At 58.6% G+C, this 115,343-nt stretch carries 98 protein-coding genes and 1 riboswitch (1 of these 99 running past the window's edge); of the genes, 35 read left to right on the forward strand and 63 right to left on the reverse strand.

From position 1 onward, the window contains the following. Positions 1–209 precede the first annotated feature (209 nt). Entirely contained in the window at positions 210–2,399 is a 2,190-nt protein-coding gene (locus tag HBO23_RS18990) for a patatin-like phospholipase family protein (RefSeq protein ID WP_099548865.1), read from the forward strand. A gap of 150 nt (positions 2,400–2,549) precedes the next feature. Here the strand turns inward: HBO23_RS18990 and HBO23_RS18995 are convergent, their stop codons facing one another. Together HBO23_RS18995 and recQ are read right to left on the reverse strand one after the other, a co-directional pair. Continuing rightward, a complete protein-coding gene (locus HBO23_RS18995; RefSeq protein ID WP_017134911.1) occupies positions 2,550–2,984 on the reverse strand; it encodes a MarR family transcriptional regulator in 435 nt (144 codons plus the stop codon). Between the two features lie 121 nt (positions 2,985–3,105). Further along, a complete protein-coding gene (recQ, locus tag HBO23_RS19000) occupies positions 3,106–5,235 on the reverse strand; it encodes a DNA helicase RecQ (protein WP_017134910.1) in 2,130 nt (709 codons plus the stop codon). Positions 5,236–5,511: 276 nt separating this feature from the next. Here recQ and HBO23_RS19005 point away from each other — a divergent pair, with 276 nt between their 5' ends. From HBO23_RS19005 to HBO23_RS19015, 3 genes are all read left to right on the forward strand, one after another. Then, complete coding sequence (locus tag HBO23_RS19005) at positions 5,512–6,099, forward strand: YecA family protein (protein ID WP_017134909.1); 588 nt, start codon at positions 5,512–5,514, stop codon at positions 6,097–6,099. An 11-nt stretch (positions 6,100–6,110) separates the two neighbouring features. Beyond that, positions 6,111–6,503: a YbaN family protein gene (locus tag HBO23_RS19010; protein ID WP_169984834.1), complete on the forward strand. Its 393-nt coding sequence runs from the start codon at positions 6,111–6,113 to the stop codon at positions 6,501–6,503. Positions 6,504–6,622: 119 nt separating this feature from the next. Then, a complete protein-coding gene (locus HBO23_RS19015) occupies positions 6,623–10,093 on the forward strand; it encodes a PAS domain-containing hybrid sensor histidine kinase/response regulator (RefSeq protein ID WP_017134907.1) in 3,471 nt (1,156 codons plus the stop codon). 35 nt (positions 10,094–10,128) lie between these two features. Here the strand turns inward: HBO23_RS19015 and rmuC are convergent, their stop codons facing one another. Together rmuC and HBO23_RS19025 are read right to left on the reverse strand one after the other, a co-directional pair. After that, complete coding sequence (gene rmuC / locus HBO23_RS19020; RefSeq protein WP_163005473.1) at positions 10,129–11,493, reverse strand: DNA recombination protein RmuC; 1,365 nt, start codon at positions 11,491–11,493, stop codon at positions 10,129–10,131. 175 nt (positions 11,494–11,668) lie between these two features. Beyond that, a complete protein-coding gene (locus HBO23_RS19025; protein WP_099548863.1) occupies positions 11,669–11,992 on the reverse strand; it encodes a hypothetical protein in 324 nt (107 codons plus the stop codon). Positions 11,993–12,465: 473 nt separating this feature from the next. Here HBO23_RS19025 and HBO23_RS19030 point away from each other — a divergent pair, with 473 nt between their 5' ends. The 4 genes from HBO23_RS19030 (at position 12,466) to HBO23_RS19045 (ending at position 15,616) form a co-directional block, all read left to right on the forward strand. Beyond that, complete coding sequence (locus HBO23_RS19030) at positions 12,466–12,771, forward strand: hypothetical protein (RefSeq protein WP_170039146.1); 306 nt, start codon at positions 12,466–12,468, stop codon at positions 12,769–12,771. Positions 12,772–13,211: 440 nt separating this feature from the next. Continuing rightward, complete coding sequence (locus HBO23_RS19035) at positions 13,212–13,436, forward strand: hypothetical protein (protein WP_005790139.1); 225 nt, start codon at positions 13,212–13,214, stop codon at positions 13,434–13,436. Positions 13,437–13,712: 276 nt separating this feature from the next. Then, complete coding sequence (locus HBO23_RS19040; RefSeq protein WP_017134903.1) at positions 13,713–14,195, forward strand: hypothetical protein; 483 nt, start codon at positions 13,713–13,715, stop codon at positions 14,193–14,195. Positions 14,196–14,341: 146 nt separating this feature from the next. Continuing rightward, a complete protein-coding gene (locus tag HBO23_RS19045; protein ID WP_017134902.1) occupies positions 14,342–15,616 on the forward strand; it encodes an outer membrane protein transport protein in 1,275 nt (424 codons plus the stop codon). 88 nt (positions 15,617–15,704) lie between these two features. Here HBO23_RS19045 and HBO23_RS19050 read toward each other — a convergent pair whose 3' ends face one another. The 13 genes from HBO23_RS19050 to cobO form a co-directional block, all read right to left on the reverse strand. Beyond that, positions 15,705–16,253 (reverse strand): redoxin domain-containing protein, encoded by a 549-nt coding sequence (locus HBO23_RS19050; protein WP_170039148.1) that lies wholly within the window; start codon positions 16,251–16,253, stop codon positions 15,705–15,707. A 149-nt stretch (positions 16,254–16,402) separates the two neighbouring features. Continuing rightward, positions 16,403–17,602 (reverse strand): MFS transporter, encoded by a 1,200-nt coding sequence (locus HBO23_RS19055; RefSeq protein ID WP_169985254.1) that lies wholly within the window; start codon positions 17,600–17,602, stop codon positions 16,403–16,405. A 64-nt stretch (positions 17,603–17,666) separates the two neighbouring features. After that, positions 17,667–18,071, reverse strand: a complete 405-nt coding sequence (locus HBO23_RS19060; RefSeq protein WP_017134898.1) for a MarR family transcriptional regulator — start codon at positions 18,069–18,071, stop codon at positions 17,667–17,669. Positions 18,072–18,113: 42 nt separating this feature from the next. Next, the gene (locus tag HBO23_RS19065; protein WP_170039150.1) at positions 18,114–18,842 is read right to left on the reverse strand and encodes an adenosylcobinamide-GDP ribazoletransferase; all 729 of its coding nucleotides are present in this window, start codon (positions 18,840–18,842) and stop codon (positions 18,114–18,116) included. A 2-nt stretch (positions 18,843–18,844) separates the two neighbouring features. Then, the gene (gene cobC, locus HBO23_RS19070) at positions 18,845–19,420 is read right to left on the reverse strand and encodes an alpha-ribazole phosphatase family protein (RefSeq protein ID WP_170039152.1); all 576 of its coding nucleotides are present in this window, start codon (positions 19,418–19,420) and stop codon (positions 18,845–18,847) included. Next, on the reverse strand, positions 19,417–20,472 hold the full coding sequence (cobT, locus tag HBO23_RS19075) for a nicotinate-nucleotide--dimethylbenzimidazole phosphoribosyltransferase (RefSeq protein ID WP_017134895.1): 1,056 nt from the start codon (positions 20,470–20,472) through the stop codon (positions 19,417–19,419). Before cobT ends, cobC begins: the two co-directional genes overlap by 4 nt. Further along, a complete protein-coding gene (cobU, locus tag HBO23_RS19080; protein ID WP_099548861.1) occupies positions 20,469–20,990 on the reverse strand; it encodes a bifunctional adenosylcobinamide kinase/adenosylcobinamide-phosphate guanylyltransferase in 522 nt (173 codons plus the stop codon). The genes cobT and cobU overlap by 4 nt, the downstream gene beginning before the upstream one ends. 478 nt (positions 20,991–21,468) lie before the next feature. After that, complete coding sequence (locus HBO23_RS19085) at positions 21,469–22,920, reverse strand: cobyric acid synthase (RefSeq protein ID WP_170039154.1); 1,452 nt, start codon at positions 22,918–22,920, stop codon at positions 21,469–21,471. Beyond that, positions 22,917–23,906 carry a threonine-phosphate decarboxylase CobD gene (gene cobD / locus HBO23_RS19090; RefSeq protein WP_170039156.1) on the reverse strand — a complete coding sequence of 330 codons (990 nt, stop codon included), beginning with the start codon at positions 23,904–23,906 and terminating at the stop codon, positions 22,917–22,919. The genes HBO23_RS19085 and cobD overlap by 4 nt, the downstream gene beginning before the upstream one ends. Beyond that, on the reverse strand, positions 23,899–24,807 hold the full coding sequence (cbiB, locus tag HBO23_RS19095) for an adenosylcobinamide-phosphate synthase CbiB (protein ID WP_170039158.1): 909 nt from the start codon (positions 24,805–24,807) through the stop codon (positions 23,899–23,901). Before cbiB ends, cobD begins: the two co-directional genes overlap by 8 nt. After that, positions 24,804–25,454, reverse strand: coding sequence for a 5,6-dimethylbenzimidazole synthase (bluB, locus tag HBO23_RS19100; RefSeq protein ID WP_017134890.1), 651 nt, complete (start codon positions 25,452–25,454; stop codon positions 24,804–24,806). The genes cbiB and bluB overlap by 4 nt, the downstream gene beginning before the upstream one ends. Further along, positions 25,451–26,848, reverse strand: coding sequence for a cobyrinate a,c-diamide synthase (locus tag HBO23_RS19105; RefSeq protein ID WP_099548859.1), 1,398 nt, complete (start codon positions 26,846–26,848; stop codon positions 25,451–25,453). Before HBO23_RS19105 ends, bluB begins: the two co-directional genes overlap by 4 nt. Beyond that, positions 26,845–27,456 (reverse strand): cob(I)yrinic acid a,c-diamide adenosyltransferase, encoded by a 612-nt coding sequence (gene cobO / locus HBO23_RS19110; RefSeq protein WP_010208674.1) that lies wholly within the window; start codon positions 27,454–27,456, stop codon positions 26,845–26,847. The genes HBO23_RS19105 and cobO overlap by 4 nt, the downstream gene beginning before the upstream one ends. A gap of 77 nt (positions 27,457–27,533) precedes the next feature. Continuing rightward, positions 27,534–27,785, reverse strand: a riboswitch (cobalamin riboswitch). Positions 27,786–27,884: 99 nt separating this feature from the next. Between cobO and HBO23_RS19115 the strand changes: the two genes are divergently transcribed. Further along, positions 27,885–29,198: a sorbosone dehydrogenase family protein gene (locus tag HBO23_RS19115; RefSeq protein WP_170039160.1), complete on the forward strand. Its 1,314-nt coding sequence runs from the start codon at positions 27,885–27,887 to the stop codon at positions 29,196–29,198. A gap of 138 nt (positions 29,199–29,336) precedes the next feature. On the opposite strand, the gene HBO23_RS19120 is transcribed toward HBO23_RS19115, so the two are convergent. The 5 genes from HBO23_RS19120 to HBO23_RS19140 form a co-directional block, all read right to left on the reverse strand. Beyond that, a complete protein-coding gene (locus tag HBO23_RS19120; protein WP_017134887.1) occupies positions 29,337–29,876 on the reverse strand; it encodes a C40 family peptidase in 540 nt (179 codons plus the stop codon). A 144-nt stretch (positions 29,877–30,020) separates the two neighbouring features. Next, positions 30,021–30,665, reverse strand: a complete 645-nt coding sequence (locus HBO23_RS19125) for an NlpC/P60 family protein (RefSeq protein ID WP_017134885.1) — start codon at positions 30,663–30,665, stop codon at positions 30,021–30,023. 213 nt (positions 30,666–30,878) lie between these two features. Further along, positions 30,879–31,583 (reverse strand): DnaA regulatory inactivator Hda, encoded by a 705-nt coding sequence (hda, locus tag HBO23_RS19130; protein WP_017134884.1) that lies wholly within the window; start codon positions 31,581–31,583, stop codon positions 30,879–30,881. A 203-nt stretch (positions 31,584–31,786) separates the two neighbouring features. Further along, the gene (locus HBO23_RS19135; RefSeq protein WP_026013513.1) at positions 31,787–32,860 is read right to left on the reverse strand and encodes an AI-2E family transporter; all 1,074 of its coding nucleotides are present in this window, start codon (positions 32,858–32,860) and stop codon (positions 31,787–31,789) included. Between the two features lie 53 nt (positions 32,861–32,913). Next, positions 32,914–33,954, reverse strand: a complete 1,041-nt coding sequence (locus HBO23_RS19140) for a DUF2066 domain-containing protein (RefSeq protein WP_170039162.1) — start codon at positions 33,952–33,954, stop codon at positions 32,914–32,916. 355 nt (positions 33,955–34,309) lie between these two features. On the opposite strand from HBO23_RS19140, the gene purM reads away from it, so the two are divergent. The 7 genes from purM (at position 34,310) to HBO23_RS19175 (ending at position 42,948) form a co-directional block, all read left to right on the forward strand. Then, on the forward strand, positions 34,310–35,368 hold the full coding sequence (gene purM, locus HBO23_RS19145; RefSeq protein ID WP_017134881.1) for a phosphoribosylformylglycinamidine cyclo-ligase: 1,059 nt from the start codon (positions 34,310–34,312) through the stop codon (positions 35,366–35,368). Further along, positions 35,368–36,018 carry a phosphoribosylglycinamide formyltransferase gene (purN, locus tag HBO23_RS19150; RefSeq protein ID WP_017134880.1) on the forward strand — a complete coding sequence of 217 codons (651 nt, stop codon included), beginning with the start codon at positions 35,368–35,370 and terminating at the stop codon, positions 36,016–36,018. Before purM ends, purN begins: the two co-directional genes overlap by 1 nt. An 8-nt stretch (positions 36,019–36,026) precedes the next feature. Beyond that, positions 36,027–36,740 carry a DUF3108 domain-containing protein gene (locus HBO23_RS19155; RefSeq protein ID WP_017134879.1) on the forward strand — a complete coding sequence of 238 codons (714 nt, stop codon included), beginning with the start codon at positions 36,027–36,029 and terminating at the stop codon, positions 36,738–36,740. Positions 36,741–37,116: 376 nt separating this feature from the next. Beyond that, on the forward strand, positions 37,117–37,305 hold the full coding sequence (locus tag HBO23_RS19160) for a hypothetical protein (RefSeq protein WP_017134878.1): 189 nt from the start codon (positions 37,117–37,119) through the stop codon (positions 37,303–37,305). A 384-nt stretch (positions 37,306–37,689) separates the two neighbouring features. Next, positions 37,690–39,615, forward strand: coding sequence for an IucA/IucC family protein (locus HBO23_RS19165; protein ID WP_170039164.1), 1,926 nt, complete (start codon positions 37,690–37,692; stop codon positions 39,613–39,615). Further along, a complete protein-coding gene (locus HBO23_RS19170; RefSeq protein ID WP_170039166.1) occupies positions 39,605–40,831 on the forward strand; it encodes an MFS transporter in 1,227 nt (408 codons plus the stop codon). The genes HBO23_RS19165 and HBO23_RS19170 overlap by 11 nt, the downstream gene beginning before the upstream one ends. Continuing rightward, positions 40,828–42,948 carry a TonB-dependent receptor gene (locus HBO23_RS19175; protein WP_138448996.1) on the forward strand — a complete coding sequence of 707 codons (2,121 nt, stop codon included), beginning with the start codon at positions 40,828–40,830 and terminating at the stop codon, positions 42,946–42,948. Before HBO23_RS19170 ends, HBO23_RS19175 begins: the two co-directional genes overlap by 4 nt. A 67-nt stretch (positions 42,949–43,015) precedes the next feature. Here the strand turns inward: HBO23_RS19175 and HBO23_RS19180 are convergent, their stop codons facing one another. From HBO23_RS19180 to HBO23_RS19215, 8 genes are all read right to left on the reverse strand, one after another. Then, positions 43,016–43,561, reverse strand: a complete 546-nt coding sequence (locus HBO23_RS19180) for a DUF2058 domain-containing protein (protein WP_017134874.1) — start codon at positions 43,559–43,561, stop codon at positions 43,016–43,018. Between the two features lie 25 nt (positions 43,562–43,586). Then, positions 43,587–44,420 (reverse strand): nucleoside triphosphate pyrophosphohydrolase, encoded by an 834-nt coding sequence (mazG, locus tag HBO23_RS19185; RefSeq protein WP_017134873.1) that lies wholly within the window; start codon positions 44,418–44,420, stop codon positions 43,587–43,589. A gap of 161 nt (positions 44,421–44,581) precedes the next feature. After that, positions 44,582–46,825 carry a GTP diphosphokinase gene (gene relA / locus HBO23_RS19190; RefSeq protein ID WP_017134872.1) on the reverse strand — a complete coding sequence of 748 codons (2,244 nt, stop codon included), beginning with the start codon at positions 46,823–46,825 and terminating at the stop codon, positions 44,582–44,584. Positions 46,826–46,977: 152 nt separating this feature from the next. Then, entirely contained in the window at positions 46,978–48,330 is a 1,353-nt protein-coding gene (rlmD, locus tag HBO23_RS19195; protein WP_170039174.1) for a 23S rRNA (uracil(1939)-C(5))-methyltransferase RlmD, read from the reverse strand. Next, complete coding sequence (gene cysM, locus HBO23_RS19200) at positions 48,330–49,232, reverse strand: cysteine synthase CysM (protein WP_017134870.1); 903 nt, start codon at positions 49,230–49,232, stop codon at positions 48,330–48,332. The genes rlmD and cysM overlap by 1 nt, the downstream gene beginning before the upstream one ends. Positions 49,233–49,337: 105 nt before the next feature. After that, a complete protein-coding gene (locus tag HBO23_RS19205; protein ID WP_170039176.1) occupies positions 49,338–55,331 on the reverse strand; it encodes an NEL-type E3 ubiquitin ligase domain-containing protein in 5,994 nt (1,997 codons plus the stop codon). A 62-nt stretch (positions 55,332–55,393) separates the two neighbouring features. Continuing rightward, on the reverse strand, positions 55,394–55,993 hold the full coding sequence (locus HBO23_RS19210; RefSeq protein ID WP_170039178.1) for a DTW domain-containing protein: 600 nt from the start codon (positions 55,991–55,993) through the stop codon (positions 55,394–55,396). 6 nt (positions 55,994–55,999) lie between these two features. Next, the gene (locus tag HBO23_RS19215; RefSeq protein ID WP_017134867.1) at positions 56,000–56,893 is read right to left on the reverse strand and encodes a LysR family transcriptional regulator; all 894 of its coding nucleotides are present in this window, start codon (positions 56,891–56,893) and stop codon (positions 56,000–56,002) included. A 229-nt stretch (positions 56,894–57,122) separates the two neighbouring features. On the opposite strand from HBO23_RS19215, the gene speB reads away from it, so the two are divergent. From speB to HBO23_RS19235, 4 genes are read left to right on the forward strand one after another with little or no spacing between them, the layout of a single operon-like run. After that, positions 57,123–58,073, forward strand: a complete 951-nt coding sequence (speB, locus tag HBO23_RS19220) for an agmatinase (protein WP_170039180.1) — start codon at positions 57,123–57,125, stop codon at positions 58,071–58,073. Next, the gene (locus tag HBO23_RS19225) at positions 58,073–58,492 is read left to right on the forward strand and encodes a nuclear transport factor 2 family protein (protein ID WP_170039182.1); all 420 of its coding nucleotides are present in this window, start codon (positions 58,073–58,075) and stop codon (positions 58,490–58,492) included. The genes speB and HBO23_RS19225 overlap by 1 nt, the downstream gene beginning before the upstream one ends. 21 nt (positions 58,493–58,513) lie before the next feature. Continuing rightward, positions 58,514–60,097: a cytosine permease gene (locus HBO23_RS19230; protein WP_170039184.1), complete on the forward strand. Its 1,584-nt coding sequence runs from the start codon at positions 58,514–58,516 to the stop codon at positions 60,095–60,097. Between the two features lie 29 nt (positions 60,098–60,126). Next, complete coding sequence (locus tag HBO23_RS19235) at positions 60,127–61,509, forward strand: sodium:solute symporter (RefSeq protein WP_017134863.1); 1,383 nt, start codon at positions 60,127–60,129, stop codon at positions 61,507–61,509. Between the two features lie 196 nt (positions 61,510–61,705). On the opposite strand, the gene HBO23_RS33940 is transcribed toward HBO23_RS19235, so the two are convergent. Next, on the reverse strand, positions 61,706–61,828 hold the full coding sequence (locus tag HBO23_RS33940; RefSeq protein ID WP_017134862.1) for a PA1414 family protein: 123 nt from the start codon (positions 61,826–61,828) through the stop codon (positions 61,706–61,708). Positions 61,829–61,970: 142 nt separating this feature from the next. Beyond that, positions 61,971–62,864 (reverse strand): LysR family transcriptional regulator, encoded by an 894-nt coding sequence (locus HBO23_RS19240; RefSeq protein WP_017134861.1) that lies wholly within the window; start codon positions 62,862–62,864, stop codon positions 61,971–61,973. A gap of 104 nt (positions 62,865–62,968) precedes the next feature. On the opposite strand from HBO23_RS19240, the gene HBO23_RS19245 reads away from it, so the two are divergent. Continuing rightward, entirely contained in the window at positions 62,969–64,168 is a 1,200-nt protein-coding gene (locus HBO23_RS19245; protein ID WP_170039186.1) for an MFS transporter, read from the forward strand. Here the strand turns inward: HBO23_RS19245 and HBO23_RS19250 are convergent. From HBO23_RS19250 to HBO23_RS19260, 3 genes are all read right to left on the reverse strand, one after another. Next, entirely contained in the window at positions 64,080–65,522 is a 1,443-nt protein-coding gene (locus tag HBO23_RS19250) for an NCS1 family nucleobase:cation symporter-1 (protein ID WP_170039188.1), read from the reverse strand. The genes HBO23_RS19245 and HBO23_RS19250 overlap by 89 nt on opposite strands. Before the next feature lie 198 nt (positions 65,523–65,720). After that, positions 65,721–66,119: a DUF2177 family protein gene (locus HBO23_RS19255; protein ID WP_099548849.1), complete on the reverse strand. Its 399-nt coding sequence runs from the start codon at positions 66,117–66,119 to the stop codon at positions 65,721–65,723. 52 nt (positions 66,120–66,171) lie between these two features. Further along, positions 66,172–67,008, reverse strand: a complete 837-nt coding sequence (locus HBO23_RS19260; RefSeq protein ID WP_017134857.1) for a S1-like domain-containing RNA-binding protein — start codon at positions 67,006–67,008, stop codon at positions 66,172–66,174. A 324-nt stretch (positions 67,009–67,332) separates the two neighbouring features. Between HBO23_RS19260 and HBO23_RS19265 the strand changes: the two genes are divergently transcribed. The 3 genes from HBO23_RS19265 (at position 67,333) to HBO23_RS19275 (ending at position 69,375) form a co-directional block, all read left to right on the forward strand. Then, the gene (locus tag HBO23_RS19265; protein WP_003193095.1) at positions 67,333–67,512 is read left to right on the forward strand and encodes a hypothetical protein; all 180 of its coding nucleotides are present in this window, start codon (positions 67,333–67,335) and stop codon (positions 67,510–67,512) included. 207 nt (positions 67,513–67,719) lie between these two features. Further along, complete coding sequence (locus HBO23_RS19270) at positions 67,720–68,442, forward strand: TorF family putative porin (protein WP_017134856.1); 723 nt, start codon at positions 67,720–67,722, stop codon at positions 68,440–68,442. A gap of 66 nt (positions 68,443–68,508) precedes the next feature. Further along, entirely contained in the window at positions 68,509–69,375 is an 867-nt protein-coding gene (locus HBO23_RS19275) for a DUF6279 family lipoprotein (RefSeq protein ID WP_170039190.1), read from the forward strand. Positions 69,376–69,490: 115 nt separating this feature from the next. Here HBO23_RS19275 and HBO23_RS19280 read toward each other — a convergent pair whose 3' ends face one another. Then, a complete protein-coding gene (locus HBO23_RS19280; RefSeq protein WP_017134854.1) occupies positions 69,491–69,880 on the reverse strand; it encodes a hypothetical protein in 390 nt (129 codons plus the stop codon). A gap of 155 nt (positions 69,881–70,035) precedes the next feature. On the opposite strand from HBO23_RS19280, the gene HBO23_RS19285 reads away from it, so the two are divergent. Then, positions 70,036–70,311 (forward strand): hypothetical protein, encoded by a 276-nt coding sequence (locus HBO23_RS19285; protein ID WP_099548847.1) that lies wholly within the window; start codon positions 70,036–70,038, stop codon positions 70,309–70,311. A gap of 114 nt (positions 70,312–70,425) precedes the next feature. Here the strand turns inward: HBO23_RS19285 and HBO23_RS19290 are convergent, their stop codons facing one another. Beyond that, the gene (locus tag HBO23_RS19290) at positions 70,426–71,772 is read right to left on the reverse strand and encodes a DEAD/DEAH box helicase (protein WP_026013512.1); all 1,347 of its coding nucleotides are present in this window, start codon (positions 71,770–71,772) and stop codon (positions 70,426–70,428) included. 193 nt (positions 71,773–71,965) lie between these two features. On the opposite strand from HBO23_RS19290, the gene HBO23_RS19295 reads away from it, so the two are divergent. Further along, entirely contained in the window at positions 71,966–73,264 is a 1,299-nt protein-coding gene (locus HBO23_RS19295) for a mechanosensitive ion channel family protein (protein ID WP_099548846.1), read from the forward strand. Positions 73,265–73,368: 104 nt separating this feature from the next. Here HBO23_RS19295 and HBO23_RS19300 read toward each other — a convergent pair whose 3' ends face one another. The 3 genes from HBO23_RS19300 to HBO23_RS19310 form a co-directional block, all read right to left on the reverse strand. Then, positions 73,369–74,235 carry a carboxylate/amino acid/amine transporter gene (locus HBO23_RS19300; RefSeq protein WP_099548845.1) on the reverse strand — a complete coding sequence of 289 codons (867 nt, stop codon included), beginning with the start codon at positions 74,233–74,235 and terminating at the stop codon, positions 73,369–73,371. Between the two features lie 203 nt (positions 74,236–74,438). Then, a complete protein-coding gene (locus tag HBO23_RS19305) occupies positions 74,439–75,038 on the reverse strand; it encodes an FMN-dependent NADH-azoreductase (RefSeq protein WP_017134849.1) in 600 nt (199 codons plus the stop codon). A gap of 151 nt (positions 75,039–75,189) precedes the next feature. Next, positions 75,190–75,504, reverse strand: a complete 315-nt coding sequence (locus HBO23_RS19310; protein ID WP_099548844.1) for a 3-phosphoglycerate kinase — start codon at positions 75,502–75,504, stop codon at positions 75,190–75,192. A 49-nt stretch (positions 75,505–75,553) separates the two neighbouring features. Here HBO23_RS19310 and HBO23_RS19315 point away from each other — a divergent pair, with 49 nt between their 5' ends. From HBO23_RS19315 to aqpZ, 5 genes are all read left to right on the forward strand, one after another. After that, entirely contained in the window at positions 75,554–76,477 is a 924-nt protein-coding gene (locus tag HBO23_RS19315; protein ID WP_017134847.1) for a LysR family transcriptional regulator, read from the forward strand. Between the two features lie 14 nt (positions 76,478–76,491). Further along, on the forward strand, positions 76,492–77,295 hold the full coding sequence (locus HBO23_RS19320) for an alpha/beta hydrolase (protein ID WP_017134846.1): 804 nt from the start codon (positions 76,492–76,494) through the stop codon (positions 77,293–77,295). Between the two features lie 3 nt (positions 77,296–77,298). Then, positions 77,299–77,862 (forward strand): peptidylprolyl isomerase A, encoded by a 564-nt coding sequence (locus tag HBO23_RS19325; RefSeq protein ID WP_016979352.1) that lies wholly within the window; start codon positions 77,299–77,301, stop codon positions 77,860–77,862. An 82-nt stretch (positions 77,863–77,944) separates the two neighbouring features. After that, positions 77,945–79,777 (forward strand): ABC transporter ATP-binding protein, encoded by a 1,833-nt coding sequence (locus HBO23_RS19330; protein WP_017134845.1) that lies wholly within the window; start codon positions 77,945–77,947, stop codon positions 79,775–79,777. A 281-nt stretch (positions 79,778–80,058) separates the two neighbouring features. Further along, positions 80,059–80,760, forward strand: a complete 702-nt coding sequence (gene aqpZ, locus HBO23_RS19335) for an aquaporin Z (protein WP_017134844.1) — start codon at positions 80,059–80,061, stop codon at positions 80,758–80,760. An 11-nt stretch (positions 80,761–80,771) separates the two neighbouring features. Here the strand turns inward: aqpZ and HBO23_RS19340 are convergent, their stop codons facing one another. Further along, positions 80,772–81,896 carry a GNAT family N-acetyltransferase gene (locus HBO23_RS19340; RefSeq protein WP_169984861.1) on the reverse strand — a complete coding sequence of 375 codons (1,125 nt, stop codon included), beginning with the start codon at positions 81,894–81,896 and terminating at the stop codon, positions 80,772–80,774. A gap of 282 nt (positions 81,897–82,178) precedes the next feature. Between HBO23_RS19340 and HBO23_RS19345 the strand changes: the two genes are divergently transcribed. After that, the gene (locus tag HBO23_RS19345) at positions 82,179–83,501 is read left to right on the forward strand and encodes a putative porin (RefSeq protein WP_017134842.1); all 1,323 of its coding nucleotides are present in this window, start codon (positions 82,179–82,181) and stop codon (positions 83,499–83,501) included. A 120-nt stretch (positions 83,502–83,621) separates the two neighbouring features. Here HBO23_RS19345 and HBO23_RS19350 read toward each other — a convergent pair whose 3' ends face one another. The 5 genes from HBO23_RS19350 to aceK all read right to left on the reverse strand — a co-directional run bounded on the left by HBO23_RS19350 (position 83,622) and on the right by aceK (position 91,874). Beyond that, positions 83,622–83,855 (reverse strand): zf-HC2 domain-containing protein, encoded by a 234-nt coding sequence (locus HBO23_RS19350; protein ID WP_017134841.1) that lies wholly within the window; start codon positions 83,853–83,855, stop codon positions 83,622–83,624. Further along, complete coding sequence (locus tag HBO23_RS19355; RefSeq protein ID WP_016973332.1) at positions 83,849–84,463, reverse strand: RNA polymerase sigma factor; 615 nt, start codon at positions 84,461–84,463, stop codon at positions 83,849–83,851. Before HBO23_RS19355 ends, HBO23_RS19350 begins: the two co-directional genes overlap by 7 nt. 124 nt (positions 84,464–84,587) lie before the next feature. Further along, entirely contained in the window at positions 84,588–85,709 is a 1,122-nt protein-coding gene (locus HBO23_RS19360; protein WP_017134840.1) for a beta-ketoacyl-ACP synthase III, read from the reverse strand. Between the two features lie 334 nt (positions 85,710–86,043). Further along, complete coding sequence (gene hrpA / locus HBO23_RS19365; protein WP_170039192.1) at positions 86,044–89,955, reverse strand: ATP-dependent RNA helicase HrpA; 3,912 nt, start codon at positions 89,953–89,955, stop codon at positions 86,044–86,046. 209 nt (positions 89,956–90,164) lie between these two features. After that, a complete protein-coding gene (gene aceK / locus HBO23_RS19370) occupies positions 90,165–91,874 on the reverse strand; it encodes a bifunctional isocitrate dehydrogenase kinase/phosphatase (protein ID WP_099548841.1) in 1,710 nt (569 codons plus the stop codon). A 387-nt stretch (positions 91,875–92,261) separates the two neighbouring features. Here aceK and HBO23_RS19375 point away from each other — a divergent pair, with 387 nt between their 5' ends. Next, positions 92,262–93,887, forward strand: coding sequence for a methyl-accepting chemotaxis protein (locus HBO23_RS19375; protein ID WP_170039194.1), 1,626 nt, complete (start codon positions 92,262–92,264; stop codon positions 93,885–93,887). Between the two features lie 64 nt (positions 93,888–93,951). Continuing rightward, positions 93,952–94,848: a DMT family transporter gene (locus HBO23_RS19380; protein ID WP_170039196.1), complete on the forward strand. Its 897-nt coding sequence runs from the start codon at positions 93,952–93,954 to the stop codon at positions 94,846–94,848. Between the two features lie 60 nt (positions 94,849–94,908). Here the strand turns inward: HBO23_RS19380 and rfbC are convergent, their stop codons facing one another. The 4 genes from rfbC to HBO23_RS19400 form a co-directional block, all read right to left on the reverse strand. Further along, positions 94,909–95,454 (reverse strand): dTDP-4-dehydrorhamnose 3,5-epimerase, encoded by a 546-nt coding sequence (gene rfbC, locus HBO23_RS19385; RefSeq protein WP_170039198.1) that lies wholly within the window; start codon positions 95,452–95,454, stop codon positions 94,909–94,911. 96 nt (positions 95,455–95,550) lie between these two features. Continuing rightward, on the reverse strand, positions 95,551–96,435 hold the full coding sequence (gene rfbA / locus HBO23_RS19390; RefSeq protein ID WP_099548837.1) for a glucose-1-phosphate thymidylyltransferase RfbA: 885 nt from the start codon (positions 96,433–96,435) through the stop codon (positions 95,551–95,553). Between the two features lie 2 nt (positions 96,436–96,437). Further along, the gene (gene rfbD, locus HBO23_RS19395; protein ID WP_099548836.1) at positions 96,438–97,334 is read right to left on the reverse strand and encodes a dTDP-4-dehydrorhamnose reductase; all 897 of its coding nucleotides are present in this window, start codon (positions 97,332–97,334) and stop codon (positions 96,438–96,440) included. A 567-nt stretch (positions 97,335–97,901) separates the two neighbouring features. Next, positions 97,902–98,762 (reverse strand): DMT family transporter, encoded by an 861-nt coding sequence (locus tag HBO23_RS19400; protein WP_170039200.1) that lies wholly within the window; start codon positions 98,760–98,762, stop codon positions 97,902–97,904. Positions 98,763–99,173: 411 nt separating this feature from the next. Here HBO23_RS19400 and HBO23_RS19405 point away from each other — a divergent pair, with 411 nt between their 5' ends. Next, positions 99,174–99,962 (forward strand): CPBP family intramembrane glutamic endopeptidase, encoded by a 789-nt coding sequence (locus HBO23_RS19405; protein ID WP_170039202.1) that lies wholly within the window; start codon positions 99,174–99,176, stop codon positions 99,960–99,962. Here HBO23_RS19405 and HBO23_RS19410 read toward each other — a convergent pair. The 13 genes from HBO23_RS19410 to wecB form a co-directional block, all read right to left on the reverse strand. Beyond that, the gene (locus HBO23_RS19410) at positions 99,936–101,177 is read right to left on the reverse strand and encodes a glycosyltransferase family 4 protein (RefSeq protein WP_170039204.1); all 1,242 of its coding nucleotides are present in this window, start codon (positions 101,175–101,177) and stop codon (positions 99,936–99,938) included. The genes HBO23_RS19405 and HBO23_RS19410 overlap by 27 nt on opposite strands. Then, positions 101,174–102,196 (reverse strand): glycosyltransferase, encoded by a 1,023-nt coding sequence (locus HBO23_RS19415; protein WP_170039206.1) that lies wholly within the window; start codon positions 102,194–102,196, stop codon positions 101,174–101,176. The genes HBO23_RS19410 and HBO23_RS19415 overlap by 4 nt, the downstream gene beginning before the upstream one ends. After that, a complete protein-coding gene (locus HBO23_RS19420) occupies positions 102,193–103,224 on the reverse strand; it encodes a glycosyltransferase (RefSeq protein ID WP_170039208.1) in 1,032 nt (343 codons plus the stop codon). Before HBO23_RS19420 ends, HBO23_RS19415 begins: the two co-directional genes overlap by 4 nt. Before the next feature lie 9 nt (positions 103,225–103,233). After that, positions 103,234–104,241, reverse strand: coding sequence for a lysylphosphatidylglycerol synthase transmembrane domain-containing protein (locus tag HBO23_RS19425; protein WP_170039210.1), 1,008 nt, complete (start codon positions 104,239–104,241; stop codon positions 103,234–103,236). A 193-nt stretch (positions 104,242–104,434) separates the two neighbouring features. Beyond that, the gene (locus HBO23_RS19430) at positions 104,435–106,873 is read right to left on the reverse strand and encodes a hypothetical protein (RefSeq protein WP_170039212.1); all 2,439 of its coding nucleotides are present in this window, start codon (positions 106,871–106,873) and stop codon (positions 104,435–104,437) included. A gap of 30 nt (positions 106,874–106,903) precedes the next feature. Then, the gene (locus tag HBO23_RS19435; RefSeq protein WP_170039214.1) at positions 106,904–107,707 is read right to left on the reverse strand and encodes a glycosyltransferase family 2 protein; all 804 of its coding nucleotides are present in this window, start codon (positions 107,705–107,707) and stop codon (positions 106,904–106,906) included. A gap of 51 nt (positions 107,708–107,758) precedes the next feature. Then, positions 107,759–108,802: an acyltransferase family protein gene (locus tag HBO23_RS19440; RefSeq protein ID WP_170039216.1), complete on the reverse strand. Its 1,044-nt coding sequence runs from the start codon at positions 108,800–108,802 to the stop codon at positions 107,759–107,761. Between the two features lie 7 nt (positions 108,803–108,809). After that, positions 108,810–110,189: an ABC transporter ATP-binding protein gene (locus HBO23_RS19445; RefSeq protein WP_170039218.1), complete on the reverse strand. Its 1,380-nt coding sequence runs from the start codon at positions 110,187–110,189 to the stop codon at positions 108,810–108,812. Positions 110,190–110,197: 8 nt separating this feature from the next. Continuing rightward, the gene (locus HBO23_RS19450; RefSeq protein ID WP_170039220.1) at positions 110,198–110,995 is read right to left on the reverse strand and encodes an ABC transporter permease; all 798 of its coding nucleotides are present in this window, start codon (positions 110,993–110,995) and stop codon (positions 110,198–110,200) included. Continuing rightward, positions 110,992–112,215 carry a glycosyltransferase gene (locus HBO23_RS19455; protein WP_170039222.1) on the reverse strand — a complete coding sequence of 408 codons (1,224 nt, stop codon included), beginning with the start codon at positions 112,213–112,215 and terminating at the stop codon, positions 110,992–110,994. The genes HBO23_RS19450 and HBO23_RS19455 overlap by 4 nt, the downstream gene beginning before the upstream one ends. Next, entirely contained in the window at positions 112,212–113,426 is a 1,215-nt protein-coding gene (locus HBO23_RS19460; RefSeq protein WP_170039224.1) for a glycosyltransferase family 4 protein, read from the reverse strand. Before HBO23_RS19460 ends, HBO23_RS19455 begins: the two co-directional genes overlap by 4 nt. After that, positions 113,423–115,048 (reverse strand): class I SAM-dependent methyltransferase, encoded by a 1,626-nt coding sequence (locus HBO23_RS19465; RefSeq protein ID WP_170039226.1) that lies wholly within the window; start codon positions 115,046–115,048, stop codon positions 113,423–113,425. Before HBO23_RS19465 ends, HBO23_RS19460 begins: the two co-directional genes overlap by 4 nt. Positions 115,049–115,088: 40 nt before the next feature. After that, positions 115,089–115,343, reverse strand: partial view of a UDP-N-acetylglucosamine 2-epimerase (non-hydrolyzing) gene (gene wecB, locus HBO23_RS19470; protein WP_170039228.1) — the final stretch only. The gene runs 867 nt beyond the window's last position; only the last 255 of its 1,122 coding nucleotides appear in the window; its start codon lies off the right edge, out of view — the gene reads right to left on this strand; it ends in the stop codon at positions 115,089–115,091.

A 115,343-nucleotide genomic window follows, 5' to 3' on the forward strand; every position in this document is an offset into this window, starting at 1 on the left:
GAGTGGGGTCCGGGTGGCGAAAACGTAAGAAATACTCGTCGAATTGATTGTTTTTTGATCATTTGGCGAGTTTAAAAGTTGCGCTAGGTGGTATGCCGGGGAAATACATGGCTACTTCAGACCATCCTTAGAGAAGTTCCTGACATATCGGGCACGGACGATCGAGTGACTATAATACCGGCCTTTATCGCCCAGCCTCGAGATTCATGATGCGCCGCCTGTTGTCCTGCCTGTTTCTGTGCCTGCTTCCCCTGATCGCCGATGCCGTCGAAAGCCCACGCCCCAAAATCGGCCTGGTGCTGTCCGGCGGTGCCGCCCGTGGCCTTGCGCATATTGGCGTGCTCAAGGCCCTGGAGGAGCAAGGTATCCATATCGATGCTATCGCCGGCACCAGCATGGGCGCGGTGATTGGCGGCCTGTACGCCTCGGGCTACAAGATCGATGAACTGGAAAAGCTCGCGCTCAATATCGACTGGCAGCAGGCATTGTCCGACGCCCCGCCGCGCGAAGATGTGCCGTTTCGGCGCAAACAGGATGACCGCGATTTCCTCGTCAAACAAAAACTCAGCTTTCGCGATGACGGCAGCCTTGGCCTGCCGCTCGGCGTGATCCAGGGCCAGAACCTGGCGCTGCTGCTGGAAAGCATGTTCGCCCACTCCAGCAATACGCGTAACTTCGACAAGCTGCCAATCCCGTTCCGCGCTGTGGCCACCGACATCACCACCGGCGAAAAAGTGGTGTTCAGCAAGGGTCACTTGCCCCAGGTGATCCGTGCGAGCATGTCGATCCCGGCAGTGTTCGCTCCGGTGGAACTGGACGGACGGCTGTTGGTGGACGGCGGCATGACCGACAACATCCCACTGGATGTGGCGCGCGAAATGGGCGTCGACATCGCTATCGTCGTGGACATCGGCACGCCGCTGCGCTCACGCAAGCAACTGGCGACGGTCGTGGACGTGCTCAACCAGTCCATCACCCTGATGACCCGGCGCAACTCAGAAGAACAACTCAAGGCCCTGCATCCCAAGGATGTGCTGATCCAGCCACCGCTGGCCGCCTACGGCGTGACGGACTTCGGCCGCGCCAAGGACATGATCGACGCCGGCTACCGCGCCACCCGCGCCCTCGACGTGCGCCTGGCGCATTTGCGCCCCGCCGAACCGATCGACCCGCAATTGGTTGAGGCCCGCACCCCGGGCGAACGCACGCCGGTGATCACCGCCATCAAGGTGGAGAACGACTCGAAAGTCAGTGACGACGTAATTCGCTACTACATCCGCCAAACCCTGGGCGAGCCGCTGAACCTGGGCCGCCTGCAAACCGACATGGGCACGTTGTACGGCCTGGATTACTTCGAGCAGGTGCAATACCGCGTGGTGAAAAAGGGCCAGGACAATACCCTGGTCATCAGCGCGCGCGGCAAACGCAGCGGCACCGACTATTTGCGCCTGGGCCTGAACCTGTCGGATGACATGCGCGGCGCCAGCGCTTACAACCTCGGCGCCAGTTACCGCATGAACGGCATCAACCGCCTTGGCGCCGAATGGCTGACGCGCGTGCAGATTGGTGATCGCCAAGAGCTGTACAGCGAGTTCTACCAGCCACTGGATGTGGGCTCGCGCTATTTCGTCGCGCCTTATATCAGTGCCCAGGCGCAGAACGTCGACCTGGTGCTGGACAGCGACCCTATCGCCGAATATCGCCTGGAGCGCTACGGTTTTGGTTTGAACGTGGGGCGCCAGATTGGCAATAGCGGCGAGATCCGCTTCGGCGTCGGTGAAGCCTGGGGCAAGGCAGATGTGCGTGTTGGCGAGCGCGACTTGCCGAGTGTGAGCTTCAATGAGGGTTTCTATGAGCTCAAGTACTCGTTCGATTCGCTGGATAACGTGTACTTCCCCCATACCGGCGAAGACATCGGCCTGGCCTTCCGAGAGTTCGAGCCCGGCCTGGGTTCGGACCAGCGCTACCGACAGTGGGAGTTCAAGCTGGACAAGGCCATGAGCCACGGCCCGGACACCTTGATACTCGGCGGTCGTTATGGGCGCACGCTGGATAAATCCGACGTGGTGGTTTCCAGCTTTCTGCTCGGCGGTGCGCGGCAATTATCAGGCTTTCGCGAAGACTCAATCTCGGGGCAGAACATCGCCCTGATGCGTGCTGTGTACTACCGCCGCCTGACGCCGCGCTCATACCTGCCGCTGGATTTCCCGCTGTACCTCGGCGCATCGGTGGAACGCGGCCGGGCGTGGAACAACGATAACCAGTTTGACAGCGGGTACATCAATGCCGCGAGTATTTTCCTCGGTTTTGATACGCCGTTAGGGCCGCTGAATTTCAGCTATGGGTTCAATGATGACAAGCAGCAGGCGGTGTACCTGAACCTGGGGCAGACGTTCTAGCTGGATGCCAGGCTACTGTGGCGAGGGAGCTTGCTCCCGCTGGGGTGCGAAGCGCCCCCAATGCGGTGAATGCGATCATTCAGGTGCAACGAGGTTGATGGCTTTGGGGCTGCTACGCAGCCCAGCGGGAGCAAGCTCCCTCGCCACACCTCAGGACTTTTCCAGGTTCGCCAGAATGTGCCCATGCACGCGCATGCACACGCGCAAATCTTCTTCATCCACGCCCACGAACAACTCATGGCGCAAGGCCGTGGCGATGGTTTCGATCTGATCAATCAACGGACGGGCGGTGTCGCACAACAGAATGCGTTTGGCGCGACGATCCTCCAGCACCGCCTGGCGCTGCACCAGGCCCTGGCCTTCAAGGCTGTCGAGCAGGCGCGCCAGGGTCGGACCTTCTACGCCGACGCTTTGCGCCAGTTCACGCTGGGTGGGCGCATCTACAAAACGGGCCAGGTGCAACAGCACCAGCCAACGCGCCTGGGACAAGCCCAGCCCCGCCAAACGGCGGTCGAGTTCGGCGCGCCAGCCTCGGGACATTTGCGCCAACTGCATGCCAAAGCGGTGTTGTTCGGTTAACGGCATAAAAAACTCATGATTTAGACTGAAAATAGAATGTGGCTAATTATTAGTCAGCTAAGCATGAGCCATGCCAGGAGGCAAGTGGTGCTATGTACTGATTCGTTACATTGTCGTAATTGGCACATTAAATTTCGAATTCAGACTGCAAAGCGGCACGTACGCAATACAAAACCCCCTCAGGAACACGCCCGGTAAACAGCGGTGCGATCTCCGTGACAGGTGGCAATTCGCCTTCTCCGTCGAGGAAGGCATCCTGGATTTCACCGAGCAAATCTTCCGGTAAATCAAGGGCCTGCTCCAACGACAACTGTTGCTTGCCGATGGATTCAGCCAGCAAGGTGTAGACGTTTTTTTCCGAGCATTGCAGCTGGCCGGCGATCTGGATCGGGGTCATGCCGGCACGTGCCAGGCTGATCAGTTCATGGCGGATGTCGGCGACTTCCTTGGGCGCCTCGGCCTGGCCGCCGAGCACCTCGAGGAAGGCCTGGCCGTAGCGTTCCAGCTTGCGCGCACCCACGCCGCTGACCTTGGCCATCTCGGCCATGCTGGTCGGTTGCTCGCGCAACATCTCCAGCAACGTGGAGTCGGGAAAGATGACGTAAGGCGGCACGCTGTGTTCCTGCGCCAGTTTGCGCCGCAGGGTGCGCAAGGCTTCCCACTGTTCGCGTTCTTCGCCACGCACCAATTGGCTGGCCGGGCTGGTGCTGCTGCTTTTTGCGGTGGTTTGCGGCTTAAGGTCGCGGCGCAGCTCCAGGCTCACCTCGCCCTTGAGCAATGGCCGGCAACTGTCGTTCAGGCGCAAGCCGCCGTAGCCTTCGATGTCGATGTCCACCAGGTTGCGCGCGACCATCTGCCGGAACAACGAACGCCATTCGCCTTCGGCGCGCGCCTTGCCGACGCCGTACACCGAGAGTTTTTCGTGGCCGAAGCTGCGCACTTTCTCGTTGTCCTTGCCCAGCAATACGTCCACCAGATGCCCCACGCCGTAGCGCTGGCCGGTACGGTAGATGGCCGACAACGCCTGGCGCGCCGGCTCGGTAGCGTCCCAGGTCTGTACGCCATCGGTGCAATTGTCACAGTGCCCGCATGGCTCGGGCATGTCCTCGTCGAAATACGCCAGCAGCGTCTGTCGGCGGCAGCGGGTCTCTTCGCACAGCGAGAGCATGGCATCGAGCTTGTGTTGTTCCAGGCGTTTGTGGCGCTCGTCGCCTTCGGAGTTCTGCAACATCTGCTTGAGCATCACCACGTCTTGCAGGCCGTAGACCATCCAGGCATCCGCCGGCAGGCCATCACGGCCGGCGCGACCGGTTTCCTGGTAGTAGGCCTCAAGGGACTTTGGCAGGTCCATGTGTGCAACAAAACGCACGTTGGATTTGTCGATGCCCATGCCGAACGCGATGGTGGCCACCATGATCAGGCCTTCCTCGTTGAGGAAGCGCTTCTGATGGGCAGAGCGCGTGTCATTGGGCAGCCCCGCGTGATACGGCAGCGCCGGGTAGCCTTGCTCGCAGAGAAACGCGGCCACTTCATCGACCTTCTTGCGCGACAGGCAATACACGATGCCTGCGTCGCTGCGCCGCTCGGACAGGAACGCCAGCAACTGCTTGCGCGGTTGTTCCTTGGGCACGATGCGGTAAAAAATATTCGGCCGGTCGAAGCTCGACAGAAAGCGCTCGGCGTTCTGCAGATGCAGGCGCTCGACGATTTCTTCGCGGGTGCGTTTGTCGGCGGTGGCGGTCAGGGCGATGCGCGGCACGTCGGGGAACAATTCCGCCAGTTGGCCCAGTTGCAGGTATTCGCGACGGAAATCGTGGCCCCATTGCGACACGCAGTGGGCTTCGTCGATGGCGAACAGCGCAATTTCCAGACTTTGCAGGAAGGCCAGCATGCGTGGCTGCACCAGCCGTTCTGGCGCCAGGTAGAGCATCTTCACTTCACCGCGCTTGATGCGCGCAGCCAGCTCGCGCTGCTGTTCGGCACTCAAGGTGGAGTTCAAGGCGGCGGCGGCGACACCGAGTTCTTCTAGGGTGGCGACCTGATCGTCCATCAACGCGATCAGCGGCGACACCACCACGGCCAAGCCATTGCGCAACAGCGCCGGCACCTGAAAGCACAGCGACTTGCCGCCGCCGGTAGGCATCAGGACCAGGGCATCACCGCCACTGGCCACGCGCTCAATGATCGCACCCTGGCGGCCACGAAAACTGTCGTAGCCGAAGATGTCCTTGAGGACGCGTTGAGCCTGTTCGAGCATGTAAAACTCCAAAATGGTGCCGAAATCCCTCTGTACAGGCTGGCCGAAAAAACACCGCTTCACGGGAAATAATCCGTAAGCGAAGTTTTCGCGGATTGGCGCTTGGCCTGCAGGGGCATCACAAAACGCGGCAGTATACCCGAGCGTTACCTGGCAAAGGGCGCCACTGACGAATAGTCACCCCGCTCCAGTACCCGGCAAATATGCCTTGCAGCTGGCCTGGACGCTCAAGAAAGCCTAGAATTGCGCATCGTTTATTCCCAAGGTAGCCCTTCAATGTCCTTCGCTGAGCAACTAACCCGCCTGCAAGCCTTCCTCGACGCCGATGAGCTGCATGACGAGGCGCTGGACTACGTGGCCGCTCACGGCTACCTGACCGCCCTGTCGATCTGCGCCGACGTCGTGCCCGACCGTGAATGGATCGACGCGCTGTTCGCCGAAGAACCGCACTACGCCGACGCCGCCCAACGCGAAGAAATCGAATCCACCCTGCTGGCCCTCAAGGCCCACATTGGTCGCCAACTGGCTTCCGATGAGGAATTCGAGCTGCCGTGCGAGCTGGACCTGGGCGAGGAGCCGGATGACTCCGACCTGCGCGGCTGGTGCATCGGCTTCATGGAAGGTGTGTTCCTGCGCGAAGCCGCCTGGTTCGAAACTGCCGAGGAAGAAGTCAGCGAAATGCTGCTGCCGATCATGGTCGGTTCGGGCCTGTTCGACGACCAGCCGGAATTCTCCGACATCGCCGCCGATGCCAACCTGATGGACGACATGATCGTACAGATCCCGGAAGCCCTCACCGCCTTGTACCTGCTGTGCAATGCGCCTGACGAAAAACCGGCGATCCTCAAGCCACGTCACCACTGAGTCGGTTGCCCATGACGCCCATGGGCAAGCGCTCACTGCTCCTGCGCTACGTGCTGCTGGCCATCGGCTGGCTGAGCGTAGCGCTGGGAGTGATCGGTATCTTCCTGCCGGTATTGCCGACCACGCCCTTCCTGCTACTCGCAGCCGCCTGCTTCGCCCGAAGCTCCCCGCGCTTCTACCAATGGCTGGTGGAACACCCGCGCCTGGGGCCGTGGATCAAAGACTATCTGGACGGCAATGGCATTCCGCTCAAGGGCAAGGTCTACGCCATCGGCCTGATGTGGCTGAGCATTGGTTTTTCCTGCTACCTGGTGCCGCTGCCTTGGGCACGTGGGTTTATGCTGACCAGTGCAGTGCTGGTGAGCATTTACATCTTGCGTCAGAAAACCCTGCCACCGCGTTGAACACGCGCTGCGACATTCGATCCCACACGACCTTGGTCGACACTGACTAACCCCCAGCATCATGCGAGACTGTCCCACCGGGCTCGGAATGCCCGGGTGTTCTTATGCTCGGAGTTACCATGACGCTGTCCAGCGGGCTGATCGCCGCCGTTGCCCTGGCCTATATGGCCATTATGTTTGCCATCGCCTTTTACGGTGATCGCCGCCACGCGCCGCTACCGCCACGAATACGTGCCTGGGTATACAGCCTGTCGCTGGCCGTTTACTGCACCAGTTGGACCTTCTTCGGCGCCGTAGGCCAGGCCGCCGAACAACTGTGGGCGTTTTTACCAATCTACCTGGGACCTGTCCTGCTGCTGGTGCTGGCACCTTGGGTGTTGCAGAAGATGATTCTGATCAGCAAACAGGAAAACATCACCTCCATTGCCGACTTTATCGCCGCACGCTACGGCAAATCCCAATCGTTGGCGGTGGTGGTGGCGCTGATCTGCCTGGTCGGCGTGCTGCCCTATATCGCTCTGCAACTCAAAGGCATCGTGCTGGGCGTGAACCTGTTGATCGGTTCCGGCCCCGACACCACCGGCACCCGCGCCCAGGACACCGCGTTGATCGTGTCGCTGGTATTGGCGCTGTTCACCATTGTGTTCGGTACCCGCAACCTCGATGCCACCGAACACCACCGTGGCATGGTGCTGGCGATCGCGTTTGAATCCCTGGTCAAGCTGTTCGCCTTTCTGGCGGTAGGCGCATTCGTGACCTTCGGCCTATACGATGGTTTTGGCGATCTGTTCAGCCAGGCCATGCTCGCCCCGCGCCTTGAAGAATACTGGACAGAAACCATTAACTGGCCATCGATGGTGGTGCAGACTGGCGTAGCGATGATGGCGATTATCTGCCTGCCCCGGCAGTTTCACGTCACCGTGGTAGAGAACATCGACCCGCAGGATTTACGCCTGGCCAAGTGGGTGTTCCCGGCGTACCTGATCCTCGCCGCGCTGTTCGTCATCCCTATCGCCCTCGGCGGCAAAATGCTCTTGCCCGCCTCGGTATTGCCGGACTCCTACGTGATCAGCCTGCCCATGGCCGAAGCGCACCCGGCCCTTGCAGTGCTGGCGTTTATCGGCGGCGCCTCGGCGGCCACCGGCATGGTGATTGTGGCGAGCATTGCCTTGTCGACCATGGTCTCCAACGACATGTTGCTGCCGTGGCTGTTGCGCCGCTCCAGCGCAGAGCGGCCGTTCGAAGTGTTCCGCCACTGGATGCTGTCGGTGCGCCGCGTCAGCATTGTGATCATCCTGTTGCTGGCCTACGTGAGTTACCGCCTGCTCGGCTCCAGCGCGAGCCTGGCAACCATCGGCCAGATCGCGTTCGCCGCCGTTACCCAACTGGCGCCAGCGATGCTTGGCGCGTTGTATTGGAAGCAGGCCAACCGACGAGGCGTATTTGCCGGCTTGGCGGCTGGCACTTTCTTGTGGTTCTACACCTTGGTCCTGCCGGTGACGGCGAAAAGCCTGGGGTGGTCGTTGAGCCTTTTCCCCGGCCTGACGTGGATGCATTCGCACCCCTTTGGTTTCACCGTCACCTCGTTAACCCTGGGTACTGTGTTTTCTCTTGCGGGCAATTTCACGCTGTTTGTGTGGGTCTCGATGCTGTCGCGCACACGGGTATCCGAGCATTGGCAGGCCGGGCGCTTTATCGGCCAGGAAATCAGCCAGCGCGCCAATGCGCGCTCGATGCTGTCGGTGCAAATCAGCGACCTGCTCAGCCTCGCGGCACGTTTTGTCGGCAAGGAACGCGCCGAGCAGAGCTTTATCCGATTTGCCTATCGCCAAGGCAAAGGTTTCAACCCCAACCAGAATGCCGATAACGACTGGATCGCCCACACCGAACGCCTGCTGGCCGGCGTGCTCGGCGCCTCTTCGACACGCGCAGTGGTAAAAGCCGCGATTGAAGGCCGGGAGATGCAGCTGGAGGACGTAGTACGCATCGCCGACGAAGCCTCCGAGGTGTTGCAATTCAACCGCGCATTACTGCAAGGCGCGATCGAAAACATCACCCAAGGCATCAGTGTGGTCGACCAGTCCCTCAAGCTGGTGGCCTGGAACCGCCGCTACCTGGAGCTGTTCAACTACCCTGAAGGCCTGATCAGCGTGGGCCGGCCGATTGCCGACATTATTCGCTACAACGCCGAGCGCGGCCTGTGTGGGCCGGGTGAGGCCCAGGTGCACGTAGCGCGCCGCCTGCATTGGATGCGCCAAGGCCGCGCGCACACCTCCGAACGTTTATTCCCGAATGGCCGCGTGATTGAGCTGATCGGCAACCCGATGCCCGGCGGTGGGTTTGTCATGAGTTTTACCGACATCACTGCGTTCCGGGAGGCCGAGCAGGCGCTGACCGAGGCCAACGAAGGCCTTGAGCAACGGGTGACCGAGCGTACCCATGAGCTTTCCCAGCTCAATGTCGCTTTGACCGACGCCAAGGGCGTGGCCGAATCCGCCAGCCAGTCGAAGACCCGCTTCCTTGCGGCTGTCAGCCACGACCTGATGCAACCCTTGAACGCTGCACGCCTGTTCTCCGCAGCCCTTTCCCACCAGCACGACGGCCTGTCTGCCGACGCGCGGCAATTGGTGCAACATTTGGACAGCTCGCTGCGCTCGGCCGAAGACTTGATCAGCGACTTGTTGGATATTTCACGCCTGGAAAACGGCAAGATCAACCCGCAGCGGCAGCCCTTTGTGCTCAACGAGCTGTTCGACACCCTCGGCGCCGAATTCAAGGCGCTGGCTCAGGAGCAGAACCTGCGCTTCCGCCTGCGCGGCAGCCGGTTGCGGATAGACAGTGACATCAAGTTGCTCAGGCGGATTCTGCAGAATTTTCTCACCAACGCGTTCCGCTATGCCGACGGCCCCGTGCTTTTGGGCGTGCGCAGGCGCAAGGACGAATTGTGCCTGGAAGTGTGGGACCGTGGCCCTGGCATCCCGCTGGATAAACAGAAGGTCATCTTTGAAGAGTTCAAGCGCCTGGACAGCCACCAGACCCGCGCCGAGAAGGGTCTGGGCCTGGGTTTGGCAATCGCTGACGGCCTGTGCCGCGTGCTCGGGCATACGTTGAGCGTGCGCTCGTGGCCGGGCAAAGGCAGCGTGTTCAGCGTGCGCGTGCCGCTGGCGCGTAACCAGGCCAGCCCGCAGGCCAAGATCGCGCCAGACAATGGGCTGCCATTAAGCGGCGCGCAGGTGCTGTGTGTGGATAACGAGGAAAGCATCCTGATCGGCATGCGCAGCCTGCTGACGCGCTGGGGCTGCGAAGTGTGGACGGCCACCGACCAGGCGCAGTGCGCGGCACTGCTGGCCGAGGGCGTGCGCCCGCAACTGGCGTTGGTGGATTACCACCTGGACCACGGCGAGACGGGCACGGAGCTGATGGGCTGGCTGCGGGCGCAGTTGGCAGAACCGATTCCCGGGGTGGTGATCAGTGCCGATGGGCGACCGGAGATGGTGGCCGAGGTGCATGCGGCAGGGTTGGATTACTTGGCCAAGCCGGTGAAGCCGGCGGCGTTGCGGGCGCTGTTGAGTCGGCATTTGCCGCTTTAAACAGAGTTTACTCGGCCCCACATTTTGGATTGCATTTACTCAGGCAGATGCGCCACACCGTCTGAATCGGTCATCGCCCGTTCAAGCAAATCCGCTGGCAGACTTTTACTCGCACGCGCACCCAGCAACCGCAATTGCTCGGTACGGCTGACCAGATTCCCACGCCCATCTGTCAGCTTGTTACGCGCCGCGCTGTAAGCCTTATCCAACTGTTGTAGGCGGTTGCCCACTTCATCCAGGTCCTGGATGAACAGCACGAATTTGTCGTACAGCCAGCCGGCCCGTTCGGCAATTTCCCGCGCATTCTGGCTTTGGCGCTCCTGCTTCCACAGGCTGTCGATCACTCGCAGGGTAGCCAGCAAGGTCGTGGGGCTGACAATCACGATATGGCGGTCAAACGCCTCCTGAAACAGGTTCGGCTCGGCCTGCAGGGCGGCGGAAAATGCGGCCTCGATGGGCACGAACAGCAACACGAAATCCAGGCTGTGCAGCCCTTCCAGACGCTTGTAATCCTTGCCGGCCAAGCCTTTGACGTGGTTACGCAGGGACAGCACATGCTGCTTGAGGGCCGCCTGGCCAATCACCTCATCATCTGCCGCGACGTATTGCTGATAGGCCGTGAGGCTGACCTTGGAGTCGACCACCACCTGCTTGTCGCCCGGCAACATGATCAGCACGTCCGGCTGGAAGCGCTCGCCGTCCGGCCCTTTGAGGCTCACCTGGGTCTGGTACTCGCGGCCCTTCTCCAGCCCGGCATGTTCCAGTACCCGCTCAAGAATCAGCTCGCCCCAGTTGCCCTGGGTCTTCTGGCCCTTGAGGGCACGGGTCAGGTTGGTGGCTTCGTCTGACAGGCGCAGGTTCAATTGCTGCAGACGCTCAAGCTCTTTAGCCAGGGAAAAACGCTCGCGGGCTTCGTTCTGATAGCTTTCTTCCACACGCTTTTCGAAGGACTGGATGCGTTCCTTCAGTGGGTCAAGCAACTGGCCCAGGCGTTCCTGGCTGGTTTCGGCGAAACGCTGCTCACGCTCATCGAAGATCTTCCCGGCCAGCTCGGCAAACTGCGCGCGCAACTCATCGCGCGAGCCTTGCAGGTCGGCGAGGCGTTGTTGATGACTGTCCTGTTGTTCACGCAATTCGGCGCGCAAGGCAGCTGACAGCGCATCGAGGCGGCGCAGCTCGGTTTCCTTGGCGCTGCGGTCGAGGTTCCAGGCATGGGCGGCATCGCGGGCGTTATCGCGGTCGATTTGCAGCAGTTCGACTTCGCGGCGCATGGCGGCCAGGTCGGCCTGTTTCGCGGCATTGGCCTGGCTGAGGTCGCTGATTTCATCGCGGCTGGCGTCCAGTTGCGCGGCTAGCCCTTCCTGGGCCAGTTGCGCGGTTGCCAGGCGCTCTTCGAGCAGCTCCCAACCGGTCATGCGCGCGGTCAGTCGACGTTGAATCTGCCAGCACAGGGCCAATAAAGGCACTGCTGCACCCGCCAGACCCAAGGCAATACTGGTCCAGTCAAAAACCATAGCCATTTCTGCCATCACCGAAAAGGAGCAAGGTTAACCAAGCATGGGGCTCGAGGACAGCTCAGTCTTCGACCTGCCCCAACTCGCGCAGGGCGCGGCGGTCGCCAGCGCGAGCCGCCAGGCGCAGCAGGTCGTGGCCAATGCGGCGGTCGCGGGCGTTGCCGCACTCGCGGCACATCAACTGGCCCAGCCGACTTTGAGCGGCGACCACGCCATCGCGGGCCGGCTGCTTGAGCAAGCGCCCGGCGAAGTGCTTGATGTTGGCGTTATGCCCCAGCCGCGGGCTGTCGAGCAGCCACAAGGCAACCTTCAACGAAAATCGCTTGGGTGTGGTAACAGTTTGAGGGGTATCGGTAACAGAGGGTGATACTGAGCGAAACTTCATAAAGCACTGTGGGACAGATTGGAAGGCGCGCCACTCTACTCTTTTTTTCGCGCAGGTAAAGCTGGATAAATCCTACACGCCCGTTCTAGAGCAAGCGCTCGGGACAATCCACAGAAGCTGTGGATAACTCAGTGGACAACCCACCTTGAACCCGCTCAAAGCCCCATGAAACGGGGGCCGCAGTCAAACTGACGATTTTTTCACCAATAAAAAAAAGCGATGTTTTTCATTGACTTAAATTTTCGTTGCAGGCAAACGACGGCACTTGCGGGCAGTTGACAGAGTGGTTACACACCGCGCAACGAATGTGCACAAGTACCCATCCACTGGTTATATCGCCGACACTTTTTGCTTCAATCTGTCCGAAAATGTTACCGCCACAGAGCAACCAGCCTGCAAAACAGAGCACTTTTCAAAACCGCCCGCGCTCGCCACACTGCTGCACCAACGATGTCACTCTCCTGTAGGCGCAGATGAAAGGAATCCTGTTGTTCGCCGTGTTGCTGCTCGCCATCTGCGCGACATCATTGGGAATCAATGCAGCTTTGCCCTCGCCTGACGGGGCGTTGTTTGCCATCGCCATCCTGTTATCAGCGGCCTTTACTGCGGTAAGCCTGTGCATCGAGCTGGGTGAAGGCCGGATCAATGACATGCGCGACGTGATGACGGTGATCGAAACCGGCCGCTCCTGGCGCCTGACCCTCGCGGCCTACGTGCTGGGCTGCTCGCTGGCGGCCGCCGTAACAGTGCTGGTCTATAGTGGCTTTCTAGGCAGCTGATAAAAGTTTTTTGCTCAGCCGCTTCCCTTCCCGGTTTCGATCCGTTACTATCCGCGGCGTTAGTACCAAGCTGAAAGTCAATTCTGGTCGAACAACTCCCCTGAACAACACGGGACCGACCACCTCGATGGTTTCCAGGTATCACTTGCGACGACACTGCCTTTGAACATGCAAAGGGTGCCGCGAAGTCTCAATACTCTGACCGAACCAACCTGCAAATTGATCAGGATCTTCACCCCGGGCCCAGAACCTTTGCCCCTGTTGTGCTGCCTGCCCTCCTAAGTACCTACCTGCCAGCCCAAGCGCGCCAACTTAATAGCGCTTCAAACTGGCTGCTTTGTTCCAGTCGGTTCTTCGTTTGATCAATGGTGATCAACGTTACTGGAACGTTTTAACGCTGCACGGTTCTTATCCGTGTCATTTGTAGGAACACCAATAATATGAACGCTCAAATCCACACTCAGGATGCCATTCGCACCCTCACCAACGCTTTTGCACCAATGAACTGCCTGATCATGGCCGCTCGCAAAGGCTGCTTCAGCTTCACCCTGGTCAACGAACACGGCATCGCTCGTCACAGCGAACGCCTGTACCCCGATCAATACTCCAGCGCAGAGCCGCTGCAGGCCGTGATCGAGCGTACCCGTCAGGCACTGACTGCCTGATCGACCCGAGTCGCTGAAACACAAAAACCCTGTTTAAAAAGCAGGGTTTTTTATTGCCTGAAATTCGGCATTGAAACATTTTCGCTAAGTTCAAATAGATATAAACGTTATAACTAAATGAAGAAGATGTTTTAAAAACAGTCCTTTACATCGTAAATATGACACTACACTTCAACTCAAGCGGCTTGATCCGCTTGCGACGGGCCTGAGATCCGATTCACAGCTGCCAAGCCCCCTCTCAGGCACCGTCGACCACTTTCATGGACCGAGGCTTGTATGGGTATCGCCGCCAGCGAATTGTGTCGTTATGTGATCCGGCCGACGTTGATTTACCTCGGCCGCCATAATGCGACAGCCGAAGCCCTGCTGCTGGGCATTGCTGCCAGCCAGTCGGAACTCGGCTCGGCCCTGCACGACCGTCGTGGCCACGGCCTGTACAGCATCACCGAACCGCGCCACCGCGCCCTTTGGGACCATTACCTGGCGCGCGACCCCGAGCGCGCCAGCCTGGTACGCGGCCTGGCCAGTCAGCACGCATTCCTCAGTGCGCCCCAGCTTGAGTTAACCGTCAATCTGCGTTACGCCACCGCCATCGCATGGCTGCTGGTGGAGCAGCACAGCCCTGCCCTGCCGCAGCCGGGCGATGTACTGGCAATGGCACGTATCTGGAAAGAAATTTTTCACCCACAAGGTCGGCTGCGGGACTTCACCCAAGCCTGGCAGACCTGTGTTTCACCCATGAATCAGGTCACTTGTTGACCAGGCGTTTTGCAAGATTCGGCTAAAAACCCCGATTTTGGTCGGATTGTCCTACAAAACCGCTCTATCTCCTGCATTACAGCCTATAGCGCTAACCTAAATTTATTGTTACTTTCCGCAGCGGTGATCACCACGGAGTTCTAATAATGAAAAAAGTAATGCTCAAGACCACACTTAGCCTCGCCGTTGCCATGGCCTCCACCCAACTGTTCGCGAGCGGCTTTGCCCTCAACGAGCAAAGCATCAGTGGGATGGGTACAGGTTTCGCCGGGCGCTCTTCATCTGCCGATGATGCAAGCACTGTCGCTGGCAACCCTGCCGGCATGTCACGCCTCAAGCGCGATCAAATCACTGCCGGTGTCGCAGCTATCGACGCCAAGACCGATATCAAAAACACCAGCGGTGGCCCACCCGGCAGCAGCAACGACGGTGACATGGTTCCTTTTACCAAAGTCCCGATGTTGTTTGCCGTGAAAAAAGCGACCGATGACCTGGCGTTCGGCCTGGGCGTGTATGCGCCGTTCGGCCTGATCACCAACTACGAAGACAGCTTCGGCGGCCGTTACTACGGCAAGAAGAGTGACGTTAAAGTCGTCACCCTCCAGCCGACTGTCAGCTACGCCTTCAACGAATACGTGTCCGTGGGTATCGGCCCGACGTTCAACAAGATCAGCGGTAACCTGACCTCGTCGACGCCGCTGGCGCAAACCTTCGGCCGCAATGATGGCCTGGTGGACATCAAGGGCGATGACACCGCATGGGGCTACAAAGTCGGTATCCTGGTGACGCCATGGGCTAGCACCAACATCGGCCTGACGTACACCTCCAAGGTTTCCTACAACCTGTCGGGTCACACCGATATTTCCGGCCGTGGTTTTGGTCCGTTCAACGGCGGGCGTTTTGACGCCAAGTTGAACATCACCACTCCAGAATCCTACGACATGTCCATCACCCACAAGCTGGATGACCAATGGACGTTGTATGCGGGTACCACATGGACCCGTTGGAGCCGCCTGAAAGAAATCACCGTCAACAACTCGGGCGTTTCGCCTGCACTGGGTGGCGCGGCTGGCCCGATCGGTCGCATCAACGAGCCACAGAACTGGCATGACACCTGGGCCTCGGCCATCGGTGCTTCGTTCCAGGTCAACAAACAGTGGGTACTGCGCACCGGTTTCTCTGTTGACCAATCGCCTACCAACAACACCGACCGTTCGGTGCGTATCCCGACTGGCGACCGTAAGGCTGTCAGCTTTGGTGCCGGCTTCAGCCCTACTGAAGACTGGACGATCGACGCTGCCGTCTCCTACCTGTGGGAAGAAGAAGTCAACGTCAACCGTACCGGCAAGGGCAACGCCTACAACGCCGAGTACAAAAACAGCGCTTGGGGTTACGGCCTGGGTGCGACTTACAAGTTCTGATTCACTGCGAGCCTGACCGGCTCGCCAGCTGAATCTAAAAAAGCCCCGCTCTCCTGCACAGGAGGCGGGGCTTTTTAATCGCCGACGATCAGGGTTTGGAAGCCAAGGCTTCTTCCACTGCCTTGATCAAGTCCGGGCTGTCCGGCTTGGTCAAACTGGAGAAGTTGGCAATTACCTTGCCTTGGCGGTCGACCACGTACTTGTAGAAATTCCATTTCGGCGCGCTGGTCTGCTGCGCCAGCACCTTGAACAGGTGTACCGCATCCGGTCCTTTGACTTTTTGCGGTTCGGTCATGGTGAAGGTCACGCCGTAATTCACGTAACAGACCTTGGCGGTCTCTTCACCGGTCTTGGCTTCCTGCTTGAAGTCATCGGACGGCACGCCAATCACTTCCAGCCCCTGGCCCTTGTAGCGCTGGTACAAGGCTTCGAGGCCTTTGAACTGTGGTGCGAACCCGCAGAAGCTGGCGGTGTTGACGATAACCAGGGGTTTGCCGGCAAAGCGATGGCACAAATCGATGGATTCCTTGGCGCGCAGCTTGGGCAATTGGCCCTCAAGCAACGGTGGGCAATCAGCGGCCATGGCAACACTGCCAATGGCCATCAGGACGGGTACTGCAAGCCAGTGCATCTGCATGTCGTGAGTCCTTAACATTTCCAGACCACGAACTTAACAGATCGACATACCCAGTTGCATCAACGCCAGCCCACCACGCTGCCAGCCCCACCAGGCCAGCAGCATCAGCACGACCAGCGCCGCTACCGTCAAACACCGTGCCGTCACACTCATGCCGCCTCCATCTGCGCCTGCAAGCGCGCCACCGGCCGCTCGCGCACCGGCCAGTTCAGCGCGGCGGCGAGCACGCTCAGCAGAATCGCCACCTGCCAGATCAAATCGTAGTTGCCGGTTCGATCATAGACCACCCCGCCCAACCAGCCGCCGAGGAACGACCCGATTTGGTGGAACAGGAACACGATCCCACCGAGCATCGAGAGGTTTCGCACACCAAACAAGGTTGCGACGGTGCCATTAGTCAGCGGCACCGTAGACAGCCACAAAAAGCCCATGGCCATGCCAAACAGGTAGGCCGTGATTTCGGTAACCGGCGCCCACAGGAACAACACAATGACGACCGCACGCAGCAGGTACAGGCCGGTAAGCAAGCGTGGCTTGGACATGCGCCCGCCGAGCCAGCCGGCGGTGTAGGTGCCGAATACATTAAACAGACCGATTAAGGCCAGCACCGTGGTGCCCACCGTGGCCGGCAAATGCTGATCGACCAAGTAGGCCGGCAGGTGCACGCCGATAAACACCACCTGGAAACCGCACACAAAAAAGCCGAATGCCAGCAACCAGAAGCCGGAATGGGAACAGGCTTCCTTCAAGGCTTCACGCAAGGTTTGCTGGCCAGTCACCACCGGCAGCGGCTTGTCCTTGAGCATCGCCACCAGCGGCAGAATCAGCGCCACCATCAGCCCCAGCGCCAACAAGGCGGCCGACCAGCCCAGCCAGCCGATCAAGCCCAATGTGCCGGGCACCATGGCGAACTGACCAAAAGAGCCTGCGGCGCTGGCGATGCCCATGGCCATGCTGCGTTTTTCCGGCGGTACGGTGCGGCCCACCACGCCGAGAATCACCGAAAACGAGGTGCCCGACAGGCCGATACCAATCAGCAAGCCGGCACTTAGTGACAATGACCACGCCGAATCGGACATGCCCATCAACACCAGGCCCACGGCGTACAGTACGCCGCCGACGAACACCGTTTTGGTCGCGCCGAAACGGTCGGCCAGGGCGCCGGTGAACGGCTGCGCAAGGCCCCAAATCAGATTCTGCAGCGCGATGGCGAAGGCAAACGTCTCGCGCCCCCAGCCAAATTCGTTGCTCATCGGCGCCAGGAACAGGCCGAAACCGTGCCGCACGCCCAAGGACAACGCCAGGATCAGCGCACTCCCCACAAGGATCCAACCACTGGTGCGCCACATCGAGGTCATGTTCTTATTCTCCGCTCGCGGGTATATACCCGCTTGTAATCGAACAAACCCGCGCTCAGGCGAGTTCATCCAGCAAGGCCAGCAAGGTTTCGCGCTTTTCGGCGCCTAACTGATCAATCAATTTTTGCTGCGCCGCTTCCCACGCCGGCAACGCCGCAGCCAGCCGTTCTTCGCCGGCTTGCGTCAACAGCACCAGGCGGTTGCGCAAGTCATCACCCTCGACCAACTGCACCAGGCCTTCGCCTTCCAGCACCCGCAAGTTGCGCCCCAAGGTGCTGCGATCCAGGCCCATGGCGTCGGCCAGGCTGGAAATGCTCGGTTGGTCGAGACGCTGCAAGTTGCACAGCAAAGAATACTGGGCGACGTTGATCCCGAAGCCGTCGAGAGCGCCGTCGTAATGCCTGCTGACGCCACGGGCGGCACGTCGCAGGTTGGTGCATAAACATTGGGAGGCAAGCATGGAACGTGTATATACCCGCGATTAAGGAAATGCAAGAAAGTGTTACAGAGCCAAACCGATCAACACCGCGACTTCCAGCAACTCCAGGAGTGCGCCAGCTGTGTCGCCGGTGGTGCCACCCAGCCGGTTGACCATCAATTGGCGCAGGCCGATAAAACACAGCGCCGCCAGCAGAACAGCCATGCCGCCGCTGAAACCGCCGATCAGGATGCAGGCCAGGCCACTGAGGATCAGCACCTGTTGGCCGACAACCCGCGGTAAATGGTCCGACAGCGCCTGACCCAAACCGCCTGCACGCACATAGCGCGTTGTAAGGAACAGCGCCAGCATCGACGCCCGCCCGATCAATGGCGCCAGGATCAATGCCGCGCCATTACGTTGCTCGATCAACGCCACCAGCGCGGTGAACTTGAGCAACAGCACCAAGCCCAGGGTAACCACCGCAATCGGCCCGCTGCGCGGGTCTTTCATGATGGTCAGGGTGCGCTCGCGGTCGCCGAAGCCACCGAGCCAGGCATCGGCGCTGTCCGCCAGGCCGTCCAGGTGCAGGCCACCGCTAAGCAACACCCACGCGGTCAGCAATAAGGCGGCATGCAGCAACAACGGCGCGCCCATCAATACGCTGTTCAGCGCCCATAACAGCACGCCGAACAACAGCCCGACCACAGGATAAAACAGCAGCGAACGCCCCAACTCTTGTGGCTGCGGCATGCCCGGCAAACAAATCGGCAGGCTGCTGAGAAATTGCAGGGCGATCCAGAATGGCAGCATCGTCAGGTTCCTTCTTTCAACACACCATCGGCAGCCACGTGCAGGCTGAACAGCCCACCATGGCCGACCTCGACATTCAACAACTGCTCGCGCGGCAAACCTCGCGCTCGCGCCAATAGCAGACGCATCACGCCACCGTGGCTGATCAGCAACACGCGCTCACCAGCATAAGCCTGGTGCAAGCGCGAGACGGCGCTGAGGACACGGTGTGAAAAGTCGCTGACCGGCTCACCCTCAGGGGGGGTGAAGCTGTAGGGATCGGCCCAGAACAGCCCCAACCCTTCAGCGTCGGTTTCCATCAGCGCCGCTGCGCTATGCCCTTCCCAGGCGCCGAAGTGCAATTCCTGCAGGTCTTTTTCCAGGTTCACCGGCACATCGAGGCGTGCGCCCAACTCTTGGGCGAACAGCGCGCAACGCTGCAGCGGCGAGCTGACCAGGCGGTCCCAAGGGCCCTGCTCTGCTACGGCGGCGCGCATCTGCGCCCAGCCCTTGTCGGTGAGCGCGTCGTCAAGGCTGCCGCGCAGACCGCCACCCAGCTCGGTTTCGCCGTGGCGCAGCAGGTCCAGGTGCAAGGTCATGCCGGGCGGTCTGCCACGGCCGCTTCGGCGAATGTCGCCATTTGCCCGTGCAGCGCACACGCAAGGCGCAGCAACGGCACCGCCAGCGCCGCACCACTGCCCTCGCCCAGGCGCAGGCCGAGTTGCAGCAAGGGTTCGGCGTTGAGGCTTTGCAGTACGTGACGATGGCCCGGCTCGGCGCCACCATGGCCGAATACCAGCCATTCTCGACACGCCGGGTTCAGGCGCGTGGCGACCAGTGCGGCGACGGTGCAGATAAACCCGTCCACCAGCACGACGATGCCTTCTTGTGCGCAGGCCAGATAGGCACCGACCAGCGCGGCGATTTCAAACCCGCCGAGGTTGAACAGGGTGTGCAATGCGTCATCGCGCTGTCCGGCATGCAGCGCCAGTGCGCGCTCGATGACTGCTACTTTGTGGCTGACGCCCTGGGCGTTCAAACCGGTGCCCGGGCCTGTGAGGTCGCTGACCTTGCAATCGAGCAGCGCACAGGCCAAGGCGCTGGCGGCGGTGGTATTACCGATGCCCATTTCACCGCCGATAAACAGCTGGGCGCCACCGGCCAAAGCGCGCCGAGCGCTATCGCGACCGGCTTGTAGCGCCAGGCAGCCCTGAGCTTCAGTCATGGCCGGGCCGTTGACGAAATTCGCCGTGCCCGCGCCGATGTTCAGGTGACGCACTCCGGGCAGGTTCAGCGAGGGCGTCACCGTACCGAGGTCGACCACTTCCAGCTGCGCATCCAGCTGACGTGCCAACACACTGATGGCTGCGCCGCCAGTGACGAAGTTGTGCAACATTTGCCCGGTCACTTCCTGGGGAAACGCCGACACGCCTTCTGCGACGACGCCATGGTCACCGGCAAAAATGGCGATCCACACCTGGTCCACCAACGGTTTGACCTGGCCTTGCAGGCCGGCCAGTTGCACCGCTACAGCTTCGAGCTGGCCGAGCGAACCGGCCGGTTTAGTCAGCTGTTGTTGGCGCGCCAGCGCTTGTTCGTACGCTGAGGCGTCGACAGCCTTACAAGGGTTGAGCCACCAGGTGTCAGTCATAACGCAGTACCTTTCAAAGTCAGGGGCAGGCCGGCAACCGTCAGGACAACACGCTGACACCGCTCGGCCAAGGCTTGATGCAGCCAACCGGCTTCATCCACATAGCGGCGAGTCAATTCGCCCAGCGGCACGACACCCATTCCGGTCTCGTTGCTGACAAAAATGATTTCACCCGGCAGTGCAGCCAGGGTTTGCAGCAATTGATCGCGCTCCAGCGCCAGGCGCGCCGGGTCTTCGAGCATCAGCAGGTTGGTAAGCCACAGGGTCAGGCAGTCCACCAGCAGGCAGCGATCGGCGGCGGCGTTTTCGCGCAGTACGCGGGCCAGTTCGATGGGTTCTTCAATCAGGCCCCAATGATCGGGACGCCGCGCACGGTGATGCGCGACGCGCGCGCTCATCTCGCCATCCAGCGGCTGGCTGGTGGCGATGTAGATGACGGGCAAGGTGCTGTCGCTGGCGAGTTTTTCGGCCAGGCGGCTTTTGCCGGAGCGGGCACCGCCGAGGATTAATTGATGCATGGGGTGGCACCTTGTTCGGCGGGTGGAGAGGTTGAGGTGTGCCGCGGCAAGTGGGGTGAGTCAGGTAGGCATGCAGTGGCTGAGCCATGGCCATCGCAGGCAAGCCAGCTCCCACAGAAAGGCAGATCTGCTTTTGATCTGGCTTTTGATTTTGATCTCAGTCGCCCCGTTAAACCACGCTGGCCGAACGCAGGTTTGAATCCGTGGGTAACCCGGCAGGACGCCGGGTTAGCCGCGCTGGGCCAAGGATGGCCCATCGCGGCGGCCCACGGATTCAAGCCTGCGTTCGGGTACACCGAGCCCAGGCGAGGTGCCGAGTGGTGGGGCGAAGACTTTTTGGTTACTTTTGTGTCTTTACAAAAGTGACCCGCTGTAAGAGCGGAACCATAAGTGGCCGTTACCCAGCTGACGGATATGTACACCGACAAACCGCCATCGCAGGCAAGCCAGCTCCCACATTTGGACTGGGTGTACACCGTCAGAGCCCGCATAGCTTGCGCAACAACGCGGTATCCAGGTGGTTCTCCACCAGGTCCGCCAAACGCTCGATATCGCGCTCGCGCAAGGCGTGGTAATCCACCTCCTGCACGTCCTGCAACCCAGCCCAGCGCAACAAGGCGCTGCACGCCGCGGGGCTTTCGAACAGGCCATGCAGGTAGGTGCCGAGAATCTGCCCGTCGGCACTCTGGGCGCCGTCACTGCGGCCGTCATCCAACCGCACGGCGGCGTTCGCCAGCGCTTCACCGCAAGTCACGCCGGCGTGGATCTCATAACCACTGACCTCGGCATCTTCCAGCAACAAGCGCCCACGCACATTGCGCAGCTGCTTCTCTTCCTCCAGCGTCGTACTGAACGCCAACAGCCCCAAGCCTTCACTGGAGCCAGCCGGCCCTTCCAGCCCGAGCGGGTCATGCAGCTGCTCGCCGAGCATCTGCAAGCCGCCGCAAATCCCCAGCACCTTGCCGCCATAACGCAAGTGCCGCGCCACGGCAGTGTCCCAGCCGTTGGCGCGCAAATAGGCCAAGTCACTGCGCACGCTTTTGGAGCCCGGCAGGATAATCAGGTCGGCAGGCGGAATCGGCTGGCCCGGCCCGACAAACTGCAAATCCACCTGCGGGTGCAGGCGCAGCGGGTCGAAATCGGTGTGGTTGCTGATGCGCGGCAATACCGGCACCACCACCTTGAGCACTTGGGCGGCCTTGTCGATCTGGCGCTGGTCGATGCCGTCTTCGGCTTCCAGGTGCAGGTCCATCACGTAGGGCAGTACGCCCACCACGGGCTTGCCGGTGCGCGCTTCCAACCAGTCGAGGCCAGGCTGCAGCAAGGCGATATCGCCGCGAAAACGGTTGATAATGAAGCCCTTGACCCGCGCCTGTTCGGTTGGCGAAAGCAATTCCAGAGTGCCGACCAGGTGGGCGAACACGCCGCCGCGATTGATGTCGGCAATCAGTAGCACCGGGCAATCCACAGCCTCGGCAAAACCCATATTGGCAATGTCATTGGCGCGCAGATTGATCTCGGCAGGCGACCCCGCGCCTTCCACCATCACCACCGGGTAAGCCGCGCTCAGGCGTGTGTGAGAGGCTAGCACCGCCTGCATCGCGATGGCTTTATAGTCGTGATAGGCCACGGCGTTCATGCTGGTCACGGCGCGGCCATGGATGATGACTTGGGAGCCGGTGTCGCTGTTGGGTTTGAGCAGCACCGGGTTCATGTCAGTGTGTGGCGCCAGGTTGGCGGCCTGGGCTTGCACCGCCTGGGCGCGGCCGATCTCGCCACCTTCAGCGGTCACGGCACTGTTGAGCGCCATGTTCTGCGGCTTGAACGGCGCCACCGCGATGCCTTGGCGCACCAGCCAGCGACACAGCGCGGTCACCAGGGTACTTTTGCCCGCGTCGGAGGTGGTGCCTTGCACCATCAGCGTACTCATGGTGCTTCCTTGTAGACAGCCAGGGCTTCGTCGAGTCGCAGCCAATCTGCCTCGGTATCGGGCAAGCCAAAGCGCAGGCTGCTGTCGTGGACAAACAGGCGCAGCAGAATGCCGCGCTGGGCCATGAATTCATGCATGCGTTCGGCGTGCGGGGTGATCAGCCACTGGAACAGGGCGCAGCCACCGTGGGGTTGAAAGCCGTGGCGTTCGAGCAGGTCAAACAAGCGCCGACCCGCTTCGACACAGCGCTCACGCTGACGAACCTGCCCGGCGGTATCACGCAGGCACACTTGGCCGAGCACGCGGGTCGGCCCGCTGACGGCCCACGGCCCAACCTGCTCGGCCAACAGCCGCAGCAACCGGCGCTCAGCCAGCACGAAGCCCAGGCGCACACCGGCCAGGCCGAAAAATTTGCCGAACGAGCGCAATACAATCAGGCCGACATGATGGGTGTGGCTGGCCAGGCTGAGCTCTGGTGTGACGTCCATGAATGCCTCGTCCACCACCAGCCAACCGCCGCGTTGGGCCAGCCGCGCGTGCCAGTCCAGCAGGCGTTGCGGGCTCAGGCTAAGGCCGGTGGGGTTGTTGGGGTTAACCACCACCAGCACGTCAAGGCTGTCGAGAAAGAAGTCGACTTCCTGCTCCTGCACTTCGCGCACCACATACCCGGCGCGGCGCCAGGCTTCGGCGTGCTCGGCGTAACAGGGCGACAACACGCCAACCTTGCCGGAGCGGCGCAGACGCGGCAGCAGCTGGATCGCGGCCTGGGAGCCCGGCACCGGCAGCAGGTGGGCGGCACCGTAATAGTCGCAGGCGGCCTTTTCCAGGCCGTCGTCGGCTTCCGGCAAACGCGCCCAGGCGCGCAGCGGGATGTCCGGGATCGGCCAGGGCCAGGGCGCGAGGCCGCTGGACAGGTCAAGCCAATCGGCCTCGGCAATCCCGTATTCAATCACCGCCTTACGCAGGCGCCCACCGTGCTCAAGCATACAATTGCGCCCCCGCGCAGAGGATCAACAGCCATAACCAAACGCCACGCTGCACCAGTTGCCAGCCACGGTCGATGGCGTCGGCATCGGCGGCCGGGCCTTCGCCCAACTGCGGACGCTGATGCAGCTCGCCGTGATAGATCGCCGCGCCACCCAGCTCGACGCCCAGGGCGCCCGCCCCGGCCGCCATCACCGGACCCGCGTTGGGACTGTCCCAGGTGGGGCCTTGGGTGCGCCAGCATCTGAGCGCCAAGCGAGTTTTGCCTAAAACGGCGTAGGTCAGCGCCACCAGCCGTGCAGGAATATAGTTGAGCACATCGTCGATCCTGGCCGCTGCCCAGCCGAAGCGCTCGAAGCGTTCGTTGCGATAGCCCCACATGGCGTCGAGGGTATTGCTCAGGCGGTACAGCACCACGCCCGGCACACCGGCGACCACAAACCAGAACAACGCGGCGAATACCGCGTCGCTGCCGTTCTCCAGCACTGACTCGGTGGCGGCGCGGGCGACTTCGGTGCTGTCCAGCTCGCTGGTCTGGCGACTGACCAGATAACTCACACGTTTGCGCGCTTCATCCAGGTCACCGCTGCGCAACGCCTGCGCAACCGGGATCACATGTTCACCCAGGCTGCGCATGCCCAGCGCCAGGTACAGCGCCAGGATTTCCAGGACCCAGCCGATATAGGGCGCCCACGATAACGCGGTCGCCAGCAGTGTCAGCGGCACCACGGCGATAAACCATGCGGTCACGCCGTGGCTGCGCCAGCCACGGCCACCGGTGTTGAAACGTTGCTCGATGCGCCCGGCGAAATTGCCGAACGCCACCAGCGGATGCCAGCGCCTGGGTTCACCCAGCAGCGCATCCAGCGCCACCGCAGCGACACACAGCAAGGCCACACTCATTGACTCACTCCCCACACATTCTCATACAACATGTCACTCAGCGGCCGTGGTTCGGTCCAGCCTTCGAGTTGCAACATCGGTGCCGGGTAGAACTCGGCCACCGGGCCCAGGCACAAGACGGCCAGGGGTTTGGCGCCGGGCGGCAGGCCCAGCAGGTCGGCCAGGGCTTGTGGCTCGAACAGCGAGACCCAGCCCATACCAATGCCCTCGACACGGGCGGCCAGCCAGAGATTCTGGATCGCGCAGGACAGCGACGCCATGTCCATCTCCGGCAAGGTGCGCCGGCCAAAAATATGGCGCTCGCGGTCGTCCATCAACGCGGCCACCAATACTTCGGCGCAGTCGTGGATGCCTTCGACCTTGAGCTTCATGAATTCGTCGGAGCGCTCGCCCAGGGCTTCGGCGGTGCGCACGCGTTCTTCCTCCACCAATTGCTGAATATTCCCACGCAGTTGACGGTCGCTGATGCGGATAAACCGCCAGGGTTGCATCAAGCCCACGCTGGGCGCCTGGTGTGCGGCCTGGAGCAGGCGGTGCAGCAATTCGGGCGCGACCGTGCCGCCGGTGAAGTGGCGCATGTCGCGGCGTTCGGCGATGGCGCGGTAGACGGCTTGGCGGTCGGCTTGGGGATAGGCGTTGTTGGTCATGGCCCTATCGCGGGCAAGCCCGCTCCCACATTTGCAATGCATTCCCCTGTGGGAGCTGGCTTGTCGGGTCGCCGCATCGCTGCGATAGCGGTCTCAATGCTCGGCGCGAAGAGTGCGGCCACCGCCGTTGGATTCGACGGAAAATAAAAGTGCACGTATGAAGCCGTCATCCGCCCCTGCCGATACACCGCCTCCGCCCCGCGCCCGCCATTGGGGCTCAGGCCGCGGGCAATCGGCTGCCATTCGGTGCTGGTCAGGGAATGGTGATAGGTATGGCCGCGCAGCACGCCTTCGGGCAACTCGACACTTTGCAGGGCCAGGGCGGCAAGTTTCTTTTGCATCACCGCATCGCCTTGCAGCAGGCCGACCAGTTCGGCACGGGCGCCGTCCACATCGGTGAGCGAATCCAGCAGGTAGAGCATGCCGCCACATTCAGCCAGCAGTGGTTTGCCAGCCGCATGATGGGTGCGAATAGCCGCAAGCATCCGGGTGTTTTCAGACAGTGCCTGGTGATGCAATTCGGGATAGCCGCCGGGCAAGTACAGGCTGTCGGCGTCGGGCAATTGGTGATCATGGATCGGCGAGAAAAACTTCAACTCAGCGCCCATTGCCCGCAACAGATCCAGGCTGGCGCCGTAGGTAAAAGCGAAGGCTTCATCACGGGCTACGGCAATACGCACACCGGCCAACAGCGGCTCAGCCTCAATCAGTTGCGGCGCGGCGAACGTCACCGGCGGCGGCAACGCCACTTCGCAGCTGCTGCCCAGCGCCTGGGCTGCGGCGTCCAGGCGCGCATCGAGGTCATTGAGTTCACTGGCTTGCACCAGGCCCAGGTGACGGCTCGGTAATTCAATCCCGGTTTCACGGGACAGCGCGCCATACCAGCGCAGGCCTTCGGTGAGGCTGCCCTCGAGCAGCTGCGCATGACGCAGGGTGCCAACGCGATTGGCCAGCACACCGGCGAATGGCAAGTCCGGCTGGTAGCGCGCCAGGCCCAAGGCCAAGGCACCAAAGGTCTGGGCCATGGCGGTGCCATCAATGACCCCGAGCACCGGCACACCAAAGTGCCGCGCCAGGTCGGCGCTCGACGGTGTGCCGTCAAACAGCCCCATTACGCCTTCGATGAGAATAAGGTCAGCCTCGCCGGCTGCTTCCCACAGTAAGCGGCGACTTTCTTGCTCGCCCACCATCCACATGTCCAACTGATACACCGGCGCACCGCTGGCGCGCTCGTGGATCATCGGGTCGAGAAAATCCGGCCCGCATTTGAACACGCGCACCTTGCGCCCCAGGTTGCGGTGCAAGCGGGCGAGCGCGGCGGTGACGGTGGTTTTGCCCTGGCCGGACGCCGGTGCGGCGATCAATACGGCTGGGCAATGACGGGGCTGATTCAAAGTTCGACGCCCTTCTGTGCCTTGATACCGGCTTGGAACGCGTGCTTGAGCATGCCCATTTCGGTGACGGTGTCGCCCATTTCGATCAGTTCAGGCTTGGCGCCACGGCCAGTCACCACAACGTGCTGCATGGGTGGGCGGGCCTGCAGGTCGCTGAGCACCTGGTCCAGATCGAGGTAGCCGTGCTTGAGGGCGATGTTCAACTCGTCCAGCACCACCAGGCCGATGGACGGGTCTTGCAGCAATTCGCGGGAAACCGCCCAGGCGGCTTCGGCGGCGGCGATGTCGCGCTGGCGGTCCTGGGTTTCCCAGGTGAAGCCTTCGCCCATTACATGGAAACGCACTTGCTCGGGGAAACGCCGGAAGAACAACTCTTCGCCGGTGCTGTTACGCCCCTTGATGAACTGCACCACGCCGCACTGCATGCCGTGGCCCATGGCGCGGGCGAGCATGCCGAATGCCGAGCTGCTTTTGCCTTTGCCGTTACCGGTCAGCACCAGCAGCAAGCCGCATTCGTTTGGGGAATTGGCGATACGCTCGTCGATCACGGCTTTTTTGCGCAGCATGCGCGCCAGGTGGCGTTCGTCGCGGTCGGGGGAATCAGTCATGGCAGCTCTCCGTTGGGGCTGGACAAAAACGGCGGGCAGGAAAAAGAAAAACAGACAGCCAAGCATCGCCCACCGTGATGCTGTTGGATGATCCAGGCCGGTCTCCGGGCTCATGAGTGGCGCTCTGCTGATAGCGCGAGCAGGCCAACGGCGCGCCTTCCCATATCACGCGGATACAGTGGCAAAAGGCACCGTTTTGACTCATTTACCGTTGCGGGGGCAGCGCCGGAATTGCGGCTGCGCTGTGTACAAACGCGCTCACTCACCGGCTTCCCTGTTTCACTCTGTCGGCACATGGGCCACAGAGCACCTGGAACAAGCCGCGAAGGTTAGTGGGTTGGGGGTGGAGCGTCAATTAAAGCTGGCCTTGCACTTGAACCATCCGACTGCCGCGCTTCTCTACCTTTACAGGTATTAAGGAGAAAACCATGTACAAAACCAGACTCGCCTTACTGATCATGCTGGCAGGCACCCTCGCCGCCTGCGGTGAAAGCTCTACCCTGCAGGTCTCGGACGGCACCGGGCCATCGCCCAAGCTGCCGGAGCCGAACAAAACCCTGATCCCCACCGTAAACATCGCCCCGGCGATCGGCTGGCCGGAGGGTGCCAAGCCGACAGCCGCTGCCGGGACTCAAGTAGCGGCATTTGCCGAAGGCCTGGATCACCCGCGCTGGCTCTACGTTTTGCCTAACGGGGATGTGCTGGTAGCCGAAACCAATTCGCCACCCAAACCGGATGACGCCACGGGCATTCGTGGCTGGGTGATGGAGAAGGTCATGGGCCGCGCGGGCGCGGGCGTGCCGAGCCCGAACCGCATCACACTGCTGCGCGATGCCGACCATGATGGCGTGGCCGAGACGCGCACGGTGTTTCTGGAGAACCTCAATTCACCGTTTGGCATGACCCTGGTGGGTAACGACCTGTACGTCGCCGATTCGGACAAGCTGCTGCGCTTCCCTTACCAGCCGGGTGAAACCGCGATCAAGGAGGCCGGTACCAAGGTGGTCGACCTGCCGGGCGGCAGTATCAACCACCACTGGACCAAAAATGTGGTGGCCAGCAAGGACGGCAGCAAGTTGTATGTGAGTGTCGGCTCCAACAGCAATGTCGGTGAGAACGGCCTGGCGGCGGAGGAAGGCCGAGCGGCGATCTGGGAGGTCGACCGCGCCACGGGCCAGCACCGTATCTTTGCCTCCGGTTTGCGCAACCCCAATGGCATGGCCTGGGAACCGCAGAGCGGCAAGCTGTGGACGGCGGTCAACGAGCGCGACGAAATCGGCAGCGACCTGGTGCCGGACTACATCACCTCGGTCAAGGATGGCGCGTTTTATGGCTGGCCCTTCAGTTACTACGGCCAACATGTGGACGTGCGGGTCTCACCGCAAAACCCCGACCTGGTCGCCAAGGCCATCGCCCCGGACTATGCCGTGGGGCCGCATACCGCGTCCCTTGGGTTGACGTTTGCCGAGGGCAGTAAACTCCCGGCACAGTTCAGCAACGGCGCTTTTATTGGCCAGCATGGTTCGTGGAACCGCAAACCGCAAAGTGGCTACAAGGTGATCTTCGTGCCGTTCGAGGGTGGGCAACCCAAGGGGCAGCCGGTGGACGTGCTGACCGGGTTTCTCAATAAAGACGAAAAAGCCATGGGCCGGCCGGTGGGCGTGGTGATTGATCAGCAAGGGGATTTGCTGGTGGCCGATGATGTGGGGAATAAGGTGTGGCGGGTGTCGGCGGTTAAGTAACTGCCTTGTATGGGGCCCATGTGGGAGCTGGCTTGCCTGCGATGGAATCGCCTCGGTTTAACTGACAGACCGAGCCGCCTGAATCGCAGGCAAGCCAGCTCCCACACAAGCCGGCTCAGACACTTGGGCCCGAGTGGCTTAAGGATTACGCGCCAGGCTTGCCGGCAACACGCGCTTGGCGCTCAGGTAGGCATTCTGCCAATAGGCCTTGGACAAGGTGTCCAGCTTCACCGTACCGCCCGTTTGCGGGGCGTGTACGAATCGCCCTTCACCCACGTAGATACCTGCGTGGCTTACTCGCGAGCCGCCGCCGGTGGCGAAGAAGATCAGGTCGCCGGTTTGCAGGTTGTTTTCGCTCACATCCTGAGCGCGCATCACGATCAGTTCGCGGGTGGTGCGCGGCAGGCTGATGCCGGCGGCGTCACGGTACACAAAGCCGATCAGGCCGCTGCAATCGAACCCGGAGTCCGGGGTGTTGCCGCCCCAACGGTAAGGCGTGCCGACCAGGCCCAGCGCACGGAAGAGCACGTCTTCGGCAGCTGGCGAGAAATTTTGGGTCGAATAGTTGAACACCGGCCTGGGCTTGACCGCGACAGGCGCAGGCGGCGGTGGACGGCTTGCGCAGGCGCTGAGGAGCGCGGCGCAAACAAGAAGAATGAGGCGGGCTGAGGTCGACATGGGCAGAACAATCCTGATCTGGATGCGGCTTTCGCTGCCGAACGCTGAAAACCAGAACGCGCAAGCAAAGCTCGCGCGAACGGATTACAACAATGTCCAGGGATTCTAGCGCTTACGCGTCAAACTTCAAGTATCACTTTAACTTTACTTGCTAGCGGTAACCGTAGTCGGGGCCATGGCGAGGGCGCGCTTGGCTTCGATGAAGGTTTTGCTCCAGTAGCTGTCACCCAGGTTGTCGACTCGAACACCGCCACTGCGACGGCTGCTGGAGTGGATAAACTGGTTATCGCCCAAGTAGATACCGGCGTGGCTTACACGACCACGGCCTGCCGTACTAAAGAAAAGCAGATCACCGGGCTTGAGGTTGTTGCGTGCGACCAACGGTGCATCCACGTTGATCATTTCGCGTGTAGAGCGTGGCAAATTCATGCCGGCTTCTTCACGGAACAGGTAGCCGATAAAGCCGCTGCAGTCGAAACCGGCTTCAGAGGTACCGCCGAAACGGTAACGGGTACCGATCAGGGACATGCCGCGTTCGAGGATGCTGTCGGCCAGAACGGGAAGCTGGTAAGGCTTGTTGCCGGCGAAGGCAGCGAGTTCTTTCTCAGTAGCCTGCTCTTCTTTATAAAGAGCTTCTTCATAAACAGTAGAAGACTGCGCTGCAACGAACTTTGCCTGATTTTGAACCTGTGGTTTTTGCTGCTCAGCCACGTTTTGAGTGTGGGTGGCGCAACCAAACAACAGGGTAACGAGTGCGAGAGGCACGAGGGGTGCAAAGCGATTTAGCATGGGCACGACCGTGGCTGATGTGTAAAGAAGTCGAGACTATGCCCTCTATCACATCGATTTGCAAATTCAATCGTGATCTATGTGACTTCTGGTTTGGACTATGACATCTAAGCCCTTAACACCCTATTCATGCCTGTTGCGTGGCCAAACCGGCCCAAACGCAGGTTTTCTGGCGCCTGGAAGTTGCCGAAAACCCCACTGGACAAGGGCTGGCTACCAGCCGAGGGTTTCCTTGAGAAACGGAATGGTCAGCTTGCGCTGGGCCTGCAAGGAGGCTTGATCGAGCTGTTCGAGCAAATCGAACAACGCGCTCATACTGCGGGTGCCACGGGTGAGAATAAAGTGCCCGACTTCGTCGGTCAGGTGCAGGCCACGGCGCGATGCGCGCAATTGCAGGGCACGCAGCTTGTCTTCGTCGGAGAGTGGGCGCATTTGAAAGATGAGCGCCAGGGTCAGGCGTGATTTGAGGTCAGCCAGTTTCACCGGCAGCTCACGCGGCGAGGTGGACGCAGCAATCAGCAAGCGCCGGCCGCTGTCACGCAGGCGGTTGAACAGGTGAAACAGCGCCTCTTCCCAATCTGCCTTGCCGGCGATGGCCTGCAGGTCATCCAGGCACACCAGTTCGTATTGCTCAAGGTGGTCGAAGATGCCAATGCCACGGTCCATCAACTCAGCCAGCGGCAAGTAAACCGCCGGCTCGCCCATCTGCTCGAAGCGCAGGCACGCGGCCTGCAACAGGTGGGTACGCCCCACGCCGTGTTTGCCCCACAGATAGATCAGGCTTTCAGTCCACCCGGCGTCGGCTTCGCAGAGCCGCTCGACATAGCCGAGTGCAGCGGCATTGGCGCCTGGGTAGTAATTGATAAAGGTGGCGTCGTCACGCAGACGCACACCCAAGGGCAGCTGAATCGGTTTCATGCTGACTGAACGGCTCCAAACGAACCGTTAGTGGCCTCTGTGTAAAGTTTGCAAAGTTTATACCCGTGAAGCCGGGCGCACAATGCAGCAGACCACAAGCAAAATCAAAGGTTTGCGTTAACTTGGGGCGATTTGCGCAATTTGTTTGACACCCCGCCCCAGAAACAACAAACCCGGCTTAGGCCGGGTTTGTTGCGAAACGGTTACAGGTCCGGGTCTTCAACCCCGGTATACGCATCCGAATCCTTATATAGATCATGGACGTGGCGCACCAACACCATGATCACCGCCGCCACCGGCAGCGCAAGCAAGATGCCAGTAAAGCCAAACAGCTCACCACCCGCCAGGATCGCAAAGATCACCGCTACCGGGTGCAAGCCAATGCGGTCACCCACCAGCAACGGCGTCAGTACCATGCCTTCCAAAGCCTGGCCGACCATGAATACCGCCACGATCCCAAGCATCGGGTACAGGTCGCCGCCAAACTGGAACAGCCCGGCCACCAGCGCGGCGCCGATGCCAATCACAAAGCCCATGTACGGCACGATGGCGGCCAAGCCGGCGATCAAGCCGATCAACAGTCCCAGCTCCAAACCAATCGCCATCAAGCCGGCGGCATAGATGATCCCCAGCGCCAGCATTACCAGCAACTGACCGCGTACAAACGCGCCAAGCACCTCGTGGCACTCTTGTGCCAGGGAAACGATGCGCTCTTCGTTATTGCGTGGCAGCAGGCTGCGGATCTTGGCCATCATGATGTCCCAGTCACGCAGCAGGTAGAACGCCACCACCGGGATCAGCACCAGGTTGGTCAGCCAGCCGATCAATGCAAGGCTGGAGGCCGTGGCCTGGCTGAGCACCACACCGACAATGTCGGTGGTCTGGCCCATATGCTCACTGATCGCGGCCTTGACCTTGTCGAACTTCCAGAAGCCATCCGCCAGCCCCAGCTTGGCCTGAGCCCACGGCATCGCAGTGTGCTGCAACCAGTCGAGCATTTGCGGCGCCAGCTCATAGAGACGGAACAGCTGCTTGGCCAGCATCGGCACCAACACCAACACCAGCACCGTGATGATCAATGTGAACAGCGCAAACACCGTCACCACACCCCAGGTGCGCGACATGCCGATTTTCTCCAGTCGATCCACCACGGGATCGAACAGATAGGCGAGCAGCAACGCCACCAGGAACGGCGTCAGGATCGAATGCAGCAAGAACACAAAAACGCACAGCAGGACAACCCCACCAAGCCACACCCAACGACGCGTATCCGCCATAAACCACTCCATCTATCATTTGTTTCCTTCTATCTATATAGAAGGAAGATCACCTACCAACGAAAACGTAACTGCGCCTGGGGCTCCGGGGCAGCCGGCGGCTGCGTACCATCGGCTACCGGCGGTTGAACCGGCGCTTCGCCCGCAGGCACTTCCTGCAACTTGGCCAGGCTCAACTGAGTGCGCAACTGATCGGCACTGCCGTTGACCCGGTACACAATGCGATTGCCATCTACCAACTGCGGTTGAGCGCCGAAGGGTTCGAGCAGATGGCCCAAAGCGGCATAGCGCTCCAGATTCATGCCCTGCACTTCGAGCAACTGTTCGGTGCTCACACCTGGCTTGACGGCAAAACGCGGTGCCAGTTTTTGACTGACCGCCAACATCACGGCATCGGCCACCGCGCCAGTGTCAGCGCCCTGGGCGGTGCCCTGCTCGCTTTTGTCGCCCAGCCACAGGCGCCATTTGGCCTGCCACTGGCTGCCTTCCTGGCGCGCGTGCACGGCCAGCAACGCGTCGGCGCCGTAGCGTTCGGAGGCGGCGCGCAAGGGCGTGGCATCGGCACTTTCCAGATTCGGTGCAGTGGCGACGACCTGCTCATCCAGGTCACCCAAGGGCAAACGCAACGGCAAGCCGCGGTGTTGTGCGGCACGGCGCAGTGCACCGGCTATCGCCTGGCCATCACCGACCAGGCTGCTGCCGTCAGTGGAATCGTTGAGCCACCAGCCGAGGATCGACGGCCGATTGCTGCCCCAGATCGACAGGCCGGCCTCACGCAATGCGCGATCAGTGCTCACAGGGTCGAAGTCTACTTGCAGGCTTTCCGGCGGGCCGGCGTCGTAGCCGTATTGGCTGATGATTTGCTGCGGGTCTTTGCGAATCGCCGCCAGGCCTGGGCCGTCGGCAGCCTTGGCATCGCCGGTCAGGCGGATCACCAGGGTTTGCACGGCGCGCTGGGTGGCCTGGTCACGCTCTTGGGGCGACTGGCTGGCAACCGGTTCAAGTACTTGATAAAGGCCATTGAGGGTTTCGGCATGACTCGCCAGGCTGACCAACGACAAGCAGCCTACAAAGAAGAAATTACACAGACGCATGGAAGATTCCCGAACGACAAATTTAGCGGCTGGAACAGACCGCGTGAACTCGGCTTGGCAAGGCTGTGACCACAGCAGCCGGTAAAACATTCACAGGGTCATGGCAGTTTTTGTACTGTCATAACGATAGCGGGTTAAAGGCTATACCTTAATACACGCCATTACCGGCACGTTTAGCATTTTTTTAACCGGCTTTTTTAACCTATATGGCCCTGCCCGTCGGCCCGAGGATGGCCGCTGCCCCTCAAGCCTGATAAAATCGCGCGCCTTCGCAGACCGTCAGCGGCTGGGCCTTTTACCAAAAGCGCCTGCCGGCTCGGTCGTTACCCAGAAATCCCCCCTAAAGGCCTGGATCATGAGCAAGCAACCCTCCCTGAGCTACAAGGACGCCGGTGTAGACATCGACGCCGGTGAAGCATTGGTCGAACGCATCAAGAGCGTCGCCAAGCGCACTGCGCGCCCCGAAGTCATGGGCGGCCTGGGCGGTTTTGGCGCCCTCTGCGAAATCCCGGCCGGCTACAAGCAGCCTGTGCTGGTGTCCGGCACCGACGGCGTGGGCACCAAGCTGCGCCTGGCGCTGAACCTGAACAAGCACGACACCATCGGCATTGACCTGGTTGCCATGTGCGTCAACGACCTGGTGGTGTGTGGCGCAGAGCCGCTGTTCTTCCTCGACTACTACGCCACCGGCAAGCTGAACGTGGACACCGCTGCTCAAGTGGTCACCGGCATCGGCGCCGGCTGCGAGCTGTCGGGTTGCTCTCTGGTCGGCGGCGAAACCGCTGAAATGCCAGGCATGTACGAAGGCGAAGACTACGACCTGGCCGGTTTCTGCGTCGGTGTTGTCGAAAAAGCTGAAATCATCGACGGTTCCAAAGTCGCAGCCGGTGACGCCCTGCTCGCCCTGCCATCGTCCGGCCCGCACTCCAACGGCTACTCGCTGATCCGCAAGATCATCGAAGTGTCCGGCGCCGACATCGAGAATACCCAGCTCGACGGCCAGCCGCTGACCGACCTGCTGATGGCCCCGACCCGCATCTACGTGAAGCCTTTGCTCAAGCTGATCAAGGACACCGGCGCCGTCAAAGCCATGGCCCACATCACCGGTGGTGGCCTGCTGGACAACATCCCGCGCGTGCTGCCTAAAGGCGCACAGGCGATTGTCGACGTGGCAAGCTGGACGCGTCCTGCCGTGTTCGACTGGCTGCAAGCGCAAGGCAATGTCAACGAAACCGAAATGCACCGCGTGCTGAACTGCGGCGTAGGCATGGTTATCTGCGTGGCTCAAGAGCACGTTGAAACCGCGCTGAACGTACTGCGTGAAGCGGGCGAGCAGCCTTGGGTTATCGGCCAGATCGCAACCGCTCCAGAAGGCGCGGCCCAGGTTGAACTGAAGAACCTCAAGGCTCACTGATGCCTGAGACCTGTGATGTCGTGGTGCTGCTCTCCGGCACCGGCAGTAACTTGCAGGCCCTGATCGACAGCACGCGCACCGGCGATAGCCCGGTGCGCATCGCTGCGGTGATCTCCAACCGCAGCGACGCCTACGGCCTGCAACGCGCCAGGGACGCGGGTATCGACACCCGCTCCCTGGATCACAAGGCTTTCGAAGGTCGCGAGGCCTTCGACAGCGCCTTGATCGAACTGATCGACGCCTTCAATCCCAAACTCGTGGTGCTTGCCGGTTTCATGCGCATCCTCAGCGCCGATTTCGTGCGGCACTACCAAGGGCGCCTGCTCAATATTCACCCGTCCCTGCTGCCCAAATACAAAGGGTTACACACACACCAACGCGCCCTTGAGGCCGGCGACACGGAGCATGGCTGCAGCGTGCACTTTGTCACCGAGGAACTCGATGGCGGGCCTCTGGTCGTACAGGCAGTGGTTCCGGTAGAGTCTGCAGATTCGGCGCAGACACTTGCGCAACGGGTTCACACCCAGGAACACAGGATTTACCCGCTGGCTGTTCGCTGGTTTGCCGAGGGACGATTGATTCTCGGCGAACAGGGTGCATTATTGGACGGTCAGTTACTCGCGGCCAGCGGCCACTTGATTCGAACCTAGGAGATTTTATGCGTCGCGCCCTGCTCTTCGCTTTTGCGCTGTTCGCCTTGCCCGCTGTGCAAGCAGCAGACCTTCACCCTTTCTCCGCCAGCTACACCGCCGACTGGAAGCAGTTGCCCATGAGCGGCTCGGCCGAGCGCAGCCTGGTCAAGAATGACAATGGCTCGTGGACCTTGAATTTCAAGGCGTCCATGATGATCGCCAGCCTCACCGAGACCAGCGTTATCCGTCTCGACAAAGATGCCCTGCAGCCCGTGAGCTACAGCTTCGAGCGTGGCGGCCTGGGCAAGTCGAAGAAGATCAACCTGGACTTCGACCAGACGGCCAAGAAAGTCACCGGCTTTGAAAACAAAGACCCGGTCAACGTCGCCCTGCAAAGCGGCATGCTCGACAAGTCGACTTACCAGTTGGCACTGCAACGCGATGTGGCGGCCGGCAAGAAGAGCATGAGCTACATCGTCGTTGAAGGCACCGACACCGACACCTACGACTTCCGCGTAATCGGCCCGGAAAAGGTCCAGACCAAGGTCGGCGCCATCGATGCGATCAAGGTTGAACGTGTACGTGACCCGACGCAAAGCAAGCGCATCACCCAGATGTGGTTTGCCAAGGACCTGGGCGGCATTTTGGTAGCCTTGCGCCAGGTGGAAACCGACGGCAAGGAATACAACATCATGCTGCAGGACGGTACCGTTGATGGCCAGGCTATCAAAGGTAGCTGATACCGTGATGTGATTAAAAAGAGCCTCGCTGAATGCGGGGCTTTTTTTCGCCTGGAGGTTTTGTGTTGAAACCACTACCGCTATCGCAGGCAAGCCAGCTCCCACAGGTGAATGCATTTCAAATGTGGGAGCTGGCTTGCCTGCGATAGGGCCAACACGGTCACCACAAGACTTTAAGCCCATCCGAACATGAAACTTTTGTCATAAAACTCAGCACCCTGCGACGCAATGTCGCGATTTGCGTGGCCTGCAGCACTGTTGCATTTCCTGCAATAAATAGTTGCGCGCAAAATCGGTTTACTTAGCAAGCTAACAAAACATATAAAAGAGGCCTGCGACGACTTGCCGCAGATCAACCAGAGATTGGAGCAAGCAGATGACTGTAAAAGTAACTGAACGCGACGATGCACACATGTCTCACGAAGCACTGGGCCATGGGATTCACATCTGGGATGTACATCAACAAGACCAACTGGTCGGCATGTTCCACAACGAGAACGAAGCCCACAATTATAAAAACGAGCTCGAATCTCTTGAGATGAAACGCCAGGCTGAAGGCTCCTGAAACTCTGAAATCTGGTAGCCACCCAGCCCCACACAGCAGCTGGTGTGCCTACACACAAAAACCCCGCCTTTGAGCGGGGTTTTTCGTTTCTAACAGCCACCGTTTTTCTGTGTTCTGCCACGACCGCATGAAAGCAGACACACCCTACAGAACCTCAGGCTTCGTACTACAAGTCACCTCAAAGACACTGAACCAGCCTGACTTAGCCCCTTCAACCCTGATTCCAGACCTGCATGGTCGCTCTCTCCGGCTTCGAACCGCCCTCCTTTCGCCCCTGAATAATCGTTTCCGCAAAAAGCGTAACAACAAATAGACATTTGGTAATGATTCTCGATAGTATCCGTTCGCTTTTCACTCAGCCCTACGGATAAGGAGTTCGATTTGATGCACGGACAGGTCGCCACACCGGAAAAACTACTGCTGGAACGCTGGGGTGAAGCACTCTCCACTCGCCAATTCCTGGCTAAGCACGTCACGCTTGATGCCCTGATCGACACCCTCGCACCTGCCGCCGAACGCAGCTTCCAGCGCCTGATCCAAGCCCTGTTCCGTGAAGGCCTGCTCAACCCCACCACACGCACTTATGACGAACACAATCGCTGCTGGCTGGAGCTACCCGACCACACCCGCCTATGTTTTGATCACCTGCGCCCAGGCCACATGGCCAGCTGGGATTTGCGCGGCACGGTGAGTGTCCTGCGCGCTGGCCAGCCCGAACAGAAAATCCGATTCCCCTCGCAGTTGCTGACATTACTCAACAGCAGCCTCGAATCATCTGCCGCCCCAGACGTCTTGAGCCGCCTCAACCGGGAGATAGACGACAGCTTTATCAACGATACGCTGTGCCTCGCCTTCCACGAGCAGTGGACCCTCGAGCTGCACGCCGCAATGGCCCCCGCGCATCAAAACAATTTGCTCAGCTACCTCAAGAACAACCCAAGCGTTTCCAACCCGACATCAGTACTCGAGCAGTGGGGCACCTTGGGCCATCCATGGCACCCCAACTACAAGACGAAGTTGGGCTTGGGTACAGAGCAGGTGATTGAATTCTCGCCGGAGTTCGAGGCGCGCTTTCCGGTATTGCTCTGCGCGCTGCACCGCCAGTTCGCCCATGTCGAAAGCCTGGCCGGTACTGCAGATTACTGGCAGTGGTGGCAAAACCACTTCCCGCAGGCCGCCCGCCAACTGACAGCGCACTTAAGCGCTCAAGGCCTTGAGGCTGGCGACTACCTGCCGATGCCCGCTCACCCTTGGCAAGCTCGCCAAGAGCTGCCGCAACTGTTCGCCAATGAAATCGGTGACAGGCTGCTGGTGCTGAGCGACATCGTCGCGTTCACCGCCCACCCCACCATGTCATTCAGGACCGTGTTGCCTGAAGGCCGGTGCGACGCGCCAATGGTTAAACTTCCCGTGTCGCTGCGCTTGACCAGTGTGCAGCGCACAGTGTCGCCACGCTCCGCGCGCATGGGGCCACGGATCAGCCATTTACTGCAAACCATCCTGGCACGCGAACCGCAAATTCAACCTATTCTCAGCATCGTGCCCGAACGACTCGGCGTGCATTTCCAACCACAACCTGCCAATGACGAGCACTCCCGGCACCTGGCCGTCCTGTACCGTGACAACCCGCAGAGCCTGCTCGAACCGGGCGAAATGGCCATTCCGGTAGGCAGCCTGTTTGCCATTGATCAGCATGGGCACCCCTTGCTCAAGCAGTGGGTACGCCTGAGCAAAGGCGCTGATGACGCGCAGGCCATGCAGGCGTTTTTTAAAGACTATGCATCGATTGCAGTGCCGGCACTGCTGGGCATGTACTTGCGTTATGGCGTGGCCTTCGAGGCTCATCAGCAGAACTCCTTTATGGTCATGGGCACAAACGGGCAAGCAAACCGCCTGTTGCTGCGTGATTTCGGTGATATCCGCATCGACCGCAAGACCTTGCATGCCCATGGCCTCGACATCGAACTGCACGACCCGAAGATGACCTTGTACGACGATGCCGGCTTCGTGCGCGACAAGTTGCTGCACACCGTGTTCATGTGCCACTTGGGCGAACTGGTATTGCTCAGTGCGCGCCATTTCGATATTCCGGAGGGGCTGCTGTGGGACGAGCTGTCAGCCCAGGTCCGCGAGTGTTTCGATGATTTGCGCAGCCAGGTCGAACCCCAACGTTGGCAGACCGAACGTGCCGCGCTGCTGGAGCAGGACTGGCCAGCCAAGTCGTTTATGCGCATGCGCCTGATGGAAAGCCACGCCGATATCGTCGGACGCCTGCCGAACCCGCTGAGCACTGCCGCCAATGTCGGCTAACAACACTGCATTGCGTCTGTTGGTGGTGATTCAGTTGGTGTCGATGGGCGCCATGGAGATGAGCGGCCCCTTCTGGCCGTTGCAGATCCAGAAACTGCTGGGCGTTGCCAACGCCCAGTACACCGGCCTGCTGTCGTCGCTGGTGTATGCCGGGCCGATGATGGCGGCGATGATCCTCACGCCAATGTGGGGGCGCCTGGGTGATCGTACCGGCCACAAGCCGATGATCATTCGCGCGCTGCTGGCCCTGGCGGTATGCCAGGCGCTGGCCGCTGTCACCACCGACCCGTGGCTGCTGGTGGTCATCCGCGTGGCGCAAGGTGCGCTGGCAGGTTTTATTGCAGCAGCCCAAGCCTATGCGCTGGCGTACTGCGCCGAAGGTGGGCGCGGGCACATTCTGGCGCGGTTGCAATCGGCCACCGCCGTGGGCTCGCTGGCCGGGCCGGTGCTGGGTGGCTGGCTGATGGATATTTCCGGTTTCGCGTTGCTGTGCTACAGCGCCACGGCGGTCTGCCTGCTGTGCGCGCTGATCAGCCTGTTTCTACCCAGCGATGCGCCGCGCTCAAGACCGGTACGCGCCTCAACGCCTACGGCACTGCCCAAAGGCTGGCTCGGCGCAATGCTCGCCATCATCGTGCTGATCCAGGCCGCCAAGATGATGCCCCAACCGTTTTATGCCCTGTACGTCGCCGATGTTCTACACGCTCCTGCCTGGCTGATCGGCGCCAGCTACGCCGCCAGCGCACTGACGCTCGCGCTGTCCGCGCCGCTGTGGGGCCGCCTGTTTGACCGACACCCCGCGGCGCAAACATTACGCATCATCGAATGGGTCACGTGGTTTTGCGCCTTGACGCTGGCCTTCACGGCGATGGCCGGCGAATGGCTGGGGTTCCTCGCCAGCCGGCTGCTGTGGGGCGTGTGGCAAGGCGCGCTGCTGCCGGTCGCCTACACGTTGATCGCCAACACCGTTGCACCCAGCCAGCAGGGGTTTGCCTTGGGCCTGGGCAATAGCGCCGCAAAAGGTGGCGCGTTGTGCGGTGCGCTGTTGGGTGGCGTCGGCATGGCAATGGTGGGCTTGGCGCACAGCTTTTGGCTGGTGGCACTGACCTATGCCTTGGCGGCCCTGGGTATCCGCGCCATCCGTTCGTTCACCCGAACACCTGAGACTTCCGATTTTTCTGTCAATACTTCTAATAACTCAAAGGCAAGATCATGAACAAATCACAATGGGCCGTCCTGCTGCCCCTGCTCGGTTCGATAAGCGCGCCTGTCTGGGCCGATCAACCTGAAGACGCGCCAGCGGCGGCTACCAACCTGCAATTGCAGGCGACGGTCGTTTCGGCCACTCGCAGTGAAACCAGCATTGCCGCGATCCCAGGCTCGGTGCAGGTCATCGACGAAGCACAGATCCGCCAGCAGACAGCAGCAGGACGCCGGGTTGCCGATATCCTCGGGCAACTGGTCCCGGGCATAGCACCCTCCAGCGGTGGCATGAGCAACTTCGGCCAAACGCTGCGCGGGCGCAACACGCTGATCCTGATTGATGGCGTGTCCCAGAACGCCACGCGTGACAACTTCCGCCAGCTCAACAGCGTGGCACCGGAAAGCATCGAGCGCATCGAAGTGATTTCCGGCGCCAGCAGCGTCTACGGCGCCGGCGCCTCAGGCGGCATCATCAACATCATTACCAAGCGCAACAAAGGCGAAGACCTGGCCTTCAGCAGCAAGATCGGCATGACCGCCGGTAACAATTTCAGCCACAAGGGGTTTTCCTACGAAGCCTTCCAAAGTGCCACCGGCCGCAAAGGCCCGGTGGACTGGTATGTGTCGGGCAATACGGTGCAACGCAACGACCAGTTCGACGGTAACGGCAAACGCATTCCCCAGGACACGTCCCAGGGCAGCAACATGGACACCGACACCTACGACCTGCAAGGTCGCTTCGGCTACGAGCTGGATGACGACAAGAAGATCAGCCTGTCGCTGCAAGACTATAAAGATGAACAGGACACCCGCTACACCAAGAACCCACGCATCACCAGCACTGCCGTCGCGGTAAAAGGCCTGGACCTGGATGACCAACCCTTCACCCACAACCAGGCGGTCAACCTCAATTACGCCGACAAGGACTTCTACGGCCAGGGCTTGCAGGTCGAAAGTTATTGGCGGCGTGCCGACGCACTGTTCTTCCCCGACCTGTCTCGCGGCCGTGCCGGGGTGTCCGACAACAACAGTGTGCAAGACGTCTATGGTGTGCGGGCAGCGATTGATACACAAATGCCGGACATCGGCTCGGCGACCGGTAACCTGGTCTGGGGCGCCGACTATGACCATGAAACCTCGCGCCAACGCGGCGACCAATACCGGGTCAACGGCCTGAGCTATACCAAGACCGGCACCACCTTTGAGATGGGCCCGGACATCGCAACCGCCACCAAAGCCATTTTTGGCCAGCTGTCCTACGATATCGATGACTGGACCTTACGTGGCGGCATCCGTCGTGAGTGGATCGAAAGCGAAGTGTCCGACAGCATTGCCTACGGCGAGATCGTGCAGACCGGCAACCGCGCCACACTGCCGGGCGGCACCCTCAAATACGATGACACGCTCTACAACCTGGGTGCGGTGTACCACCTGAATGAAAACCAGGACGTGTTCGTCAATTTCAGCCAGGGGTTTTCCCTGCCGGATATCCAGCGCTTCCTGCGGGACGTCAACAGCAAATACGACATCCAGGACCTGAACGCCCAAGCCCTCAAGGTCGACAGTTACGAGCTGGGCTGGCGTGGCAACTGGGACAAGTGGCTGGCCAATGTCACCGCGTATGAGAACACCTCGGACGTCACCCAGTTTTATGATGCCAATGACCGTGTGTTGCGCCTGATCAACCAGAAAGAGCGCGTGCGCGGCATCGAAACCAGCCTGACCTACAACGTCACCGATCAATGGTCGGTAGGCGGCACGTACGCCTACGCCAAAGGCGAGACCCAGCAAAACGGTAAATGGATCGACCTCCCCGCCACACGTATCTCGCCTGCCAAGACCACCGCCTTTGTCGGTTATGACCGTGGCGACTACAGCCTGCGCCTGCAAGGCATGCAACTGGCCGACTATGACGCCGCGGCCAAAGACAACAACGGCCGCGATATCAAAGGTTATACGCTGGTCGATCTGCTCGGTTCGGTCAGGTTGCCAGTCGGTCGCCTGGAAGGCGCGATCTACAACCTCAGTAACCGCAATTACCAGAACATGTTTGCCCAGGCCAACGCCCGTGCGCCGTACCCGAACGCTGAAGGGCGTACCTTCAGCGTGAGTTATGCAGTGGATTGGTGATCGGCTGAAGCTGCAGGTTAAAAACACAAACCCCGCCTTTTGAGCGGGGTTTGTTGTTTTTAACGCCTTACCACATCAGATCATCCGGGATCTGGTAGGCCGCGTATGGATCGTCCTCATCCGGCACCTGGCTTTCGGTGAGGATATTGAGCTGCACGATACGCTCTGGTGCGCGCTCCTGGATCTTCAGCGCCGCTTCACGCGGGATCACCTCGTAGCCGCCACCGTGGTGCACGATCGCCAGGGAGCCGTTGCTCAGTTTGTTGCGCATCAACGTGTTGACCGACAGGCGCTTGACCTTCTTGTCATCCACGAAGTTGTAGTAGTCCTCGGTAGTCAGCTTGGGCAGGCGCGAGGTTTCGATCAGTTGTTTAACCTGGGCCGTGCGGGCCTTGGCCTCGGCTTTTTCCTGCTGCTGGCGGTTCAGTTCCTGGTCGCGCTTGACCTTTTCGGCATGCGCTTCGGCGGCCAGGCGCGCCTGGGTGTCATCAGCCTCGATCTGGCCCTTGTGGACCAGGCGCTGCTGCTTCTGTTTGTCTTTGCCGACCTGCTTGGCCTGCTTTTGGTTGACCAGACCTGCTTTGAGCAACTGGTCGCGAAGGGAAAGGCTCATGGTGCTTACTCACTTAGGCAACTGCTCAACCGCAGCTGGACACATTCTTTTCCTGGCGTTTGGCTTCGCCCCACAGGGCGTCCAACTCTTCGAGGGTGCAATCTTCTATGGGTTTGTGCGTATCGCGCAATGCCTGTTCGATAAATCGGAAACGTCGTTCGAACTTGGCGTTGGCGCCACGCAGCGCGGTTTCCGGGTCGACCTTGAGGTGACGGGCCAGGTTGACCGCCGCAAACAACAGGTCACCGACCTCATCGGCGATCGCCACCGAATCGTTATCAGCCATGGCTTCGAGCACTTCATCCAGCTCTTCACGCACGTTGTCGACCACCGGCAAGGCAGCCGGCCAGTCGAAACCTACCTGGCTGGCGCGCTTTTGCAATTTGGCGGCGCGGGATAACGCGGGCAAGGCCGCAGGTACGTCATCGAGCAGGGACAATTGCTCGGGTGCGTCGGATTTTTCTGCGCGCTCCTCGGCCTTGATCTGCTCCCAGCGTTCTTTAACCTGTTCTTCGCTTAACTGGGGAATATCCAGCGGCGCGTACAAATCACCCGTCGGGAATACGTGCGGATGGCGACGAACCAGCTTGCGCGTAATGCTGTCGATTACCCCGGCAAACTCAAAGCGCCCTTCTTCCCGCGCCAGCTGGCTGTAATACACCACCTGGAACAACAGGTCGCCCAACTCGCCTTGCAGATGATCAAAGTCGCCGCGCTCGATGGCATCGGCAACCTCGTAGGCTTCTTCAAGGGTGTGCGGCACGATGGTCGCGTAGGTTTGCTTGATGTCCCACGGGCACCCGTATTGCGGGTCGCGCAGGCGATTCATCAGGTGCAGCAGGTCTTCAAGTGAATACATCGGTCAATCTCTGCCCATTGTCTGGAACCGCTGAAGATCTAATGTGGGAGCTGGCTTGCCTGCGACAGCCTCGACTCGGTCTATCAGACAGACCGAGTCGCCTGCATCGCGGGCAAGCCCGGCTCCCACAGAAAGCAGCCCACAGATATTTTCAGACCGCATCAAGGTGTGCGATTACGCCGAGTCTCGATGATGTTCGGCAACTGGGAAATCCGCCCCAGCAACCGCCCCAACGCGTCCAGCCCCGGGATCTCGATGGTCAGGGACATCAACGCGGTGTTGTCCTCTTTGTTCGAGCGGGTGTTGACCGCCAGCACGTTGATGCGCTCGTTGAGCAGCACTTGCGACACGTCACGCAGCAAACCGGAACGGTCGTAGGCACGGATGATGATGTCCACCGGGTAGGTGAGCACCGGCACCGGGCCCCAACTGACCTGGATGATGCGCTCGGGCTCGCGCCCGCCCAGTTGCAGCACCGAGGCGCAATCCTGGCGGTGAATGCTCACGCCACGCCCCTGGGTGATGTAGCCGACGATGGCATCGCCCGGCAATGGCTGGCAGCAGCCGGCCATTTGCGTCATCAGGTTGCCCACGCCCTGGATCTGGATATCGCCGCGCTTGCCAGGCTTGTAGCCGGTGGCTTTGCGCGGAATCAGTTCCAACTGCTCGCTGCCGCGCTCCGGCTCGACCAGTTGCTGGGCCAGATTGACCAATTGCGCCAGGCGCAAGTCGCCAGCACCGAGGGCTGCGAACATGTCTTCGGCGATCTTCATGTTGGCTTTTTCGGCCAATTTGTCGAAGTCCACCTGTGGCAGGCCCAGGCGCGCCAATTCGCGTTCAAGCAAGGTCTTCCCGGCCGCGACGTTCTGGTCGCGTGCCTGCAACTTGAACCAGTGAACGATCTTCGCCCGCGCCCGCGATGTGGTGATGTAGCCCAGGTTCGGGTTCAGCCAGTCGCGACTCGGCGTGCCGTGCTTGCTGGTGATGATCTCGACCTGTTCACCGGTTTGCAGGCTGTAGTTGAGCGGCACGATGCGCCCGTTGATCTTGGCGCCCCGGCAGTTGTGGCCGATTTCGGTGTGTACGCGATAGGCGAAGTCCAGCGGCGTGGCGCCCTTGGGCAAGTCGATGGCGTGGCCGTCGGGGGTGAAGATATAGACCCGGTCCGGCTCGATATCCACCCGCAGCTGCTCGGCCAGGCCGCCGATATCGCCCAGTTCTTCGTGCCATTCCAGCACTTGGCGCAACCAGGAGATCTTCTCTTCGTACTGGTTGGACCCGGCCTTGACGTCGGTGCCCTTGTAGCGCCAGTGCGCGCAAACTCCAAGCTCGGCCTCTTCGTGCATGGCGTGGGTGCGGATCTGCACTTCCAGCACCTTGCCCTCGGGACCGATCACGGCGGTGTGCAGCGAGCGATAGCCGTTTTCCTTGGGGTTGGCGATGTAGTCGTCGAATTCCTTGGGGATGTGCCGCCACAACGTGTGCACGATGCCCAGCGCGGTGTAGCAGTCGCGCATTTCCGGCACCAGTACGCGCACGGCGCGCACGTCGTAGATCTGGCTGAAGGCCAGGCCCTTGCGCTGCATTTTGCGCCAAATGGAATAGATGTGCTTGGCGCGGCCGCTGATGTCGGCGTCGACGCCGGTGGCTTGCAACTCGGAACGCAGCTGGCCCATCACGTCGGTGATAAAGCGCTCACGGTCGAGCCGCCGCTCGTGCAACAGCGTGGCAATTTGTTTGTATTGGTCGGGTTCGAGGTAGCGGAAGGACAAATCCTCCAGCTCCCACTTGATATGGCCGATGCCCAAGCGGTGCGCCAGCGGCGCGTAGATGTCGAACACCTCGCGGGCCACGCGGTTGCGCTTTTCGTCGTCGGCGGTCTTCACCGCACGGATCGCGCAGGTACGTTCGGCCAGCTTGATCAGCGCGACGCGCACGTCGTCGACCATGGCCACCAGCATTTTGCGCAGGTTTTCGACCTGGCCCTGGGTGCCCAGCACCATGGACTGACGCGGGCTGAGGCTGGCGCTGATGGCGGCCATGCGCAGCACGCCGTCGATCAGCTTGGCCACCACCGCGCCGAAACGCTGGCTGACCGTCGGCAACGGGATATGCCCTTCACGCACGCCACGATAAAGCACGGCGGCGATCAGCGAATCCTGGTCCAGCTTGAGATCGGCGAGGATCTCGGCGATTTCCAACCCGGTGCGAAAGCTTGAAGTGCCTTCGGCCCACAGGTTCTTGGCCGCATTGTCTTGCTGTTCAGACTCACGAGCGAACTCGCAGGCTGCTTTCAAGGCTTCACGGTCCAGTGCCGGGTCGACACTGACGGCATGATCCAGCCATGCCTCGAGATTGATACTGCCGTCGGTGTTGATCGGCTGGTGTGCTCTCACCTGTACCATCTTGCTTACCTTCCCTACGACGCACCTTGGATGCGCCAAAAATCATCGCTGACCTGCTGCGTAACCCTAGCGGTGCAACCATTAGGCTAGGTACCACTCCCTGACAGGTCACGGCCCAGGAGACGACAGGCCAGTCGGATTAAACGGGCATCCTAGCCCGCTTCAAATAACGCCATGGCCTCGACATGCGCTGTTTGCGGAAACATGTCGAGGATCCCGGCACGTTTTAGCCGGTAGCCTTGCTTGACCAACTCAACCGTGTCCCGCGCCAGCGTGGCCGGGTTGCAGGACACATACACCAAGCGCTTGGCCCCCAGGGTGGCGAGCTTGCGCACAACCTCCAGGGCACCGTCACGGGGTGGGTCCAAGAGTACCGCAGAAAAGCCCTGTTTGGCCCACTCCGCGTCGGTCAAAGGCTGGGACAGATCGGCCTGAAAAAACTGCACATTATGCAAATTGTTGCTGACGGCGTTCTGCGCCGCCCGCTCGACCATGGCTTGCACGCCCTCTACCGCCACCACTTCGCGCACCTGTTTGGCCAGTGGCAGGGCAAAGTTGCCCAGCCCGCAAAACAGGTCCAGCACCCGTTCTTCGGCCTTTGGCGCCAACCACTCCAGGGCCTGGGCGACCATCGCATCGTTGACTCCGGCGTTGACCTGGACAAAATCTCCCGGACGGTAAGCCAGTTCCAGATCCCACGCCGCCAGTCTAAAACCAAGCGCCTGACCCGGCTCTACCGGCTCCGGCTGGCCCTCGCCATGCAGCCACAATTGGGCGTCATGGAAGGTGCAAAATTCTTTCAATACCTGCAGGTCCGCTTCGGACAGCGGCGCCATGTGCCGCAGCAACACGGCAATCGACGAACCACTGAACAACTCCACATGCCCCAACGCCTGTGGTTTGCTCAGGCGGCGCAGCATGTTCGGCAAACGCTGCATGATCGATTGCAAGGCTTGTACCAGCACCGGGCAATCATCGACAGCGACGATATCCTGGCTGGCCACGGCGCGAAAACCCACCTCAAGCTGTTTGGCCTTGGCATCCCAGCGCACCGCCACACGGGCGCGGCGACGGTAGCCGAACTCCGGCCCGCTCAACGGTGCCGCCCACTCTTGCGGTTCGACACCGGCCACACGGGTCAGTTGCTCGGCGAGCATGCGCTGTTTCAGGGCAAGTTGTTCGTCATGGGGCAGGTGCTGCACGCTGCAACCGCCACAGCGGCCGAAGTGCGCGCACGGTGCCGGGCGACGCAGCTCGCTGGCCTTGAACACACGCTCGGTACGCGCCTCGACGATTTTGCCGTGGGCGCCCAACACCCGCGCTTCGACTTCTTCGCCGGCCAGCGCGCCATTGACGAACCAGGTGCGGCCTTCAAAGAACACAATGCCGCGGCCATCGTTAGCCAGGCGTTCGATGGTCAGGCGTTGCTTCTTGCCCACCGGAATCTGCGGGGCGCGGCTGCCGCCCGTCGGCTGAAAGCGCAGGCCTCTCTCGTGCTTGGCCATCAGTTGGGTTCGTCGAAGATGCCGGTCGACAGGTAGCGGTCGCCTCGGTCACAGATGATCGCGACGATCACCGCGTTTTCAACTTCTTTGGACAGACGCAACATACCGGCCACAGCGCCACCGGAGGACACGCCACAGAAGATGCCTTCTTCACGCGCCAGACGGCGGGTGGTGTCTTCGGCTTCACGTTGGGCCATGTCGATGATGCGGTCCACGCGCGTCGCGTTGTAGATCTTGGGCAGGTACTCTTCAGGCCAACGACGGATACCGGGAATGGCCGCGCCTTCCATCGGTTGCAGGCCGACGATCTGGATCGCCGGGTTCTGCTCCTTGAGGTAGCGCGAGTTACCCATGATGGTGCCGGTGGTGCCCATGGAACTGACGAAATGGGTGATGCTGCCTTGGGTCTGGCGCCAGATTTCCGGGCCGGTGCTGGTGTAGTGTGCCTCGGGGTTATCGCCGTTGGCGAACTGGTCGAGCACCACGCCACGGCCTTCGGCGGCCATGCGCTCAGCGAGGTCACGCGCGCCTTCCATGCCTTCTTCCTGGGTGACCAGGATGAGTTGGGCGCCATAGGCGGTCATCGCCGCCTTGCGCTCGGCACTGCCGTTGTCGGGCATGATCAAGACCATCTTGTAACCCTTGATCGCCGCGGCCATGGCCAGGGCGATGCCGGTGTTACCCGAGGTGGCTTCGATCAGGGTGTCGCCCGGCTTGATCTGCCCACGCAACTCGGCGCGGGTGATCATCGACAACGCCGGGCGGTCCTTGACGGAACCGGCCGGGTTGTTGCCTTCGAGCTTGAGCAGCAAGGTATTGCTGGTTTCACCCGCCATGCGTTGCAAGCGGACCAGGGGCGTGTTGCCGACGCAATCGGCGATTGTAGGGTACTGCAAGGTCATGGCGTATTCGCAATCCAGACTGCGGGGGCGAACATCATACCGGGAAAGGCCGGCGGGCCATATCACGCAAAGTGTGATGCTTATTCAATACAGATATAAGCGCAGTCAGTCGCTGCCGACAAATGCCGCCCATTCCTGCGCCGTCAACTGCAGAACGAGGTCATTCTTGGCTGAGAGCATTGCCACAGCAATCTCGCCCCCCTTGATAAAGTAAGCATTTTCGCTCAAATCCCCGACTTGGACTTGCTCTAAAGCCTGCTGATACCGCTCATCGTACGGGCTTCGCGCCGCCTCAAACATTAACGGGTATTTGAGCTCCAGAAACGTCACCCAATATTCTTTATCCTTGAGTAAATCCGGCCAATTGATTCGAGCCTCATCACGAATAATGGCCAGGCGATATTCATTCAACACCTGCGGATCAATTTCCACGACGGGTGTAGAAAAACGCATCGTGAGCGGCAGGGGTAGATTCAGATCCTGCGCCAAGGCGAGCCGACAACCCAGCAAGAACATACTGTGTTCAACGCCTGAATGGGCTGGAAAGTCTAAAGTGGCCCGCTGCTTGATGGACGCGATCCGATTAGATCCTCGGTAATAATTCAAAAAGTCTGCTGCCACGGCTTGACTGCCTGGTGCCAGCATCTGCAACGGCAACACTGCAAGTTCCAGATCATTCAGGCACAGCAGCCAGCCATCAGCCTGGGCCCGGATGTACTCCAAGGGCTGCTCAAACAAAACCCGTTCAATGTGTGTGTCATGGGTGGCGCAGTCAATCAATTGCCAGACTCTGCGGCTGATGTCCTCGCGCAATGCTCGATACTTGGCAGCTAAAAATGGCGGATAGGCGGCAAAAACCCCTAGCAGCACGCGAAAGTTCTGGGAATTACGATTCGCATCGATCAAAGACCAAAGCGCTCGACGTTGCGCTGTCTCGCCGGCGGGAATCGATATCAACCAGGGGTCAACGGAAGACAACACCGTGAGTGAAGCGTCCGACACGCCGAAATGAACATTCTGGTAACCCGGTCTTTGTTGGTATTGGCGGATTACCTCCAATGTGCTCGCAGCCAACTCGTTGCCCTGCAAATCCATTGCACGATGGACATTGAGGTTCAGGCCCAGATCCATTTCGGTCAGTACATGAAGCTGATTGTCGCGCAGATCGAAGGTACTCAGACGTCGCAGAGTCACCGCGCCCCGGGGCAACTGATGGATGTGTGTATTCTTGAGGTTGAGGACTTCCAACGCCTTCAGACGATACAGGTTCAGCCGGCTGCCTTGCCCCAGAGGGTTATAGGACAGGTCCAGCCAGGTCAGGCGTGTCAACTCTTTCAGACCCAGAACATCCTGCAAATTGGGCCGAATACGATTGTTCGACAAATTCAGTTGCTGCAAATACCGCAGCTCTGACAACCCTTGAGGCACATGATCCAACAGGTTGCCATCAACAGAGAGACTGCGCAGAAACCCAAAGCACCGGAGGAACTCTGTCGGCAGTGTTTGCAACTGATTGTTCCTCAAGCTCAGCAGATCGACGTGGGAAAAGCTCGCAGTCGTCACAGGCAGGTCATTCAGGGCAAGGTCGTCGAGGTAAAGCTCATAGGGCATACCACGTACGGACTCCTGTCGGCTCCAGCAACGTCGAATACGTTCAGAGGCTTGAAGGTGTGCGCTCAAGTTCACACTATCGCCCAGCAAGCACCATCGCTCCAGGCTGGCATTCAAGGCCTCCTGTTCAGAAAAAAGTTGATTGATGGCGGACTGTCGCTCCGCGAAGGATTCCCCCAGGTTGAGGACTCTCTCACTCGCCTCTGCATCGGTCTTGGTCGGAAACAACTTGCGCCACTGCGCCACCTGCGCAGCCGCTACGCCACCTGAACCGCCATCGCCGCTCAGCGGATAACCAATACGCCCATCACTGAGCCGTTGCGGCGGGTTAAACCAGGGGCGTGGCTCCATACCGAGCAGCTTTTCAATATTAAACCGGGAGTCGCCGAGCGCTGGCTGGGTTTCCAGTCGCCGCGCAATCTCCTGTGTCAGTTCTTCAACACCCGTCACATGGGTGTAGCCCAAGGCCTGGCGCTCCGCCGTCGGCAGTGCATTTAACAAAACCACCAGAAACTCACCGTAGCCGCCTATCGGTTGGCGCCCGCCGTTGATTTGCACCGTGTACGCCTGGTACTGACCGTCCTGCACCTCCAGCACACGCTTATGCGGCGAGTCAGTGGCGCCGATGCTGTCAATCAGACGCCCTCTTTCCCACACCTCGACCCGCAGGTTCTTTGGCCATCCATTGATGTCCGACAGTGTCCGCAGGATTAATTTCGCGCTGTCTTCATCACCGGTGATAGGCATATGTACCCCCTCCAAGGCGCGCGCCTTGCGCAGAGAATGCAACCACCAACGCACGAGTGGCGTAAGCGTCAACGGCACGCGACCGGCCTCCAGACTACTTCGCTCAGCAGGCGTGGACTGACTCACCAAGTCTTGGGCAATGACCGCAGTCAAACCGGGAAAATCGCGCTGCAGCACTTGCGCCAGAGGGTCGGACGACTGCGCGCTTTTATGACACAACGCCTTGAAAAAAAGCCGCTCCATCCTGGGTTTATTGGTCATAACCTTGGCCTCCAGCACGGACACCTGGTCCGCCCTGCTGACTCCGGCGCGCCCGACCAGTGCATCGGCATTGGCCGGCCCAATCTCTCCCAGCAGTTCATCAAGGAAATCGCGCCCCAACGCGGTGCCCTCAAGCGTCTCCATACCTTCCAGGTGCGTCTTGAGCCGCTGATGAATCGTGAAGCGCTCGACGGTCTCTCTCAGGATAGCGGGAGGCCGTTCATTACGTGCGTGCATCCGGCGCAGGATGTCCGGCGTCACTCCACTTATCTGCTGGATCTGCACAATGGCATCCGGCGTCAACGCACGAAACGATGGCCCCAGGCGATAAAACGGCTTCTGCCCGTCCCAGGTCAGCGGGTTCTCCCATTCGTGGCGCCAGGCGCCCGCGCCATTGTGGGTCAGCACGGGTGCATAGGCCTGCTCCAGCAATGGGTGTTGAATACGCCAGGGGACCAGCCCTTGCCCCTGGATGACTTTGAAATAATTTCCCTCGATAAACACGAAGCGATCGTTGCCCGGGCTGTAAAGGCCGAGCGCGTCAGGCTCGGGCACCATATTTGACGTCTCGACAACGCTGGCGTATTGCCCGATCTCACGGCGTGACGGATAAAACTTGCCATCGGCCGTACGGTTATTGAGCAAGGCCTGGGCGACTGTGTGCCGGAACTGAGAGGCAGCGCCCTGCTCGTCCCACCCCAACCGTAACAGGTCGGTTTCAGAGATTTGGCTCACGACCGTTTGATATAAATCATCGGTTTCGGTCGACCTTGGTTTGGGGGATTGAATGTCAAACAACGAAAACTGTCCGCGCCCGTGATCGATCACGACGATGGTTTTGTCCAGCGGTCCCCGCGAAACATAAGGTATCGCTTGCGCTTCAGGGCTGATGACGAGTACCTGGCCGGTCAGGTCGCGCAGTGCTTGGACGGCAAACTCCGTAGCCCAGTTCTGAATTTTCTGACTGAAGCGCCGAGGATGGAGTACGCCGTCAACCATGGTTTCTGCGCGTGCCACCTGACGGGCAGAGCGCAGCGCGGTGTAAAGCGCTTCGGGTTGCAGTTGCGATTGCAGGAGTTGTGCCTGCTGATGTTCCGACAACGGATTTCGGCGCAGCACTTCCAGCAACCGTGCCCGGCTCAATCCGGGGTGCAAGGTATATAACTGCTCAATCACGGGGTGCGGCGGGGTAGCGCTGGCAACGCTGTCAGGCAGTAATCGAAGCACTGATGCTGGTGCGCCCGTGGCCGCGGATCGACTGGTATCGGCATACACCGTGAGTGCCTCAAACAGATCAATGCGCAACGCGTCGGCTTTATCGGCAAGTTGCTCGACCAACGTCGACCTGCGCGATAAAAAAACGTCGGGTAGCAAATCGACAATAGCCTGGGGCAAATGAGCGCTGATCCGGCGTGGCGTTGAATAAGCGAACAGTCCGCTTTCCAACACGGTGACCGTGACCACTGCCGTGGTCTTGTGATCCGCACGTTTGCTATAGCGCCGTACTTCCACGCCTTGCGGGTTTTGAATGCTCAAGGATGTGCTTTTCGGCCAATCCTTATGCTGGGTGAGTAGCGGAGCGAGAATCTCAACGGCACCGACCGCCTCGGGAAGGTTAGCGTCGGCCCCCTTGGCAGCCCAGTCGATCAGCTTGTCGACGTTAAACCGATTCACCGCCTCAACCAGCGATGCCGAGGGCGGTGCTCCATCCCATACCTGGTCCAGGTCGGCTCGCGAGCTATTACTGAGGCTGACGATCCGCTCTAACGTTTGTGTGGGTACGTCGGTGGCGCCCATCATTTTTTCAACCAGTTGGCCGCCTGTCTGACTCTTGCGCTCAGTGGTCGTCATCAGTCTGCTTTGCTGGGCCAGCCGGCTATACAACGCTTGATGCCGGCGCCTGACCGTCGGGGCCAAACGTCGGTGCAAAAACCTGCTGCTGAGCAAGTCAGCGATATCTATCGCCAATTGCACCAAGTTTGCGCGGCTATCCTCTTGCAGCGCCTGGAAAAATGTCAGCCCTATTGAAGTGAACAGGGCGAACGCTCTCAACCGCCCAAGGCCTTTCAAAGGCCCTGGCACCGGGATCAACAGCAGGTTGATGATTTCACCGAACAGCGTCTGGGAAAACTCAAGCAAGGTGGCCATGGCGCCCGGCGTTTCATGCGCCAATACCTTGAGGTTGGCTCGGCAACGCTCGATGTAAAAACGATAGAGGCTGACTGTCGGCGCGTTGTAAACGCTATCGCGCTTGTAGCCGATGTGGTTGACCTGGGTAAGCCTGCTTGCACGCCCGCACAACCGGTGTAAGAACTGCGCAAATGCATTGAGCTCCTCCGGCCTGCTTTCTTTCGCCGGCCTGGCGTTCAAGCGCGCGTAGTCGGACAGCGACATGGACTGATACAACCACCCCATTTCCTTTCGCGCATAAAACGCCTTGAAGCCGACATAAAATTCGTTGGCAGCCTCCGAAAACTTGTCGTAGTGCTTGAGGGCACCGCCAGGCCGGTCGGGGAAATAGCTGAACGCGCCTTTGCATCCTTTGACCGAGAAAATCACATAAGGAATGCTCAGGTAGTCACCTCTTGGCAGGTCCGTGTATACGCCAAGCAGGCCATAGCGTTCGGTCCCATTGATATTGTTCGGGCCATAGGGAATGAACAGTTTCACTTCTTGAGTGACATCCCAAGGCGACTCGCCTGATAACGCACCCACCACAGCGTGGTATTTTTCCCGGTCAACCCGGCTTCGGTCGGTGGTCCTCAAGGCCTCTATCAACGCGAATTCAAGTTCTGCAGTTGCCAGCGCCAACACCTGCGCCCCCAATAGCGTAGAGCTCTGCAGCGCGCTGTCCAGGCGCGTGCGCAATTGGGTGCCAAGATTGAGTTCGCGCACCAGCTCGATGAAATCCGCCGCGCTGATTCCGACATTCGAATCCAGATAGCTGGCCTCCTTCAGGCTGACATGCCCCGGAAAGCCCCACCCCGACAAACCGCTGTAGTTCATGCAGGCGGCCTCCCACAGGGTGACGCTGGACAGGCCCTCGCTGTCCACGCGGTCATCTATCGCGCGTGGAACTCGCAGGGTTGGGTTGTTTGGCGTCGATGTATCAGCCGGTTTCACATAGCGGGTATGGATACGCGCAACCTTGGGATCAACCTCTTTGCCGGCCAGTGCTTTCAGCCTTGCAGTCAGGCTCGCCAACAAGGTGGTTTCAAGGTCCGCGCCGAGTTGCTTGATAGCCGCTTCGAATGTGGTTTGTGCGCTGACGTAGGCCTTTTGCAAACGTATGTAGTCTTGCTGCTCTTGCTCATCAAGGCCGCCGAAAAAGCGCTCAAGTGTCTTGCGCAAAGGTAACAAGACGCGTGTTATGGACCACTCTGCGCCAGTCATCAACGGCCCTTGGGCTTGTTGTTCCTGGATATACGCAGACAACGTATCCATGGGTCGAAGTGGGAGTGTCTCTTCAGGCTCTGTCATTTTTCCCTCAAAGGGTGTGATAAATGACGAGCCTAATCAGCGGCGCTTACGCCAGGCGGTAGCTATGTAGCCTCTACGTGATTACGCTGGTAGACCGCCTCGCCCATGGCGGCAATCTGGCCTTCGATCAACGCATCGAAAGGCTTGAGCAACGCGTCAAATGAAGCCGGGGCTTCGAGTACCTGCAACGCTTGCACGATTGCTTCCACCGTCGACAAAGCGCCCGGGCCGGGTGCCTTGCGTAACCGATAACGCGACACGCGCTCGCTCGCCAGGGCCACGCGCGGCAAAGCCGCCAACAACGGGTTGAGGTGCAGCAGCTTGCGCGCCTTGCGCCAAGTGCCATCGGGCACCACCAGCAACAGCGGTTGATCGCTCGGCGTATAGGTTTGCAACGGCTCAGCATCGTCCGCCGGGAACAGCAGGCGTGCCTGATAACCCGGCGGGCTCAACAGCATGGCCAGGTCATCAAACACCTCGCCCACCACCAACTGCGCATTGTTCAAGCCCAGTGCCGCCAAGCGCGCAGTATTGAGCGCGTGATTGACCTCACTCGGGTGCTGCAACAGCAAGATGCGGGTGCGGCTGTCGAGGCTGGGGATCAGCGCGCACAGACAGTGGGTAACGGGCCTGAGGCAGCGAGGGCATTGGGGTCTGGACATGGTTTATCAGGCCTGGTTGAGCTGCGCTTTGAGCAGATCGCGGAAAGTCTGGATCAGCGGTTCGCGACTGCGGCCACGGCGCATGATCATGGAAAACGGCGCCTGGTAGCCGAAGGTTGCCGGCAACAAAACGCGCAAGTCACCCTTGTCGGCCCAGGCCTGGGCGTAGTGCTCGGGCAGGTAGCCGATATAGGCGCCGGACAGCACCAGGATCAACTGGGCTTCCATACTTTCCACGGTGGCCGCGCTGTGTTTGAAACCATGCCGCGCCAGTTCGGCCTGGCTCCAATAGCCACGGCCGACCATGCGTTGCTGGGTGATCACTTGTTCGGGGATACGCCGCTCGTTGAACAGCGGGTGGCGCGTGCTGCAATACAGCCAGTGCTGTTCGCGATACAGCGGCATGTAGATCAGCCCGCTCATGCGGTTGGAGAACGCGCCGATGGCCAGGTCCAGGCGATTGTCCTGCACGCCCAGTTGCAGCTCGTAAGGGCTCATCACCGACAGATGCAGATGCACGGCCGGGTGTTCGAGGCTGTAGGCGCCGATCACTTCGGCGAACGGCAAGGCCTTGTCGCTGACGGTGGAGTCCAGCACGCCCAGCTTGAGGGTGCCGCGCAGCTCGCCTTTGAGGGCGGCGGCGTATTGCTCGAAGCCTTCGAGTTCACCTAAGAGACGCAAGGTTTCCTGATGGAACAGCTCGCCTTTGCTGGTCAGGCTGAATCCGCCCCGGCCGCGATGGCACAGCACCAGGCCCAAGGCCGATTCGAGTTGGCTCATGTAGGTGCTGATGGCCGACGTCGACAGGTTGAGTTCGTGCTGGGCATTGGCAAAACCCTGGTGGCGCACGACGCTGACGAAGATGCGCAGGAGTTTCAGGTCGGGCAAGGCGTTGGCCATTTGTTCTCCGCGGAACACAAAAATCCTGTGGGAGCTGGCTTGCCTGCGATCGCAACAGTGAATTCAACGCCGCCATCGCAGGCAAGCCAGCTCCCACATTTGGGCCGAGTTTAACTCAAGCATTAGTTTAGAAAAATCTGAACTAAGTATTTGCCTCTGCCGATTCTTCCCGCCACGGGCTTTTCGCAGAATCGGCCCCTAATAAACAAAACAACGATGAGGCACTCCCGTGGACAAGATTTTCCACCAACCACTGGGCGGCAACGAAATGCCGCGCTTCGCCGGCATCGCCACCATGATGCGACTTCCCCACCTGCAAACGGCCGAAGGCCTGGATGCTGCCTTTATCGGCGTGCCTCTGGATATCGGCACGTCGCTGCGCGCCGGCACCCGCTTCGGGCCGCGTGAAATCCGCGCTGAATCAGTGATGATCCGCCCTTACAACATGGCCACCGGCGCCGCACCGTTCGACTCGCTGTCGGTTGCGGACATTGGCGATGTGGCGATCAACACCTTCAACCTGCTCGACGCTGTGCGCATCATCGAAGAGGCCTACGACGAGATCCTCGAGCACGACGTAATCCCGATGACATTGGGCGGTGACCACACCATCACCCTGCCGATCCTGCGTGCTATCCACAAAAAGCACGGCAAGGTCGGGCTGGTGCACATCGATGCCCACGCTGACGTCAACGACCATATGTTCGGCGAGAAAATCGCCCACGGCACCACCTTCCGCCGCGCCGTGGAAGAAGGCCTGCTCGATTGCGATCGTGTTGTACAAATCGGCCTGCGTGCCCAGGGCTACACGGCCGAAGACTTCAACTGGAGCCGCAAACAGGGGTTTCGCGTGGTCCAGGCCGAAGAATGCTGGCACCACTCCCTCGCCCCCTTGATGGCCGAAGTGCGCGAAAAAGTCGGCGGCGGCCCGGTGTATCTGAGCTTTGATATCGACGGCATCGACCCCGCCTGGGCGCCCGGCACCGGCACACCGGAAATCGGCGGGCTGACCACTATTCAGGCGATCGAGATCATCCGTGGTTGCCAGGGCCTCGACCTGGTTGGTTGTGATCTGGTAGAAGTTTCGCCGCCTTACGACACCACCGGCAACACCTCGCTGCTCGGCGCCAACCTGCTGTACGAGATGCTCTGCGTACTGCCCGGCGTGGCGCACCGCTGATGAGCGCCCAAGAGGTGCTGAAAGCCGCCGCCGACCTGGTGGCGGCCTTCGCCGCTAATGACCGCGAGGCTTACTTTGGCGCGTTCACGGCTGATGCCAGCTTCGTGTTTTACACCCTGCCCCAGCCTCTGCTCAGTCGCGATGCCTACCAGGCGTTGTGGGACAGCTGGCGCGCGGACGAGGGGTTTGAAGTGCTGTCCTGCAGCTCAAGCAATGCCGTTGTCAGCCTGCAGGGTGACGCGGCGATTTTTATTCATGACGTGGCCACCGAGCTGCGCATGAACGGGGAGCAATTTTTTAGCCAGGAGCGCGAGACCATTGTCTTCAAACGGCAAGCGTCTCACCTAAAACAACAAGGCCTGTGGCTGGCCTGTCACGAACATTTGTCCGCTATGCCGGAAGGGCTGCCGCCCCCTTAGCCAATGTGATCGGAGCTGATCATGAATAATAAAAACAACGAAAACAGTATTCGCAGAATAGAAACCAACGGGGTCGAACAGATCCCGGACCACGAACGTACCGCCAGACCCAAGGATCTGTTTCGCCTGATCTTCGGCGGTGCCAACACCTTTGCCACCGCCGTGCTGGGCTCGTTTCCGGTGCTGTTCGGTTTGTCGTTCCAGGCTGGGGTCTGGGCAATTGTGCTGGGCGTGTTGGTGGGCGCGCTGATCCTGGCGCCCATGGGCCTGTTCGGGCCGATCAATGGCACCAACAACGCCGTGTCTTCCGGTGCGCACTTTGGTGTGCATGGGCGGATTGTCGGCTCGTTTCTGTCGCTGCTGACGGCGATTGCCTTCTTCTCACTGTCGGTGTGGAGTTCGGGTGATGCGCTGGTCGGTGGTGCGAAACGCCTGATTGGCCTGCCGGAAACCGACCTGACGCTGGGCTTGGCCTACGGCCTGTTTGCCTTGCTGGTGCTGACCGTGTGCATCTACGGCTTTCGCTTCATGCTGTGGGTCAACCGCATTGCGGTGTGGGCGGCGAGCCTGCTGTTTCTGCTGGGCATCTTCGCGTTCGCACCAGCGTTCGACAGCCACTTCGCCGGCACCGTCGCCATGGGCCAGGCTGGTTTCTGGGCTGCCTTCATCGGCTCGGCGCTGGTGGCCATGAGCAACCCGATTTCCTTCGGCGCGTTCCTGGGTGACTGGTCGCGCTACATCCCGCGTGAGACGCCGAAAATGCGCATCATGCTGGCGGTCGTGCTGGCGCAGATCGCCACCTTGATTCCGTTCCTGTTCGGCCTCGCCACCGCGACCATCGTGGCGATCAAGGCGCCGGACTATATCGCGGCCAACAACTATGTCGGCGGTTTGCTGGCCGTATCACCGAGCTGGTTCTTCCTGCCGGTGTGCCTGATCGCGGTGATCGGCGGCATGTCCACCGGCACCACCTCGCTGTATGGCACCGGGCTGGACATGTCCAGCGTGTTCCCGCGCTTGCTGTCGCGGGTCAAGGCCACGTTGCTGATCGGGGTGATGTCGATTGCCTTCATCTTTATCGGACGTTTCGCCGCCAACCTGGTGCAGAGCGTGTCGACCTTCGCCGTGCTGATCATCACCTGCACCACGCCGTGGATGGTGATGATGATCATCGGCCTGATCGTGCGCCGCGGTTTCTACTGCCCGGATGACTTGCAGGTGTTCACTCGCGGTGAGACCGGCGGGCGCTACTGGTTCAGCCACGGCTGGAACTGGCGCGGCCTGGGCGCCTGGGTCCCGAGCGCACTGGTGGGCCTGTGCTTCGTCAACCTGCCGGGGCAGTTTGTCGGGCCGCTGGGCAACCTGGCCGATGGCATCGATATCAGCCTGCCAGTGACGCTGGGGCTGGCGTCGGTGGTGTACCTGACCTTGCTTCGTGCGTTCCCGGAGCCGGCCGAAGTCTATGGCCCGGCCGTTGTGGCGAGGGAGCTTGCTCCCGATGGGGTGCGGAGCGGCCCTAAAAAAGCCGGCTCCAGCTTCGCTGTCGAACGGGAGCAAGCTCCCTCGCCACAGCAAGTGCCCTTCCTGCAGAAAACCTCTCAATAGCCTAAAAAAATAAACGGAGAACCGCCGTCATGGCTTTGGATTTATTCGTCGTACTCATCTACGCCGCCGGCATGCTCGTGCTCGGCTATTACGGCATGCGCCGTGCCAAGACCCACGAAGACTACCTGGTGGCCGGTCGTAACCTGGGCCCGTCGCTGTACATGGGCACCATGGCCGCCACCGTATTGGGCGGTGCATCCACCGTCGGCACCGTGCGCCTGGGTTATGTGCATGGCATTTCCGGCTTCTGGCTGTGCGCCGCACTGGGCGCGGGGATCATCGCGCTGAACCTGTTCCTGGCCAAGCCGCTGCTCAAGTTGAAGATCTTCACCGTCACCCAGGTGCTGGAAAAACGTTACAACCCGATGGCCCGCCAAGCGAGTGCGGTGATCATGCTGGCCTACGCGCTGATGATCGGCGTGACCTCGATCCTGGCCATCGGCACCGTGCTGCAAGTGCTGTTCGGCCTGCCGTTCTGGGTGTCGGTGCTGCTCGGCGGTGGCGTGGTGGTGGTGTATTCGACCATCGGCGGCATGTGGTCACTGACCCTTACCGATATCGTGCAGTTCGTGATCAAGACCGTCGGCCTGATGTTTATTCTGCTGCCGATCTGCCTGTACCGCGTCGGCGGCTGGGATCAACTGGTGGCCAAGCTGCCGGCGTCGAATTTCAGCTTCACCGAAATCGGCTGGGACACGATCATCACCTACTTCATGATCTACTTCTTCGGCATCCTGATCGGCCAGGACATCTGGCAACGCGTGTTCACCGCCCGTGACGAAAAAGTCGCCCAGTACGCAGGCACGTTCGCCGGTTTCTACTGCATCCTCTACGGCCTGGCCTGTGCCCTGATCGGCATGGCCGCGCATGTGCTGCTGCCGAACCTGGACAACGTCAACAACGCCTTCGCCGCCATCGTCAAAGCCTCGCTGCCAGACGGCATCCGTGGCCTGGTGATCGCCGCCGCACTGGCCGCGATGATGTCCACCGCCAGCGCCGGCCTGCTCGCCGCTTCCACCGTACTGACCGAAGACCTGCTGCCACGCCTGCGTGGCGGCAAGCAGTCGAGCCTGAGCATCAACCGTCTGTTTACGATGCTGACCGGTATCGCCGTGCTGGGTATCGCGCTGGTGGTCAACGACGTGATCAGCGCCCTGACCCTGGCCTACAACCTGCTGGTGGGCGGCATGCTGATCCCGCTGATGGGCGCAATTTTCTGGAAGCGCGCCACCACCTCCGGCGCCATTGCATCCATGACATTGGGCTTTGTGACGGCGCTGGTGTTTATGTTCAAAGACGGCTTGGACGCGAATACGCCGATCTACTACAGCCTGGCGGTTGGGCTGGTGAGTTTTGTATTGGTGAGCTTGTTGTCACGTCGGCCAGAGGCTTCGGTGGCCAGGGCCATTTGACAGGTAACAGGATTTAAAGCGGTTTCTTCAGCGGGCGCGACGTCGGATGTCGCGCCCGTTTTTTTGCCTTGCACAAAACGACTGTGGGAGCGGGCTTGCCCGCGATAACTGTGTGTCAGTCAACTTTAAATCGACTGATACACCGCTATCGCGGGCAAGCCCGCTCCCACATTCTAAAACCTGTTGCTAACTGAGCTTAGCGGCGACGCGGACGACGCTGCTCGTCATCCGTGCGAATCGGTATCGGCTGCAGTGGCGGTTCAATCAGGCCCAGCGCAACGCCGAGGTCGTGGAGCCAGTTTTGAATTTTCTCTTTCATGGTTGCCCCCTTTGAGGGTAATGCGGCTAGGCGGGAGTTCTGTCGCCTTTTCCTACAGTGATAGTAGCTCTAAGTCTTACGTAATGCTTGAACGAAACCACAACGAACTATTACAGGATTGATCTGAATCCTGACGGATCGTTCAAGCAATCGCGCGCGCGTCTTGCAGGAAATCGGCCTTGCCCTCTTGTTGCAGATCGATCCATGCATTGAGGTTAGCGCCGAGCATGCCCTTGCGCCACATTAACCAGGTAGTAGCAGTGGCAAAAGGCCCGGTCAACGGATGAACGGACACGCTGTCCTTGCCTGGCAGGCTGTCGAGCATCGATTCTGACATCAATGCCACGCCGGAACCGGCGATCACGCAGGCGAGCATGCCTTGGTAAGACTCGATCTCGATGGCACGCCCCATGGCCACACGCTCGTGGGAAAACCAGGTTTCCAGGCGCGCACGGTAGGCGCAACTGCGTCGGAAGGTGAACACCGAGCGGCCGGCGACGTCCTGGGGGCCACGCACGGGCGGGTGATCCGCCTCGCAAATGATCACCAGGCGCTCTTCGCACAGCGGCACGCCGTCCAGCGTCGCGATCGTTATCGGGCCATCCACAAAGGCCGCGTCCAGACGCCCGGTGATCAAGCCCTCTAGCAACTCGCCGCTGGGCGCCGATTGCACCTGGAGGTTCACCATCGGATACGCCTTGTGATAGCGCGCCAACAGTTTGGGCAAATGCACTGCGGCCGTGCTGTACATGCTGCCCAATACAAAATCGCCCGCCGGCTGCCCTCCTTGCACCGCGCCGTGGGCTTCATCATGCAGCGCCAGCAGTCGGGTGCTGTAGTCCAGCAACACTTTGCCTGCGGGAGAAAGCTGCAAGCGCTGGCGTTCGCGCACGAACAACTCGACGCCCAGTTGCTCCTCCATTTGCTTGAGCCGTGTCGACAGATTCGAGGGCACGCGATGCAGGCGCTCAGCCGCGCGGGTGATGGAGCCCTCTTCCGCCACGGCCTGGAAGATGCGCAATTGACTGAACTCCATACCTTTCTCCAAAACTGAACAAGTTACTCACTATTATTCATTTTTACAGAAAGTCAATCCGCTTTAGCCTACAGGTCATTCGCTTCCCCGTAGGAAACCTGCACATGTCACCGCTGATTCGCTTAACCGCCAGCTTTATCGCCCTGATGATGGCCATGGGGATTGGCCGCTTCGCCCTCACCCCGCAGATGCCGCATTTGCTCAGCGAGGGGCAGATTGACCTGACGGGCGCGGGCCTGATTGCCGCCGCCAACTACCTGGGCTATTTCGTCGGCGCGGTGGACTCGATCTTCGCCCGCAGCCATCACCACATAAAAGCGCGTTTGTATGGCGGGCTGTGGCTGTGCGTGCTGCTGACCCTGGGGTCGTACTGGGCGCATGGCTTCTGGCCGCATTTGCTGCTGCGCTTTGGTACCGGCGTGGCGAGCGCCTGGGCGCTGGTAATGATCACCAGCTTGAGCCAGCCGCTGGCGATTGCCGCCGGGCGTCCGCGTTTGGGGGCATTGGTGTTTGCCGGGCCGGGCTTGGGGATTCTGCTGACCGGGTTGCTGGCACTGGGCTCCAATCTACTGGGCGAAGACTCTGCGACCTTGTGGCTGGTCTATGGCGTAGTGGCATTGGTTATGTTGTTAGGCATTCTGCCCTTTTTACCGAAACCGACCGCCGCGGTGACCCATGCCACTAGCGCGGGCAGCAACGCCAGCATCGCGCACCTGTGCTGGATCTACTTCTTGTATGGCCTGGGCTACATCATCCCCGCAACCTTCTTGTCGCAGATGGCCAGCGCGCAGTTCCACGGCGCGTGGCAAGCCGACCTGTTCTGGCCGTGCTTTGGCCTGGCGGCGGCGCTGGGTGTGGTGGTGGCGAGCCTGCGTCGCAAGGACCCGGACACCACCCGCCGCTGGTTGATGACGACGTTATGGCTGCAAGCGGCCGGGGTATTCGCCTGCCTGCAGGGCAATGGCTGGGGCCTGGCGCTGGGAGTGTTGCTGTGCGGTGCGCCGTTCCTGGCCTGTATGCAGTTGGTGATGGCGCGTTTGCGCGAGGTGGCGCCCCACGGCTACCAGCGCAGCACCGGGCTGCTCACCGCCAGCTTTGCCATTGGCCAATTGTGCGGCCCCTTGCTGGCGTCGGTGAGCAGCCACTTGAGCGGCGGCCTGCAACCGGCCTTGGTCATTGCCGGTTGCGGCTTGGTGGTGGCAGGTGCGGTGTTGGTCAACCGGCAACCAGCGACGTTGGCGCACGAACCCGCTCGCGCCGCGCCAGCACCAGGAAAAACAGCCCTCCCAGGAAGCACCCGGTAAACCAGGCAAAGTTGGCCATGCCCTGCAACGCGGGCGTGAAGGTGATAGCGACGCCCACCAGCGTCGCAGGCACCAAGGCTTTGACGGCGGTCCAGTTCACGCCGCCGTCGTAGTAATAACGGCCGTTGGGGCTGTCGTCGAACAGGGCATCCACGTCGATTTTCTGCTTTTTGATCAGGTAGAAATCCACAATCAAAATCCCGAACAGCGGGCCGATAAACGCAGCGAGAATGTCCAGGGTGTAGTGGATCATCAGCGGGTTGTTGAACAGGTTCCACGGCGTGATAAAGATTGAGGCCACGGCCGCGATCATGCCACCTGCGCGCCAACTGATCTTGCTCGGCGCGACGTTGGCGAAATCAAACGCCGGTGACACGAAGTTGGCGACAATGTTGATGCCGATGGTGGCGGTCACGAAGGCAAAGGCGCCGAGCAGCACGGCCATGCTGTTGTCGATGCGCGAAACAGTAGCGATTGGGTCATGCAACATTTCGCCAAACACCGGCAAAGTGCCCGAAACGATGACGACAGTCACCAGCGAGAACGCCAGGAAGTTAACCGGCAACCCCCAGAAATTGCCGCGTCGCACGTCGTGCATGCTGCGGCAGTAGCGGCTGAAGTCACCGAAATTGAGCGTAGGCCCGGAGAAGTACGACACCACCAGCGCCGTCGCCACAATCACTTGGCCAAATGCCTGCCAGCCCGACAGGGATTTTTCCGCCAGGGTGAAACTGATGTTCGCCCAACCCGCCTTCCACACGATCCAGCCGGCCAGGGCAAACATTACCGCATAGACCACTGGCCCCGCCCAGTCGATAAAACGGCGGATGGACTCCATGCCGGCCCAGAATACGGCTGCCTGCAGCGTCCATAAGCTGAGGAAGCCAAACCAGCCCAGGTAAGACAGGCCCGCAAAGTGCGGCTCTGCATACACCGCCATCTGTGGGAAAAAGCGCAGCACTACGATAATCAAGGCACTCGACGCCAAGTACGTCTGGATGCCGTACCAGGCCACGGCGATCAAACCGCGAATCACCGCCGGAATATTCGCCCCAAACACGCCAAATGCCAGCCGGCAGATGACCGGGTATGGCACCGCCGCTTGCTGGCTCGGCTTGGCCACCAGGTTGGCAATCAACTGCACGATGCAAATGCCGGTGAGCAAGGCGATCAACACCTGCCAACTGGCCAACCCGAGGGCAAACAGGCTGGCGGCGAACACGTAGCCGCCGACGCTGTGCACGTCGCTCATCCAGAAGGCGAAAATGTTGTACCAGGTCCATTTCTGCGGCAGCGGCCCGAGGTCCTGGTTGTACAGGCGCGGGCTGTAGCCTTTGGGCAATTGTTCGGTCATCGCTTGGCTCCTCGAAATACCGGCCTGCGCTGCCGTAACGGTGTGCATACGGGAGGCGGCCTGGTTTGTATACGAGGTATTCAGCAGAATATGTGCCAATGGCACACAATCCCTCTGAAACGGTGTTCCAAAGGGGTTTATGAAGGCTTGTTGGCGGGGGTTATGCTCAGCAACGGTGCACGTCAATCCTGTACACAATCAATGCCGCACCCGATGTGCACACAAATAGCCGACACTGCAACAGACGGCCGTCAGGAAGGTGCCCCAGGCCATGTCCATCAGGGCCAGTCCGGCTGACCAACCTTGCAATGTGGCCCAGTTGCTCAGGTCATACGTGCCGTAGGCCACCAGGCCGAGCAGAGCGCCAAGGCCTGCTGCACGTTGCCAGCTGCCGCTGGGCAAAACCACTAACACCACACAACCGAGGGCATACAGCAGATAAAACAGCACAGCAGGCAGCAAGCGAGGCTGATCAAGCATCAGCGAGCCGAGCAGGGATCTGTAGGTCTGGCCCATGAAAACGCCGAGCCAGAGGCCGTCGAGCACCAGAAACGCGAGTAAGGTGCCGAGGTAAGCGAAGCGTATTTTGCGGGTCATGGTTGCAGCCTCCATAGGCGCCGAGCGGCACCTACAGAAGAGCAAAACGCGATCAGCTTAGTTCAATGCGATCGGCGTGAATCACAATCTGGCCCTGCTTGTAGAGCGCACCAATGGCTTTCTTGAAGTTGCCTTTGCTGACACCGAACAAATTGCTGATCACCGCCGGGTCGCTCTTGTCGCTGACCGGCAGGGTGCCGTTGTTTTCACGCAACTTGGCGAGGATCTTCGAGTTCAGGCTCGAGGCCGCTTCCTGGCCAACCGGTTGCAGGCTCAGGCTGATGTTGCCATCGGCGCGAATCTCTTTAATGAAGCCTTTCTCTTCCTTGCCCGGGCGCAGGAACTTGAACACTTCGTTCTTGTGGATCAGGCCCCAGTGCTTGTTGTTGATGATCGCCTTGAAACCCATGTCGGTGGCTTCGGCCACCAGCAGGTCGACTTCCTGGCCCACCTGGTAGTTGGCAGGTGTCTTATCCAGGTAGCGGTCAAGTCGCGCGGTGGCGGTGATGCGTTTGGTGTGCTTGTCGAGGTAGACGTGCACCACGCAGTATTCACCTGCAGTCAGCTGGCGTTTTTCTTCCGAATACGGCAGCAACAGGTCTTTTGGCAAACCCCAGTCGAGGAATACGCCGATGCTGTTGACTTCGACGACTTTCAAACTGGCGAATTCGCCGACTTGAACTTTCGGCTTTTCAGTCGTCGCGATAAGTTTGTCATCGCTGTCCAGATAAATGAAAACGTTAAGCCAGTCTTCATCTTCACTGGGAATATCTTTGGGAATATACCGATTAGGCAAGAGGATTTCACCATCTTGCGCACCATCCAGGTACAAACCAAAGTTAGTGTGTTTAACCACTTGCAAGCTGTTGTAGCGCCCGACTAAAGCCATTTCCAGATACCTTCGTTACGTGGGCGGCATTCTACCCGAGTTGCGCCCGCCACGCGCGTGCGCCTGAAAAATCGCGGGCTGGCGTGGCCTCGTAATGGCACCGCCCCGCTCGTCTGATCAATCGATCGAATTTTACCCGCGGGCAGCAGACGAATAAACCCTGTGGTTTCTAGTTAAAACAGTAAGTTAGGGGCTTATTTCAAGGTCACATTTTGGCCGATTACATCGGCTTTGGTTATTCCCAGAGGATATTTGCCAAGCAATTGTCAAGTATTTCCTGTACGATGCCTGGCCAAGTTAATTTTCTACAGGTTAGTGGCCGCCATGCGCGTAAAAGCATCCAACAGCAAAGCAAAGCCAGCTCCCGCCGTTGAAACCAGCGAATCGATCAACAGCCAAATTGCTGCTTTCCTCAAGTCCGGCGGCGAAATCCAGCAAATTGCCAAGGGCGTGAGCGGCCAGACTTTCGGCCCGTCCAAGCAGATCAGCCTGGGCAAAAAGTAATACCCGCGCGTCGCATCTAGCTCCTAAGCGTCTTGCCTTCCAAGGCGCCAGGACTAGAGTCTGAAACACCCTCCTGCTACTTATCTTGATGTGCTAATCGACGAACGGGGCTCACCGCGAAGCATTCGCCGGTATGCTTGCACCCGTCTAGCACGGGCATCTGTCCGATTTTTTCATTACTGCTCCTCGCTTTTCATGGAGTGAAGCATGCTCAAGCCCTGCTTGTTTCTCATCGCAGCCCTTACAGCAAGCCCCCTCGCATACGCGCAGATTTTTCAGCGTGAACTGGGTGACTTCGACCTCAAATTAGGCACCACGCCCAGCCGCAGCATGGCCCAGGGTTTGGTCAAGCCCACCTCGCCGGGCAGCGATTCCTTCCACGGCGGCCTGGACCTGAGCCACGACAGCGGCCTGTATTTCGGCCAGTTTTCGCCCAATATGGGCCTGTCCTCGGCCAACAACCTTGAAGTCGACTCCTACATGGGCTTCAAGCGCCCCTTCGACCAGACCCTCGGCTACGAAGTCGGTATGATCCACTACAGCTACCCCAAGCTCAGCCCGCTCGACAGCCAGGAGTTCTACGGCGGCTTGAACCTGCTGGGCAATCGCTTCGGCGTGTCGTTCAGCAACGATCCGGATCGCCAGGACAGCACGCTGTTTGCCGACCTCGGCGGTACACAGCCCTTCGGCATCGGCGTCAGCATGAAGTACACCACTCACCAGCTCGGCACTCCAACTGCGGTGGAAGGCGGCTACATCAGCAGCTTCAGCGACTGGTCAGTGCAGTTCTCCCGCGCATGGAAAGGCGTTGACCTGGACCTGATCTATAGCGGCTCCAGCCTCAGCGGTGGAGACTGCTCGGCCTACTCCGGACACAATTCGCAATGCGACGGCCTGTTGACCTTGAAGGCCGCGCGGTCGTTTTATTGATGGGCTGAACTGTCGCGCCTCGCACAGGTTCACATGCATGAACCCTCCCTGCGCAAGGACACGCCCATGCTGCGTCGGATCAAATTACTGGTGGTATTACTGACGTTGAGCCTGGTGCTCGCCGGCTGCAATCGCGTGGGCCTGGCCTACCGCAACCTTGATGTGATCATCCCCTGGACGCTCAACGACTACCTGGACATGAACGCCGGGCAAAAGAGCTGGTTCAATGACACCCTCAAGGAACATCTGGCCTGGCACTGCACCACTCAACTGCCGGGCTACCTGGACTGGCTTGATCGCCTGCAACAAATGGTCGACAACAACCAGATCACCGACGCCGCGCTGCAAGCGCGCACCACGGAAGCCAAACAGGCCATCGCCGAGGTGGCCCGTGAGATCACCCCGTCAGCCATCCAGTTGCTGCAGGGCCTGGATGATCAACAAGTCAAAGACATGGGAGATGCGCTGGCCAAAGACCTGCGCAAGCGCCAGGACGAATACCTCAAACCGCCACTGGCTCAGCAGATCAAAGAGCGCGCCGAGCGCATGAGCAAACGCCTGGTTGCGTGGATGGGGCCGTTGAGCCCCAGCCAGCAGAACCGAGTGACGGCGTGGTCAATCGCGCTGGGTGAACAGAATCAGGAATGGATCGGTAATCGCGCCCATTGGCAGGCGCAATTTATCGTCGCCTTGCAGCAGCGTCACAGCGCTGACTTCCCACAGAAAATCCAACAGCTGCTGGTGGATCGCGAGAGCCTGTGGACCCCGCAATACCGCACCGCCTATGCGCAAACCGAAGCCGCTGCGCGCAGCCTGATCATCGACCTGATGGCCGAAAGCACGGCGCAGCAGCGCCAGATACTCACACAAAAAATCGGCAAGGTTCGCAGTGACTTCCAGGCCCTCAAATGCCTCAAGGCAGCCTCGATTTAAAAATGTGGAAGCGGGCTTGCTCGCGAATGCGGTGAATCAGTCGATGAATCTATTGACTGACACACTGTATTCGCGAGCAAGCCCGCTCCCACATTTTGATTTGGGGTGTGCTCTTTCAGGCAATCTGCGCCTTGGAAGCCACCTCGGCGAACGTCGCCGGGTCCAGCGCGTCGGCCTGCTCGTCCAGCACCTGGCGCGGGTGGTCGTTGCCCGGAATTGAGCTGTCGATCAGGGCCAGCAACTGCGCGCCCAGCGCCGTGAGGATGAAGTTCTCACCATTGCCGCCCTCTTCTTCCGGGCGCGATTCAATGAAACCGCGTTTGAACAACAGCGCTTCGTAATCGGCGGCGGTCTTTTTCAACGCGTCCAGGTTACCGGTGGATTCGCCCGCCGTGGCCTTCTCGGCGGCTTCCTGCTCGGCGTATTTGCGCGGCGCAAAGCTGCCTTCGCCATTCTGCACTTCATGCAGTAGACGTTCGATCAGATCCCAGTTGTAAGTCGTCATCCTGATTACTCCCGCGGGCAGATTAAAAAGTGGCCCGTCATAGGTAGTGACATGACCTGACACTGGCCGTTCATCCCAATAGACGAGCGTCATTTCTCTGAACTTTCCAGACGTTCGCGCCCTCAACTGAACACCACTGCCAAGGAGGTCCGACCATGAAAACCCTGATGAACCTGGCCATCGCCGCCGCCCTGCTGAGCGCCCTGCCCGCCTGGGCCTGCACGCCGGAAGAGGCCACGGCCAAACGCGAACAACTGGCCAGGGAAGTGACCAAACTGACCCAGCAAAACCCGGCCAGGGCCAAGGAAATCAACGATGAGTTGCAACACATGAACCTGGAGACTGCCAGCGCGGATCTGCCGGACAAGTGCCAACTGATCGACCAGCGCCTCAAGGAGCTGGACGAGGCGGCCGCCAAAGCAAAAAATTAACCACCACAACGGGACGCGGAGCGCCCCTGGCGGCATTCCCACGCAGAGCGTAGGAACGATCAACTGAGGGCATAAAAAAACCGGACAGCGTCCGGTTTTTTTATATCAGCGGCCTTATTCGGCAGCTGGCGCTTCTGGCTTGCGGCGCTTGAGCGGCGCCATGCCGTCCTTGCTGACGAGCGACAGGTTGTCGGTCTTCGGCCGGTTGGCAATCTTGCGCTTGGTTGGCGACTTGGCGCCGGTTTTCTTCTTGTCACCCTTGGCGTCGGTCTTTTTCTTCTTCACGCCGACCGCTTTGCCCGACGCCTTGACCTTCTTCGGCCCGGTGTAGGTGCCTTTGACTTCCTTGATGGTGCGGCGCTCGAACGACTGCTTGAGGTAGCGTTCGATACTCGACATCAGGTTCCAGTCGCCGTGGCAGATCAGCGAGATCGCCAGACCATCATTGCCGGCGCGCCCGGTACGACCAATACGGTGCACGTATTCGTCGCCGCTGCGCGGCATGTCGAAGTTGATGACCATGTCCAGGCCATCCACGTCCAGGCCGCGGGCGGCAACGTCGGTGGCGACCAGGATCTTCACGCCGCCAGCCTTGAGGCGGTCGATGGCCAGTTTGCGATCCTTCTGGTCTTTCTCGCCGTGCAGCACGAACGCCTTGTATTCCTGAGCCACCAGGCGACCGTAGATACGGTCGGCTGCTGCACGGGTGTTGGTGAAAACGATGGCCTTCTGATAGGTCTCGTTGGCCAGCAGCCAGTTCAGGATCTGTTCTTTGTGTACGTTGTGGTCGGCCATCACGATCTGCTGACGCGTGGTCGCGTTCAGGTCGCTGACGTTGTTGACCTGCAAGTGCTCAGGGTTGTTCAGCACCTTGGCAACCATATCGCGCAAGGTCGAACCGCCGGTGGTGGCGGAGAACAGCATGGTCTGCTGGCGATTGACGCACTCGGCCACAAGGCGCTGCACATCGTCGGCAAAGCCCATGTCGAGCATGCGGTCGGCTTCGTCGAGCACCAGCACTTCGACTTCCTTGAGGTCGAGGTTGCCGGCGTTGAGTTGCTCGATCATCCGGCCTGGGGTGCCGATCAGGATGTCGGGCACCTTGCGCAGCATGGCGGCCTGGACCTTGAAGTCTTCACCGCCGGTGATGATGCCGGACTTGATGAAGGTGAACTGCGAAAAGCGCTCCACTTCTTTCAAGGTCTGCTGGGCCAGTTCGCGGGTTGGCAGCAGGATCAGGGTCTTGATGCTCACGCGGACTTTGGCCGGGCCGATCAGGCGGTTCAGCACCGGCAGGACGAAAGCGGCGGTTTTACCGCTGCCGGTTTGTGCCGTCACCCGCAGGTCACGCCCTTGGAGCGCGAGCGGGATGGCCGCTGCTTGCACAGGCGTAGGCTCGACAAATTTAAGCTCGGCCACGGCTTTGAGCAGGCGTTCGTGCAGGGCGAATTGGGAAAACACGGGTGCTACCTCGAAGAAATACAAAATATCAGCTGCATAGGGTAACGGTTTCGGGCGCTCAAACCGAGTTTCTTTACGCGAACGAGGCTAATCAGCTGCTTTTTTGTCAGCAGATTTGTCCGCAAAACCAACTTTGTTGCACATAAATGCTCTAATCGACCCGTGTTGTCTTACAGAAGAATCGGTTTTACCCATGGATATCAAACAGCTCTGGCTCAACGTCCAAGACCTTTGGGGCGCCCTCGATGAACACCCGCTGCTGCATGCCAGCCTGGGTTTGCTGATACTGCTGGTAGTCGCCCTATTGGTCGGACGGGTAGCACGCTACCTCATCCTCCACGCCGTCAAACTGCTCGGCCGGCAACCGGCGCTGCACTGGCTCAATGACCTGCGGCATAACAAAGTCTTCCACCGCCTGGCGCAAATGACGCCCTCGCTGGTGATCCAGTTCGGCCTGTATCTGGTACCCGACCTGAGCAAGACCGCCACTCTGTTTATCGGCAATGTGGCGCTGGCGTTCACCATCCTGTTCATGACGCTGGCCGTGAGCGCCCTGCTCAACGCCTTGCTGGATATCTACGCGCGCACCGAACATGCCCGCACCCGCTCGATCAAGGGCTATGTACAGTTGGCAAAGATGGTGCTGTTCGTGTTCGCCGCGATCATCATCGTCGCCACCTTGATCGACCGTTCGCCGCTGTTGCTGCTCTCGGGCCTGGGTGCAATGTCAGCGGTGATTTTGTTGGTGTACAAGGACACGCTGCTGTCGTTTGTGGCCAGCGTGCAGCTGACCAGCAACGACATGCTGCGGGTCGGCGACTGGATCGAGATGCCTCAGGTCGGCGCCGACGGTGACGTGGTGGATATCACCCTGCACACGGTCAAGGTGCAGAACTTCGACAAAACCATTGTCTCGATCCCCACTTGGCGCCTGATGTCCGAGTCGTTCAAAAACTGGCGCGGCATGCAGGCTTCCGGCGGGCGCCGCATCAAACGCAGCCTGTATATCGACGCCAGCGGCGTGCGCTTTTTGCGCGACGACGAAGAAGTGCGCATGACCCAGGTACACCTGCTCACCGACTACATCAGCCGCAAGCAGGCCGAACTCAAGGCCTGGAACGAAGCTCAGGGCCATAGTGCGCAACTGTCGGCCAACCGCCGCCGCATGACCAACCTCGGCACCTTCCGCGCCTACGCCCTGGCGTACCTGAAAAGCCACCCGGACATCCAGCCGAACATGACCTGCATGGTGCGCCAGATGCAAACCACCGCCCAAGGCGTGCCGCTGGAAATCTACTGCTTCACCCGCACCACGGCGTGGGCCGATTACGAGCGCATCCAGGGCGATATCTTTGATTATTTGCTGGCGGTGTTGCCGGAGTTTGGCTTGAGCCTGTATCAGCAGCCGAGCGGCAATGATTTGCGCGCGGGGATGGTGCCGGCGGTGTTGGGGGCCAGCCATTTGCCAGCCCTGGAAAACGAATCTGCCTGACGCCATCCATTCCCTGTGGGAGCGGGCTTGCCCGCGATAGCGGTGTATCAGTCGAAATATTTGCCGACTGACACCCCCTATCGCGGGCCGCTCCCACATCTGGATCAGCTTATGACCGGCACCTTGCGCACACCCAAGCGACTGATCCACACCGCCCCCAGAATCACCAAACCTCCCAAAGCCAAGCGCCCCAACGGCTCGTGCTGATTCCAGATCAGCAAGTTGAGCAACAACCCCACCGGCACATGCAGGTTGTTCATCACCGCCAATGTACCGCCGTTGACCAGGCAGGCGCCTTTGTTCCACCAGTACATGCCCAGCGCAGTGCTGACCAGCCCAAGGAACACCAGCACGCCCCATTGCAGCGGCGCTTCGGGCAAAAAGTTGGTTTTTCCGAACAGCAAAAACGCCGGCAACACCACGATCAAGGCGCCCAGGTAGAAGTAGCCGAAGCGCCGGTAGTGCGGCAGGTCGCTCGGATAACGCGCCACCAGGTGCTTGTACATCACCTGCCCGGCGGCGTAGGTGAAGTTGGCCAGTTGCAGCAGCAAGAAGCCCATCAGGAAGTTCGGCGTGATCTGGTCGAAGCGAATCACCGCCGCGCCGCCCACGGCAACCAGCGCAGCAATCAGCGCCCAAGAGTTGAATCGGCGGTTAAGCGCGTCTTCGATCAGGGTCACGTGCAACGGCGTGAGGATGGTGAACAGCAACACTTCCGGCACCGTAAGTACGCGAAAGCTCAAGTAAAGGCATACATAGGTCACGCCGAACTGCAGCGCACCGATCAGCAACATGCCGCGCATGAAGGGTGGCGCCACCGAACGCCAACGGGTCAGCGGGATGAAGATCAACCCGGCCAATACCACGCGCACCAGCACGGCGAAGTAGCTGTCGACGTGACCGGCGAGGTATTCGCCGATCAAGCTGAAGGAAAATGCCTGAATCAGGGTGACAACCAGTAAGTAGCCCATGCGCGCCTCGTTTCGAATGGGCGGGACATTAAAGGTTTTCGCCGTTTACTGAAACTCAAGGCAAAAAAAACCCGACCTCGCTAAAGCGGCAGTCGGGCAGGAGCACTCAGGAGCAACAAGTGCAAAGGGAGGTTCGATACGCGTACTTGAAGGGTTTGCGTGGAGCGATATAAACACCACGCGATTATGTGACGATTAAAACGTCAGGCGACCTGTGCCAGCAGCGCTTTGGCGTGGTTGATGCCCTTCTCCTGGAAGTCACCGCTCAAGTTCACGCCTTCGGCATGAATGAAGGTGACGTCATGAATCCCGATAAAGGCCATGACCTGGCGCAGGTACGGCTCCTGATGGTCGGAGCTGGCGCCGGTGTGGATGCCACCGCGTGCGGTCAGCACAATAGCGCGCTTGCCGGTCAGCAAACCCTGCGGGCCGGTGGCGGTGTACTTGAAGGTCACACCGGCACGCAACACGTGGTCCAGCCAGGCTTTGAGGGTGCTGGGAATGGCGAAGTTGTACATCGGCGCGGCCATCACCAGCACATCGGCGGCGAGCAATTCGTCGGTCAGTTCGTTGGAGCGGTCCAGGGACGCCTGCTCGACGCGGCTGCGCTGGTCGGCGGGTTTCATCCAGCCGCCGAGCAGGTTGGCGTCCAGGTGCGGAACCGGGTTGAGGGCCACATCACGCACAGTGATCTGATCCGCCGGGTGGGCGGCCTGCCATTGGCTGATGAACTGTTGAGTCAGCTGGCGGGAGATCGAATCCTGCTGGCGGGCGCTGCTTTCGATGATCAGAACATTGGACATGGCTGGGTAGGCTCCATCTGTAAATGCTGTAAGACGATGGAGTGAAGATTAAACAGAGCCAATTCGATAAAAAAGCGTAAAAAACTGCTATAACCCATCTATAAATTTGTTTATAAGCGGAGTATTGCTGTGGGCATGCTCCGCTGCCGGTTTATTTTGGGGTGCAGGTCAGTGCGATACGCATCTTGATAATCGAGCGGGTGAATTTGACCGTGGTGTTGGTGCTTTTACCTGCCGGCACCGTGACCGTTCGGCGACGCGGCGATTCCGGGCCGTTGGTGAAGGTTACCGAGCACACCGCGTCATTGGTGCCGTAATTATTCAGCTGTATCGAACTGATGTCGTTGTCGACGTCGGACGCCGTGTAGTCAATGCTCACGCCCTCGATCTTTTTAGTAACGTCGGTGGAATAGGCAAACGCGCTCATCGGCAGCAGCGCCAGCAACACACAACAGAATTTTCTCATTCGGCAGTCTCCAATAAGGACCGCCAGCTTAGGACAAGAGGAGCTCATCTTGAAAGCGCCCCGCGTTACCCTCGATCAATGGCGCACGCTGCAGGCCGTGGTCGACCACGGCGGCTTCGCCCAGGCGGCTGAAGCACTGCACCGTTCGCAGTCCTCGGTGAGCTACACCGTGGCCCGCATGCAAGACCAGCTCGGCGTGCCATTGCTGCGCATCGACGGACGCAAGGCCGTGCTCACCGAGGCCGGTGAAGTGCTGTTGCGCCGCTCGCGGCAACTGGTCAAAAACGCCAGCCAACTGGAAGACCTCGCCCATCATATGGAACAGGGCTGGGAAGCCGAAGTACGCCTGGTGGTGGACGCCGCCTACCCGAATGCACGCCTGGTGCGCGCGCTCACCGCCTTTATGCCGCAAAGCCGTGGCTGCCGCGTGCGCCTGCGTGAAGAAGTGCTGTCGGGCGTTGAAGAGCTGTTGATGGATGGCATGGCGGACCTGGCCATCAGCGGCTTCATCATTCCAGGCTACCTGGGCACCGAAATGAGCGACGTGGAATTTATCGCTGTGGCCCACCCCGACCACTCACTGCATCGCCTGAACCGCGAGTTGAGCTTCCAGGACCTGGAAAGCCAGATGCAAGTGGTGATCCGTGACTCTGGCCGCCAGCAGCCGCGCGACGTCGGCTGGCTCGGCGCCGAACAGCGCTGGACCGTCGGCAGCTTGCCCACCGCCGCCACCTTCGTCAGCAGCGGCCTGGGCTTCGCCTGGTTGCCCCGACACCTGATCGAACGCGAACTCAAGGATGGCCTGCTCAAGCAGCTGCCATTGGAAAAGGGCGGCAGCCGCAACCCGACGTTCTACCTGTACTCGAACAAAGACAAACCCCTGGGGCCGGCCACGCAGATTCTTATCGATTTGTTGCGCACCTTCGACACCGCTCCCCTGGACGCACCTTTCGCCGCCCCCCAGCAAGCCTGAAACGGAGTTCACCCATGGCCTGGTTCGACCACGAAGGCTGCAGCCTGCATTACGAGGAATACGGTCACGGCGCTCCGCTGATCCTGATCCACGGCCTGGGCTCCAGCAGCCAGGATTGGGAACTGCAGATTCCGGTCCTGGCCCGGCATTACCGCCTGATCGTGGTGGATATACGCGGTCACGGTCGCTCCGACAAACCCCGCGAACGCTACAGCATCCAGGGTTTTACCTTCGATCTGGTGGCGTTGATCGAACACCTGAACCTGCCGCCCGCCCATGTGGTGGGTTTATCCATGGGCGGCATGATCGCATTCCAGCTGGCCGTGGACGACCCCGCTCAGGTCAAGAGCCTGTGCATCGTCAACAGCGCGCCCGAGGTCAAGGTGCGCAGCGCCGATGATTACTGGCAATGGGCCAAGCGCTGGAGCCTGGCGCGCGTGCTCAGCCTTGCCACCATCGGCAAAGCGCTGGGCGATCGGCTGTTCCCCAAACCCGAGCAAGCCGACCTGCGGCGCAAAATGGCCGAACGCTGGGCAAAAAACGACAAACGTGCTTATCTCGCCAGCTTCGATGCGATTGTCGGCTGGGGCGTGCAGGAACAACTTTCCAGAATTACCTGTCCTACCCTGGTCATCAGCGCCGACCACGACTACACCCCCGTGGCGCAGAAAGAAAACTATGTAAAACTGCTGCCCGATGCGCGGCTGGTGGTAATCGAAGATTCCCGCCATGCCACGCCCTTGGATCAACCCGAAGTCTTTAACGCTACCTTGCTCGATTTTCTAAAGACAGTCGAAACCACTACCCAGGATCACTGACCCATGCTGAAAAAAATCGCCTTCTTTGCCGGCTCCGTATTGTTCGCAGCCAACCTGATGGCTGCTGAGCCTGCCAAGGCCCCTCACGTCCTGATCACCACCACCAATGGCGACATTGAAATCGAACTGGACCCGGTCAAGGCGCCGATCAGTACCAAGAACTTCCTGGCCTATGTCGACAAAGGCTTCTACACCAACACCATTTTCCACCGCGTGATCCCGGGTTTCATGGTCCAGGGCGGCGGTTTCACCGCGCAGATGTCGCAGAAGCCGACCGAAGCACCGATCAAGAACGAAGCCAGCAACGGCCTGCATAACGTTCGCGGCACCTTGTCGATGGCACGTACCAACGATCCAAATTCGGCCACCAGCCAATTCTTCATCAACGTGGCTGACAATGCCTTCCTCGACCCAGGCCGTGATGCGGGCTATGCCGTGTTCGCCAAAGTGGTTAAGGGCATGGACGTTGTCGACGTCATCGTCAACTCGCAAACCACTACCAAGCAAGGCATGCAGAACGTGCCAATCGATCCTGTTGTGATCAAGTCGGCCAAGCGCATCGACTGAGGTCCGCAGCAAGCTCCGCACGCGGCCCACAACGCCGCGTGCGCATTTGAAAGGAGAGCCCGCAACGCGGGCGTCAGACTGAATGCTCTATCGTCGCTTTGAACAACTGATCGACATTTTCCGCGACGCTCCCAGCGCCGCCCCTCCTGATAAAGTCCTGCCCTTCTACCTCTACTACCTGCGCCAGGTGTGGCCAAGTTTTGCCGCCTTGCTGGTGGTCGGCCTGATCGGCGCGTTGATCGAAGTGGCATTGTTCAGCTACCTGAGCCGCATTATCGATTTGGCCCAAGGCACGCCGCCCGCCAACTTCTTCCAGATTCACAGCGCCGAGCTGATCTGGATGGCCGTGGTTGCCCTGCTGCTGCGCCCGATCTTCAATGGCCTGCATGACTTACTGGTGCACCAGACCATCAACCCCGGCATGACCAGCCTGATCCGCTGGCAGAACCATAGCTACGTACTCAAGCAGAGCTTGAACTTCTTCCAGAACGATTTCGCCGGGCGCATTGCCCAGCGCATCATGCAAACCGGCAACTCCTTGCGCGATTCGGCAGTGGCGACCGCGGAAGCCATCTGGCATGTGTCGATCTACGCCATCAGCGCCCTGGTGCTGTTTGCCGAGGCGGACTGGCGCCTGATGATCCCGCTGATCACCTGGATCATTCTTTACAGCCTGGCGTTGCGTTACTTCGTGCCTCGCGTGAAAGAACGCTCGGTGATTTCCTCCGAGGCGCGCTCCAAATTGATGGGCCGCATTGTCGACGGCTACACCAACATCACCACCTTGAAGCTGTTCGCCCATACGCAAAATGAGCAGGAATACGCCAAGGAAGCGATCATCGAGCAGACCGAAAAAACCCAGTTGGCCGCGCGCGTGCTCACCAGCATGGACGTGGTGATCTGCACCTTGAACGGCGTGCTGATCGTCACCACCACCGGCCTGGCGTTGTGGCTGTGGACGCAGTCACTGATTTCGGTGGGCGCCATCGCCCTCGCCACAGGCCTGGTGATCCGTATCGTCAACATGTCCGGCTGGATCATGTGGGTGGTCAACGGCATCTTCGAAAACATCGGCATGGTGCAGGACGGCCTGAAAACCATCGCTGCACCGCTGGCAGTGACCGACCGCGACAATGCCCCGCGCCTGAACGTGCCGCACGGCGAAGTGCGTTTCGAGCAGGTGGATTTCCACTATGGCAAAAAGAGCGGGATCATTGGCGGCCTGAACCTTCAGATCAAGGCCGGTGAGAAAATCGGCCTGATCGGCCCCTCTGGTGCGGGCAAATCAACCCTGGTCAACTTGCTGCTGCGCCTGTACGACCTGCAAGGCGGGCGCATCCTGATCGACGGCCAGAACATCGCCGAAGTCGCCCAGGAGTCCTTGCGTGCACAGATCGGCATGATCACCCAGGACACCTCGCTGCTGCACCGCTCGATCCGTGACAACTTGCTGTACGGCAAGCCGGATGCCACCGATGAGGAACTCAACGCCGCCATCCACAAAGCCCGCGCCGATGAATTCATCCCGCTGCTGTCGGATGCCGAAGGGCGCACAGGGCTGGATGCGCACGTGGGCGAGCGCGGGGTGAAACTCTCGGGCGGGCAACGTCAGCGCATTGCCATTGCGCGGGTGCTGCTCAAGGACGCGCCGCTTCTGATCATGGACGAGGCCACCTCGGCACTCGATTCGGAAGTGGAAGCGGCGATTCAGGAAAGCCTGGAGACCTTAATGCAAGGCAAGACGGTGATTGCGATTGCGCACCGGTTGTCGACCATTGCGCGCATGGACCGGCTGGTAGTGCTGGAGAAAGGCCAGATTGCCGAGACCGGCAGCCATGCCGAACTGCTGGCCCATGGCGGCTTGTATGCCAGGTTGTGGCAGCACCAAACGGGTGGGTTCGTCGGCATCGATTAAAAACACACCGCAAAACAGTGTGGGAGCTGGCTTGCCTGCGATAGCGCACTGTCAGTACCGAATTGGTTATCTGGCACACCGCAATCGCAGGCAAGCCAGCTCCCACCTTTAATCAGCGCCAAGCCCCTAATCCACGGGCCCCTGGCGCTTTTTTTATGGCCTGGATTTGTATCAAAAGCGTGCTGTAATCAGTGCAGTGCCTAGAGGGGCGCTGAAGTAAATCTGCAGGGAGCATCACTGATTTGCTGATTCGGTAGAGCTATCTATCAAGGACGTGTCGCATGTCTTTGTTCAAACGTTCAATCACAGAGGGGTTAGGTACGTTTTGGCTGGTGTTGGGCGGTTGCGGGAGTGCGGTGTTGGCCGCAGCGTTTCCCGCCGTCGGGATCGGGTTCCTCGGTGTGGCCCTGGCCTTCGGGCTGACGGTGCTGACCATGGCGTTTGCCATCGGGCATATCAGCGGGTGCCACCTCAACCCGGCAGTGTCAGTGGGGCTGGTCGTGGGCGGGCGGTTTCCGGCCAGGGAGTTACCGGCTTACATCGTCGCGCAGGTAATCGGCGCCACTGTCGCCGCTGCGCTGTTGTACTTCATTGCCAGTGGCAAGCCGGGGTTCGAACTGGCGTCGGGCCTGGCCTCCAACGGCTACGGCGAGCATTCGCCGGGTGGCTACTCGATGGCTGCGGGGTTTGTCTGTGAGCTGGTGATGACGGCGATGTTCGTGCTGATCATCCTCGGCGCCACCGACCGTCGTGCTCCGCCGGGTCTTGCACCCATCGCCATCGGCCTGGCCTTGACCTTGATCCACTTGATCTCCATTCCCGTGACCAACACTTCGGTCAACCCGGCCCGCAGTACCGGCCCGGCACTGATCGTCGGCGGATGGGCGATCCAGCAGTTGTGGATGTTCTGGCTGGCGCCGATCCTCGGTGCTGTAATCGGCGGCGTGACCTATCGATGGCTGGGCAAGGAGCAGCCAGCCTGAGGCAAACGGGTTCAGCCCTGCCGATAAGGCAGGGCTGCCCTTGCCTCTTCGGCATACGCCAGAATCCCAACCCGCTCGCGCTCCAGAAAGTCTTCCACGGCATTCTTCAAACCCGGATGGCGCAGGTAGTGCCATGACCGTGTGATCACCGGTTCAAAGCCGCGAATCAACTTGTGTTCGCCCTGGGCGCCAGCGTCAAAACGTTGCAGGCCGTGGGCGATGGCGTAGTCCATACCTTGGTAGAAGCAAGTTTCGAAGTGCAGGCGGTCGAACTCCGCCAGGCAGCCCCAGTAGCGGCCATAGAAACTGTCGCCACCGATCAGGCTGAAGGCCATGGCCACCGGGCGTGCGCCTTGTTTGGCCAGCACCACGCGGATCGCCTCGGGCATGCGTTCGGCCAGCAGGCTGAAAAAGGCGCGGGTCAGGTAGGGTGACTGGCGACGCACCGCGTAGGTGTTGGCGTAACAGGCGTAGACAAAATCCCACTGCGCCTCGCTTAACTCGTGGCCTTGCAACCATTCAAAATCGATGCCCTGCCCCGCCACTTGCTCGCGCTCTTTGCGCATTTGTTTGCGCTTGCGTGAACTCAAGGCATCGAGGAAGTCCTGGAAGTCGCGATAGCCGCGGTTTTGCCAATGGAACTGGCAGCCCAGGCGCTGCAACCAACCCGTCTGCCCAGCTAATGCGGCATCGGCCAACGGGTCGGTGAAGTTGATATGGGCACTGGAGAGCCCTTCGATTTCCAGATACCCGGGCAAGCTACCCAGCAGTTCAACCCCGTCCTCGGCATTCCTGGCCAACAAACGTGGGCCACTCACCGGACTGAACGGCACCGCCGTCAGCAACTTGGGGTAGTACTCGATGCCCGCGCGCGCGCACGCATCCGCCCAGCCATGATCAAACACGTACTCGCCGTAGGAGTGCCACTTGCGGTAGCTGGGCAGGGCCGCCACCAGCCGCTCGCCTTCCCAATGCAGCAAATGCTCGGGCTGCCAACCGGACTGCGGGCCCAGGCTGGCGCTGTCTTCCAGGGCACTCAGAAAGGCGTGCCGCACAAAGGGTTGGGCCTGCGGCACCAGGGCATCCCAGACTTGCGGGGCGATTGCAGACAGCTTGTCCAGGCGTTGCAGCGGCATCGGCATCCTCACTGTTTCTTGGCGTGAAAGCCTGGCGAGTATCGCCTATCGCGGCGCCAGGCACACCTCGAAACGAGCGCGACAAACCTAGAAACAATTAGTTCCAGATTAAATAATTTGTCATCTAGGTGAAATCACTTAGCCACTACTCCGTCATAAACGATCGCGATACTGACGCCTGTTTTTAGAGCGCCTGGTTCTACCAGGCGGCTATTTTCCGTCCGTCATCGGTCGGTTGTGTCCTGGATGGTTTGCCATCCCTCCTCACTTTCGGAGATTGATATGCGTCTTGCTTCCACTAAAACTGCGGCGGCCCTGTGTGGCGGCCTGTTGCTGGCCCTGAGCGTTCCGGCCAGCGCTGCAGTCGACGCTAAATTGCTCGACATGCTCAAGGCCAACGGCCAGATCACCGCTGCGCAGTACACCGAACTGCAAACGGAATTAGCCAAGGACCAGAAAGAAAAGCAGATCGCACAGCAAGCTCAACAAGAGACCAACGAGCAGATCGCGGCCACCGCGAAAAAAACCAACGACCTCAGCGTCTTCGATCAGAAGCTGGCCTGGGCCGCACGCACTCAGCTCAAGGGTGATGTGCGCTTCCGTCAGGAAACCGTGAAGATCCAGGGCGAATCCAACAACGGCGGCCGCGACAAAGACCGTCAGCGCATCCGTGCCCGCCTGGGTGCCTACACCGAAATCAACTCCCAGGTTGACACCGGCATCCGCGTGGCCACCGGCAGCAGCGACGACGCGCGCTCCACCAACCAGGACCAGGACAACTACTTCGACAAGAAGTCGATCTGGCTGGACCTGGGCTACATCGACTACCACCCGGACCAGATCAAGAACCTGCACGTGATCGGCGGCAAGATGCTGCAGCCGTGGGTAAACATGGGCGACGTGATCTGGGATAGCGACATCAACCCTGAAGGCCTGGCCGTCACCTACAAGTACCCATTGGGCGGCAGCGCCGAGCTGTTCGGCAGCCTGGGTAACTACAACCTCAAGGACAACGTAGACGGCGACGGCGTGCAATTTCGCCACGACCTGCGCCTGACCTCCGGCCAGTTGGGCACGCGCTTCTCGCTCACCGACAACCTGAAAATGACCCTGGGCGGCAGCGTCTACGCCTACCAGAACGACAAGGACAGCCGCTGCACAACCACCACCACGCCATGCGCGTTGGCGGTCAACGGCAACTCGGCCAACAACGAATTCCGCCTGTATGAAGGCTTTGCCCAAGCCGACATCGGCGGCCTGGCCGTGCCTTTGGCGTTCTACGGCCAGTACGTGAAAAACAACGATGCGGTGACCGACCAGGACACCGCCTGGTTGATCGGTGCCAAATCCAAGGTGTTCGGTTTCAACCTGGACTACAACTACCGCGATACGCAACGTGATGCAGTGGTTGGCGCCTTCACCGATTCGGACTTCGCCAACGGCACCACCGGTTCGCGCGGTCACAAGCTCAAAGTCAGCTACGACATCGACAAGAACTTCGCCCTCGGCGCCACGTACTTCCTGACCAAGGCTGACTACGCCAGCCGCACGCAGCGTGATGCCAACACCAACACCTTGCAGTTGGATGCTGAAGCCAAGTTCTAAATGTGCATGCAATAACCCTTGGGCCAGGACGGCCCGAGGGGGTTTCAACAGCCTTGCGTGGGTGGGTCGATCCCCATCATCCGTTCGACTCACCCACGCGAGCCTGCCTCTTTCCCACCGTTACTGATCTTTGAGCCTTTCGGCCACCAGCCGATCAGCCAGTGCATCAGCGTCCTTTACCGGCTCCTCCGGCATGATCTTCAAAGTCGCCTGCATCAGGCGCATCTGACGAATAAATCGCCGGCAGTTGGGGCAGAACATCAAGTGATGACGCACCAGCAAACGCTCTCGAAAGGTCAATTGCCCATCGAGGTAGTCACTGGACCGCGCCACTTGTTCCTTACAGGTCAACATTCGCCCGTTTCCTCAAAATGCTCCACCGTGGCGAAGACTTTAAGCCGTGCTCGATGCAACAGCACACGGACATTGGAGAGCGAGAGGGTCAGAAGATTACAAATCTCCTCCAACTCCAGGCCCTGACGTTCACGCAACACCAATACGCTGCTTTGCAGCTCCGACAAGCTCAGGATTGTATGCTCCAGGCATTTGCGCAGTTCATCCTCGGTCAGCAAGGCTTCCGGGGTGTCCTGGTGCCAGGCGTAAGGCGCAACGGCCCAGTGGCCGTCGTCGGGGACGAAGCGGTCATCGCCAATGGTGCCGTGGGGCGAAGGCAAATCGTCGAGCAATACTTCCCGGCGATTCTGTTTGTAGCGGCCCTTGGCAGAATTGGCGGTGATGGTCAGCAGCCAGGTTTTGAGGCTGGAGCGCCCTTCGAACTTGGCCAGGTTACGCACCACTGACAACCAGGCGTCTTGCACCACTTCATCGGCGTGGCGCTGGCCGACAATGGCATAGGCTACCGCGCGCATTGCACTCTGGTAGGTGGTGACCAGTTCCTTGTAGGCCCGCTGCTCGCCCTTGAGCAGCCGTTCAAGCAGGTGCGCGTCGTCCGCTGCTGCCATTCAAACCTCGATCTTGCCTTGGAAATAGGATCAATGTGGGAGCTGGCTTGCCTGCGATGCAGGCACCTCGGTGGATCAGTCACACCACAGTGATGCCATCGCAGGCAAGCCAGCTCCCACAAGATTAGCGCTTGCGCAGGATCACGCTGCCGATCGAGTAACCCGCACCGAACGAGCTGAGCACTGCAACCGAGCCCTTGGGCAGATCGTCCTGATAGGTGTGAAACGCGATCACCGAGCCCGCCGAGCTGGTATTGGCGTATGTATCAAGGATCACCGGCGCTTCTTCCACCGAGGCTTCGCGGCCCAGCAGCTTCTTCACAATCAGGTGGTTCATGCTCAGGTTGGCCTGGTGCAGCCAGAAGCGCTTCACGTCGGTCACGCTCAGTTGGTTTTCTTGCAGGTGTACACCGATCAACTCGGCAACCATCGGGCAGACATCACGGAAGACTTTGCGGCCTTCCTGCACGAACAGCTTGTCCGGCGCGCCGATGCCTTCTTCGGCGGTACGGTTGAGGAAACCGAAGTTGTTACGGATGTTATTGGAAAACTTGGTCAGCAGCTTGGTGCTGACCACGTCGAACTGGTGCTCGGAGGTCGCCAGATCAGCACGCTCGAGGATCACCGCCGTGGCCGCATCACCGAAGATGAAATGGCTGTCGCGGTCGCGGAAATTCAAGTGGCCGGTGCAGACTTCCGGGTTGACCATCAGGATCGCCCGGGCCTGGCCCAGTTGGATGCTGTTGGCCGCGTTCTGGATGCCGAAGGTGGCCGAGGAACACGCCACGTTCATGTCGAAGCCGAAACCCTGGATGCCCAGGGCTTCCTGGACTTCAATGGCGATGGCCGGGTAGGCGCGCTGCAGGTTGGAGCAGGCGACGATCACGCCATCGATGTCGGCGGCGGTCTTGCCGGCGCGCTGCAGGGCTTGTTCGGCGGCGCCGACGGCCATCTGGCAGAGTACCGACCACTCGTCGTTGCTGCGCTCGGGCAGGCGCGGGGCCATGCGCTGTGGGTCAAGGATGCCGTTCTTGTCCATCACAAAGCGGCTCTTGATGCCCGACGCTTTCTCGATAAAGGCGGCGCTGGACTCGGTCAATGCCTGCACGTCACCGCGCTCGATGGCGGCAGCGTTGTCTGAATTGAACTGTTGCACGTAAGCATTGAAAGACTGCACCAGCTCTTCGTTGGAGATGCTGTTGGCCGGGGTGTACAGGCCAGTGCCGCTGATGACGACGTTATGCACGGTCGTTCCTCTAAATCTGTCAGGCAGAGAAGATATTGGTACCGTCGTACCAAACTTTAATTCGTTCGATGCCCTCCAGCGGGCATCAAACTGGCAACGCTTTATCCCATCGCACCACAGTGTTTCGCGGCGTTACCGGTCTTTATGACTGCGAAGTTTGCCACAACCTCGCGCATTTGGCGCCATCCCCGGGATTAACCCCCGCAATCCACAGTGGGAGCTGGCTTGCCTGCGATGCAGACACTGCGGTGTATCAGCCAAACGGCGGTGATGCCATCGCAGGCAAGCCAGCTCCCACAGGGGTTGGGCGTTGACTGGAGGATCGAGGAAGAATTCAGGCCTCGACCAGGCTCCACTGTTTGCTCAAACGCTTATCGGAAATCGGCACCTTGGTGCCCAACTGCTGGGCAAACAGCGACACCCTGTATTCCTCCAACCACCAGCGGTAAAGTTCCAACTGCGGGTCGCGCTTGCCTTCCTGGGCATGTTTGTTCAAACGGTTCTGGTACTGCGCCCACAGGCCGCCCAACTCCGAGCTCCAGACCCGATCTTTTTGCACCTGGCTTGGCAACTTCTCCAGGCGCAACTCGATGGCCTTGAGAAAGCGCGGCAATTCCTTGAACCACTGCGCCGGGGTTTCGCGCACAAAACCGGGATATACCAGGTTGCTGAGTTGCTGTTTGATGTCGTTCAACGCCACCGCCTGGGCCAGGTCGATCTTGCCTTTGAAGCGTTTCTGCAAGCCATGCCAGAGTTTCAGCACGTCCAGGGTCAAGCGCGCCAGGCGTTCGGCGTGTTCGGTCCAACTGCCGCGCTTGCGTTCGGCCAACGCAGCCAGACCCGCACCGTCACGCGGCAGGCTGGCTTCGCCTTCGAGCACGCAGGTGTCGAGGCTGGCCAACAGAATATCTTCCACCAGCGCATCAATGCGCCCCAGCTCGCGGTACATCAGGCCCAGCTCAGTCAACCCAGGCAATTTGCCGCGCAGGAATTTTGCCGGTTCCGCCAGTTGCTGCATGAGCAGGCGCTGCAAGGCGCGGCGGTGCTGAAACTCGGCTTCGGCGGCAGTGGAGAAACGCCCTTCCTTGACCGTGCCGTTTTCTTCGACCAGTGCCGGATACACCGTCATCGACAGGCCAGCAATCTTTTGCTGGGTCTTTTCCGCCACGGCGGCAAACACCTTGGCTTCCACCGGCTGTTGGCTTTTCGCGGTTTGCGGTACAGCCAATGCGGCCTGGCTGGCCTCGGCGAAACGTGCGGTCAGCTCGGCCAGGTCGCGGCCTTCGCCCAGGAACTTGCCCTGGCCGTCAACCACCTCCAGGTTCATCTTCAGGTGGCTTTCCACCTGCTGCGCCGCCTCGGCCCAGGCTTCATCGCTGACCCGCGCGCCGGTCATGCGCAGCAATTCGCGGCCCAGCGCCTGGGGCAACGAGCCCTGGCCAAATTCGATACGTTGCAGGGCGGCCTTGACGAAATCCGGCACCGGCACAAAGTTCTTGCGCAGCGCCTTGGGCAAGTTGCGCACCAGCGCAATGCACTTGGCTTCGATCACACCCGGTACCAGCCACTCCAGGCGCTCAGGCGGCAACGCCGGCAACAGCGGCGCCGGTACGCGCAGGGTTACGCCGTCGCGGGGGTGGTTGGGTTCAAAGTGGTAACTCAGGGCCAGTTCCAGGTCGCCCAGGTGCAGGGTGTCGGGGTAATGCGCGGCCGTGACTTCACTGGCCTCGCGGGCCAGCACGTCCTCTTCACGCATGATCAGCAGTTGCGGGTCTTTCTGGCTGTTGACCTTGTACCAACTGTCGAACGTGGCGGTCTGGTGGATCTCTGCCGGCAAGCGCGCGTCATAAAAGGCGTACAGGGTTTCTTCATCCGCCAGAATGTCGCGACGACGGGCCTTGGCCTCCAGTTCATCGAGCTGTTCCAGCAGTTGCTGGTTGGCCGTGAGGCACTTGGCGCGGGATTGAATCTCGCCGCGTACCAACCCTTCACGAATAAACAACTCGCGGGACACCACCGGGTCAATCGGCCCGTAATGTACCGGCCGGCGCCCGACCACAATCAGCCCGAACAGGGTGATCTGCTCAAACGCCACCACTTGACCGCGCTTCTTTTCCCAGTGCGGTTCGAAGTGGTTTTTCTTGATCAGGTGCCCGGCCAGCGGCTCGATCCAGTCGGCGTCGATCTTGGCGACCATGCGCGCATACAGCTTGGTGGTTTCCACCAGTTCGGCGGTCATCAGCCATTGCGGACGTTTTTTGCCGATGCCCGAGGACGGGTGAATCCAGAAGCGCCGCTGCCGTGCGCCGAGGTAATCGCCGTCTTCGGTTTTCTGGCCGATCTGGCTGAGCAGGCCGGACAGCACCGCCTTGTGCAGTTTCGCAAAGTCGGCCGGTTCCTTGTTGAGGGTCAGTTGCATATCGCGGCAGATCAGGCTCAACTGGCGATGGGAGTCACGCCACTCGCGCAGGCGCAGGTAATTCAGGAAGTTCTTGCGGCACCAGTTACGCAACGGGCTGGCGGTCAACGCCTGGCGCTGTTCTTCAAAGCCGCGCCACAGATTAACCAGCCCGGCGAAGTCCGAGTCTGCATCTTTCCACTGTGCGTGGGCCTGGTCGGCGGCTTGCTGGCGCTCCGGCGGACGCTCGCGAGGGTCCTGGATCGACATGGCACTGGCCACAATCAACACTTCCTGCAAACTGCCGAGCTTGGCCGCTTCGAGCAGCATGCGGCCCATGCGCGGGTCCACCGGCAAGCGCGCCAGTTGGCGGCCCAGCGGCGTGAGCTGGCTGTTGCGGTCGACTGCCGAGAGTTCTTGCAGCAGGTTGAAACCGTCGCTGATCGCCTTGCCATCCGGCGGTTCGATAAACGGGAAGTCGGTGATTTCGCCAAGGCGCAGGTGCAGCATCTGCAGGATCACCGCGGCGAGGTTGGTGCGCAGGATCTCCGGGTCGGTAAATTCCGGACGGCCGATAAAATCTTCTTCGCTGTACAAGCGAATGCAAATGCCCGGCTCAACCCGGCCGCAGCGGCCTTTACGCTGGTTGGCACTGGCCTGGGAAATCGCCTCGATCGGCAGGCGCTGCACCTTGGCGCGGTAGCTGTAGCGGCTGATGCGCGCGGTGCCGCTGTCGATCACATAACGGATGCCCGGCACGGTCAGCGAGGTTTCCGCAACGTTGGTCGCCAACACCACGCGGCGGCCTGGGTGGGACTGGAAAATCCGCTGCTGTTCGGCCGGCGACAGGCGCGCGTACAGCGGCAGAATTTCAGTGTGTTTGAGCTGGGCCTTGCGCAGCATGTCGGCGGCGTCGCGAATCTCGCGTTCGCCGGGCAAAAACACCAGCACATCGCCGGGGCTGCGGCGCTCACTGCGCTCATAGGCGGCAATTTCGTCGAGGGTGGCGAGAATCGCCTGGTCGACGGTCAAGTCATCCTCGACGCGGTTGCCCTCCTCGTCCTGCTCAAGCGTCAACGGGCGATACCAGGTGTCGACCGGGAAGGTGCGGCCCGAGACCTCGACAATCGGCGCATCGTCGAAGTGCTTGGAAAAGCGCTCCAGGTCGATGGTCGCCGAGGTGATGATGACTTTAAGGTCCGGGCGGCGCGGCAACAGGGTTTTCAGGTAACCGAGCAGGAAGTCGATGTTCAGGCTGCGTTCGTGGGCTTCGTCGACGATGATGGTGTCGTAGCGTTCCAGATAACGGTCGTTCTGGGTTTCCGCCAGCAAAATGCCGTCGGTCATCAGCTTGATCAGCGTGTTGGAATCGCTCTGGTCTTCGAAACGCACCTGATAGCCGACCAGCGCGCCCAATGGCGTAGCAAGCTCTTCGGCAACCCGGCTGGCGACGCTGCGCGCAGCAATCCGGCGCGGCTGGGTGTGGCCGATCAGGCCGTACTGGCCGCGCCCAATCTCCAGGCAGATCTTCGGCAACTGGGTGGTTTTACCCGAGCCGGTTTCGCCGGCAATGATCAGCACCTGATGCTTGTTTAGCGCCTCTTTGATCTCGTCACGCTTGGCCGCGATCGGCAGGCTGTCGTCATAGCGAATCACCGGCAGGCTGGCACGCCGCGCGGTGACTTGGGCGCAGGACGCCTGCATACGCGTGACCCACTGCGCCAGCTTCTCCTCGTCGGGCTTCTTGCGCAGCTCAAGCAACTGGCGCCGCAAGCGGTGGCGGTCGGCGAGCATGGCGTGGTCGAGGTTTTTGAGCAGTTGGTCGATAGCGGGCGCTTGGTCAGTCATCAGGTACTTTGCAGGTCGTCTATTTATGCACGGCCGGCAAGTGTGGCAGAAAAGCAGCTGATCTGGCAGACGGCTAAGTAAACCGGATCAAATGTGGGAGCAACTGTCTTAACCCACGCTCCTCTGTGGCAAGCCTGCTCGCCACAACAGCCCACTTTGCACAGACGTTGTTAAATTGGAGCAAGCCTCCTCCCAAACGGTATATGCGTTTACAGCGGGTCTTTGCGCCGATACGGAAACACATCAATCACCTTGCCGGCGCGAATCGCTTCCTGCAGGCCTTTCCAGTAGTCGGCGTTGTACAACTCGCCATGCAACTCGTCGAACAGCTTGCGCTGGCCGGCGTCGGCGAACAGGAACGGCGGGAACTCTTCCGGGAACACGTCCAGCGGGCCGATGGAGTACCAGGGCTCCGAGGCCATTTCATCTTCAGGTGTGCGCGGTGCGGGGATGTGGCGGAAGTTGGCTTCGGTGAGAAAGCAGATCTCGTCATAGTCATAGAACACCACACGACCGTGGCGGGTGACGCCGAAGTTCTTCAGCAGCATGTCGCCGGGGAAGATGTTCGCCGCCGCCAGTTGCTTGATTGCCAGGCCATAGTCTTCCAGGGCTTCGCGCACCTGGGCGGGGTTGGCGTTGTCCAGGTAGAGGTTGAGCGGGGTCATGCGCCGCTCGGTCCAGCAGTGGCGAATCAGTACCGTATCGCCCTCCACTTGCACCGTGCCGGCGGCGACTTCCAGCAGTTCGGCCAGGCATTCGGGCTCGAATTTGCTCAAGGGAAAGCGGAAATCGGCGAACTCCTGGGTGTCGGCCATGCGCCCCACACGGTCAACACTTTTGACCAGTCGGTACTTCTCGATCACCGTGGCGCGGTTGACGTTCTTCGACGGCGAAAAACGGTCCTTGATGATCTTGAACACGGTGTTAAAACCCGGCAGCGTAAACACACTCATAACCATGCCGCGCACGCCGGGCGCCATGATGAATTGATCATCGGTGGTCGCCAGATGGTTGATCAACGCGCGGTAGAACTCCGACTTGCCGTGCTTGTAGAAACCGATCGAGGTGTACAGCTCGGCAATATGCTTGCCAGGCAGGATGCGCTTGAGAAAGCCGATAAACTCGGCCGGCACCGGCACATCGACCATGAAGTAGGAGCGCGTGAAGGAGAAGATGATCGACACATCGGCTTCGTCGGTGATCAGCGCATCGATCTGGATGCCGCGCCCTTCGCGGTGCAACAACGGAATCACCAGGGGCCATTGCTCGTCACGGGTAAAAATACGACCAACAAGGTAGGCGCCTTTATTCCGGTAAAGCACTGACGAAAACAGCTCGATGCTCAGCTGCGGGTCTTTGCACACCCAATCCGGCAGGTTTTCGCGCAACTGCGCCTGGAGGCGGCGCAGGTCGCCGTCGAGGTCGGCGTAGGCTTCGCTGAAGCGGTAATCGGCGAAGATCTGCGCCAGCGTCGCCGCCAGGTCACCCGCAGGCTTATAGGTACGGGTTTGCGCCGCACGTGCCCGGCGCAGGCTGGGCCGCGTGGTGTGGATGAACATGCAGCCGTCGCTGATCAGGTCATGGCTGAACAGCCCGCAAAAGATCGAGTTGTACCAGGTCTCGGACAGCTCATCGTCAAAACGCAGGTCGATCAGGCCGATGTACGCGCTTTTGACCAATGGCCACTCGTCCACTGCCAGCAACGCCGCCTCATCGAAGTGGGCACGCAGACGCGCCGTGACTTCAGCGACCTTCTCTTCATACAAATTAATCCGCGCCGCCGACGCCGCCTGCCCTTGTTGCCACTGAGCCTTTTCGAAACGCTCGCGAGCGCCGTCGGTGATCTGACGAAAATGCTCACGGTAATCGTCGAAGCCATCGAGGATCATGCGGGCAATGGCAGGGGCGGATGGCGACATGCGGGAAACCTCGAACGGGTATCTGGATGCCTGAGCTTAGCCAGTGAATCGAGGCAGGAGAAGGATGATTTGCACATCCGAACTGTACAACTTCATGCAATTTGTACATTTATTTTCAATTTTCACCAATCGACCGTACGGTCAGCAAAAACACCATAAAGTCGCGCCGCCCACCGCTACAGGCCTCGAGCTGCGGGGCTTGACGCTCGTTGCCAGGAAACTGCGCAAACCTGTGAGTTCTCAACGTATGTAACACCCTTGATACCACTTAGGGGAAACCCCGATTACCACCTTGATGGCACTTTGATATATAGCGCGCCCTTCCCAACCTAACAAGGTCTGAAGACCGACCCGGGAACCGGTTCAAATCGCCTAAGGAGCACTAAGATGTCATTGAGGAATATGCCGATCGGTCTGCGCGCCAGCCTGAGTTTTGGGGTGTTGGCCAGCATGCTGGTGATCGTCGGAATGTTTGGCCTGGGGCAGATGGCCAAGCTGCGCGAAAGCGCGTTGGTGATTGAAGAATCGTGGATGCCGAGCATCGAGAATATCCACGACGCTGCCGCCTGCATCGCCAGCATCCGCCTGGAGTCGATGCGCATGGCGACCACTGACGAATCACGGATCCGCGACAACAGCAAAAGCCTGATCGCCAACCAGCGCAGCGAACTCAACACCCTGCTGGAGCACCACGCAGACCTGCTCAGCGGCGACGACGAACGCGCCATGCTCAAGCAGCTCAACATCAATGTGAACACTTACAACAGTATCGTCAGCCAGATGGTGGAGCTGGTCGACAAGGACCAGCAGCAAGACGCCATCGACCTGCTCAGCACGCGCCTCGGCCCGCAGGGCACGCTCCTGAATAAAAGCCTGGAGGACATGATTACCTTCAACCAAAAAGGCGTGGAAACCGCAGCAGACGCGGCGGCGCAGATGTATACCAGCGCGCAGTGGGTGGTCGGCCTGATCATTGTGTGTGCGCTGATCGCGACCTTGTTGCTCGCCTGGCTGCTGACCCGCAGCATCACCGCCCCGCTGGGCCAGGCCCTGGCCGTGGCGCGCACCATTGCCGGTGGTGATTTGAGCCAGCCCGTCGTGGTCAAAGGCAGCGACGAACCGGCGCAACTGTTGACGGCCCTGGCCACCATGCAGGACCAGTTGCGCACCACCCTCCATGGCATCAGCGAGTCGGCGCAGCAACTGGCGTCCGCCGCCGAAGAGATGAGTTCGGTGATGGAGCAGAGCACCCGTGGCTTGCAAGCCCAGAACGATGAGATCGAACAGGCCGCCACCGCCGTCAACGAGATGAGCGCGGCGGTGGACGAAGTCGCGGCCAATGCGGTGTCCAGCGCCGAGGCATCCAAGGCCTCCGACGAAGACAGCAAGCACGGTCATTACCAGATCAGCGAAACCATCAGCTCGATCCAGAACCTGGTGGACGAAGTGCTCGGCGCCTCGAACAAGGCCGAAGGGTTGGCCGTGCAAGCCCAGAACATCAGCAAAGTGCTGGAAGTGATCCGCGGCATCGCTGGGCAAACCAACCTGCTGGCGCTTAACGCCGCCATCGAAGCCGCCCGCGCCGGCGAGGCCGGGCGCGGGTTTGCAGTAGTGGCCGACGAGGTGCGCTCGCTGGCGCAACGCACCCAGGACTCCACCGAAGAAATCGAGCAGATGATCAACGGCATCCAGCAAGGCACCCAAGGCACCGTCGAAGCGCTCAACAGCAGCGCCGAGCACGCCGGCCAGACCTTGCAGCGGGCCAACAACGCCGGCAGCGCCCTGGAAAAAATCACCGCCGCCATCTCGCAAATCAGTGAACGCAACCTGGTGATCGCCAGCGCCGCCGAGCAACAGGCGCTGGTGGCCCGCGATGTCGACCGCAGCCTGGTGAACATCCGCGACCTGTCGACCCAGACTGCCGCCGGTGCCACCCAGACCTCGGCGGCCAGCCACGAATTGTCGCGCCTGGCGGTGGACCTCAACGGCATGGTCACGCGGTTTGTCCTGTAATTAGCGATTGTGTCGCGCAAGCCACTGGGCAACACTCGCCGCCTTATTGACGTAGGAGTGTTCCGTGAGACCTGTCGACACCCTGTACCTGTTGGGGCTGGCTGCCATTTGGGGCGCGAGCTTCCTGTTCATGCGCATCATTGCACCGGAAATCGGCACGGTGCCGACCGCGTTTTTTCGCGTGTCGATCGCCGCCGCCGGGTTGCTGGTAATTCTCACGATGATGTGCGTGAACTGGGACTTCCAGGGCAAGTTCAAGACCGTGCTGCTGCTCGGCGTGATCAATTCCGGGATTCCCGCCACCATGTACTCCGTTGCGGCCCAGGTGCTGCCGGCGGGTTACTCGGCGATCTTCAACGCCACCACGCCGTTGATGGGCGTGTTGATCGGCGGGTTGTTCTTCAGTGAGCGCCTGACCCCTTCGAAAATCGCCGGTGTGTGTTTGGGCCTGTTCGGCGTAGGAGTCCTGACCCGTGCCGGGCCGGTAGCGTTTGATATGGACTTGTTGATGGGCGCACTGGCCTGCCTGCTGGCCACCACGTGCTACGGCTTTGCCGGTTTCCTTGCGCGACGCTGGCTCGATCAACGTGGCGGCCTGGACAGCCGACTTGCGGCGTTGGGCAGCATGCTCGGCGCTACCCTGTTCTTACTGCCGTTCTTTGCCTACAGCGCCATCAGCCATCCACCAGCGAGCTGGGGTGGTTGGCAGGTATGGTCTTCGTTGCTGGGGTTGGGGCTGGTGTGTACGGCGTTTGCCTACATCCTGTACTTCCGCTTGCTGTCGTCCATTGGGCCGGTGAAGTCGATGACGGTGACGTTTATGATTCCGCCGTTTGGGGTGTTGTGGGGGGCGTTGTTGCTGGGGGAGCCGTTGTCGATGGCGCATTTGTATGGGGGGGTGTTGATTGGGGGGGCGTTGTGGTTGGTGTTGCGACCCGGAAAATTGGCGAAAGCGTTGTAGGAGATCGTGCCCAGCCCAGGACGGGTGTGGGCACGCTCAAGTGCCTGACAGGAAGGCCAACTAGGCGAAGGTTTCAGCCTCAGCAAAACGGGTGGCATTGGTATCTTTGGCCGACAGCGTAGGCGGCTCGGAAATCGGCCAATCGATAGCCACGTCGGCGTCATTCCAGGCAAGACTGCGCTCATGCTCTGGCGCCCAGAAATCGGTGGTTTTGTACAGAAACTCAGCACTTTCAGACAGCACTACGAAGCCGTGAGCGAAACCCTCGGGTATCCAAAGCTGGGCTCGGTTGTTCTCGCTGAGGTAAGTGCCCGCCCACTGGCCGAATGTGGGCGAGCTTTTACGCAGGTCCACTGCCACGTCAAAGACTTCTCCGCGTATCACACGCACCAGCTTTCCTTGGGCCTGCTTGATCTGATAATGCAGGCCGCGCAGCACGCCTTTTGCAGATTTTGAGTGGTTGTCCTGCACGAAGTGGACAGGTTTTCCGACAGCCTCCTCGAAAACCTTCTGATTGAAACTTTCGTAGAAAAACCCGCGCTCGTCCCCGAATACTTTCGGTTCAAACAGAATAACGTCCGGGATGGCGAGGGAAGTGGCTCTCATTTTTACGGTATCTCCAACATGTTATCGGGCCAGCTTGGCGGTGCCACGGATCGACCTTAAGGCAGCAACTGGGGATGCCGCGTTCCACTCAGGCCATCAAAAAATCTTGTCACTGAGCAATCGCTTGAGATATTGGCCATAGCCATTCTTGGAAAGCGGCACCGCAAGTTTCTCCAACTGTTCGGCGTCAATCCACTTCTGGCGAAACGCAATTTCTTCAGGGCAGGCAACTTTAAGCCCCTGACGATGCTCAAGCGTTGCAATGAAGTGGCTGGCCTGTAGCAGTGAGTCATGCGTGCCTGTATCCAGCCATGCGTAGCCACGACCCATAATCTCAACCGACAGCTTGCCCTTCTCCATATAGAGACGGTTGAGGTCGGTAATCTCGAGTTCGCCACGCGGCGACGGCTTGATGCTTTTAGCCATTTCAACCACGTCCTGGTCGTAGAAATACAGACCGGTAACCGCGTAGTTTGACTTGGGTTGCAGCGGCTTCTCTTCCAGGCTGATCGCTTTGCCCTCAGTATCGAACTCTACGACGCCATAACGCTCCGGATCGGTCACGTGATACGCGAAGACACTGGCGCCGTCCTGACGCAACATTGCGCTCTTGAGCAGCTCATTAAAATCATGACCGTGATAGATGTTGTCACCCAGCACCAGTGCAGACAGATCATTACCGATGAAGTCCTCACCGATGATGAACGCCTGCGCCAGGCCATCCGGAGACGCCTGTACAGCGTAGGAAATATTCAAACCCCAGTTGCTGCCATCGCCCAAAAGTTGCTCGAATCGCGGGGTGTCCTGTGGCGTGGAAATGATCAGAATGTCGCGAATACCCGCCAGCATCAACGTGGTCAGCGGGTAGTAGATCATCGGCTTGTCGTAAACCGGTAGCAACTGTTTGGAAATAGCCAAGGTTGCAGGGTGAAGGCGCGTGCCCGAACCGCCGGCCAAAATAATTCCTTTGCGTTTTAGCATAGTCATTTCTCTAGAATTTCTTTAAGCATCCGTGCCACACCGTCCTGCCATTCAGGCAGGCAAAGGGAGAAGGCATTCTGCAGTTTTTGAGTATTGAGTCGAGAGTTGCCAGGACGCTTGGCAGGCGTAGGATAAGCGGCCGTGGTTATCGCGCCGACGGATGCCGAAGCGACTTTGAGCTCCACACCTGCCGCCTGCGCCTGGTCGAGCACGAAACGGGCATACCGGTGCCAAGTGGTCTCACCGGCTGCCGCAAGATGGTAGATGCCTTGCAATTGAGGGTTCAAACGCACCGCACGGATAGCATGGGCGGTGACGTCCGCCAGCAGGTCCGCCCCGGTAGGGGCGCCAAATTGGTCGTTGATCACATTCAGGCTGTCACGTTCTGCTGCCAGGCGCAGCATGGTCTTGGCGAAGTTATTACCGCGCGCCGCATACACCCAACTGGTGCGCAAGATCAGGTACGTGCAGCCGGAGGCCTGGATCGCCTGCTCACCTTGCAGTTTGGTCGTGCCATAGACGCTCAGCGGGCCCGCTGGGTCGCTTTCCTGCCAAGGCGTATCACCCTGGCCGTCAAACACATAGTCCGTGGAGTAATGTACCAGCAAGGCATTCAGCTTTCGGGCTTCTGTTGCCAGCACCGCGGGGGCTTCAACATTCACGCGCAGCGCTTGGCCCGGCTCACTCTCGGCCTTGTCGACGGCGGTGTAAGCCGCTGCGTTGACGATTACGTCAGGCGCAAACCGCTGCACGGTAGCCGCCAGCCCTTGCAGATCGTTCAAGTCACCGCAGTAGTCCGGGCTTTTGGAGTGCAACGCCAGGACCTGCCCCAAAGGCGCCAAGCTACGTTGGAGTTCCCAGCCTACCTGGCCATTTTTGCCAAGCAGTAAGATTCTCATACAGAACGCTCGGAGTAGCGCTTCACTACCCGGCCCAATGCCACGTTTGCACCGATAAAGCCTGCACCGCCGGTTACTAAGATAGTCATTGAGTTAAATCTTTTCAGTAATGTCGCAAGGATGGGCCCGAAGTTTCCCATCAACGTCTGCCGATTCACACCCGCCAACCGAAACCCTAGCACTCGTCTGATAAAACCGCCTCGACGATTAACAGGCAAGCAACACGCTGAGTGAGCGCTTGAAACACGAAGAGGTCGGCGAAACGGGGAAAATTAGGCGTTGCACCAGCGAAACCGCCACTTTCAATACGACGAGAGTATAGAGACCGATTTTAAACAAATACGGCCTGCAACCACGACTTTGTCACTAGAGAGAAACCCTCGACCGAAGCCGGCAGCGTTGCTCAGCCAGCCGCCACCTGCAGACGCACCGATTACCCCATATAAAAATAACTTACACTCTAAAGGGCGGAATTATTACAGCATCGCCCTACAGGTACAACATGACCCTCTGATGCCCAAGGGGGCGTTTCGGCGTGCGATCTACCGCCCCCTTGGTGCTCACCTTCTAGTGTTTACGGAAGACAAACGCCAAGCCGATGATGATCAAAACCATCCCTAGCACACTCAATACCGCGAGCCGATTGCCAAAGATCAGATAGTCCATCACGGCCGTTACCGCCGGCACCAGGTAAAACAGGCTGGTGACATTTACCAGATTGCCTCGCGCAATCAGGCGGTACAGCAACAGCGTCGCCAGCAATGACACCACCAACCCCATCCACAACACTGGCAGGTAAAAGCCGGCGTTGTGTTCAAAGTGGAAGGGCTGGAATGGCACAAATACCGAGCACAGCAACAGCCCGGCCAGGTACTGCACCGGCAGCGTGCCCAAGGGGTTGTCAGTAATGCGCTTCTGCATGATGGAACCAAAGGTCATGCTCGCCAGCGCCAGCAGCCCGAACAGCATCCCTGCCAGAGACATGCCCGACAGCCCAATGCCCTGGTAGACCACCATGATCAACCCCGCCAACCCCAGCGTCAGGCCGAACATGCGGCTTAACGAACGCTGACGTTCCATCAGCACCACCGTCAGGATCGGCTGCACGCCCATGACGGTTGCCATCACGCCGGGCGTCACTTTGAGGTCTAGGGCCAGCAGATAGAAAATCTGATACGCCCCCAACAGCACCAGCCCGGTTGCCGCCGCATACAACATCGACTTGCCGGTGCGGGGTAGCTTCAGCTTGAGGATCGGCACCAAGATCACCAACCCTGCCAGGGCAATGGCAAAACGGATCAACAGAAAGGCAAAGGGCGAAGCATGGGCCAGGCCCAACTTGGAGAAAATCGCCCCGCTGCTCCACAGCAGGACAAACAGGCTCGTCGTGGCCGCCGCGGCCACGGATTGTTTCGAAAGAACAGACATGGTTACCACCTGTAATCAGGCAAAAAAGCCAATTCAGCTAAGGCTGAAACTCAGTAGGTTTTTCAGGCGGGCACAGGGGAACAGCTATTCGCTGATCAGCCCGAAATGCCAACACCCGGCGGTGATACGACTGCGTACACCGGCGTGCTACTGACAGGTGGGGGGTAGTGACTGATCTGCGCAGGCTGCTTGTTCCTGCACGGCACGACCACAGCGTTGACCGCTGAATCGACTACCGCTATGCGAGGGGAAGCTGGCATGGGCTGATCTTGTGTGAAGGGTTGAAGAGCGCTGACTATAACCAGCCGTCGACAGGTTTTGCAATCAGCTCTATTCGCGTGGAGGAGTTTTCACTTTGAAGCGTAGGCTCGGTCGTTATAATGCCGACCAGTTTTTATCCAAGGATTTCACATGCTCGCTCTGCCCTGGTTGTACCTGGCGCTTCTCTCCATTGGCTATGTACTGGCCTTGACCTATGGGCAACTCGGCGCGCTGGCGGCGGTGTCGGTCGCCCTGCTGCTGATCGCCGGCTACGCCGTGCGCCAGCAACGCACGCCGTGGGCGCGTTACCTCGGCCACGGGCTATTCATCGTATTGGCGCTGGGCCTGGCGATGCACTGGTTGCCGGGTTTCTACAATGGGCGCGGGATTGACCCGCAGCGCTTTACGCCCGACGCCGTACCGTTCTCGATGTACCTGAACCAGGACAAACCACTGATTGGCTTTTGGCTGTTGCTGGCCTGTCCTTGGATTGTGGTGCGACGCTCATTGCGCCTGACCATTTGCGTTGCAGCCTTAGCCTTGACCCTGACGGCCGTTGCAGCGCTAGGTGGAGCGGTGTTACTTGGGATTATCACCTCGGCACCCAAATGGCCGGAACAGATGTGGCTGTGGGTACTGAACAACCTGCTGCTGGTGACACTGGTGGAGGAAGCACTGTTTCGTGGCTACATTCAGGGAGGTCTAAGCCAACGCTTCAAAAACCTGCCATACGGCGAGAATCTCGCACTGCTACTGGCCTCGCTTTTGTTCGGTTTTGTGCACATTGGCGCAGGTTGGCAGTGGGCCCTTCTGGCGAGTATTGCAGGCATAGGCTACGGCCTTGCTTATCGTTTTGGGGGCCTGTGTGCTGCTATTGCTACCCACTTCGGCTTAAATCTGATCCACATTACTCTATTCACCTATCCGATGCTTAGCTGAAGAACGCTTCAAATCTTGAAAATGCTCTATCAGTTCAGCGGTCCTTGCCGGCAGGTGATAATGCTTCAGGAAGAACTCCCGCCCACTCTTCCCCATTGCTGCCAGGCGCGAAGGATCACTGTTGTATAGCTCCAGAACAGCATCCGCAAGACGCCCGGAATCTTCCGCCGGGGAGCTTAAACCCGCCTGTGCATCCAAGATAACCTGCGCCGTTTCCCCATTGCAGCTGGCAATAATAGGCTTGCCAGCTGCCAGATAACCCTGGACCTTACTTGGAATCGTCGCGGAAAGGACAGCATCACCCTTCAGCGTTACCAGCAACACCGAAGAGACCGTATAGATATCAGCGACTTCCTCAGGGGATATACGCCCCAGCAACTCCACATTTGTAACGCCCAAGTCTTGAATTGTTTGAGCAACAGCTTCCTCCGCACTACCACTTCCTACGACAAAGAACTTAATACCTTCGTGCTCACGCAAAAGGTAAGCGGCTTCTACAATAGTGTTACACGACTGAGCAGAACCTACATTACCCGCAAACACTACCGAAAAATGACGAAAAATCTCGTGCAATTTAGAGGATGCAGGGGGCGCGGTCCGGACTAACTCTTTAGACGAATTAGGCAGTAGCCTGATCTTGCTCCACTTCTTCGTGAGTCTTTGTACCGATGAGCGAAACCCCTCCGACTGAATCAAAATTGAATCCGAAAACCTGTAAATATAGCGTACAAAATACTCGACCAGTTTTAAAATCACTTTACTCTTAACAAATCCTGTAGCCAGCAAGGTCTCAGGCCAAATATCTTGCACCCAAACTGCTAGCGCGGCACGCTTGATGAATGAAACGTATACAGCCGGAAGTGCCTGAAGCAGAGGCGATGGGGCGTAGACAAAAACCACATCAAACTTTCTACCGCGTAACACCCAAGGGGCGAACAGGTAACCAGATACAATAAATGACAAATAATTCAGTGCCATGCCCTTTCCCGAGTTCTTACCTCGAGCGCGCAAAGGCAACCTGATTATTTCTACACCCTCATGGTGTTCAGTGTGAATCCCCATCGCGCGATATCCGGGAAAAATTTTTCCTTCAGGGTAGTTTGGCTTACCGGTCAGAACGGTAACGTCCACGCCCTGAGCCTGCAGCTCTTCTACCACATGATTGATATGAAAACTTTCCGGCCAAAAATATTGCGCCCACACTAAAACTTTCATTCTAATACTTCTCTTAAAAACACCTCTGGACCGAATATGGCTTGAGGCAAACTCACAATACCGAGATGACGTTTGACAGCACGCGCGATAGAAGTGGCTGAGTGAGGATCAAAAGTCTCCACAGGGTCAACAATATCTCTGACGTAGTCAAGCTCAGCGGCGATGATGGGCAGGCCCATTCGAGAAGCCTCGATCAGAGGCAACCCCAATGACTCGGTAAAAGAGGGGTAGATCAAGGCCCTTGCTTGAGCGTAAAGACTGCCAACCTCTGTTGATGTTAGTGAACCGAGATTAGTGACGTTTAACCCCCAGCGCTCTTTCAAGTCTGCAACCTGCGCAGCTAAGGGTGAATCCAGGGAAAGGGTAAGCGCCAGACTGGGGCGTATACCCTGCTCCGCCAACTGTGACCACCCGCGCAATAGCGATTCATGATTTTTATGAGGGTCTGCGCTAGCAACATAAACAAAATCAAAGCGCCGCTCTCTATCAGTGACAGCAGCAGACCTACTGGAGTTCGCAATATATGGACAAATCACAATGTTGGTATTAGGACCTAAATACGCGCGGGTTTGTTCCGCCATCGAAGGGCTTTGCACGATAAATTTATTGACCCGGTGCGCCAAGTTTTTTATCAAAAAACGTTCGACAGTTAGGCGTAGCCGGGTTCTCAACGAATAATTATGCAGGCGAGCGGTGGAAATCAGCAGTCTGTTCTGCAGGAATACCGTTATTTCGCCTTGACAGCGAAATAATGGGACCAAGCCGTTGAAACAAAGCACCGCGTCGCCTTTGGCAACATGCTGCTTAAGCCTGAACTCGGCAGCAAGCCTGGAAAAAAACGAGGGCCGTATTAAGTGTCGCTCAGCGGATGACGAGGGTATCAGGTGCGCAGCTCGAGTATCCAATTGCTCGAAATCCACACGACTATCTGCCGCAGAATAAAGCGCTTGCAGAAGCGTCAGTCCACCACCAACATGAATACCAGGTGCGTGTAAAAATAGTTTCCTTGGAGTGTTCAAAGAACCTTAAAACCTCTCTGGATTTCGCACAGACGACTATAGGCGCGGCGCACTCTTTGTTTAGTACGCGAGGACAATAATCTCAGTATGGTTTTCCTTAGAAAATAGGCGCAGCCAGCCTGACTGGTTACTGTAAGTATGCGAATAGAGGAAACGCCGCAACGCCTGGCCACACCAGCACAGTACTGTCCTGCGTCTATAAAGCCACGCCCCCTTAAGCTTGAGGCCAATATCAAATAACTACCACCCACTTCATGTGAAGTGGCTCCAGGCACCTCCAAATATGAAAGTTCCTTCACAAAAGCCAGGTATAATTCACTCGACTCTTTAAAGGCAAGTTCGACTTTGCTACGCGTATCCTGGCCAGCGTGGCTACGAGCACGAATAAGGACGGAGGGCATATGAATAAATGCAAAATGTTCTGCAGCACGAAACCATAAATCATAATCCTGCGTCGTCCGTAAGCCCTCACTAAACATTCCAACTTCCGCAAAAACACCTCGTGGTATCAGCAAACTGCAACCATGCAAGGCGCTACGTGCGGTCAGCCAATAGCGAAAGTACTCAGTCGGCACCCCTGGCATAAAAACGGAAATATCGTCTGCTTTCGCCTCGTCCGTGAAAATTGAATAATCAGAATAGATAACCGTTCGAGCAGTTTCGTATTTGTTCAAAAAACTGATCTGTTGGGCGATTTTTTGGGGGGTATAGAGGTCATCATGGCTTAACCAGGAAAAATACTCTCCTGCCATTTCACGTATCGCACAGTTCAATGCTGACGCGACACCACCATTAATCTTTTTTAAGTAACGGATGCGATCTCCAAACGAAAGGGCGACGCGCTCAGTCGCCCCGTCATCATGACTACCGTCGTTTACAACAATGACCTCTATATTCGAGTATGTTTGCCCCAGCGCACTCTCTATCGCTCCACCTAAAAAAGCCGACCCATTGAAAACCGGAATAACGATTGTCACCAACGGCGAGAAATCATCAACCGGTAATTCCTTCTCAGGAATCGAAAGCATCACAAACTCCTACGCGAGTTTTTCAGCACTCAAACTCTGTGTTTTCTCACGATGTTTCTTTGTGCTGTACAGTAGAGTCGCGACCATTCCAGGAATATTTACCACAAGCATGCCAACTCGAAAACAGAAGTAAATCGTCGCAAAGGGAGCAACCCTGCTAGCTAACTCGACGCACACTTTAGAAAACACAGACTCACCGACACCTAAACCACCTGGCGTTATAGGAATAACCGAGAATAAGTTCCCGAATACACCTGCAATGGCAGTCACTTCCGCATTCGCGGCGAACGGGAACATTGACGCTATTATCACCATTCCAATAATCACAATACCCGTCGCAGCCAACGAGGCGACCCAACAAAGCAACAACGTTGGCCAGGCACGGAAATACATGAGCAGCGTCAAACCGAACGGCTGAAGGTGATGTCGAATTTTTATCGGCAACCGATCAATAAGGGAAAACTTCAACGCAACAAAGACCCCCAAGACCAGCAGTATCAAACCCATGAAAGACAGTAATACCAGAACTCTTAGCAAACCAATATATTGAAGAAACTCTGAATCCGGAGATACGGCAGCAGGTAGAAAAACTGAAACCAGCATTGCGACAGACACCAAGCCTAACATAGCAAACACTCGGTCTGTGACGATTGAAATAAGCGCTGTCGACCGGCCACTTTCCAACAGCCGAAAGATCTGTACGCCCTTAACCGCGTCACCACCCGCCGCCCCTGGTAGCCAGGTGGAGAAAAAGCTCCCCATCAACTGCAGATTAAGCACCGTACTCAGTGGAATTATATTCTGTGTTGCCTTAAGCAATAGCCACCAGCGAAAGCCGCTAATCAAAATCCCTAAAAACAGGCAAATCAAGGCCGGAACAAAAAGATCGATATGATCGAACACTACTGTTATTGAACCAAAGTCCAACTGACCACTGTTCAGAAGCGCCACGACCAGCGCACCAGCAAGCAACAGTTTTATAATCAAAAAAACCTGGCTCTTTTTTATATAACGCATAATCCCCTACTCTTTAGCCTGTTTTTTTCTGAAATGCGCATTGGACTGTGGTTTTAAGCTCATATCATGCGCCGAAGCTATCAATACCGTCCATCCGCGATGCTAATGCCACCTTACCCGCCATCGCGGGCCCCTCACCGGAAACAGAATACACGCATAGGCTGGCCTCCGCTCCAGCCTAATACGCGCTTCGTCAGTGAAAAGCGGCCAAGCGCTCACGGAGTAACTCATCAGTGCGCTTACTGTATAACCCCAGCGAAATTAACAACAATACGATCAACAATGAACACCCCAGCGCCCATGACAAGCTTTTGGGTTGGTACTCCATCGTGATCGTGTAATGGCCAGGAGGAACAATGACGCCACGGAATGTGTTTTCGACCTTGATGATCGGCGCTTTCTTGCCATTCAACAGCGCGCTCCAGTTGGAGTGCCAGTTATCCGAAAGGAATACTAATGACTCTTCAGTCACATCACCACTGAGCACCACTTTGCTATTGCGGTAAGTCTCTATGACCGCTGGCACCAGCGTATTCCTGAAGCCAGGTGGCAGCTTCGCGCTGTTATTATCCGGTCGCTCCGCCATCCTGACCGAAAAAGCTCTCGGCAGCACCTTGGTGTTTTCCATGACAACAGTACGTAGACTTTCGTAAGCCTCGACGAACCCCACACGCTTCAACTCTTCCTTGTACGCCGAGTAAGCAACAGGTAACAGTACATATTTAACTCCCAACACGTCGACAGCCTCCCAATTGATGGAGTTCGCATTCGGCTTGTCCTGAATTAACATGAAGGTTGGAAAAGATCCTCGCGGCGCAAATCTAGCGTCATACCCAATCCGTTGAGTGTTAGCCAAGTTGAAGGTTGAATAGAAAAAATCATTGAATGCCGGCAGGTTTCCTTGGTTCATGGTCGACACTTCTTGAATCTGATAAGCAGAGCCTAGCTCAGGATCTAGACCACCTTGGCCAAAATTTAAGGTCCGGTAGTGACCGATATTATCTTTTACAAACTGTATGGCGACTGGCATTTTGTCAAATACATCGCTTCTTTCAAAGCGACTCATTTTCCCCCAACCCAACAGTTCAACAAATAACGTAATCAGCACCACCAGGAACACTGCACCCGAACACTTTGCCGTGCGCGGCACATACTTTAGAGTAAGTACAACGACACTCATTAACACGACCGTGGCAACGATGAAGTACAAGGAATTTGTTTTATACTCCAACGCAGGCGCGTGGAGTCCAAATAGATTGAACAAGTAGACTAGGGATGCAACGAGAATTGCCATAAACACTATATACGGCAGCAGATAGAAATCGCGCTGCTGTAAGTTATTAACGCCAAAACCCACCAGCACCACCATAGCAAGCATGATCACGGGCCACCAATACTGGCTCCCGATATTCCCAACGATAGGTAAGTATGAAAATAACCAGTGAATCCATACCGGATCAAACAGCCGTACCACGATAAACAAGCCGCCCAGCGCACAGAGCGATACCAGCCACTTGAAGTGCTTCAGGCGTGCCGAAAATGCACAGCTGGCCAAAGCGATGGCCACGACCCCACTGTGAAAAACGCTATTGCCGGTAATGGAGCCGGCGTCGTCCCAAAAAGCCGCTGCTGGCTCCATGGCGTTATACGATTCAAACAGATAGCTCGGGGTATAAAAGGACGCCAATGCGTTGGGAAAACGCAGCCCCCAGAATATCCTTTTCGAGTAATCGTCCAGCGTACCGAGACTTTTCAAGTTCTCTAGGAAGGGAAAGTATAACGGTGCCAGCAATAGGCCTGACGCCAACACGCTTGTCGCCAGAACAGCTAGAACAAAAAAGCCCTGCTTGATCGAATACTTACCCGTCTGGATGGAAGCTATCAGGCAGCCAACAACTATTAGCCCTATCGCCAGCAGCCCGGTAATAGTGGTCGGCATGAACGTGCATGAAAAGAACAACGCAAACGCCAGTACCGCCATACTCCAAGTCAATACCGAGAGACGATCAATTAGGACTAACGCGGTGTATAGACAGACTGGAATATAGAGATAGCTTTGAGTAACGTTTGAACCAAGGTTCGCAGTGATATAACCGTTGAGCAGGTAGAACGTCGCGGCGCTTGCAGCGGCGATAGAGGATAGCCCAAACACTTCCCGGACGGTGCGATAGATGAAGAACACCCCAAAATATAGGGCGATCATAATCGCAATGTTGAAGCTGAGAGAGCTGCCGCCGAATAACGCACTTACGACCGTCAACGCAGAAAACTTCTGATCAACAAGAGCCTCAGGGCCAAGCGCACCGGCAGCAGAATAAGGGTTCCAGTAAGGCGACTCACCGTTTCTCAAGGTATGGGCCATAAACTGGATCATAGGGTCAGACTGATAAGTCGCCCCACCGCTATCGTTATAGCCCCCCCACCAGTCCGTCCCCATTGGAATGGGGTAGACCGATTTTTTCTGCAACCCCATCACGGCACCTGTCACTTGATCCGTAAGACGCAGACTCGCACCATTGAACAAGACATCAGGGAAGGCGGCCAAGATGAGCAGCAAAGCGACCAGACAGGCTTCCAAAAGAGGCCGCTTCGGATACGATCGTGACACTTGATCACAAAATAAGTTAGACACGGCAGTTCCAAAAATACTTGTTAAAGAAAATTAGAACCAATAGACCAACTTAGTTTTGTGTAAAAACGCACGAATCAGGCAATAACCAAAACCCAACCCCTCTTTATGAAAGATAAACTTTGAAACGCCCCGCTCACGGACACCCTGTGCACCCGCGATGTATTTTACTTCGCCTCCCTTCAAGATCGACTTAAAGGTGATTTCCGGGCTGATGCTGAATCTGTTTTGGCTCAGGCCGACACCCAGTGTTTCTCTTCTACGAAACATCTTGAAGGCGTAAGTCGAGTCAGGAATATACTGACCCAGTGCCAGCTTGACGCCGATACGGAAGAAAAACTGGAAAAACTTATATTTAAATGGAATGGTACCGTCATCGCCCGACTGAATATAACGAGAGCACTGGGCCAAAATGGCACCCTTTTCCATCTCTTCATAAAGTGCTGGAATCAGGTGGATAGGATCTACCGCATCGGCTGAGACGAAAATGCAGTAACGGCCAATCCCGTGAGCGGCACCATATCGAACGACTGCCCCGTAGCCGCGACGATGAAGAGAGCGGCTGATAACGCGAACTGGCAAGTGATCTCGGTTTTGTTCGCTCCATGCAGAGGCCAGGCTATAGGTCTCATCATCGCTTTTGTCATCAACGACAATAATTTCGGTGGTGAATTCCTTGCCGCTCACAGCTTCTTTGACGCTGTCAAGAATCCCAACGATATTTTCTGCCTCATTCAGGCAGGGAATAACGATGGTCAAATCGATAGGATCTTCTTTTCGCGTGGGTACGTCGGCCGTCACGTCTTCGTGTGGTGCTGGATTAGTCTCAATGCTCATATATTTCCCCTTCCCCTAAAAGTGGTGCTTCAGTATATTTTTTGTTTTTTGTTAACCAACCAGTCTGGACGAATAAGGAACCAGACGGCTCAACGCGGCGATAATCAAACTAACTATAAATGCACTGAGCGATAAACTGATGATGCTGGCGAAGGCTGACATTGTTGACAGCGATAAGGTAAAGCCAAACATGCCGCCCTTGATAAGTTCAATGACCAGCAGATGCATAAAGTACACAGGGAACACCAGGCCCGACAAAAACGCCACAGGCTTTGCAAGCTCAGGCGAAAGGCGGATTTTCCCAATTAGCATGAAGGCCGCAACCGCCGCAATCATGACATTAGGGCTGAAATATTCCATCGCGGTTTCAACCGGGGTGGGTGATTTGGAGTTCAAGTACCAGCTGACTAAAAATGTCGTGACACTTGCCAGGACAAACACAATGCCGCTGTACCACGAGGACAGCTTCTTAACCGCCTCGGCGTGCGCCAGGTAGTAGCCGAGCAGGAAATAACCTGGCCAATGCAAGAAGTCAGTTAGTACTAGGTGGTTGAGTATCGGCTCATGATCATAAATCCTTACCGCATTCGCCAGAAACCAGATCCCGAAGAAGTAAGCGGCAAAATGCTTACTCGAAAGGATCGCTGCGGAAAGAGGCTGGAGAATAGGCAAAACGATGTAGATCCCTATGATCATATAAACGAACCACAGATGATACATAACCGGGCCGTTGAATGCCTGTAGCAGCGCCGATGGGATACTCAGCGGCAGCCCCTGCCAGTAGCAAATCCAGAAAACGTGCAGAACGCTCCAGAACGCCAGAGGCACTGCGACTTTCATTATACGGGACGCTACGCCTCTAAAAGCACCAGACGTCTCTCTCCCCAAGAGAAGTGCGCCAGAGAGCATCGCAAACAAGGGGACCGCCACTCGCGCAATGGAGTCAAGAGCGTTGGCAGTTAGAAAGTCCCCAAGACTTATGTTTCTATAGTTGTAGAATATCGGTGCTGAAACATGAATGATAACAACCCCCAGCATTGCAATCAGGCGGCATGAGTCTGCCCAAGCCAATCGCCCCATTTGTTGTTGTGTCATAGCCGTGCTAAACCCTTGAAGTAAGTATTATTTTGTCCAACGGTGCCCCAACAATCACACCGTCAATGCTTGAGGCAGCTACTTTAAACAGAACAGCATCGTGCATCCAATGCAACTGTACGTGCTCCTGCAAGGTTCCATTGGCAATAGCCGCGACAATCGAGTAATCCCCGATGGCCAAAATAGGTAACTTGAAGTGAAAGGCAGCTTCAATACGTTTGCCGGCCTCTACTCTTACGGGAGACTTTTTGTACGAGTGATAGGTGTTGCCCCCAATCAACGGTTGACCCAGACGGTCCTTTATCGTGAACCCCAAGATCGGAAGGTCGATGTCATGATTAGCTTTTGCCACGACCTTGACCACCACCTGTGCGCCGCCCTCACTGACGATCAAGGGATGGCCGGACTCATTGGTAAAGCTGACTTTCAGAATCTCCGCGCCCCCGGTTCCAAATGCTGACGACTGTTCATTGAAACCGAAGCACTCGATTTCTTGATCGCCTTTAGCAATTGACCCATCCGCGATGGAAACCACCTGCTGCTCGATAATGTCAAATTCGGGCTCTTGCTCGGTCGCCGCAACGGAATCGTCTGTCGTCACCGCCGCATCTGCAACAGTGGCAATTTCGGCCCCCGTGTGTTGCATGTATTGCTGAGCGAAGTAGTTTTCACACACTTCCTTGGCGCTACCGGCCTCACGAACAGCACCTCCCTCCAGCCATATCGCGTGATCACAGAATGCAGTGACCGCAGCCAAATCATGACTGACGAAGAGTATGGTGCCCTTCTCCTGAAACTGCCGAAGGAACCGCATGCACTTCTGTGCAAAGAAAGCATCCCCCACGGACAAAGCTTCATCGATAATCAGAATATCGGCATCAACGTGCGCAATCACCGAAAAAGCCAGACGTGCCTGCATGCCACTTGAATAGGCTTTGACCGGCTGGTCGATAAAATCCGCCAGCTCCGAAAAATCGACGATTTTCTGGAACCGCTCTTCAATGCATGACTTCTTCAGCTCGAACAGACTGGCATAGAGGTAAATATTTTCCCGGCCACTGAACTCAGGATTGAAGCCTGAACCCAGTTCAAGAACTGCTGCAACTTTCCCATTAACTTTTATTGAACCCTTGGTCGGCGTCAATGTGCCCGTCAACAATTGAAGCAGGGTACTTTTGCCTGCACCGTTACGACCAATAACACCGACAGACTGCCCTTTAAGTACTTCGAAGCTCACTTCCTTCAAGGCAAGAAAATCACGGTAGTAGTTGCGCTTCCACCCAAAAAAAATTTGCTTCAGACGATCGTGCGGTGAGTCATAGATATGGTAAGCCTTCTCAAGGTCTGAAACTTCGATGACGGGGAGGGCTTTGATTTCGCTGTTCATTTCAACACTCATAAAACATCCGAGAAGCCATGTCTGACCGACCTGAAGAAGCGAAGCCCCAGCGAACACACAAACAAGCTCACCGCGGTGTAGATCAACAGACCCCGAAAGTCAGGGATAACCCCATTGATCAATACCAGTCGACTTTGTTCTACGATGAACGTGAGGGGGTTGAGCATGATAATGTTGCTGGCCCACGCCGGCAGCTTGTCCAGCGGATACAGCACAGGAGAGAAAAACATCAATGCTTGCGTGACTACCACGGTCAGTTGGGCGATGTCTCTCAAGAAAACACCCAATGCGCTTAGGAACCAAGTGATACCCAGCAGGCACAGCACCATTGGGGCAATGACAAATGGCAGGAAGACGATGGTCCATTGCAGACTGCCATTTACCGCAAGCGCTATCGCCATCCAGGCAACGATGCTCAGCAACAATTGAAAGACGGCCGAGCCGATAGGCACCCACACTAACAACTCAACCGGAAAGACGACTTTCTTCACAAAGTTGGGGTTCTGCGTGATCAAGTTCGGTGCACGGTTTACGCACTCGGCAAAGAAATTGAATACGATCAACCCCGGAAACAGCATCAGCGCGAATCCGGTTATCCCATCGACACCCGGCCAGCGCGATGGGAGGAAATAACCGAACACCACGGCATACATCGCCAAGGTCAGCAGCGGCGTAATCAAGGGCCATAACACGCCCAGCAGTGCGCCTTTAAAGCGCATATCGATATCACGCTTGATTAACTGCTTAATGAGGTCAAAATGTCGTACATGCGCGGTCAGGATATGTTGATTCATGTAGCTAGCCCCGCCGCTGCCTTCGTATGGTCACCCAAAAACTCGAGCAACGACGTCTTCATTCGCTCTAGGGTGAAATCCCTCATGAAGCATGAATGCCCATTCGCTGCGTATCGCCCATAGGTCTCCTCATCCTGGATAACCTTCTCCAGGCACGCAACGATCGTGGCCGTGTCCAAGGATTGGCAGAGGTAACCTGCGTCGTTAGCCTCAACATATTTGGCAGGGGACGCATAGGCAGGCGCATGGCAGAACACCGGCCGCCCTGCTGCGAAATAGGAAACCAGTTTGGACGGGAAACTGTTACTCGACTCTTCTCGGTATTCCTCGGAAAACCAATAAGGCATGTACAGCAGATCCGAATCCGCCAACAAGCGGATGGTTTCTTCCTGGCTTCTCCATCCAAGATATTCAAAGTTGGATGGGCTCTGAGTAAATGCACTGAATCCCCCGCCCATTACCCGGACACGTATGCGCCGGCCGGCAACCGTCCAGTTGCACCCATTAAGCGCATATTGAAGACATTGCCATTCTGCCTGCGCATAAAACTGTCCGGCCATTGCGATAATGAACTCGTCGCGCACATGAGGACGCGCTGCGGGTTCAGTTGCCAACTCACGGGGTAAGCCCGCAATCACGGGAACGTTGGCGACGTTGTATTTGGCCGTGTAGTTCTCAGACATCGCCCAGGATGCGGTTGCGCAAGACGTACTGTGTTTAAGAACGTCGTCGAACTCCTTTTGAAGTCGGCGACGTGTAAACCCGTCAATGCGGTTCGCCTGCAACCACCAGCCAAACGGATCCCACACTTGGGTCAACAAAGGAACATTCAGCTTTTGCGTCAGCTGACGCGCGAGCCGAACCATGGTCTGCCCCTGAAGCACGACCCAAACCGCGTCTACCCGCTGGGCTTTAGCGAACTCAACGATTTTAGGCAGTAGATCGTTACGCACTCGGCCAGCCTGAAGCAGCTCGTAAGGAAACGCCGACAACACACCGGCTCTACGCGGAAGAACCCTGACCGACGCCTCCCGCGGTTTCGTCAATAGCAACCGCGGGACGTCGTCCAGTTCGGCCGGTATTTCCGGCTGCAGTGCAGGGTTGACCACAGCACAGATCGCAAGCTGGTCCTTGGGCAGAAAACTGACCAGGCGATCAAGCACCAGCCCCGCAGTGAAGTTCCGGCATGGCGGAATATCGGTTAAGAGCAGTAACTTCATTTAGCGGCGACCGTTTTGTAAACATCAGCCAGGCGTTGTGCGTATAGCTCATCACCGTAATGCTTTTCTGCAATTTCGCGACCTTTTCGCCCACGCTCAAGTCGCTCTTGCGGGTTATCGATCAAATGCTGGAGGGCTTCATAGAGCGCCGCCCCATCGTGCATGGGAACGGAAATACCGACGTCGGGAGCGAAGGTAACTTCAGGCAAGGAAGTGCCATCAAACACCACGACCGGTTTACCGCAGGCGAGCGCTTCGATGGCCATAACGCCAAACGCTTCGACGATGGAGGGCATCAGAAAAATATCCGAAGCCACAAACGCGTCGCGCGCCTCTTCCTCGTTATTGGTCCAGCCCAATTCGACCAACTGGAAACGATCAGAAAACCGCTCCATCAACCCTTTGCTATTGAGCGTGAGCAGGCAAATCGGTTGATCCGTTTTGATGCGTTCCAGCGCCTCGATAATATAAGGCAAGCCCTTGAACTGATTGTCGACTGCGCGGAAGCAGATAACCAAAGCGTCGTCAGGAATGCCAAAGCGTTTACGCGCATCCGGAGAGGCCGTCGGTGAAAAAAAGTTCAGATCCAAACCGAAGGGTACATGGTGGATGTCAACGTCCTCGAACAACGGAGACGCTTCGACCATGTCACGCATCCACTGCGAAGCCACAATCACATCAAACTTGGATTTTTTGTAAGAGCGTTTTTTGTAATTGAACAAAAACCGCGTGGTATCTCTGAGTAATGGAAAGTGAATATTCAAGTCTGGGCAACTGCCGCAGCCGGTCTTCCAGCGCTCACATTCAAAGGGATAGATGCAGTGCCCGGTCATCGCCCAAGGATCGTGCAAGGTCCATACAGTGGGCTTGCGCCGGGTGATTTCCGGAAGATGGGAAAGACTCATGTACCCCGAATGAATAATGTGCAAGTGCACGACATCCGCCTCTTTGAAAGCGGGCATCTTCATCATCTGCTTTGCATGCGGGTAGAACATAGACTGCGTTGAGGTAAGACGCTCAAAGCGGTTTACGATCCGATTTATTTTTCGAGTCTTATCGCCCTCGAACGTCAAAACTTCCGGATTCTGACTATCTTTCTCCCAAACGAGGTGCTGGGATTCAATATTATGCGTCTTTAATAAAGGGGTGATGGACAGTCCGTTAAAGCGCCGTCCTGGCGACTCATAGCCATTAACTTGCAGAATTTTCATTTACGGAACGAACCTAGTTTTAGGGCTACTTTCGAAATAAGACTATTAGAAATCAACGTTTCGCGATGAGCCAAAGCGACTTCCATCTCAGCCAGTTCTTTTTCTCGGACTGCAAGCCGCGCGTGCTCTTCTACAGCACCTACTTCACTTTGTCGAACTTGACTTTCCCGAACAGACAAAACGTTGTTCTGGTGAGCAATGTTCGCCTCATGCTCCACTGCACTTAACTCACGGGCCGTAAGCTGAGCCTCCTTCTCGGAAATACCCGCTTCGCGCCGAAGAATGTCTTGCTCACTGCTGGACATCTCCTGATTACGTCGAACTAGGTCCTCATGAATACCATTCAGGTTACTCTCGTGACCCAGCAACTGCGCTTCTTTCTCGGCAACCGCGGCTTCACGCCGCACCAGATCTTCCTGAATAGCATTCAGGTTGTTCTCGTGATTCAGCAACTGCGCTTCTTTCTCGACAACGGCCGCTTCACGTCTAGCGAGGTCTTCCTGAATGCCCTTCAAGTTGGACTCGAGAGCCACCAGCTGCACTTCTTTTTCAAAAACCTGAGCCTCACGGCGCTGAATACCGCCTTCCGCCTCTGCAACGACCACTTGACGGGGGTGCAGACCCGCCTCAATGCCTTCCAGATTGGCACCATGCTCAATCAGTTGCTGTTCTTTTTCTGCAATCGCGAGTTCACGCTCGACGAGGGCTGACTTGATGCCGTTGAGGTTCACCTCATGGTTGGCAAGCTGCGCCTCTTTTTCCGCGACCCATGCTTCACGCCGAAGAATATCTCCTTCTAAGTTTTTCAGGTTCGCGTGGTGATTTTCCAGCTGGGCTTCTTTTTCAACAAGCTGAGTTTGTTTCTGAAGCGACAGTAACTCGGCAGTCTGAATACTTGCCTCAAGTGATTCGATACCCAAATTTTGCAAAAATTCAGGTTTCCACGCTGGAACGGGAAATCCAATAAGCTCTTTTACCGGCTTCAGCTCCGCTGCACTGGAAATGCACACAATGGAGTTAGGCGGTTCTTCTTCATCGCGCGCCACCTTAGTTACACCGTCTAACCCTTCATAAAAAAACTCTTTATTAGGGTAAGCATCAAAATGCTCTTCTTTGATACGGTGTACAAGATGATGAATATTACCTTCCGACTCATTGAAAGGTACATTCACCATCAGCCGACGACGACACGCGATCCCCAGCGCGAAGTTTAAACCATTTTCGACGTGCTCAAGAGCGTGACGAGAAACCACGTAATCAAAGCCTTTGGACTGACTTACAAAGGCTTCAGCGTCGCAATTGATATAGTCGATATTGTTCGAACCATAATTATCTTTTGCGTACTGGATGGACTCAACACTTGGATCAATGCCGACAATCTTGACACCAAGAATAGTATCAAGCATGTAGGTGCCGTGACCGGTACCGCAGCCGATATCGAGCACGGTGATACCCGACTCTATCAGCGCCGGATTTTCCCGAATATCAGATTCAATGATGTCGCGAAAGAGCTGATAACTGCTTTTATGGCGAACAATCTCTGCACGGTCATGAGTCTCTCCTGGTACCAGACGCTCTCCTGCGTTATATATTGCGTCCAGCGTCTCAGTATCTGTACTCATATCAAATATCTCGCTGTTTTTTAGGTATATACGTTTCCAATCACTTGGACCAAACTGTCCTATTAATAAAGTCTACGTAGCTCATTACAACACGCAAAACTTTCTGTGAAACAATGCCACCCTCATAATCCGGAACGATGCGCGGCGCGACGGCGTCTTGGTGTTGGCTGGTGACGATACGAACGGCGTCAAGGACGCGTTCGGCTTTCAAACCGCTCATAATCAGCGTTCCCTGGTCCATACCTTCAGGACGCTCGTGAGCATTACGGATAGTGATGGCGGCCAGGTTCAGTAG

It is taken from the genome of Pseudomonas sp. WS 5532, from assembly GCF_012985445.1.
Lineage (GTDB): Bacteria > Pseudomonadota > Gammaproteobacteria > Pseudomonadales > Pseudomonadaceae > Aquipseudomonas > Aquipseudomonas edaphica.

Bases quoted from the DNA above. Each gene is read 5' to 3' on its own strand.
- HBO23_RS19050 (WP_170039148.1), bottom strand. From the start codon at position 16,253: ATGCAGATGCACTGGCTTGCAGTACCCGTCCTGATGGCCATTGGCAGT.
- HBO23_RS19175 (WP_138448996.1), top strand. From the start codon at position 40,828: ATGAACAAATCACAATGGGCCGTCCTGCTGCCCCTGCTCGGTTCGATA.
- recQ (WP_017134910.1), bottom strand. From the start codon at position 5,235: ATGCTCGAACAGGCTCAACGCGTCCTCAAGGACATCTTCGGCTACGAC.
- HBO23_RS19015 (WP_017134907.1), top strand. From the start codon at position 6,623: ATGACGCTGTCCAGCGGGCTGATCGCCGCCGTTGCCCTGGCCTATATG.
- cbiB (WP_170039158.1), bottom strand. From the start codon at position 24,807: ATGAGTGTGGCCTTGCTGTGTGTCGCTGCGGTGGCGCTGGATGCGCTG.
- HBO23_RS19140 (WP_170039162.1), bottom strand. From the start codon at position 33,954: ATGCGTCTGTGTAATTTCTTCTTTGTAGGCTGCTTGTCGTTGGTCAGC.
- cobD (WP_170039156.1), bottom strand. From the start codon at position 23,906: ATGCTTGAGCACGGTGGGCGCCTGCGTAAGGCGGTGATTGAATACGGG.
- HBO23_RS19010 (WP_169984834.1), top strand. From the start codon at position 6,111: ATGACGCCCATGGGCAAGCGCTCACTGCTCCTGCGCTACGTGCTGCTG.
- HBO23_RS19230 (WP_170039184.1), top strand. From the start codon at position 58,514: ATGAATAATAAAAACAACGAAAACAGTATTCGCAGAATAGAAACCAAC.
- HBO23_RS19350 (WP_017134841.1), bottom strand. From the start codon at position 83,855: ATGTTGACCTGTAAGGAACAAGTGGCGCGGTCCAGTGACTACCTCGAT.
- HBO23_RS19425 (WP_170039210.1), bottom strand. From the start codon at position 104,241: ATGCGTTATATAAAAAAGAGCCAGGTTTTTTTGATTATAAAACTGTTG.
- HBO23_RS19450 (WP_170039220.1), bottom strand. From the start codon at position 110,995: ATGAATCAACATATCCTGACCGCGCATGTACGACATTTTGACCTCATT.
- HBO23_RS19250 (WP_170039188.1), bottom strand. From the start codon at position 65,522: ATGACCGAACAATTGCCCAAAGGCTACAGCCCGCGCCTGTACAACCAG.
- HBO23_RS19085 (WP_170039154.1), bottom strand. From the start codon at position 22,920: ATGAGTACGCTGATGGTGCAAGGCACCACCTCCGACGCGGGCAAAAGT.
- HBO23_RS19410 (WP_170039204.1), bottom strand. From the start codon at position 101,177: ATGAAAGTTTTAGTGTGGGCGCAATATTTTTGGCCGGAAAGTTTTCAT.
- rfbC (WP_170039198.1), bottom strand. From the start codon at position 95,454: ATGAGAGCCACTTCCCTCGCCATCCCGGACGTTATTCTGTTTGAACCG.
- HBO23_RS19460 (WP_170039224.1), bottom strand. From the start codon at position 113,426: ATGAAAATTCTGCAAGTTAATGGCTATGAGTCGCCAGGACGGCGCTTT.
- purN (WP_017134880.1), top strand. From the start codon at position 35,368: ATGCCTGAGACCTGTGATGTCGTGGTGCTGCTCTCCGGCACCGGCAGT.
- relA (WP_017134872.1), bottom strand. From the start codon at position 46,825: ATGGTACAGGTGAGAGCACACCAGCCGATCAACACCGACGGCAGTATC.
- HBO23_RS19320 (WP_017134846.1), top strand. From the start codon at position 76,492: ATGGCCTGGTTCGACCACGAAGGCTGCAGCCTGCATTACGAGGAATAC.
- HBO23_RS19025 (WP_099548863.1), bottom strand. From the start codon at position 11,992: ATGAAGTTTCGCTCAGTATCACCCTCTGTTACCGATACCCCTCAAACT.
- HBO23_RS19235 (WP_017134863.1), top strand. From the start codon at position 60,127: ATGGCTTTGGATTTATTCGTCGTACTCATCTACGCCGCCGGCATGCTC.
- HBO23_RS19285 (WP_099548847.1), top strand. From the start codon at position 70,036: ATGAAAACCCTGATGAACCTGGCCATCGCCGCCGCCCTGCTGAGCGCC.
- HBO23_RS19445 (WP_170039218.1), bottom strand. From the start codon at position 110,189: ATGAACAGCGAAATCAAAGCCCTCCCCGTCATCGAAGTTTCAGACCTT.
- HBO23_RS19305 (WP_017134849.1), bottom strand. From the start codon at position 75,038: ATGTCCAATGTTCTGATCATCGAAAGCAGCGCCCGCCAGCAGGATTCG.
- HBO23_RS19040 (WP_017134903.1), top strand. From the start codon at position 13,713: ATGGGTATCGCCGCCAGCGAATTGTGTCGTTATGTGATCCGGCCGACG.
- HBO23_RS19440 (WP_170039216.1), bottom strand. From the start codon at position 108,802: ATGACACAACAACAAATGGGGCGATTGGCTTGGGCAGACTCATGCCGC.
- cobO (WP_010208674.1), bottom strand. From the start codon at position 27,456: ATGACTGATTCCCCCGACCGCGACGAACGCCACCTGGCGCGCATGCTG.
- purM (WP_017134881.1), top strand. From the start codon at position 34,310: ATGAGCAAGCAACCCTCCCTGAGCTACAAGGACGCCGGTGTAGACATC.
- HBO23_RS19155 (WP_017134879.1), top strand. From the start codon at position 36,027: ATGCGTCGCGCCCTGCTCTTCGCTTTTGCGCTGTTCGCCTTGCCCGCT.
- HBO23_RS19065 (WP_170039150.1), bottom strand. From the start codon at position 18,842: ATGCTGCCATTCTGGATCGCCCTGCAATTTCTCAGCAGCCTGCCGATT.
- HBO23_RS19160 (WP_017134878.1), top strand. From the start codon at position 37,117: ATGACTGTAAAAGTAACTGAACGCGACGATGCACACATGTCTCACGAA.
- rfbD (WP_099548836.1), bottom strand. From the start codon at position 97,334: ATGAGAATCTTACTGCTTGGCAAAAATGGCCAGGTAGGCTGGGAACTC.
- HBO23_RS19300 (WP_099548845.1), bottom strand. From the start codon at position 74,235: ATGGGCTACTTACTGGTTGTCACCCTGATTCAGGCATTTTCCTTCAGC.
- HBO23_RS19180 (WP_017134874.1), bottom strand. From the start codon at position 43,561: ATGAGCCTTTCCCTTCGCGACCAGTTGCTCAAAGCAGGTCTGGTCAAC.
- HBO23_RS19055 (WP_169985254.1), bottom strand. From the start codon at position 17,602: ATGTGGCGCACCAGTGGTTGGATCCTTGTGGGGAGTGCGCTGATCCTG.
- HBO23_RS19170 (WP_170039166.1), top strand. From the start codon at position 39,605: ATGTCGGCTAACAACACTGCATTGCGTCTGTTGGTGGTGATTCAGTTG.
- HBO23_RS19035 (WP_005790139.1), top strand. From the start codon at position 13,212: ATGAACGCTCAAATCCACACTCAGGATGCCATTCGCACCCTCACCAAC.
- bluB (WP_017134890.1), bottom strand. From the start codon at position 25,454: ATGACCAACAACGCCTATCCCCAAGCCGACCGCCAAGCCGTCTACCGC.
- cysM (WP_017134870.1), bottom strand. From the start codon at position 49,232: ATGACCTTGCAGTACCCTACAATCGCCGATTGCGTCGGCAACACGCCC.
- rfbA (WP_099548837.1), bottom strand. From the start codon at position 96,435: ATGCTAAAACGCAAAGGAATTATTTTGGCCGGCGGTTCGGGCACGCGC.
- HBO23_RS18995 (WP_017134911.1), bottom strand. From the start codon at position 2,984: ATGCCGTTAACCGAACAACACCGCTTTGGCATGCAGTTGGCGCAAATG.
- cobU (WP_099548861.1), bottom strand. From the start codon at position 20,990: ATGCATCAATTAATCCTCGGCGGTGCCCGCTCCGGCAAAAGCCGCCTG.
- HBO23_RS19310 (WP_099548844.1), bottom strand. From the start codon at position 75,504: ATGAGAAAATTCTGTTGTGTGTTGCTGGCGCTGCTGCCGATGAGCGCG.
- HBO23_RS19045 (WP_017134902.1), top strand. From the start codon at position 14,342: ATGAAAAAAGTAATGCTCAAGACCACACTTAGCCTCGCCGTTGCCATG.
- HBO23_RS19325 (WP_016979352.1), top strand. From the start codon at position 77,299: ATGCTGAAAAAAATCGCCTTCTTTGCCGGCTCCGTATTGTTCGCAGCC.
- HBO23_RS19275 (WP_170039190.1), top strand. From the start codon at position 68,509: ATGCTGCGTCGGATCAAATTACTGGTGGTATTACTGACGTTGAGCCTG.
- HBO23_RS19060 (WP_017134898.1), bottom strand. From the start codon at position 18,071: ATGCTTGCCTCCCAATGTTTATGCACCAACCTGCGACGTGCCGCCCGT.
- HBO23_RS19280 (WP_017134854.1), bottom strand. From the start codon at position 69,880: ATGACGACTTACAACTGGGATCTGATCGAACGTCTACTGCATGAAGTG.
- HBO23_RS19135 (WP_026013513.1), bottom strand. From the start codon at position 32,860: ATGGCGGATACGCGTCGTTGGGTGTGGCTTGGTGGGGTTGTCCTGCTG.
- HBO23_RS33940 (WP_017134862.1), bottom strand. From the start codon at position 61,828: ATGAAAGAGAAAATTCAAAACTGGCTCCACGACCTCGGCGTTGCGCTG.
- HBO23_RS19005 (WP_017134909.1), top strand. From the start codon at position 5,512: ATGTCCTTCGCTGAGCAACTAACCCGCCTGCAAGCCTTCCTCGACGCC.
- HBO23_RS19295 (WP_099548846.1), top strand. From the start codon at position 71,966: ATGGATATCAAACAGCTCTGGCTCAACGTCCAAGACCTTTGGGGCGCC.
- HBO23_RS19205 (WP_170039176.1), bottom strand. From the start codon at position 55,331: ATGACAGAGCCTGAAGAGACACTCCCACTTCGACCCATGGATACGTTG.
- HBO23_RS19400 (WP_170039200.1), bottom strand. From the start codon at position 98,762: ATGTCTGTTCTTTCGAAACAATCCGTGGCCGCGGCGGCCACGACGAGC.
- HBO23_RS19115 (WP_170039160.1), top strand. From the start codon at position 27,885: ATGTACAAAACCAGACTCGCCTTACTGATCATGCTGGCAGGCACCCTC.
- HBO23_RS19355 (WP_016973332.1), bottom strand. From the start codon at position 84,463: ATGGCAGCAGCGGACGACGCGCACCTGCTTGAACGGCTGCTCAAGGGC.
- HBO23_RS19210 (WP_170039178.1), bottom strand. From the start codon at position 55,993: ATGTCCAGACCCCAATGCCCTCGCTGCCTCAGGCCCGTTACCCACTGT.
- HBO23_RS19125 (WP_017134885.1), bottom strand. From the start codon at position 30,665: ATGCTAAATCGCTTTGCACCCCTCGTGCCTCTCGCACTCGTTACCCTG.
- aqpZ (WP_017134844.1), top strand. From the start codon at position 80,059: ATGTCTTTGTTCAAACGTTCAATCACAGAGGGGTTAGGTACGTTTTGG.
- cobT (WP_017134895.1), bottom strand. From the start codon at position 20,472: ATGACTGACACCTGGTGGCTCAACCCTTGTAAGGCTGTCGACGCCTCA.
- HBO23_RS19255 (WP_099548849.1), bottom strand. From the start codon at position 66,119: ATGACCCGCAAAATACGCTTCGCTTACCTCGGCACCTTACTCGCGTTT.
- aceK (WP_099548841.1), bottom strand. From the start codon at position 91,874: ATGTCGCCATCCGCCCCTGCCATTGCCCGCATGATCCTCGATGGCTTC.
- HBO23_RS19260 (WP_017134857.1), bottom strand. From the start codon at position 67,008: ATGGCTTTAGTCGGGCGCTACAACAGCTTGCAAGTGGTTAAACACACT.
- HBO23_RS19225 (WP_170039182.1), top strand. From the start codon at position 58,073: ATGAGCGCCCAAGAGGTGCTGAAAGCCGCCGCCGACCTGGTGGCGGCC.
- HBO23_RS19435 (WP_170039214.1), bottom strand. From the start codon at position 107,707: ATGAGCATTGAGACTAATCCAGCACCACACGAAGACGTGACGGCCGAC.
- HBO23_RS19030 (WP_170039146.1), top strand. From the start codon at position 12,466: ATGAAAGGAATCCTGTTGTTCGCCGTGTTGCTGCTCGCCATCTGCGCG.
- HBO23_RS19265 (WP_003193095.1), top strand. From the start codon at position 67,333: ATGCGCGTAAAAGCATCCAACAGCAAAGCAAAGCCAGCTCCCGCCGTT.
- rlmD (WP_170039174.1), bottom strand. From the start codon at position 48,330: ATGGCCAAGCACGAGAGAGGCCTGCGCTTTCAGCCGACGGGCGGCAGC.
- HBO23_RS19345 (WP_017134842.1), top strand. From the start codon at position 82,179: ATGCGTCTTGCTTCCACTAAAACTGCGGCGGCCCTGTGTGGCGGCCTG.
- hrpA (WP_170039192.1), bottom strand. From the start codon at position 89,955: ATGACTGACCAAGCGCCCGCTATCGACCAACTGCTCAAAAACCTCGAC.
- cobC (WP_170039152.1), bottom strand. From the start codon at position 19,420: ATGACCTTGCACCTGGACCTGCTGCGCCACGGCGAAACCGAGCTGGGT.
- HBO23_RS18990 (WP_099548865.1), top strand. From the start codon at position 210: ATGCGCCGCCTGTTGTCCTGCCTGTTTCTGTGCCTGCTTCCCCTGATC.
- mazG (WP_017134873.1), bottom strand. From the start codon at position 44,420: ATGTATTCACTTGAAGACCTGCTGCACCTGATGAATCGCCTGCGCGAC.
- HBO23_RS19270 (WP_017134856.1), top strand. From the start codon at position 67,720: ATGCTCAAGCCCTGCTTGTTTCTCATCGCAGCCCTTACAGCAAGCCCC.
- HBO23_RS19330 (WP_017134845.1), top strand. From the start codon at position 77,945: ATGCTCTATCGTCGCTTTGAACAACTGATCGACATTTTCCGCGACGCT.
- HBO23_RS19455 (WP_170039222.1), bottom strand. From the start codon at position 112,215: ATGAAGTTACTGCTCTTAACCGATATTCCGCCATGCCGGAACTTCACT.
- HBO23_RS19340 (WP_169984861.1), bottom strand. From the start codon at position 81,896: ATGCCGCTGCAACGCCTGGACAAGCTGTCTGCAATCGCCCCGCAAGTC.
- HBO23_RS19165 (WP_170039164.1), top strand. From the start codon at position 37,690: ATGCACGGACAGGTCGCCACACCGGAAAAACTACTGCTGGAACGCTGG.
- HBO23_RS19420 (WP_170039208.1), bottom strand. From the start codon at position 103,224: ATGCTTTCGATTCCTGAGAAGGAATTACCGGTTGATGATTTCTCGCCG.
- HBO23_RS19120 (WP_017134887.1), bottom strand. From the start codon at position 29,876: ATGTCGACCTCAGCCCGCCTCATTCTTCTTGTTTGCGCCGCGCTCCTC.
- HBO23_RS19245 (WP_170039186.1), top strand. From the start codon at position 62,969: ATGTCACCGCTGATTCGCTTAACCGCCAGCTTTATCGCCCTGATGATG.
- HBO23_RS19215 (WP_017134867.1), bottom strand. From the start codon at position 56,893: ATGGCCAACGCCTTGCCCGACCTGAAACTCCTGCGCATCTTCGTCAGC.
- HBO23_RS19465 (WP_170039226.1), bottom strand. From the start codon at position 115,048: ATGAGTACAGATACTGAGACGCTGGACGCAATATATAACGCAGGAGAG.
- HBO23_RS19405 (WP_170039202.1), top strand. From the start codon at position 99,174: ATGCTCGCTCTGCCCTGGTTGTACCTGGCGCTTCTCTCCATTGGCTAT.
- hda (WP_017134884.1), bottom strand. From the start codon at position 31,583: ATGAAACCGATTCAGCTGCCCTTGGGTGTGCGTCTGCGTGACGACGCC.
- HBO23_RS19375 (WP_170039194.1), top strand. From the start codon at position 92,262: ATGTCATTGAGGAATATGCCGATCGGTCTGCGCGCCAGCCTGAGTTTT.
- HBO23_RS19240 (WP_017134861.1), bottom strand. From the start codon at position 62,864: ATGGAGTTCAGTCAATTGCGCATCTTCCAGGCCGTGGCGGAAGAGGGC.